Here is a 115,343-nt window from a genome sequence, read left to right on the forward strand (position 1 = left end):
TGGCCAGCGCGAAAACTACTACGCGCAGCTTGTGCAGGCCGAAGCTGCGATGCATCAGGCCGAACAGGCCGTGCAGCAGGCGCAGGCCGCCGCCGAAACCGCCCGCCAGGCCGAGGTCAATGGTGTGCAGGCCAGCGAAAGCCAGCTCGCCGCAGCGAATGCCACCGTGCAGAAAGCGCATAACGGCCCAACCAAAGAAGCCCTGGCCGCCGCTCAGTCGGCGCTGGCGAACGCCCAGCGCGCGCTGAACCAGGCGCTGGCCATGCGCAACGACCCGCAGCAGCTTCGCTCGGCCGCCGATGCCGCCAAGGCGCAGCTCGCCAGCGCCGAAACGCAAGTGACCCAGGCGCAGACGCGGCTGGAGCTTGCTCAGGCCGGCGCGCGCCCCGAGCAGGTGCAGGCCGCCGAGGCGCAGCTGGCCCAGGCCCGCGCAAACCAGCGCCAGATCGAGGTGCAGCTTGCCAAAGCCACGCTGAATGCGCCGCGCGGCGGCTTGATCCTCAGCCGCAGCATCCACGAGGGCGAGCAGGCCATCCCCGGCGCGTCGCTGATGACGATTGGCTCGCTCGACAGTGTGCGAATGACGCTCTACATTGGCGAAACCGACATTGGCCGCGTGCGCCAGGGCCAGGCCGTCGACGTCACGGTCGATAGCTTCCCAGGCCGCACATTCAAAGGCACGGTTTCGTTCATTTCGCAGGAAGCGCAGTTCACGCCGCGCAACGTGCAAACCAAAGACGAGCGCGCAACCACCGTGTTTGCGGTGCGCGTCGAGCTACCCAACACCGACCATGCGCTCAAGCCCGGTATGCCCGCCGACGCCGCGATTGTGGAGTGACAATATGAGGCGATGACATGATGAAACGTGCAACGCCGTCATCGTGTCACCGTGTCATCGTGTCAGGAATAGCCATGCAAGATAATGCCGCAATCGAAACGATAGACCTGTCGCGCAGCTTCGGCGCGGTGCACGCCGTCGCCGGGCTGAACCTGCAGGTGCCGGCTGGCCGCATCTACGGGCTGGTTGGCCCCGACGGTGCGGGCAAAACCACCACGCTGCGCATGCTGTGTGGCGTGCTGCTGCCCGACGCCGGCCAGGCAATGGTGATGGGCATCGACGTGGCGCGCGACCCCGAGCGTGTGCGGCGGCGGCTGGGCTACATGCCGCAGCGGTTCAGCCTGTATGGCGACCTGACGGTGCGCGAGAATATGCGCTTCTTCGCCGATGCCTATGGCGTGCCGCGCGCCGAGCAGCCGCCGCTGATCGAGCGCTTGCTGGGCTTCAGCCGGCTCGGCCCCTTCCAGAAGCGCCGCGCCGACGCGCTTTCGGGCGGTATGAAACAGAAACTTGCGCTGGCCTGCACGCTCATTCATAAACCCGCCGTGCTGCTGCTCGACGAGCCGACCACTGGCGTGGACCCGGTGGCGCGGCGCGAGTTCTGGGACATTTTGCGCGACGCGGTGAACCACGATGGCGTGACGGTGCTGGTTTCGACGCCCTACATGGACGAGGCCGACCGCTGCCACGCGGTTGGGTTTATGCGCGCCGGCACGCTCATGGCAAGCGGCACGCCCCGCGAATTGCAGAAATTAGTGCCCGGCGTGGTGCTCGAAGTGCAGGCGCGCCCGCTCCACGACGCCCAGAACGCCCTGCGCGAGCTGCCCGGCGTGCGGGAGGTGCAGGTCTTTGGCGACCGCTTGCACCTGTTTGCCGACGCTGCGCTGCCCGAAGGCGCGCTCCAGCGGCAGCTCGCCGCGCACAAGATTCCGCTGGTGAGCTGGCGCGTCATTCAGCCAACCATGGAAGACGTGTTTATGTTCTTGCAGCGCAGCGCAGAGGCGAGCGTTACCCAGGAAGCGTAGGAGTCATATCCACAGATGACACAGATTTCGCAGATTATGATGCGGAACAAAGCGCTATCTCACCCCGGCATCTGTGTAATCTGCGCAATCTGCGGATGAAACCTGCTGCGGCGCAGCGCGGTACAATACGCCCGCATTCGCCTTTGCAGCAGATGGAGCATTTCAATGGCACGGTTCAATGGGCTTGGCATGCACATGGGCAACCTATCGCGGCTGTCGGGCGCGCGGACGCGCTCGATTAGCCCCGAGAATTTCACTGGCGAGAAGGGCGGCGGCGGGCGCGCAACTGATGGTACCGGCGCGCAGGCCGCGCGCGACCTCGGGCTGGGCTGGAAAATCTCGCCCTCGATTGTGATCGCGCCGGGCGAAACCCGCGAGCTGGCGAACATCGACGGCGCGGGCGCGATTCAGCACATCTGGATGACGCCGACCGGCAACTGGCGCTCCAGCATCCTGCGCATGTACTGGGATGACTCCGACACACCGGCGGTCGAGTGCCCGGTCGGCGATTTCTTCGCCTGCGGCTGGGGCGTGTATGCGCAGGTCAGCTCGCTGGCGGTGTGCGTGAACCCCGGCAGCGCGTTCAACTGCTATTGGGAAATGCCGTTTCGCAAAGGCGCGCGCATCACTTTCACGAATATTGCCGACGAGCCAATGACGCTGTACTACCAGATCACCTACGCCGAAACGCACGTGCCTGAGGACGCGGCCTACTTCCACGCGCAGTTCCGCCGCACCAACCCGCTGCCGTACAAGGAAGTCTACACCATTCTCGATGGCGTGCAGGGCCAGGGCCACTATGTTGGCACCTATATGGCCTGGGGTGTGAATAATGGCGGCTGGTGGGGCGAAGGCGAGATCAAGTTCTTCATGGATGGCGACGCCGAGTTCCCAACTATCTGCGGCACCGGCACCGAAGATTATTTCTGCGGCTCGTATAACTTCGATGTTGGGAAGGACAATGGCGGCTATCGCGAGTTCACCACGCCCTACGCCGGCCTGCCGCAGGTCATTCGCCCGGATGGGCTGTATCGCTCGCAGACGCGCTTTGGCCTGTACCGCTGGCACATCGCCGATCCTATTCGCTTCGAGCACGACCTGCGGGTGACGATTCAGGCGCTTGGCTGGCGCAGCGGGCGGCGCTACCTGCCGATGCAGGACGACATTGCCTCGGTGGCGTACTGGTACCAGACACTGCCCGCCACGCCCTTTCCCGCCCTGCCCGACCGCGACGGGCTGGAGATTATTTAGGGTGCGGGGTGGGCGAACACAAGGTTCGCCCGTCGGCGTGGGATATCATAGGTATCATCGGATATCGGCGATTATCGTAGGGGTGTCGTGGGTATATCGTAGGGGCGGAGTCGGCGTGGGATATGATAGGTATCATCGGATATCGGCGATTATCGTAGGGGTGTCGTGGGTATATCGTAGGGGCGGAGTCGGCGTGGGATATGATAGGTATCATCGGATATCGGCGATTATCGTAGGGGTGTCGTGGGTATATCGTAGGGGCGGAGCATTTGCCACCAATACGAAAACCACTTCTATCGATAAGGGCAAATGCTCCGCCCCTACTGCATCGACATGCGTTGCGTCCGATCGTGGGGCGACCACGCACCACCGACGAACGACTGCGCACCACCGACGAATGACCGCGCACCGCCGACGAACGACCGCGCACCACTGACGAATGACTGCGCACCGCCGACGAACGACCGCGCACCACCGATGAATGACTGCGCACCATCGACGAATGACTGCGCACCATCGACGAATGACCGCGCACCACTGACGAAGGGCGTATTGCTATACGCCCAGACCATGGACCCCAGACCATGGACCCCAGACCCTGCGACTTTTTGGAGGCATGTATGGCCAGCACATATGCTGTTGAAACCGAAGACCTGACCCGCCGCTTTGGTGATTTCGTGGCGGTAGATCGGCTCACCATCAGCGTCGAGCCGGGGGAAGTATTTGGCTTCCTCGGGCCGAATGGCTCGGGCAAAACCACAACGATCCGTATGCTGTGTGGCCTGCTTGCGCCGACATCGGGCGTGGGGCGCGTGCTTGGCCTCGACATTGGCCGCGACCCCGAGCGCATCAAAGCGCAGATCGGCTATATGTCACAGAAGTTCAGCCTCTACCCCGACCTGCGCGTGCGCGAAAATCTGGAATTCTACGCCGATGTGTACGGTATTGCGCGGAGCGAGCGCGCCGCGCGCCTGGCCGACCTTATTGCGATGGCCGGGCTGAGCGGGCGCGAGCGCGAGCTGACATCGAACCTGTCGGGCGGGTGGAAGCAGCGCCTGGCGCTGGCCTGCGCGATTGTGCATTGCCCGCGCATGCTCTTCCTCGATGAGCCGACCGGCGGGGTCGATCCCGAGGCGCGGCGGGCCTTCTGGGATTTGATCTACGAGCTGGCGCGCGAGGGTGTGACGGTCTTCGTCACCACGCACTACATGGACGAGGCCGAGCACTGCAACCGCATCGGCCTGATGTATGGCGGCAAGCTGGTGGCGCTCGACACGCCCGCCGCGCTGAAGCACAGCACCATCAGCGGGGATGTGCTTGAGATCGAAGGCACACCACAGGAGCAGGCGCGCGATCTGGCGGCGGCGCAGCCTGGCGTGAGCGAAGTTGCCCCGCACGGCGCGCGCCTGCACGCGATTGTCGACGATGCGGGCATGCGCGCCCCCGCGCTCGACGCGGCGCTGCGGGCGGGCGGCATTGCCGATGTGCGCATTGAAGCAATCGACCCGTCGCTGGAAGATGTGTTTGTGGCGCTGGTGGCGCGCAGCGGCGCGGTGGCAGCCTAGCGCCGCTACGAAAGCGCGGCGTCTTCGCCCAGCAGCGCGCGCGCCGAGCGCCGCTCGAGCCAGCGCAGGATCATATTCGCGCCCAGGGCCAGCAGCGCGATTGCAATGCTGCCCGCCACGATCTTGCCGCGGTTGCCGGTCGCCACGCCGTCGAACAGCAGCCGGCCCAGCCCGCCGCCGTTGATAAACGCCGCGATCGTGCCAATGCCAATGATCGAAAGTGTTGCCACGCGCGTGCCGGCCAGGATCAGCGGCAGCGCCAGCGGCAGCTCGACGCGGGCGAAGCGCTGCCAGCCATTCATGCCCATGCCGCGCGCTGCCTCGACAATCGCCGGGTCGATGCCGACCAGGCCCACAACAACATTGCGCACCAGCACCAGCTGCGCGTAGGCAATCAGCGCGACGATGGCGGTGCGCGGCCCCAGGCCGAGCAGCGGGATAAGCAGCACAAACAGCGACAGGCTGGGGATCGTATAGATCACACCCAGCACGCCCAGCACCGGGCCGCGCAGCCAGCGCACCCGGCTGAGCAGCCAGCCCAGCGGCACGGCGATCAGCAGCGCGATTGCGAGCGAGATTGCGGCCAGGCGCAGATGCTCGCCCACCAGCCCGAGCACCAGGCCACTGTTATTGATCAGGTAGCGCAGGCCAGCCAGAATATTCTGCATTGGAAACGCTCGTTTCAGGCGCCAGCGGCGCGGCCCGCCACGGCTGCACGCATGGCCGCAAACGTCACTCGCCCAATTGTCTGCCCGCTCGCGTCGGTTACGCCCAGCGCTTCGCTGTTGCTCGCGAGCATGTGCGAAAGCGCGCTGCGCAGGTCGGTGTCGGCGCTGATCGTGGGCAGGCCGCTTGCCGCCGCTTTGTCGCCGTCGCTGCCAAGCACATCGCCCACATGAATCAGGCTCAGCCGGCGCAGCATATCGTCGGTGCCCACCAGCCGCTCGACAAACGCATCGCGCGGGCGCGTCACAATGCCCAGCGGCGTGTCGTACTGCACGATCGTGCCTTTGCGCATGATGATAATCTTGTCGGCCAGGCGCAGCGCTTCTTCCACATCGTGCGTGACAAACAGGATCGTCTTGTGGAGCTTGCGCTGAATAGCGGCCAGTTCGTCTTGCAGGCGCGTGCGCGTGATCGCGTCGATCGCGCCAAACGGCTCGTCCATCAGCATAATTGCCGGGTCGGCCGCGAGCGCGCGCGCCAGCCCGACGCGCTGCTGCTCGCCGCCAGAAAGCTGGCGCGGGTAGCGCGTGCGGTAGCTGCGCGGCAGGCCCACAAGGTCGAGCAGCTCGTCGATCCGCGCGCTGATGCGCGGCTTTTCCCACCCCAGCAGCTGCGGCACCACGGCAATATTCTGCTCGATGCGCATATGCGGGAACAGGCCGGTCTGCTGAATGGCATAGCCGATCTTGCGGCGCAGCTCGGTGGCCGGGATGCTCCGCCCATCGGCACCTTCGACAATCAGCCGGCCATCAGTGGGCTCGTACAGCCGGTTGATCATTTTGAGCAGCGTGGTTTTGCCGCAGCCCGACGGGCCAAGCAGCACCACAAATGTGCCCGCCTCGACCTCAAAGCTGACGTGATCGACGGCGGGCTGCGGCTCGCGCGGGAACTGCTTGGTCAGGTTTTCAACAACAATAACGCTCATAGCTGTTATATCCTGCCGGCAGCAGCTGCGATGGCCCTGCGTGTGTGAAGCGCGAGGCCATCGCAGCTGCTGGAACGGGCGCGCTACTTCAGCAGGCCCGAGCCCGCCAGGAATTCCTTCGCCACTGCGGCGTATTCTTTCCCGTCGATATCGACCTGCGCGTTCAGCCCGGTGATCACCGAGTCGGTCAGCAGCGGCGCGAGCTTGTTCAGCGTGTCCGCCACGGCCGGGTTGGCGGCCAGCGTATCCTGGCGGATCACCGGCGCGATGTTGTAGATCGGGTAGAGCGTCTTGTCGTCCTGCAGCACCACCAGCTTGTCGGCCGCGATGCGCGCGTCGGTCGTGAACACAACCACCACATCGACATCGCCACCCTTCAGGGCGTCGTAGCGCAGCGGGCCGGTGCCAAGCTGCTTGAACTCCTTGAACTGAAAGCCGCCATAGGTGGCCTGCAGGCCCTTGATGCCATCCTCACGCTCGGCAAACTCGGCCGGGCCGCCGATCGTCAGCTCGGGCGCCTTGGTCGCCAGATCTGAGTAGGTTTTGATGCCATACTTGTCGGCGGTCGCCTGCGTGACGGCCAGGCCCTGCGTGTCGTTGAATGGCGAGGGCTCGAGCCAGGTGAGCTTGAACTGATCCTCGTAGCCCTTCTTCACGGCGGCCAGGATCTCGCCTGGTTCCTTCAGCGGCTGCTGCTTCAGCACGGTCAGCAAGCCGGTTGAGGTATACTCGGGGTACAGATCGATGTCGCCATTCGTGATCGCGGCCTGCGCGATTGGCGTGCCGCCCAGGTTGATCTTGCGCTCCACGGTGAAGCCGGCGTTCTCAAGCAGCTGAGCGTACAGCTCGGCCACAATGAACTCCTCGGTGAAGTCTTTCGAGCCGATCTTGATCGTGCCGCCTGCGCCACCGCTGCTTGCGGCGGTCGGCTGAGCGGCGGTGCCAGCAGTTGGCTCGGCGGCTGCACTCGGCTCAGCGGCTGCGGTGGGTGCGGTGGCGGCGGTCGCTTCGCTTGAAGCGCCGGCGGTTGGCTCGGCAGCGGTGCCAGCGGTTGCTGCTGCCGGGGCGCTGGTGGCGGCCGTGCCGCCAGTGCTGGCCTGGCCGCAGGCCGCCAGCACCAGCGCCAGCAGCGCGCCCAGCACGAGGAATTTGTACGTACGAAGGTGTGTCATTGCGCAATTCTCCTGTATAAACCATGTATTGTCGCCTGCGTTCCGGCACGGCTGCCAGCGCGTAGCAGCTGCCCGGCTACGCAGACGCTCAACCTACGCCTCCGGTACGCTGAAGACGCGTTGGACGCCGCCCAGGATTCCCTCGGCGGCAAGCGCCAGCAGCGCCACCGGAATGGCGCCGACGAGCATAATGCGCGGTTCGTAAAGTGCGAACCCGCGTGTAATGAAATCGCCCAGCCCGCCGCCGCCAATAAATGCAGCCAGCGTCGCGCTGGATACCACCTCGACGGCGGCGGTGCGAATGCCAGCAATAATCGCCGGCAGCGCCAGTGGCAGTTCAATTCTGCCGAGCACCTGGCGCGCTTCCATGCCCATGCCATAGGCCGCCTCGGTCAGCGCCCGATCGACATTGTGCAGCCCGGCGTAGGTGTTGATGAGCACCGGCGGCAGGGCCAGCACGGTCAGCGCCAGCAGGGCCGGGCGGAAGCCGGTACCAAGGTAGGGCAGGGCGAGAAACAAGATCGCAAGGCTTGGCACCAGCCGTAGCGCACCAAATCCGTTGATCACAAGCTGCGCTGCCCGCGCCCGCCGCACAATCCAGATGCCGAGCGGCACGCCGATCAGGATGCTGAGCGCCAGCGCAGACAGGCTGAGCGATAAGTGCCGGCCCAGCGCTTCCCAGAAGCGGTCCTGGTTGGCAAGAAAATAGGTGTAGGCGTCCAGCAGCAACTGCATGTGCTTTTCTTCACGTATGCGAACGTTGGCCTACAATACCACGTTTACTGGTATTGTCAACTAAATTGATATACTTACTAAATAATTTCGACGGCAATAAATATGAGCCAGCGAGCTGCCGTGTTCTAAAGCACATGCTGCTTTGTGACCACCGGGCCGCCTGTGGCTCAATAGAATGTGTGCACGTTATGCAGTCAGCGGAAGCGACAATAGATGTTACAGATCTTCCCAGCGATACACCAGCTCATTACCCCACGCAATCTCAGCGGCTTGGCGATTGGCGCGCACAAACACGCGCGATTGTGCTGGAACCAGCTCGATAGCTATGGTGCGCCCGTGCCACTGCAGCGTCACCCCATAGCGCCGGCCAGCACTGCGCCATTGCACAGGCAGGTTCGGGCGCAGCCGCAGCCCATCCTGATCAGGCGCGATCCCAAGGACCATATGCAGCAATAAGTGGGCCGTGAACGCGCCCCAGCCATAGCCCTCGCCGCCGCAGCGCCCATCGGGCGGCCAGTATTCGCAGCTAATGCCGGGGAGGGTGCGCCCGGGCGGGTGGCTCCGCGCATCCCAGAAAAGGTAGGCGCGCTCGCAAATCGCTGCGGCCAGCGCCGCCGCCGTGTCGTGCAGCCCCGCCGATTGCGCGGCGGCGGTCGCCATCCACGCGCCCATGGGCCATGTCAGCGTCGCCGGGTCGAGCGCGGCGATTGCGGCGCGCAATGCTGCCACCTGCGCGGGCGCGGCCACGGCCAGCGCCAGCGGCGCAAGCAGCATCACGTCGTCCTGTGCGGTGAGTTGGCCGGCGCGTGTATCGAAATCCGCGAAGCGCGTGCCACTCCACAGCGCCTGCGTGCGGCCGGTCCATTCCTGCGCGAGTGTTTCCCAGCGCATAATCTCGTCGGTGCGGCCTAGCGCGGCGGCAAACTCGGCCATGGTGCGGCAGGCGTGCGCAAACGCGGCGTAGAGGTCGGCCGGGCGGATGTGGCGCACCGGGTGGCCGCCGCCCAGCGGCTGCGCGCCAAAGCGCGGCGAGTCGTCCTGCCCCGATTCCCAGCTGCATGCGTAGAACAGCCCGCCATCGGCGCCGCGCCGCTCGGCCAGCCACCAGTCGAGATAAGCCGCCAGCAAGGGATAGAGCTCGCCCAGCCACGCCGCGTCGGGGCGCAGGCGCCACAGCCACGCCGCCACCAGCCAGGGGCAGCCCCACGCTGGCGCGGTTCCGCACGCGCTGCCGTCGGCCGCGACCATGTTGAACGAGCCGTCTTCGCGCGAGCAGGGCACGTTGGGCGCGGGCGCGTCGCGAAAGGTGCCGAGCAGTAATTCCTGCGCGGTGGCCGCATCGGCGTAGGCTAGCAGCAGCGCGTCGATCGCGGCTTCGGCCAGCACCACGCGCGGCGCATGTATCTGCATGGCATCCCACACACTGCGGTAGATGCCAGCGGGCGGCTTGACCATCATACGCAGCGTTTCGAGGTCGTAGACCAGCCCGCGCCGCCAGTGCGCCGGCCAGTCGCCCGTGAGCTGCGGCGCGGCGTCCCAGAAAGTTGTGTCGGCGGCGCGCTTGCGGGCGGCTTCGGCGGCCATGCCCGTGCGCGCCGCATCGAGGTGGCGCAAAGCCTCGGGCAGGGTGCGCCCGCGCGCCAGCAGCACGTCGAGCGGGCCAGTTGGCGCGGCAAAGCCCAGCACCGCGTGGAGCGCGACCGTCTCGCCGCGCCGGCCCAGCACCGGCACGAAGCCGCCGTCTGGCAAGCCCGGCGCGGCCTGCGCCAGCCAGCCGGGTTTAGCCGCGCCCGCCGCAATGCCATAATCGCCCCACGGCTGCGCGGCCCACAGCACAAAGGCCTCGCCATCCTCGAAGCCTTGCAGCACCAGCCCTTCGGCGGTGGCGCGGCCCACCAGCCCCGACTCGCCCCACTCGCCGTTGGCCGCCAGCACGCGCTCGTACTCGGCCACCACGGCAATGCGCGCCGCGCCACTCGCTTCAAGATGCAGGTGCAGCGTGTCGTTGCCAAGCAGCTGGTAGGTGGCGGTGCAGCGCGCCGCGCCCTGTTCCAGCGCAAAGGTGAACAGGTCTTTGGAGTGGTAAGGGCTGCTGGCATGCGCAAAATCGCGCAGCGCAAGCGCACCATCGAGCGCGACGCGCAGGCCGGCGCGGTAGCTTTCGCGCCGCCCGCCATACATGCCCGCGAAGGCTGGGAAATGCCAGCGAAAGCCAGCGTCGTGCGAGCGCAATACGCCCAGCGGGTTGAGCTTGCGCGTGTGCGCGGGTACGTCGAGATAGCCGTGGGGCGTGTAGTCGTCGGGTGGGAAGGGCATGGCAGTATTCGGTCGTCAGGAGTCAGGCATCAGGAGTCAGAATGACGCACTACGTTCCATAAATCCAAGAACGTAGTGCGTCGTGCATTGGGATTATCAAAAGTATTCAAAACCTTCGTGCCTTCGTGGTGAAATTCTAAGCCGGCGCGGGATCATTCAGGATCAAACACGCCTCGGGCGGGAAACTCACGCCAATCGGCTGGCCGTGCTGCGGCGGGTTGAGGTGCGGGTTGTTGAACTGATCGAACTGCAGCGCCTGGTCGCCAAAGCGCACGCGCACGCGCATCGTCGGCCCGAGGAACATCACGTCTTCGACGGTGCCGCTGATGTGATTCATGCCATTGCTGGCGGGCGTGCCATTCATCGAAATGATCTCGGGGCGCAGCGCCACGCTGATCGACTGGTTGGCCGGCACGCCCTCGATCGGCTTGGCGGCGGTGATTTCCTGGCCGGCCACGCTCAGCCGCCCGCGCGCCGGGTCGGTTACCGTGGCGTTCAGCACATTCAGCGTGCCCACGAACGAGGCTACAAAGCGCGTGGTTGGGAAGTTGTAGATCTCGAACGGCGTGCCAATCTGCTCGACGCGGCCATTGCTCATCACCACAATCCGGTCGGAAAGCGACAGTGCTTCTTCCTGATCGTGCGTGACATAAATTGTTGTGATGCCGAGCTGGCGCTGGATCGAGCGGATCTCGTTGCGCAGCGACACGCGAATTTTTGCGTCGAGCGCGGAAAGCGGCTCGTCGAGCAGCAGCACTTGCGGCTGGATGGCGAGCGCGCGCGCCAGCGCCACGCGCTGCTGCTGGCCGCCCGAAAGCTGGTAGGGGTAGCGCCCGCCAAACTCGGGCAAGTGCACGATCCGCAGCATCTCGGCCACGCGCGCCTTGATGTCGGCGGCGGGCTTGCGCGCAACCTTCAGGCCAAAGCCAATATTGTCGGCGACGGTCATGTTCGGGAACAGCGCGTAGGACTGAAACACCATGCCGACATTGCGCCGGTTGGGCGGCGTGTAGGTCATATCCACGCCGTTGATGCGAATCTCGCCCGAGGTTGGCTTTTCAAAGCCGGCGATCATGCGCAGGGTGGTGGTTTTGCCGCAGCCGCTCGGGCCGAGGAACGAGATGAACTCGCCGCGCTCGACTTGCAGGTCGAAATTTTCGACGGCCACGCTTTGCGCGAAGCTCTTGCGCACCGAGTTGATTTCAAGAAAGGCCATAGCCTGCTTTCCTTTTGCGCTTGCTTGTGCCCGAAACTGCGGAGCCAGGAACCAAGAACTAAGAACTGCGGAACTACAGAACCGCAGAACTACATAAGACTTCGGATTTACGATTAGCGCTTGGAATGCACTACTCGGTAATCGAAAATCCTAAATCGTAAATCGTAAATGCACTAGCGCGTGCCCACGATCCGCGCGCGGCCCGGCAGCCGCCGCCCAACCAGTTCCAGCGCGCCAATTGCTGCCCACGTCAGCACAAAGCTGATAATCGCCAGCGCCGATGGCTCGTACACCTTGCTGCTGCTCAGCTGGTTCATGTATGGGCCGAAGGCCGGCTGCGAGAGCAGCGACGCAATCGTGAATTCGCCCATCACAATCGCGAAGGTGATGAACGCGCCGCTCAGCAGCGCAATATACACATTCGGGAAAATCACGCGGAACAGCACGGTGAACCAGCCAGCCCCCAGGCTTTGCGCCGCCTCAGTCAGCACGCGCGCATTGATCGAGCGCAGGCCCGTGTCGACGGCGCGGTACATATAGGGGAAGGACAGCATCACATACGCGCCAACCAGCAGCGCATAGGTGCCGTTGCTGCTATCGGTCAGGGCGGTGCGGTTGTAGGTGCGGATAAGCGCGAACACCAGCACCACCGCCGGCACCACAATTGGCAGCAGCGTCAGGAACTCAATCACCGGGCGCAGGCGCGGCAGCCGCAAATTCACCCAGTAGGAGGTTGGCACGATCAGCAGCGCGCTGACCAGAATGGTGATAACGGCAGTGCGAAACGAGAACGAGAAGCTTTGAAAGAACAAGGGCGACTGCAGCACGTTCTGGTATGCCGTAAGCGAAAGCTGGCCCTTTTTCGCCTGCAGCGAGAATTGCAGCGTCGCAAACAGCGGCACAAAGAAATAGATTGTGCCAAGCAGCAGCCAGACCCACGCCCAGGGCGATGTGCGTTTGACAATCATAGCGAATCGCTCCTGCGGTCTAGCCGCTTTGCCAGCGCTCGGCAACGCGGCGCATCCACGAGTACAAGGCGATTGTGATGGTCATGATGACGATCATGCCAAAGGCCAGCGCGTTGCCCAGCCCCGGGTTCGAAAGCGCGTCGCTGCTGAGCTGCGCGCCAATCAGGATGGTCACAACATTGCCCTGCGCGCCGCCGCCAGTGAGGGCGAAGGCGGTAGCGTGCGCGCCAAAGGCATTGCCAAACAGCAGCGCCATGGTGCCGAGGATCGAAGGCATCAGAATGGGCAGCGCGATATAGCGCCAGTATTCCGCAGTGCTGGCGCCCAGGTTCTGCGCGGCTTCGCGCCACTCGGCCCGCAGGCTGTCGAGCGCGGGCGTCATCACCAGCACCATCAGCGGGATCTGGAAGTACACATAGGTGATCGCCAGGCCCCAGAAGCTGTACAGGCTAAAGCTCGGGTAAAGCGCGATGCCGAAGTTCGTGCGCAGGAACTGCGTCACCAGGCCAAGCTGGCCGAGGGTGGCAATAAACGCAAAGGCCAGTGGGATGCCGGCGAAGTTCGACGCCACGCCCGAGAACGTCAGCAGCGACGAGCGCACCCAGCCGGGCAGCGCGCCAATCGTGACGGCATAGGCCAGCAGAAAGCCCAGTAGCCCGCCAATAACTGCGGTGATGGCGCTCAGCTCGATCGTGTAGAGATACGACGAGAGAATAAACGGCTGGTTGAGATCGATGACGTTTTGCAGCGTCAGATTGCGCGCCGGGTCGAGAAAGGTCTGCACAACGATCGAAAATGCTGGGTAGAACAGAAACGCGATCACAAAGAGGAAAAACGGCACAACGCCCAGCCACGTGAGCGGCAGGCGCAGGGGGGCGCGGGTGTGCGGCGGGCTCTGGCTCGTTTCGGCGCCAACGCTCTGGGCCATGGGCTACTCCTGGCTGGGCAAACGTTCTGATACCACCAAGGCATCAAGACACCAAGAGTCCCTGGTGTGTCGATGCCCTGGTGGTGCAGTATACGGCCTGTGCTACTTCACCGTTGCGCCGACCACGGTGGGCCAGCCCTTCTTGATCGCGTCGGTGGCCTTGTTGATCTGGTCGCCGCTGGGGATGCTGATTTTCACATCCGTGCTTGGCAGCTTGGCCAGCAGGTCGGCCGGGATCTTGTTGTTCTTCTTGAGGTCGTCGAAGCGCGCCGGCGAGGCGTAGCCCTTGAGCCACAAGAGCTGGCCTTCGTCGGAGTACAGGAACTCCATCCACAGGCGCGCGGCGTTCGGGCGCGGCGAGTAGGCGCTGATCGCCTGCACGTACACGCCAGCGAGCGAGCCGCTCTTCGGCACCACCACGGCGATCTCGGGGTTGCCGGCCGAGGCGTCGCGGTTGGCCAGGGCGTTGTAGTCCCAGCGCAGCGCGATCGGCGTTTCGCCCTTGGCGATGGTGGCGGGCTTGGCGATCACCGGCAGCAGGTTGCCGGCATCGTTCAGCTTCTTGAAGAATTCCAGGCCGGGCATGGCGTCGTCGAGCGAGCCGCCATTGCCAAGCGTCGCCGCCCACACCGCGTTGATCGCCTGGCCCGAGCCGGTTGGGTCGCCGGCGAGCGCGATCTGGCCCTTGTACTCAGGCTTGAGCAGGTCGGCCCAATCTTGCGGCACGTTCTGCACCACGGCGGTGTTGACTTCAAAGGTCATCACGCCATAGTAGTCGGCGTACCAGTAGCCGTCGGCGTCCTTCAGGCTGGCCGGGATGGTGTCCCACGTCGCAACCTTGTAGGGCTGGAAGATCTTGTCGGCCTTGCCCTGGTCGCCAAACACAAACGCCACGTCGACGACGTCGGGGTTCTGCGGGCCGTTGTTGCCGGCATTCGCCTTGATCGCCTCGATTTCCTGCGCCGAGCTGCCATCGGGGTTGAGGTCGTTGTGCTTCAGGAAGGGGTACTTCGCCAGGAAGGCTTTCTTGACCTCGCCATAGTTGGCCCAGTCGTCGGGCAGCGCAATGGTCGAAAGCTCGGCCTCTTTCTTGGCGGCTTCGACCAGGGCATCCATGCCGCCGGCCGTCTTGACATCGATCGGGCCAGGGGCCGGGGCGGCGGGCAGCTGCGCGGGGACGGCAGCCGTAGCGGCGGCCGGGGCGGCAGCGGCGGTGGCCTCGGGCATGGCGGTGGCTGCGCCACCAGCGGCCGGGGCCGCCGTGGGCGGGGTGGTGGTGGCTGCACCGCCGCCACAGGCGGCCAGCAGCGCACCAAATCCAGCGGCCGTACTCATCTTGAGAAAGCGGCGCCGAGTCACATTCCCTGTGGACATCTGTTTCCTCCGTAGTGTGAGAGAGGGTTATAACTGACCGACCATCGCGCAATGGCCTGGCGGAGAGCCAATGGCGAACCACTGGCCGTGCCAGAATCACAGCGATGTGTCGAGCTCAGACAACATCGGCGTGGGTGAGACGGGCGTCCCAACTCGGTTTTTGGGTTCCAGTACGGAGAATTTGGCACGCCTAGTGTATGCCATGCGCGTATGGCTGTCAAATAAAGCATACTGGTGCGGTATTAATGGTTGGTTGACACACCATTAAGGGCAAGTAAAATTCGTCCAACCTCCTCCTGTACCCGCCGACCTGTTCCCGCCGACCTGCGTGTCGGCGGCCAACCCGTTCCCGCCGACCTGTTCCCGCCGACCAGCGTGTCGGCAGCTAAACAAATATGCTATACTACGGCAACCGCAGACTCCGCCTTGCCGTGCGCTGCATGGCGTATTTGCCCGCGCGGCGTACCGAGGAAGAAGCATGTCGTACACAGACCAGCAGCGTCAGCAGATCGCCGGATGGATCGCTCAGAAAGTGCCGCGCCTCACCAGCGAGGGCTGCCCATTGTGCGGCAGCACCACTGGCGGCTATGGCGTCGAGCGCGTGACGCTGCCTGCGCTTGAGGTGCCGCTGCTGGCGGTTGCCTGCCGTAACTGCGGCCACATCATGCTGTTCAACGAGCAGTCGGTACTCACTGCCAAGCACTAATGCGCTCGTAGCGCGGGGATAGGGGATGGGGAATAGGGTTTGGTGGTGCCAGCGCGAAACTTTGGTCCTTGTTTCCGCATCGCTTTCCTGATATTGCGCTAGGAAAAAGAAGTGCGGGGCATCGAGAATGCCCTGCCGCTCTGCCCCGCTGCCGCGCGGGCGCGTGCCGATCACACATGCCGCGCCCGCACCAGCCGATCTATTGCTCCGTTCGCCCTTGGAGCACATTTTCCTGCCCGTCGTGTGAAGCGTTGCTTGCATCGGACGGCGTGCTGTGGCGCAAAATCGCCCGCGCCGCAATAAAGTGCGACACCTCAGTCGTGCTGCCCGGCACTGTCAGCTCCAGCGCCCGCTCTTCCTCAACGCGATCTGCCACGGTGGCGCGCTCGTGCTGGCGCATGTGCTCGTCCCACGAGGCCACCACAAAAGTTTCCAGCACCCGCTCAATATCGGCCGCGTCGCGGAACAGGCCCCAGCGCGCCGCGCCATCGCGCCGCCGAATGATCTCCACCGCCGCCATGGCCTGAAAAAAGGCTTCCTGCTGCTCCTCGGCCACGCGGTACGCCACCGTGATGAGCACCGGGCCGTCGTCGGCGCGCGGTTCCTCGGCCAGCTCGGGCTCGGGCCAGTGCTGCGAAGGGCTCAGGTCGAGCGATTCGTCGGGGCGAAGCTGCCAGCGCAGCGCGGCCAGCGCGCCCAGCGCCAGCAGTGCCGCCGCCGCCAGCAGCGCGACGCGCACGCCATAGCGCTCGGCCACCACGCCCCACAGCGCGCTGCCGCCGGCCAGCCCGCCCTGCGAAACCAGCAGGTACACGCCCAGCGCGCGCGCCTGTACCCAGCCCGGCACAATCATCTGCGCGGTCACGTTCAGAAAGGAATTGATCGTCAGCCAGCCCACGCCAATCAGCAGCAGCGCGGCGTTCAGCGCGATGATGTTCTGCACCAGCGCCAGCACCACAAACACCGCCGCGAAGATCAGCGTCAGTGCCAGCATCATCGCTTCGACCGAGAAGCGCGCGCGCATGCGTGGCAGCAGCACCGCCCCGCCCACCGCGCCAAAGCCAATGCTCGCCAGCATAATGCCGTAGCCCAGCGGCCCAAGCCCCAGCTCGCGGGTGGCCACAACCGGCAGCAAGGCCCATAGCGCGCTGGCTGGCAGCATAAACGTTGCTGTGCGCACCAGCACCGCCCGCAGCGGCGGCGAGTGGCGCGAAAAGCGCAGGCCAGCCGCCACCGCGCTGCGCATGCGCTCGGGCCGGGCCGGGGCCGGGCGTTCGGCTGGCTGCCAGCGCCCAATCACCAGAATAATGCCGAAGAACGAGGCGGCATTGAGCATAAACACCGCCGCCGGCCCGGCCGCCGCCACCAGCAGACCGCCAATCGCCGGGCCAATCGCGCGCGCGAGGTTAAAGCCCGCGCTGTTCAGCGCCACGGCAGTGGTGAGCTGCGAGCGCGGCACCAGCTCGGGCACAATCGCCTGCCAGGCCGGGGCGCTCAGCGCGCCGCCCAGGCTGATCAGAAAAGTCAGCGCCAGCAGGATCGCTGGCGTCATCCAGCCGACGATCGCGAGCCCGCCAAGCGCCGCCGCCACGATCAGCATCCACACCTGCGTCACCAGCACCAGCCAGCGCCGGTCGATCATGTCGGCCAGTGCGCCGGCGGGCAGCCCAACCAGCAGCAGCGGCAGGTTGCCCATGGTGGTAAGCAGCGCCACCGGCACCGCCGAGGTGGTGAGGTTGGTCATGAGCAGGGCTGCGGCCACGCCCTGCATCAGCGTGCCGATGTTCGAGACGAGTGCCGCGAGCCAGAGTGCGCGAAAAACGGGGTAGGCCAGCGGCCCCCAGGCCGAGGCGCGTCGAGAAGGTGTTGGGGTTGTCGTAAGCTGCCTCCGCGTCTGCGATCCAATGCGATCGGCAGCAGCGCAGCGCGGCGCCGAACGCAGCCACCATCAGCATAATTCAGGCCATGGCGGAGTTCCAGGTTGGAATGTTCCAGGTTGCAGGTTGCGCCGACGACGAATGACGAATGACGAAGCTCGCGCCCTGAGTGCGGCGTTAGCCGTGTATCGAAGGGCGATGGCTAGGAAAATGAACCGCAAAGAACGCAAAAAGCGCAAAGAGCTGAAGTGTGCAAGTGTGAAGTTCACAGGCTGACTGCCAGCTGCCCACTGCGAACTGCCGCTGCTCACCCTTTCATCCCTTCATCGTGTCACCCTGCAACAGACGTATGCGATACGCCCCGGCACCAACCTGCAACAGGCGTATGCGATACGCCCCGGCGCCAACCTGCAACAGGTGTATGCGATACGCCCCGGCGCCAACCTGCGAACTCGCCCCTACCAGCGCGGCAAGCGTGCCTGCCAGCCCGGCTCGATCTTCTGCATCTCGGCCTGGTCGTCGCGGAATTGCAAACCGCAATCCAGGTATTGCTGGTGCATGCGATCCAGCTCGGCGTGATCAAGCTCGACGCCCAGGCCCGGCCCGGCCGGCACCGCCAGCGCGCCATCCTCGAACTGGAGCTTGCCGCCAACGATCACTTCTTCCCACTGCCACGGGTAGTGCGTGTCGCAGGCGTAGGTCAGGTTGGGCACGGCGGCCGCCAGGTGCGTCATTGCGGCAAGCGAAATGCCCAGGTGCGAGTTGCTGTGCATGGAAAGGCCAATGCCCCAGGTGCGGCAGATCCGCGCCAGCTCGACCGAGGCGCGCAGCCCGCCCCAGAAGTGGTGGTCGCCCAGGATGATCTGCACGCTGCCCAGGCGGATCGTTTCGGGCAGGTCGGCAAAGCTCACCGTGCACATATTCGTCGCCAGCGGCAGGGACGTTTGCTTGGCCAGCGCGGCCATGTTTTCCTTGCCCACCACCGGGTCTTCATAATATTCGAGCAGGCCTTCCAGCTGTTTGGCGCAGCGCAGGCTGGTTTCCAGCGACCATGCGGTGTTCGGGTCGATGCGCAGCGGCACATCTGGCCCAAAGGCCTCGCGCATCAGGCGGATCGAGCGCACTTCTTCGTCGGGCTCGAGCACGCCGGCCTTGATTTTGATCGACTCAAAGCCAAAGGCCTCGATCATCGCCTGCGCCTGCTCGACAATTCCTTCGGCGCTGAGCGCCTCGCGCTGGCGGGCGGCTGGCCAGCCGCTGGTGGCGGATGGATCATTCTCGAAGCCCCACGGCCCGCCCGCGCCGGCATGTTTGTAGAACAGGTAGGCGCTGAACGGCACACGCTCGCGCACCTTGCCGCCCAGCAGGTCGCACACCGAGTGGTTCGTCGCCTTGCCGATCATGTCAAGGCAAGCAACCTCGATTGCGCCAAAGGTGCGTGGCGGCGAGCCAAGCTTGCCTTCCCACGGTTTGTTGGTGCCATCGCCGCGCGAATTGCCCCAGATCGCGTCTTCCAGCGCGGCAAGCTGCCAGGGGTCGCGGCCAATCACCAGATCGCGCACGGCCTCCAGGTCGTTCACCACTGCTGCGCCGCCGTGCGTTTCGCTCACGCCGGTCGTGCCGTCGTCGGCCACCAGCTCAATGATCGTGCGCAGGGCGTAGGGCGCGTGCAGGCCAAAGGCGGCGCGCAGCGGCGGGTCGCCAAAGGCGATCGGCGTCACGCGGTATTCAACGATTTTCATACTCTCTCCACACACTCATGCGCAAGGGCGAAGCATCTGCACGCATCGTGGCCAGCAAACCCTTTGACGATACTTGGTATCGCGAGTGCCGCTGCGCCGTTCATGAGTCGCAAATGCTTCGCCCTTGCCAGGCTATGCCGATCTCGATCAGCCCTTCACACTACCCGCCGTCAAACCCTCGACCAGGTAGCGCTGCGCGTAGATATACACAATCACCACCGGGATGGCCATCAGCAGCGACGCGCCCATCAGCTGGCCCCACGGGTAGATGTCGCCAAACACCAGCAGCTGCAGGCCCACCGGCAGCGTCTTCAGGTTTTCGCTGGTGATGAACACAAACGCGAACAGGAACTCATTCCACGCATTGGTGAAGGCGAACAGCGTCACTGAGAGCAGCGCCGGCGCGGCCAGCGGCAGCGTAATGCGCCAGAACGCGCCCAGCCGCGTCGCGCCGTCGATCATTGCCGCATCTTCCAGATCTTCGGGGATGGAGCGGTAGTAGCCCAGCATCACCCAGGTGGCGAATGGCATCAGGAAGGTTGGGTAGGTCGCGATCAGCGCGGCGTAGGAGTTGATGATGCCAATGTTCACCAGAATGCGGTAGAGCGGGATGAACAGCAGCGAGCCCGGCAGCAAGTAGGTGATCAGCAGCAGGGTGGTGAGCGTTTCGGCACCACGGAACTTCAGGCGTGCCAGCGCATAGCCCGCCAGCGCGGCCAGCGCCACCGACAGCGCGGTGCTGCTCACCGCCACGATCACGGTGTTGCGGAACCATGTCAGGTACGGTGTATCGAAGATCAGCGAGCGGAACTGCTCCAGCGTCCACGGCTCGGGCCAGAAGATCGAGGCGTAGCGCTGGATCTGCAGGTCGGTTTTGAACGAGGTGATCACCACCCAGTAGAACGGGAACAGCACAAAGGCCAGCAGCGGCAGCATCAGCAGGATGCGCAGCACCAGGCCCAGCTGTTCGCGCTGCGAGCGCCGCAGAAGCGGCTGGTCGCGCAGTTCGGCCGAGCGGTTGGAGCGGAGCGAGCTGCCCAGAACTCTGCCCAGCTTTGCCGCGCCGGCCAGCAGCAGCTCAAACGGCCAGAACAGAACGCTCAGCACCGCGTCGAGCCCGCGCCCAAGCCAGTCGAAGATGCGATCGACCCAGGTGTCATCGCTGCGGCGGGCCGGGTCTTGCCGCATGAAGCGCGCCAGCACGAGAATAAACAGCGCCAGCACGGGCGCCATGCTCAGCGCCACCGCCGCGCCAGGGCCGAAGCGCAGGCCCACAATCGCGCGCTCGTAGGCCAGAATTGAGTAGAGGCGTGTCGCGCCGCCCGGGCCACCGCCCGTCATCAGGTACACCAGGCCAAAGGTGTTGAAGGTTGAGATCGTCGAGAGCAGCAGCGTCACGATGATCACATACTTCAGGCCCGGCAGCGTGATATGGCGGAAGCGCTGCAATATGTCGGCGCCATCCACTTCGGCGGCTTCATATTGTTCGCGGTCGATGGCTTTCAGGCCAGCCAGCAAAAGCATGGTGTAGAAGGGAATGCCCTTCCAGATATTCACCGCGATCACGCTGGGCATGGCAAACTTGGTTTCCGAGAGCCAGCCAATCGGGCGGCTGGTGATGCCCAGGCCCATAAGGATGGGGTTCAAGCCACCAAAGATCGGGTCGAAGATGCTGCGCCAGGCCATCGCCGTCACCACCTCGGGCACGATCCAGGGCAGCAGCATAATGCCGGTGAGCACATTGCGGAATGGCATTCGGCTGTTCAGCAGCAGCGCGATGGTCATGCCAACCACAAACTTGCTGGCGATCGAGATCGTGGTGAAGCGGATGGTATTCGCCACCGACGAGCGGAAGTCGGCATCCTTCCACAGCAGCTCGTAGTTCCTCAGCCCCACAAATGTCTCGCTGCGGGTGACGATGTTGCGGGTGGTGAAGCTCAGCAGGATCGCATTGATGAAGGGCCAGAAGATCAGCCCAACCATGATGATGACGAGGGGCAGAACAAACGGCAGCGCGACCTTCCAGTCGCGGCCAAGGAACGGCTCGCCGCGCCGGGCCCGCACTGCGGTTGCGCGTGCCCCGATGGTGCTTGTGGTGGCTCGTTTGGCCATGGGCATCCCTCCTTTGGGAAATGGCAGATTGCAGATTGCAGCCCGGAATGCACCCAGGCCTGCAATCTGCAATCATACGCACTACACGGCTAGGATTGTGGCAGGCCACCCTCTTCGAAGATCAGGACGATCTTGTCGTGGGCGTCTTTCACCGCTTCCTCGGGCGTCATCGAGCCATTCAGCACGTTCGCCATCATCTGGCTGGGGATGGCGGCAGGCAGCACGCCATCGATCGCGGCGTTCGGGTCGGCTGGGTAGGCTGTGCCGGTGTAGGCATCCGGGTTGAAGACGATTTCCTTCACAATCGGGAAGTTGGGGTCGATGTTCAGGATTTCGTCGGTCCACTGGTTTTTGTAGGCCGGCAAGAGCAGGCCACCCGCCACCTTGGCAATCGGCGTGAAGGTCGTTGGGTCGATCATGTGCATGATCAGCTTTTTGGCAGCGTCGACGTTCTTCGAGCCCTTGAAGATCGTGAACCAGCCGCTGCCGCCCGCTTCCAGCAGCTTGCCGTCGTTGGTCTTGGGCTTGTGCATAATGACGGTGTTGGGGAAGACCGGGTTGTTGTTTTTCTTGGCAGCGGCATACACGCTGAACGCGTTCTGGGTCATGCCAGTGGTGCCGGCCAGGTAGGCTTCGTTGTTGCTCGGGTCGGTCCAGCTCTCGATGCCGGGCGGCAGCATGGGCTTGTATTTCTCGCTGCCATAGGTTTCCGCCAGCCACTTCACGCCCGCAACCGTTTCGGGCGAGTTAAACATCACTTTGGTGCCCGACTGGTCGGTGATGCTGCCGCCGAACGCCTGGATGACGTCGATGATCACGCCGTGGCCGTCGCCGCTTTTGTTGATCGTCAGGCCCCAGCCCCAGACTTTGTTGGCCGGGTCGGAGATCTTGAGCGCGGCGTCGCGGCGCTTGTCGAAGGTGTCGAGCGTTTGCGGGTCGATGCCCGCTTTGTCGAACAGGTCTTTGCGGCCAAACCAGGCGTTGCTGAAGCTCATAAACGGCACAGCCCACCACTTGCCGTCGATCTTGGCGCTTTTCGCCGCCGTGACGGGCACGACATCGCCGTACATCTTGACCAGCTCGTCGACAATATCCGTCACATCTTCGACGATGTCGAGCGAGTGCATCTGGGTGATGCTGAGCGTGTGGTAGCCAAGGTCCGGCGGAACACCGGCCTGCACAGCCGCCTGCATCTTGGCCATGAAGTCGCCAAACAGCTCGGGGTTCGCGGTCGAGATATCGAGCTTGACGCCGTTTTTGGTGGCGTAGTCGGTGACCGAGTCGCGGAACTTGGTCTGTGCTTCTTCGAAATACTCGGTGCGGTGGATGACGGTGAGTGTGCCGGCCGAGCCCTCGGGCAGGGGCAGCGGCGTCGCGGTGGCGGCGGCAGTTGGCGCAGCAGCAGCCGCGGCAGTGGGCGCGGCGGCAGCAGCAGTTGGCGCGGCTGCAGCGGCAGTTGGTGCGGCCGGAGCTGCGGTAGCAGCGGCAGGCGCGGCAGTGGCAGCAGCGGGAGCAGCCGGCGCGGCGGTTGGTTCAGCGGCGGGGGTTGCGGCGCCACAGGCGGCAAGCAAGGCCGCGCCGGCGCCGGTCAGGGATGCACGCAAAAAGCTCCGGCGTGAGATCCGACCTTTGTTCCCTTCTGACTCCATCAGGTCCTCCTTTGGCATGAAGCAGAGACTCATCAGTGAGTGGTGCAAGTGGCTGTGCAGCGCGAGCTGCCAGCGGGCCATGATGCAGGCATTTGTGCGGACGCGTTTGGGTAGAGCTAGGTACTCCTTTACGCTGAAAAGGCGGCGGGGAACTGCGAATATGGGATAGCACTGGGTATTGCCGCATTATACCATGACTTCCAAGTGATCGAATCTCTCTTTTGCCCGAAAATTGTATGCGCTTACAATTTTCTCTGCTATAATCGCGCATCTCAATTTCTCATCTACGACAAGGTTTCACTCAATAAAGATCGACCTGCTATTTCGGGAGGTTCGGAGGGCGTAAGCCCTCCGAGAAACATTTTCTTTTCTGGCACTGGAGAGCTGCCGCTCTGCCAGTGCCAGAAAAGAGGAACTTGCGGGGCGGCAAAGCTGCCCCCGCACCCCGCGTTACATAATGTTCGTAAGAAACATATGTATCGCGCCGCAGCGCCCGCGCTTTGGAGCAAAAGGAAGCACAGCATGAAGATCACCGCGATCAGGACGGCAGCGAGCACTGGCCACTGCATGCATCTGTGGGTGCGGATTGAGACGGACGAAGGTATTACCGGGCTGGGCGAGTGTGTGCACGGCGGCCACCAGGCGCTTGCGATCATTCACGAGCTGCGCCGCAGGCTGATCGGGCGCGACCCGTTCGAGATCGATGCGATCTTCGAGGGGCTGCGGCGCGGCTATGTCTTCGATGGCGGCACGGGCGGCGCGCTGATCACCGCGCTGACGGGCATTGAGATTGCGCTGTGGGATCTCAAGGGCAAGGCGTTGGGCGTGCCGATCTACGAGCTGATGGGCGGTAAATTCCGCAATGAAATTCGCGTCTACGCCGACTGCCAGGTCGAGCCGAGCATGGATTTTGGAGAGATCCAACGAGTTGTGGAAGATGTCGTGACGCGCGGCTTCACTGCCCTGAAGATCGATGTTGATATTGGCGCCTATACCGGCGACCGGCGGCGCGGCGGCGGGCGGCCCAAGGATCTGTTCAACTATACCGCCGACGAGTGGGAGCACCAGCGCATGCTGGAACTGGTGGATATGACTACGCGCGCCGCTGGCAAGGACGTGGCGGTGGCGGTGGATGTGCACACGCGCCTGGATGTGCCGAGCGCCATCCGCCTCGCGCGCGATCTCGAGCAGTTCCACCTGCTGTGGCTTGAGGAGCCGGTGCCGCCCGAGAATGTCGACGCCATGCGCGAGGTCAAGCGCGCCAGCTCCACGCCGATCTGCGCAGGCGAGAACCTGTACCTGCGCCACGGCTTCCGCGACCTGCTGGAGAAGCAGGCGGTCGACATTATTATGCCCGATATTCCCAAGTGCGGCGGGCTTTCCGAATGCCGCAAAATCGCAAATATGGCCGAGCTGTACTACATTCCCTTTGCGCCACACAACGTCGCCTCGCCGATCGGCACTATGGCGTCGGCACAGGTCTGCGCGAGCATTCCGAACTTCCTGGTGCTGGAGTTCCACTGGCTGCACCGCGACTACTGGGCGACCATCACAGCCGATGGCGAGGATATTATCAAGGATGGCTATATTCAGCTTGGCACGCGGCCGGGCATTGGCCTTGAGCTGAACGAAGACGTGGCGCGCACGTACCAGTACCCCGGCACGACATGGTTTGAGTAACGACGAACGGAAGATTCACCACAGAGGCACAGAGGCACGGGGATTTTGGAGTTTCAGGTTGCAGGTTGGCGCAGGGGCGAAGCTCGTTTTTTATGTATCCACAGATTACGCAGATTACACAGACATGAGGTCTATAATCTGCGAAATCTGTGTAATCTGTGGATAGATTGTCTTCTCATTCAAACGTTGACGTAGCTCTGATTTCTGCCCGCTGCCGTCGCGCTCGGATGGGCTGGCGCAGCACTGTGCGCATTCGGGCGGGCGCAACGCGGCGCGGGTCGCTCAGGTAGATCTCGTGGTGTTTGCCGCGTTCGGCATAGCCGTGCTGCGGGAGCCACGCGTCGTGCAGGCGTGCCAGCGTTGGGCCTTCGTCGTCGTAGGGGCCGATGTGCATGATCTGCGCAGATAGCCCTTCGCAATATGCTTCCCTGCGCAATGCCGCCAAGTTAGCCGGCGCTCGTTTTCGCGCAACATCCTCGCACGCGCGCGCAAACATCGCGGGCGTGATCCATTCCGGAAGCAGGATCATCATTGTCCAGCTCCAGTGGCGCTTGTCGCGCGCGCTGGTGAAGCTGGTCATGTCCTCGGCCCACCACAGCCCTTCCAGCGGCGGCACGACATAATCGCGCCCCAGCTCGTTCTTGCTGATGAATTTGGCGCGGTAGGCGACCGAATACAGCGTTTCGACCGCAGACACATAGGCCGGGGCGGTGTTTGGGTCGCCCGTGCCGTCGAGCATGAGGTACTGGAGCGGCGGCACATCCACCACGGCGAAATCGCCGGTCGGCGGGGCGTAAAATTGGCGCAGCTCTTTGGTGAAGTCGATCTTGCTCATATCGCACCCCCTGCTGAACGGCTCTTTGCGATGAGCATAGCACGCGAGGTGGATCATTTCGATCCGGTATTGCGGGCATGACGACCGGGAACGAACCACAGAGACACAGAGATTTACGATTTGCGATTGACGATTGACGATTGGGCGACGAAAGCGGTTGGCGAGTTGCAAGTTTGAATGTTTGAAGGTTGCAGGTTGGAAAGTTGCAGGTTGTGGGTTGTAAGCTCAATCCCAAAACCCCAGACCCCAGACCCTCACCTTGTTGCAGGTTAACTGCCGACTGCTGACTGCCTACTTACTCACTCAACATTCAGCACTCAACACTCAAAACTCTCCCAGCACGCAGCGCAGGATTTCCACGCCGGTGAAGCGCTCGGGTTCGCCGCCGAAGCGCAGGCGCGCGCCCTCGCATGGCCCGAAAGCCGTGCCCCAGCCCGCATAGTCCGCGTCGAGGAAGCAGCACGCCAGCGCGATCTCAAGGTCGCCTGAGTGGGAAATCACCAGCGCGGCGGCATCGTCTGGCAGGCCGGTCAGGATATCGCGCCAGAGGGCGGCCAGCGCCGCGCCATAGCGCCAGGTTGCGCCGCGCTCGGCCAGCACTGCCGCCAGGGCAACAAACGGCTCGGGCGCGGCCCACCAGCGTGTGCGCTCGGCCTCGGCGTAGAGCGCGTCGTCGGAAACCAGCGTCACCAGCTCGTAGTCGACGGCGAAGCCCATTGCGATCGCGGTTTCGCGCGTGCGCGGCACCACCGTCGCCACCACGCGCGCGAACGGGCCGAGCGTCGCGCCCAGCTGGCGCGCAACATCGACCCCTTCCTGCGAAAGCTGTGAGCCGCCGCCGGTTTTGCGCAGGCTGTGGCGGCGGACTTCAAGCGTTTTCATTTGCCACCCCAATGCGCCGAAACAGGCCCGGATAATCGCGCACCAGTCCGTCGCCATCAACCGGCAGCTCGGCCACAAACGCCCCGTCGAGCGCCTCGAAGCGGTAGCGATGGGTTTCGAGCCGGGTATAGTGCTGTGCCGTTGCTTCAGCCGTCAGCGCAGGCATGTCGATATAGACCACGCGAATCGCGGCGCTGGCACCCGTTTCAAGCCCGAGCCGGCGGATGGGCAGGGTGTTGGTGAACGGCGTGGCCGAAATGTCGATGTCGATGCAGCCGGCCAGCGCGGGCAGAGGTGCGCCATCCGCGCCGTGCCAGTTGCCCTGTCCGTCGCTGTGCAGCTCCAGCCGGCGCGCAGGAAGATCGTACACCGTGATGCTTGCGCTGCGCACACGCCATTCACTGTCGCACTGCACGGCGTAGTGCGCATGAAATGGCGCGCCCTCCTCGCCCAGCGCGATGATCGTTCCTGCGGCATACGGGCCAGCCGGGCGGGCCGCGAGCGCAAGATGCTCGCAGCCCACGCCATCCCACGCGGCCCAGAATGCCGCGCGCGCTTCCGTCATCGGCTCAGCGCCGCCACAATCGCCTCGACATCATAGACGCAGCCGCCCCACGGCCCGCCGCCGGCCTGCTGCAAGGCCGCCCACAATCGCGTGTCGGATGGCAGATCGGGGTGTGGCGCAAGATCGGTGCGGGCCGGGCGGGCGGCCAGCACGCGCGCGCCTTCTTCTGCGCCAAAGACGGTCGTGCCTTCGCCTATCATATTCACGCTGCCAACCAGATTGAGCCGGTCGACGATGATCTCGATCACATCGCCGTCGCGCACCTTGCCGATTGGCCCACCCGCCAGCGCCTCGGGGCCAACATGCCCAATGCACGCGCCCGTGCTCACGCCCGAGAAACGCGCATCGGTGATGAGTGCTACTTCCTTACCCCAGCTCAGGTGCTTCAGCGCAGAAGTGACCTGGTAGATTTCTTCCATGCCGGTGCCCAACGGCCCGCCACAGATCAGCACCACAATATCGCCCGGCACCACGCGGTCGGGGCCGTTGCTTTTGATCGCCTGGATGGCGGCGCGCTCGCGGGTGAACACGCGCGCCCGGCCGCGCTTGCGATACACGCCATCTTCGTCCACCACACGCGGGTCGATGGCAGTGCTTTTGATCACCGCGCCGTCGGGCGCGAGGTTGCCGCGCGGAAAAGTGACGGTGCTGGTCATGCCGCGCGCGAGGGCTTTGTCGGGCGACATAATCACGTCGTCGGGGTCGATGCCGTCGCGGGTGGCGAGCATATCGCGCAGGCGCGCGCGCCGCTCCGAGCCTTCCCACCAGTCGAGCACTGCGCCCAGGCGCTCGCCACTGACGGTGAGCGCATCTTCATGGAGCAGGCCCAGGCCGCGCAGGTGCAGCATCACCTCGGGCACGCCGCCCGCCAGGAACACGCGCACGGTCGGGTGGTTGCTCGGGCCGTTGGGCAGCACATCGACCAGCCGTGGCACGCGGCGATTGATCGCCACCCAGTCTTCGACGCTGGGGCGTTCCAGTCCTGCCGTGTAGGCGATTGCGGGAATGTGCAGCAGCAGGTTGGTCGAGCCGCCAAACGCGGCATGGACGGCCATGGCATTATGGATGGCGGAGGGCGTCAGGATGTGGCGCGTGGTGATCTTGCGCTCATGCAGGCGCAGCAGCGCCCGGCCCGAGGCGCGCGCCAGCTCCAGCCAGATCGGCTGGCCCGAGGGCGCGAGCGCCGAGTGTGGCAGCGCGAGACCCAGCGCCTCGGCCACCACCTGCGAGGTCGCGGCGGTGCCAAGGAACTGGCAGCCGCCACCGGGCGAGGCGCAAGCGCGGCAGCCCAGCTCGGCGGCTTCTTTCAGCGTTATTTCGCCATGCGAAAAGCGCGCGCCAATTGTCTGAATCTTGCCGGCGTCTTCGCCGTGCTCGGGCGGCAGTGTGACGCCGCCGGGCACGAGGACGGTGGGCAGGTCGGGCGTGCCGGCCAGCGCCATCATCATGGCGGGCAGGCCTTTGTCGCACGTGGCAATGCCCAGCACGGCGTGGCGCGTCGGCAGCGAGCGGATCAGGCGGCGGAAGACCATGGCGGCGTCGTTGCGGTAGGGCAGGCTGTCGAGCATGCCGGGCGTGCCCTGTGTGCGCCCGTCGCACGGGTCGGTGACATAGCCGGCAAAGGGCATGGCACCCTGCGCGCGCACTTCGTTCGCGGCGGCCTGCATCAGCAAGCCAACTTCCCAGTGGCCGGTGTGGTAGCCCAGCGCGATGGGCGTGCCGTCGGGCGCGCGAATGCCGCCCTGCGTGCTGAGGATCAGCACCTGCGGGCGGTTCAGCTCGGCCGGGTCCCAGCCCATGCCGGCGTTCTGCGACCAGCCAAACAAATCGCCGCTGGGCGAGTCGCGCAGCAGGTCTTCGGTGAGCGGCAGCGCGCCCTGTGGGCCGGGGGCGGTGCTGGGCGGGGCGGCATTATCGGAATACAGGTCGTCGAGCGGGGTGGGCATACGAGGCTCCTTCCTGGCAACCCGGCACAGGGCGGCGGGCCGTTAGCGTTGGCCGGGTGGCGTGTTTTCGCGGCGGAACTGGTGGCTGTGCAGTATAGCACACCGCTGGCGCGGAGCTGTCAGGGCGGAGCTGTCAGGGCGGAGCTGTCAGGGCGGAGCTGTCAGGGCGGAGCTGTCAGGGCGGAGCTGTCAGGGCGGACCTGTCAGGGCGGACCTATGTGTCCGCCCCGTGCCCGCACCTTTGCGAGGGTTACGCACCCTCGCGCTCCGCGGCAAAGGGCCGGCCGCGGCCCTCTGCACTCCCCGGCCGGGGCTTCGCCCCTGGACCCCATAAAGAATGTGGCCAACAAGCGAAACGCCCGTTGTCATGGCTCCGTTGTGGATGTGGGCAAGGCATCGGGCGATAGAGTACGTACCAGCCTGAATGCTTCCATACACAACGACCTTTTCATCGTTCGCTGCCAGCTTTCGGCACAACGGAGGCATGAGAAGCAATCTTATAGTGTGGCGATCACCTCAAATTTGGGGTTCGGGGCGATAGCCCCGACGCCGGGCGGGTACCCACGAAGTGGGTGGGGCGGCGCGAGCCCCGGCGGCCCTGCGGCCTGAGCAACAGAGGTTCTCAAAGCACAGGCTTGGAATGCAAGCAGTTGCGGCCCTGCGGCCTGAGCAAACCAAGCAGGGCGAACACAAAGGTCCGCCCAGACAGCCAGAAACCTCACGGGAAAACGTTCAACACCTGCGAGCGAGCATGCATGCCCCGCGAAGGAGCATGCAACCTCCGCGAGCGAGCATGCAAGCCCTGCGAAGAAGTATGCAAGCCCTGCGAAGAAGCATGCAACCTCCACGAGGGAGCATGCAACCTCCGCGAGCGAGCATGCAAGCCCCGCGAAGGAGCATGCAACCTCCGCGAGCGAGCATGCAAGCCCCGCGAGCGAGCATGCAAGCCCTGCGAAGAAGCATGCAACTCCTGCGAGGGAGCATGCAAGCCCTGCGAAGAAGCATGCAACTCCTGCGAAGAAGCATGCAACCTCCGCGAGGGAGCATGCAAGCTCCGCGAGCGACGCTACGGCACAGAAAGCGCGCAAGTACGCCGCAAACTGGATTGACATCTCTTTCTTATTGCCTGCGGTGAGCATAACGGAGGCATGACAGACACACGTTGAAGATGTTTACCACCTCAAATTTGGGGTCGGGTACTCACGAAGTGGGTGTGGCGATAGCCCGACGCCGGGTGCTGGGTCGGCGCGAGCCCCAGCGCCCTTGCGGCCCGAGCAAACCCCTACCTCCACCAAATACCTCGTTCGAGGTATGACACGCCCGCGCCCATGCCCTATGCTGCGAATGAGCAATGGCCGCGCGCGCACGCGCTGAGCAAAGGGCAGAACAGCCGATGGAGCCGCAGCACAGCCAGCCGGGCGCAGCCGCCGTCTACTGCATTCGCCTGCGGGGGCATGTGCCGCCCGCCTGGGCCGAATGGTTCAGCGGCATGCGCATCGAGCTGGCAGAAAACGGCGATACCCTGCTGATCGGCACGCTGGCCGACCAGGCCGCGCTCCATGGCGTGCTGCGCGCCATCCGCGACGTCGGCCTGCCCTTGCTCGCGCTGGCACAGATCGACGCTGCGCCGGCCCATGCACCCGTTTCGAATGAACAGACAGGAGAACACTCGTGAACACCAACCGCTGGCCCGCGCGCCTCGTCGGCATCTTCTTTATCGTCGCCGCCGTGGCGTCGATCATTGGCCTTGTGCTCTACGATCCCATTCTGAAAGGCAGCGACTACCTTGCCGTCGGTGCGGCGAACGACAAGCAGATCCTGCTGGGCGCGCTGATGGAGCTGCTGCTGGTAATCTCGGCGGTGGGCACTGCCGTGACCATGTTTCCGGTGCTGCGCGCACAAAGCGAGCGGATCGCGCTGTGGCACCTGTGCTTCCGCTTTCTCGAAGCCGTGGTGATCACCGTCGGCATCATAAGCGTGCTTGCGCTGCTGACGCTGGGCCGCGCATATTCCGCCGAGCCCGCGCCCGATCGCGCCGCCTACATGGCAGTTGGCACCGCGCTGCGCGCCATCCACGACTGGACCTTCCTGCTTGGGCCGAATTTCATGCTGGGCATCAACACGATCATGTACAGCTTTCTGTTCTTCCGCTCGGGTCTGGTGCCGCGCTGGCTTGCGACTCTGGGGATGGCTGGCGCAACGCTGGTGTTTGTGGCTGCGCTGCTGGAGCTCTTTGGCGTGATCGAGCAGATTTCGCTGTGGGGCGCGCTGCTTTCAATCCCGGTCGCGCTGAACGAAATGTCGCTGGCGGTGTGGCTGCTTGCCAGGGGCTTCAACACGCCCAAAAGCACAAGCGATGCGCCACGCACGCCTGCAAGCGAACTGCTGCGCCCGGCGTAAATGTGGCAATTGGCCGGGTTCACAAGCCAGCGGGCAGGGAAGCGCGCCTTCTCTGCCCGCTGGCTCGTTCAGGTTCCACTCAGCGATAGCTTATACCTCTACCCGCTGCCCCTGCGCGAACGACTCGATGGCGGCGTGGGCCAGCGCCAGCGCGCGGCGACCGGCCCGCGCGTGGATGGGCGGCTCCGCGCCATTCTTTAGGGCCGCCAGCACCGCGTCCATATGCGCGTCGAAGGTGCGGTGGAACTCGCGCTCGCGGTCGTTGAAATAGCCGGCCTGCCAGGTTTCGCCCATCTCGTTGCCGCGCTGGTGGAAGCTGTAGCGCCGCACCGTGTCTTCGATCAGCGCGCGCCCCTCGGTGCCGTTGATCTCCACCAGATGCGTGCCGGGGTAGGCATACGACGAATCGTACGAGCCGAGCAGCGTGCCGACCGCGCCGTTCGCAAAGCGCAGCGCCAGCGCCAGCGTGCTGAAGCCCTTGCCGGTCATATCGGTCATTTCCGCCGACATCGACGCGATTGGCCCGCACAGGTATTCGAGCATATCGAAGCCGTGGCACTGCGTCTCGATCAGGTTGGCGTGTGGGTGGTCGCTGCGCCCTTCGCCGCCAAAGCGCCAGCTTGCAAACACCAGCGGGCCAAGCCGCCCCTGCGCAATCGCGTCGTGGGCAAGCTGCACCGGGCGCGCATAGCGGTGGTTAAAGTTAATTGCGAAGAACAGATTGCGCTGCGCCGCTTCCGCCAGCAGCGTGTCGGCCTCGGCCAGATCGAACACCAGCGGCTTCTCGGCCAGCAGCGGCACGCCGGCCTGAATTACCTCGAGCGTGGCGGCAAAGTGCCCCTGGTTCGGCAGGCTCAGGGTGACGAAATCGGGCCGCTCGCGCGCCAGCATCTTGCCAATGTCGGTATAGGCGCGCGTGCCATACTCGGCAGCGCGCGTCTCGGTGCGCTCTTGGGTGCGCCCAACGATTGCGCACAGCTCCACATCTGGCCGCCCGGCCAGAATGCGCGCGTGCTGGCGGCCCCAGCCGCCCGCGCCAATGATCGCGGCTTTTAGCTTGCTCATTGCTCGATGATCACCTTTCCGGTTGCGCCCGCGAAGAACTGCTCAAAGGCCTGCTGAATCTCGCCAACGCCGTAGCGGTGCGTAATGATCTGGCTGAGGTAGGCGCGGTGCTCGCGCAAGAGCGCCAGCGAGTCGGGTAGCTCGTTGAAGCAGAAGTATTCGCTGCCAAGCACGGCGCGCTCGGGCGCGATCAGACCCGATGAAACCGTGACGTGCAGCTCCTCGCCATGGCCCACGCAGATCAGCGCGCCGCGCTTGCCCAGCAGGTCGAGCGCGGCCTGGCGGGCGGCGGTTTTCCCGCTGCTGTCGATTGCCAGATCGACTTCGGCGAAGCCAGCGGCGCGCGCCCCGGCAGCCAAATCGTGCGCCGCGAGGTCGATTGGAATGCCGCCCAGCTGCTCGGACAGCGCCAGCCGGTAGGGCAGCATGTCGCTGATCAGCACGGGCGTGGATGCGCCCAGCAGCAGCTTCGCCATCGCCAGCATGCCCAGCCCGACCGGCCCCGCGCCCGTGACCAGCAGCGACTCGACGTCGGCGCGCATGCGTAGCCCGCGGCGGAGGGCGTGCGCGCTGGTGCCCATCACATCCAGCAGCATGGTTGCGTCGCCCAGCGGCATATCGGCATCGATTGGGAAGAAAATCGTCTCGCTGACCAGCTCGAACGCGCCGTAGCCGCCATCGCGGTTGAAGCCCATGTCGCCACGCTTGGCGAGGCACTGGTTGGTGAAACCCAGGCGGCAGCTGCGGCACGCGCCGCAATAGTCCATCAGAAAGACCACGCCGGGCGTACCAAGTGGCGTGTGCGTGCCCGGCCCGGCGGCCACCACCACACCAGCGGCTTCATGCCCGGGCGTCACGGCGCTGCCATTCGCGAATTGCCCGCGCTCCGAGCCGCACAGGGCGTTGGCCTTGACTTGCAAAAGAAGCTGGCCCGCGCCGGGCTGCGGAACGGCTTTTTCGGTTGTGTCGATGCGGCGGCTGCCAGCGAAGTGCGGCACGCGCATGCTGGTGGGGATTGATGTGTTCGTCGTCATTTTTTCCCTCAAACAAAGACGTCGTGCGTAGTGCGTAGATGAAATTGCCACGCGCCACGCACTACGATCTACTGCGCCGCGTAGCCGCCATGCACGGCCAGGTTTGCGCCGCTGATAATCGCGGTTTTGCCGTTCAAGCGTTCGCTCATTCAGTTTCCTTCTGGAATGACGATATTTTACAGAACCACGAAGGCACGAAGGCACGAAGATTTTGAAGTTCCCTATTGATACACAAGCAGGTTTGAAGCGAGCAAAGTATTCGCAACCCTTCGTGTCTTCGTGTCTTCGTGGTAAACGCTCTCAGCGGCTTGCTATGCCAGGATGCCGCCACTGACGTTGAACGCCTCGCCGGTGATGTAGGCGGCGTCGGGGCTGGCAAGAAACGACGCCAGCGCCGCGACTTCTTCGGGCTGCTCGATCCGGCCGATTGGGATGCGCGCCAGCCGCTCGGCGCGGATAACCTCGGGGGCGCGGCCGGTCACGCGCGCAAACTCACGGTCGACTTCATCCTGCATGGCGGTTGCGACCACACCCGGGCACACTGCGTTCACGCGAATGCCGTCGGCGGCGTGCGCCAGCGCGAGGGTTTTGGTCATTGCAATCACGGCGGCCTTGCTGACGTTGTAGATTGGGTGGTAGATCGTGCTGGCGAGCTTGCCGGCAATCGAGGCGATGTTGATGATGCGGCCGCTGCGCTGGGCGTGCATGTGGCGCAGGGCAGCTTGCGCGCAGAAATAAACAGCCTTGGCATTCACGCCCATCACCGCGTCCCAGTGCTCTTCGGTCACGTCGGCGGGCATGGCGGCGCGAATAATGCCGGCGTTGTTCACCAGCACATCCAGCCGGCCGAAGGTGGCGAGCGTTTCCCCGATCAGGCGCTCGCGGTCGGCTGCGCTCGTCACGTCAATTGCGAGCGCCAGCGCCTGGCCGCCACTGGCGCGTATTTCCTCGGCCACGGTTTCGGCCTGCGCCTGCTGCTGGTCGGCCACGACGAGATAGAATCCGTCGCGCGCGAGGCGCAGCGCAATCGCGCGCCCAATGCCCTGCGCGCCGCCGGTGACAATCGCCACCTGCCCGGCGATGGGTGCTTCCTGCTGCATTGCGTTTCCTTTTTGTCGCCAAGAACCGAGAACCAAGAACCGCAGAACCACAGAACCACAGAACCACAGAACCACAGAACCACAGAACCACAGAACCGAGAACCGAGAACTTGCGACCACGCGCACTACGCACTACGCATCACGCACTACTCACTCTTTTGCATCAACCCGATTCTTCGCGTCCTTTGCGCGCTTTGCGGTTAAGTATCTTCTGAATTGGGCAGGGCACGGTAGAGCGCGTGCTCCCAGCCGGCACGGTCCTCGCCGTCAAGCGTGTGGCGCAGCGCGTGGTTGCCGTCCTGCCTGAGCCAGATCGCCATCCAATCCTCCGCAGCGTCGGCGGGCCGGTTGTCCCAGGCGAAGTAGGGAATCGCCTGAAAACCGCTGCCGTCGGCGGCGTGCCCGCGCAGCGCCATCACACCACCGAGCAGCGCGGGCTGCCACTCGGGCTGAAGCTGCGGCACAGGCGCAAGCACCGGCTCGGCCAGGTTGTCGATTCCTTCGAGGCAGTAGACCAGCGGGCCGCGCTGGAGTGCCACATGCCCGAGCAATTGGTTGACCGACGGGTGCGCGGCTATGCGCAACACTGGCATAGCGAACTCAAGCTCGATGCGGTCGCCGTTGTGCCACGCGCGCTCGATCACGGCGTAGCCCTGCGCGATTGGGGCCATGTGTTCCTCGCCATTGACGCGGATGGCGAGCGCGGGGCACCAGCCCGGCACGCGCAGGCGCAGGGCGAAGGTTTGCGATCCTGCCAGTTCGAGCGTGATGGTGGCATGGCCCTGCCACGGCAGCGCCGAATCGAGCGCAAGCGTAACTTCGCCCGTTTCCAATGCGATGCGCGCCGTGCTGCCAATATACTGCTGAACAAAAATGTCGCGGTGGGTGTGGGCGTAGATCTGCTCGCCCAGCGCAGCGTAGAGCTTGAGCAGCATGGGCGGGCAGCACGGGCAGGAATGCCATTCCCAGCGGTGCAGCTCGCCGTGGCTGACCAGCGGGTTCTGGTAGGTGTAGGTGGTGCCGCCGAGCGACACTCCCGCCAGCGCGCCGTTGTACAACACGCGCTCGACCACGTCGGGGTAGGCGGCGTCGGCAAAAGCGGCGTGCATCTGCCCGGCCCAGAAGGCCAGTCCAACCGCCGCACAGGTTTCGTTGTAGCCGTCGCTCGGCAGGTAGTAGCCGAAACTAAAGCCCTCGTACTGGTTGATCGAGCCAACGCCGCCAGTCAGGTACATTTTGCGCGCAGTCACATCGTGCCACAGGCGCGCCGCCGTAGTGCGGTAATCTTCTGCGACGGTTTCGTTTGCCAGCGCGGCCAGGCCGGTATAGAACAGCGTGGCGCGCACGGCATGGCCCACGGCCGCCTCCTGCTCGCGCACCGGGCGGTGGTCTTGCGCGTATTCGGTGAAGCCCACGCGCCCGGCGTGATTGCCGCGCCCCTCGACCCAGAAGCGCACCAGATCGAGATAGATGTGGGGGTTGGCAACGCCGAGTTGTGCGGCCAGATCGGGCGCGTCGCGCAGCAGGCAGTAGAGCTTCAGCAGGGCTTCTTCGGGCAGCGAGTGCGAGGGAACGATGTTGTGGCGCGGCGGCGGGCCAATATACTCGCACAGGGAGTTGGCGAAACGCACCGCCAGCGCGAGCAGGCTGGTTTTGCCGGTGGCGCGGAAGTGGTGCGCCGCCGCTTCGATCAGGCAGCCAGCATTGTATTCCTCGTGGCTCCAGAGCTGGTTGCCGCCATTTGCGCCCCAGCGCGTTTCCGGGCACATCAGCGTGACATATGTGTTCAGGTAGCCGTCGGGGTCGGCCGCCTGCGCCGCCGCAATCTGCGCAATGTAGCCATCCAGCCGCGCGTCGAGCTGCGGGTCGTAGCTCGTTGCCAGAAAATCGGCGGCGGCGCGGATTGTCTCGAACACCAGACCATCGAACCAGGGGAAGCCGCGATGCTCGCCGCGCAAGCCTGCTGCCACGCGCGCGAAGTTCGCCAACGCGCCGTCGCGCTCGAACTTGCCAAACACGTCATGGAGCGTGACTGTGCGCAGGCGCGTATATACCGGCCCCCAGAAGGCATCGTCCAGCGCGACATGCGCAAGCGGCACCGGGCGCGGAAGATCGCGTTCCTGGCTCATTGGTGCTCCTTTCGCGGCAAGTATACCGATGTGTACAACGATGTACACGACTATAGCACCGCAGTTTCATGCTGTCAATTCACCGTTGTTAGGAACGATTGCCACGAAGGCACAAAGGCACGAAGGGCTTTTGGGGAGCGATATCTATCCACAGATTACACAGATATGAGGTTTGTTATCTGCGAAATCTGCGAAATCTGTGGATGAATTTTGGGAATTTGACACGACTCATTTCCCGTTCCGCCGCCCGATTCGTGCGGCAAGTCGGCGTGTGCTGCGCTTGCAGGTATAATACACGCGAACGCACCAGCCCCCGCACACGAAAGAAGCGCCATGCTCCCTCGCAGGAACCGCCCGAAAAAGAAGGTCACGCTGCGCGACGTAGCCGCGCATGCCGGCGTCTCGCCCAAAACCGTCTCGAATGTCGTGAATAACTGGCCCTATATCAGCGACGCAACGCGCCAGAAGGTGCAGCGGGCGATTGACGAACTGGGCTTCCGGCCCGACGGGCTGGCGAGCAGCCTGCGCACGGGCCGCAGCAAAACCATCGGCGTAGTCATTCCCGACATCACCAACCCGTTTTTTGGGCAGGTGGTGCGCGGCTGCGAAGATGTGCTGTACGCGGCTGGCTACACTCTTTTTCTGTGCAACACCAGCGAAGACCAGCAGAAGGAGCAGGGCTACCTCGCCATGCTGGTCGATCGCGGCGTGGATGGGCTGCTGCTGTTTGGCGCGCGCTCCGACGCGGCCACGCTTTCTGCAATTGTGCACGACACCATCCCGATTGTGGCCGAAGATTGCCCGGCCCCGCACGCCAACACCACCGTGATCGACATCGACAATGGGGCGGGGGCGCGGCTGGCGACCGAGCACCTGATCGCTGCGGGCCACACGCGCATCGGCCACCTGGGCGGCCCGCTGCTGCGTACTGCCGCCGAAAAGCGCGCCGAGGGCTATCGCCAAGCGCTTGAACAGGCCGGCCTCGCCTTCGATCCGGCGCTGGCTGTGCAATGCATGCCTTCCCTGCGCGGTGGCTACGGCGCGGCCCTGCACATGTTGCAGGAGGGGCGGCCAACTGCATTGTTCTGCTACAACGACCTGATTGCGGTCGGGGCGATGATCGCAGCGCGGCGGCTGGGGCGCGCAATTCCCGCCGAGCTGGCGATTGTGGGCTTTGACGACATCGCGCTGGCGTCGCTGGTCGAGCCGGCGCTGACGACTGTGCGCGTGCGGCAGTATGCCATGGGCCGCACCGCCAGCGAGCTGCTGCTGGCGCGTCTTTCGGGCGCGGCAAGCGAAGCAAGCAGCCATTCGGTCGCGGTCGAGCTGGTGGTGCGCGCCTCGTCGGGGGCAGGCGGCGACGGCGGGCCGAGCGCGGCGTGGCTGGAAGAGCTGCTTGATTCCGACCTGGCCGAGCTGTCGTCCGAGCATTCGGCCACGCTGTTTCCCGCGCCACAGCCCGGCCGCAAGCTGCTATAATTCGCGCATCGCCCCGTGCCCAATGACGCAACCATGCGTGCCAAAGGAGGATCGCAATGTGGGAGGTTTTCGAGCGTGGCGAACTGCCGCGCTGGGTGAAGGTGCGCCAGCGCCTGTACGATGCCGGTTTGCAGGATGTTGGCGCGGCTGTGGCGGCGGCCTTTGCCCACTCTGCGGTGCAGGCTGCCATTCGCCCGGGCATGCGCGTGGCGCTGACTGGCGGCAGCCGCGGCATTGATCGCATCGATCAGGTGCTGCGCGCCGCCGCCGCCGAGGTGCGCAAGCTGGGCGCGGAGCCGTTTGTGGTGCCGGCCATGGGCAGCCACGGCGGCGCAACTGCGGCCGGCCAGCTGGCGGTGCTGGCGGAATATGGCGTCACCGAGGAAAAGATCGGCTGCCCGATTCGCGCCAGCATGGAAACCGACCTGCTCGGCTATGTCGAAGATCAGCCGGTGGCGGGCGGCACCGCGCGCGTGCCGGTCTGGTTCGATGCGACCGCCCACCGCAGCGCCGATGCCGTCATTCCGGTTGGGCGCGTCAAGCCGCACACCGACTTTCACGGCGTGATTGAGTCGGGCCTGATGAAGATGGTGGCGATTGGCCTGGGCAAGCAGAAGGGCGCCGACACCTTCCACAGCTATGGCTTCCCCGAGTTCCACACCCTGATTCCAGCCGTGGCGCGCTTCACGCTGGCGCAGGGCCAGATTCCCTTTGGCGTGGCGCTGATCGAAGATGGGCATGGCAGCCTCGCGCATGTCGAGGTCGTGCCGACGCCGCAGATCGAGGAGCGCGAAAAAGAGCTGCTGACCATGGCGCGCGAGTGGATGCCGCGCCTGCCCGGCGAACGCATCGACGTGCTGGTGGTGGACGCGATTGGCAAGGATGTGAGCGGCATCGGCGCGGATACGAATGTGGTCAATCGCTACTACGGGCAGAACCTTGACTTCCTGCCGCGCATCCAGCGCCTGATTGTGCGCGGCCTGACGCCCGCAACCGAGGGGAATGCCACCGGCATCGGCCTGTTCGACGTGGCGCTGCGCCGTGTGATCGAGCGGATCGACTACCGGAGCACCTACATGAATGTCGTGACGGCCAAAACGCCCGAAGGCGCGCGTTTGCCAATAGCAGTCGACAACGACCAGCAGGCGCTGCTGGTGGCGCTGGCCTGCTGCCTGCGCACCGAGCCCGAAACGGCGCGCATCGCTCGCATCACCGACACCAAGCACATCGAGGAGTTCTGGGCATCCGAGCCGCTCTTGCCCGAGCTGCTGGCGACGGGCCGTGTCGAGGTGCTGGGCGAAGTAACTCCAATCGCCTTCGACCGGGCGGGCATGTTCAGCGTGACATAAGAATGACTACGCACTACGCACTACGCACTATGATTAGAAGTGCGTAGTGCGTAGATTTTGCGCAATTCAACCCTACTCTTTCGCCACCATCACCAACACCACGGCCAGCAGAATAATACCCATCGCCACAATGCCCGCCACGCCAATTGTGTCGCCCGCCAGCCCAACGCCAAGTGCAACCGCGATCACCGGGTTGACATAGGCGAAGCTGGCGGCCAGCGCGGGGCGGGCGTAGCTCAGCAGAAAGCCATAGGCGCTAAAGGCCACCAGCGCGCCGAAGATAATCAGGTAGACAAACGCAGCCAGCGCCGCCGGGTTGGGCAGCGTGGTCATGTGCTCGCCCAGGCCCAGCGCGATGAGCAGCAGCATCAGGCCGGCGCAGAGCATTTCCGCGCCGCTGCCCATCAGCCCGGCCGGCAGGTCGAGCCGGCGGCTCAGCGCCGACCCGAGCGACCAGCTCAGTGCTGCGAAGACCATCGCCGCCGCGCCGAGCGGGTTGGCGCGCAGGTTGCCTTCCAGGTTCAGCAGCACAATCCCCGCGAAGCCCAGCACCAGCCCAAGCCATTCGAGCCGGCGCGGCCAGCGCCCGCCGATCCCGGCCATCAGCGCCGTCCAGATCGGCACGGTCGCCAGCAGCAGCGCCGTCATGGTCGACGTGACCCACTGCTCGGCAAACACCACCACGCCATTGCCGCTCACCAGCAGCAGCCCACCAATCAGCGCGGCGTTGCGCCACTGCTGGCGGGTGGGCCACGCGCCGCGCCGCCAGCGCGCCAGCAGCAGCAGCAGCGTGCCAGCGAGTGTAAAGCGCATTCCCGCCATCAGAAAGGGCGGGAAGCTGGTGAGTGTATAGCGAATGGCCAGGTAGGTCGAACCCCAGATGACATACACGGCCAGCAAGGCCAGCGCAATGCCCACGCGCCGGTCGGGGGCGCGCTCGGCGGGAACAACAAGCGTACTCATGCGTCTCCTTTTGCAGCACGTGCCCGCGCGGGCGTGCGAATGGTTGCCAGGCCGAGCCAGCCGCGCCGGCCGGTGCGCTCGCCGCGCAGCGCCAGAAACACAATCGTAAACAGCGGCACCATCGCGATTAGCAGCGAGCTGGCGAAGGACGAGGTTTCGTGCAGGCCCAGCACAAAGCCAAGCTGGTAGAAGGTGTATCCGGCCAGCCCTGCCATCAGAAAGCGCGGCAGGTCGGCCCGCGCAATGCGCGCCGCTGGCGAGCGCAGACCGTGGCGCGCTGCCAGCACCGCAAAGGCCAGCACGGTCATCAGCCCAAAGCGCACAAACGTGAAGGCCAGTGGCGACAGCTCGTCAAAGGCGTGCTTGGTGACAATAAAGGTCGAAGCCCACAGCCCCACCACCACAAGCTGGGCCAGCTCCGGCCCAACCGCGCCGAGCAGACTCGGCCGCGCGCGCTCACCCAGCGCTTTTTCCATGCTCATTGCTGCTCCATAAAAAGCGAGCTTTTGTTTCGGCACATACGGCGTATGCTATACGCCTTTTCTGCGGTTCTGCTGTTTGCAAGTTGCAGGTTCGCAGGTTTGCACGTTGTATCAGCGCTTACTGCCAACTGCCGACTGCTGGCTGCTTGCTTCTCGGTTCTATCGCCCTTCGGCTTCCTGTTCCAGCAAGGCGCGTTTGCGCTCCACGCCCCAGCGGTAGCCGCGCATGTCGCCGCCCTCGCCCACGACGCGGTGGCAGGGCACCAGCAGCGCCACCGGGTTGGTCGCGCAGGCGCGCGCCACGGCGCGGGCGGCAGTGGGCTGGCCCAGCGCCGCCGCAAGCTCGCCATAGCTACGCGTGCTGCCGGCCGGGATGGCGCGCAGCGCCTGCCAGACGCGCTGCTGGAATGCGGTGGCCCGCACATCCAGCGGCAGATCGAGCGCGGAAGCATCGCTGCTCAGCTCGCGCACAATGTCGCCGGCCCACGCCTCCAGTGCGGCGTCGTCGCGGGCAATGTCGGCGGCGGGGAACTCTTTCGCCACCGCGGCTTCGAGCGCGGGCGCGTCGTCGGCCAGGCTGACAAAGCAGATGCCGCGCGCGGTGGCCGCCACCAGCAATTGGCCGAGGGCCGTTTCTGCAATGGTATAGACGATCTGCGCGCCCGCGCCGCCGCGCCCGTAGGTGGCGGGCGTCATTCCCAGGCGCTCGGGCGCTTGCTCATACAGCCGGCTGCTCGAACCGTAGCCAGCGTCATAGAGTGCGTGTGTCACGTTTTCCCCTTGTTTAAGCTGCGTTTTCAGGCGCTCGACGCGGCGCGCGGCCGCATACTGGCGCGGCGTGATGCCCATCGCGCGCTTGAAGCTGCGCTGAAGATGAAACGGGCTGATGCCAAGCTGCGCGCCAAGTTCGGCCAGCGTGGGCGCGTGCTCACCGGCTGCGTCGAGCGCGGCGCATGCACGTGCCACCAGCTCGCGCTGGGCCGGGCTCGCCCCGTTTTCGCGCGGGTGGCAGCGGCGGCATGCGCGAAACCCGGCCTGCTCGGCAGCGGCGGCCTGCCCGAAAAACTGCACCAGCTCGCGCCGGGGCCGCCGCGACGGGCAGCTCGGCCGGCAGTAGATGCCCGTCGAGCGCACCGCGTAGAAAAACTGGCCATCCATCGTCGCATCGCGGGTGGCGACCGCCTGCCAGCAACGTTCTTCATTCATTGCGCTCTCCTTGTCGTCTTACATAGCTGCATGATAGCGCGCTCGGCGGCGGGCGTCTATCCGAATCTTGCGCTTCAAACTTGCGCGTGGCAAGCGCCGAATTGCGTATTTTCGCTGGCACGCTGCGTGCAGAAGAAGCGGCAGAATAACACAAGGAGAAAACGAAAATGACTGATACAAACGCATCGAAGCGCCCGAGCAGCGACCCCGCGACCGACACGCCGCTGAACCCGCCCGCGCCGCCAATCGAGACGCAGCTGCGCGCCATGGCCGGCTACCGCGACGCCGACAACCAGGGCGAGTTTTTCGCCGCCGACGAGGTCGAGGCCGACGCGGGTTTTTCGCGCACCGATGTGGACGAGGGAGAACTGGACGACCCCGATGGCCAGCCCGAGGACATGGACAATATCGAGCTGCTGACCGAGCTGGAACTGCGCGAGGGCGAGACCGACGACGCCATGGAGGCGGTGGAGGAAGGCATGACCTACATCCCGCCAATCGACCCGCCGACGGTGCCGAGCGACGACCTGGGCGGCGCAGAAGTTGCCAGCGGCCTGGGCGTTTCCGCGCTCGACGAGCCCTACGATGCCGACCACCACAGCGATTTCATGCCCAGCGACGACGAGATGAGCACGCGCGTGCGCGAGGCTATTCGCGCCGATAGCAGCACAACCGCGTATGTCAACCGCATTGCAATTGTGGCGCGCGGTGGCGTTGTGACGCTGCGCGGCCATGTCGACGACCTGACCGACAGCGATAATCTGCTGGCCGTGGCTGAGTATGTGGAGGGCGTTGAGGAAGTGGTGGACGAACTGCAGGTGCGCGGGCTAGAGTAGGGCTAATGTTGAGTGTTGAGTGTTGAGTGTTGAGTTAGCACTGGGCTAACTCAAAACTCAACACTCAACACTCAAAACTTCACTAGGCTTCGTCGGGGAACAGCGCGGTGCTGAGGTAGCGCTCGCCGTTGCTCGGCACAATGAACACAATCAGCTTGCCAGCGTTCTCGGGGCGGCGCGCCAGGCGCAGGGCAGCGGTGGCCGCCGCGCCCGAGCTGATGCCCACCATCAGGCCCTCTTCCTTGGCCAGGCGGCGCGCCATGTCGAAGGCGTCGTCGTTCCCCACCTGAATGATCTCGTCAATAATGCCGGTGTTCAGCACATCGGGCACGAAACCCGCGCCAATGCCCTGAATTTTGTGCGGGCCAGCCTGCCCGCCCGACAGCACCGGCGACCCCTCGGGCTCGACGGCGACGGCCTTGAACTCGGGCCTGCGCGCTTTCAGCACCTCGGCCACGCCAGTGATCGTGCCGCCCGTGCCAACACCCGCCACCAGAAAGTCGATCTTGCCGTCGGTGTCGTCCCACAGCTCTTCGGCCGTGGTGGCGCGATGCACCTCGGGGTTGGCCGGGTTCTGGAACTGCTGCGGAATCCAGGCGTTCGGGATATCGGCGGCGATCTCTTCGGCCCTGCGGATCGCGCCGGGCATGCGCTCGGCGGCTGGCGTCAGCACCAGGTCGGCGCCAAAACCCTTCAGCAGCTTGCGCCGCTCCAGGCTCATATTGTCGGGCATGGTCAGGACAATGCGGTAGCCCTTGGCCGCCGCGACAAATGCCAGGCCAATGCCGGTGTTGCCGCTGGTCGGCTCCACAATCACTGTCTCGCCCGGCTTGATCTTGCCTTCGCGCTCGGCCGCCTCAATCATCGCCAGGCCAATGCGGTCTTTCACGCTGCTGGCCGGGTTGAAGAACTCCAGCTTCGCTACCACCGTCGCCTGCGTGTCGTTCACGCGGTTCAGGCGCACCAGCGGCGTGTGGCCCACCAGCTCGGTGATATTATTGTAGATCTTCGCCATCACATCCCCCTTTGTTGTGTTTGTGTATCAAATTACTGCGTATTGTACTCAGCGCATCAGGATGCGTCAAGCGTAAAAGCGCGTTTACTTTTGGCGTGAGCGTGTTGCCAATTATACACCCGAACGGCTGAACAAGACTATTGACGCGCGGCGCGCTCCGTCGTATACTGGCACTTAATTAGACCGACGGTCGGTTTATTGAAAGCGAATCTATGGCACGCACGGTCAAAGCGCACGAATACACCGCCCGGCGCAGCGAGATTCTGGATGCCGCGCAGCGTTTGGTCTCGACCATCGGCTACGAGCAGATGTCGATTCAGCATGTGCTCGACGCGCTGCAAATTTCGAAGGGCGCCTTCTACCATTATTTTGGCTCGAAGCATGCCCTGATGGAAGCACTGGTCGAGCGGCAGCTCGACGGTGCCGTGCAGCGGCTGCTGCCGATTGTGCGCGACCCGCAGCTTTCGGCGCTGGCGAAGTACAACCGCTTTTTCGCGGTGGCAAATACCTGGAAGCTGGAGCAGAAAGCCTTTATGCTCACGCTGATGCGCGTGTGGTACGACGACAGCAACGCGATTATGCGCCACAAATTGCGCATGGCAGCATTGCGCACCCTGGCCCCGCTGCTGGCCGATATTGCCCGGCAGGGCGTGGCCGAGGGCACGATCAACGCCGCGTTTCCCGAGCAGGTTGGGATGATTGTGATCAGTCTGGCGCACGACTTTGGCGACCTGCTGACCGAGCAGCTATTAGCGCGCGAGCCGGCCGCCGCCAAGGCGCAGCGCATGGAGCAGACGCTGGCCGTGTATGCCGACGCGATCGAGCGCGTGCTGGGCACTGCGCCCGGGTCGCTGACGATTGCCGAGGCGGGCGTGCTGCGCGCCTGGGCCGAGGCGACGAGTGAGGGTGGCGAGGCTGCGGATATGGTGGCAGACACTGCCACAGGTGGGACGAATGGCGCTCATTCAGGCTGAAGAACTGACCCGCGTGTATGGCGCGGGCGAAACCACCGTCACGGCGCTCGACCACGCGAACCTGAGCGTTGAGGCGCGCGAGTTTGTGGCGGTGATGGGGCCGAGCGGCTGCGGGAAGTCCACGCTGCTCTACCTGCTGGGCGGGCTCGACCGGCCAAGCAGCGGGCGCGTGCTGATCGGCGGCGTGTCGATTGGCGAGATGCCCGACGACGAGCTGACGCGCCTGCGCCGCCAGAAGATCGGCTTTGTGTTCCAGTCGTTCAACCTCATTCCCATGCTCGATTCGGTCGACAATGCCGCGCTGCCGCTGACGCTCGACGGCGTGCCGGCCGAGCAGGGCCGCGCGCGCGCAACCGAGTGGCTGAAGAAAGTTGGCCTGGGGCATCGCTTGAGTAGTCGGCCCGACCAGCTTTCGGGTGGGCAGCAGCAGCGTGTCGCGGTTGCGCGCGCGCTGGTGGCCGAGCCGCAGCTGGTGCTGGCCGACGAGCCAACCGGCAACCTCGACACGCGCTCGTCCGACGAAATTGCCGGGCTGCTGCGGCAGGTGGCCGACGACTGGGGCCGCGCGGTGGTGATGGTGACGCACGACGCGCACATCGCTTCCTACGCCAATCGGATTGTGTTTCTGCGCGACGGCGTGATTGTTGACGCACTGCAGCTCGACCAGCAGAATGGCGCGAATGGTGCAAACGGCGCGCTGGTGGCCGAGTGGCTGCGGCAGATGTGACGCGGGAAGGAGGCGGCGATGCTTCGGCTGCAACTGACGCTCGCGGCGCGCTACTTGTGGGGGCGCAAGCTGCGCACGGCGCTGACCACGCTGGCGATTGTGTTTGGCACCATGGTGATCTTCGGCATGGGCGTTCTGCTGCCCACCATGCTGGCGGCTTTTCAGGCGAATGTGCTTGCTGCCGCCGGGCAGGTCGATGTCACTGTGACGCAGAAATCGGGCGAGGCCTTTGCGCGCAATACGCTCAGCAAAGTGCGCGCCGTGCCGGGCGTGCGCGTGGTGGCGGGCTCGCTCAGCCGCACCATCAACATTCCGGCCGGCTACTATGGCCGCGCCCAGCTTGGCGCGCTCACGCTCACCGGTATCGACATCGACGCCGCGCAGGCGCTGCGAACCTACCCGGTGAAATCGGGCCGTTTCCTGCGCCCCAGCGACGAAAATGCTGCCGTGATCACCGCCGCCCTGGCTGAAACACTGGGCTTGCAGCTCAACCAGAAACTGCACCTGCCCACCGCCGACGGCGACGTCTCGCTCAGGATCGTTGGGCTGCTGCCCGCGCGCTCGCGCCCCGGCAACGAAGAAGTGCTGGTGACGCTGATCGAATCCCAGAAGCTGCTGGCCCTGCCCAACCGCATCAACACCATCGAGGCGAACTTCGACGTGGCCGACCAGGCGCAGCGCGCCGCGATTGAGCAGAACATCCAGACCGCGCTGGGCGACAACTACACGCTCGGCGGCCTGTCGGGCGGCGGCGAGCTGCTGGCCGGCTTGCAGACCGGGCAGGCGGCGTTTAGTCTGTTTGGCTTTCTGGCGCTATTCATGGGCGGCTTCATTATCTTCAACACCTTTCGCACGATTATTGCCGAGCGCCGCCACGACATTGGCATGCTGCGCGCAATTGGCGCAAGCCGCCGCACAATCATCGGGCTGATTCTGGCCGAGGGCGTGCTGCAAGGCGTGCTTGGCACGCTGATCGGCATGGCGCTGGGCTATGGCATGGGCGCGGGTATTCTCTACCTGATGCGCTCGCTCTACCGCGATTTCCTGCACCTGACGATTGGCGACCCGGTTTTGGAGCCGGCCTTGTTCGTTCGGACGATCCTGCTGGGCGTGGGCGTGACGCTGCTGGCCGGCCTGCTGCCCGCGCTGAGCGCCAGCCGAATGTCGCCGCTGGAGGCGCTGCGCCCAGCCGTGCCCGAGCAATCTGGCCGGCGCATCACGCGCAGCACGATTGCGGGCGTGGCGCTGCTGGTGCTGGCGCTGCTGGCCCTGTTTTCGCGAAATGCCCGCGCCGCCGGGCTGGGCGGGCTGCTGTTCCTGATCGGGCTGGTGCTGGTCGCGCCCGTGCTGGTGCGGCCAATCGCCTCGTTCTTCAGCCAGGTGCTGGCGATGATTGTGGCGCGCGAAGGCACTGGCGAGCTGGCGCGCAGCAATGTGGTGCGCCAGCCGGGCCGCGCCGCTGTCACTGCAAGCGCGACCATGGTTGGGCTGGCAATTATTGTGGCAATGGGCGGAATGGTCTGGAGCCTGTCAGGTGGCTTTCTGGGCACCTTGCAGAAAAGCCTGGGCAGCGACTACCTGTTTATTCCGCCAGCGGTGGGCGTGTGGGGCAATAATGTTGGCGCGAAAAACGGCCTGGCCGACCGCCTGCGCGCCGTGCCGGGCGTAGGGGTGGTGAGCACGCTGCGCTACGCGGCGGCGACCGCCAATGGCAAAGCTTTGTCACTGCTCGGCATCGACCCAACGGTCTACCCGAAAGTGGCGAGCCTGAACTTTCAGGAAGGCGACCCCGCGACCGCCTACACCGACCTCGGGCGCGCGCGGGCGCTGATCATCAACGGTGTGTTTGCCGCGCAAACCGGCCTGCATCCCGGCGACACCGTGCGCCTGACGACGCCGACCGGCCAGCAGAGCTACCAGATCATTGCGGTGGCGAGCGATTACCTGAACGCCAAGGTGCAAACCGCGTATATCGCGCAATCGAACCTGCAGCGCGATTTCCGCAAGAGCGAAGACATTTTCATTCAGCTCAATCTCGCGCCCAACGCCAGCGCCGCGGCGGTTGAGCCAAAGCTCAAGGCGATTCTGAAGGACTACCCGCAGTTCCGGCTGGTGTCGGGCAAGAGCTTTTTTGAGGAAAACAAGCAGATCTTCGACCAGACTTTTCTGGCGATGTATGCGCTGCTGGCCGTGCTGGCCGCGCCGTCGCTGATCGCGCTGCTGAACACGCTCGCGATTGGCGTGATCGAGCGCACCCGCGAGATCGGTATGCTGCGGGCGATTGGCGCGACGCGCCGGCAGGTGCGCCGCATTGTGCTCGCCGAGGCGCTGCTGCTGGCGGTGATTGGCACGGCCTTTGGCTTGCTGGCCGGCCTGTACCTCGGCTATGTTCTGATCCTGGGGCTGGGCTCGGCTGGCTACCCGGTGGCGTATGTCTTCCCGAGCAATGGCTTGATTGCCGCCACAATCATCGGCATTCTGCTGGGTGTGGTGGCGGCGCTGTTCCCGGCGCGCCAGGCTGCGCGAATGAATATTGTGCGGGCGCTGCGCTATGAGTAGCGTTACGCATATGGCCGGGTACTCTGTTTGCGTTGATATGGCCGATTGGTCAGGTGTGCTATGAAAAAGGTTTGGATCGCGGTAGCTGCGGTGCTGGTGCTTGGTGTTGCGGCCTTTGCGGTGCTGCGCGGGCGTGCTGCCACGCCCACGGCGCAAACCGCGCCAACGGCGGCACCGATTGTGGACAACACGCTGGTGGCGGAGGCGCGGGTCGTGCCGGTGCGCGGCGCTGCCCTGAGCATGACTAGTGGCGGCGTGGTTGCGGAAGTGTTGGTGAAAGAAGGCGACGCCGTGCAGTCGGGCCAGCCATTGCTCCGGCTCGACCGGGCGCGGGCGCAGGCCGCAGTGGCACAGGCCCAGGCGCAGCTTGCGCACGCACAGGCCGCCTTTGGCAAGCTGCATACCGGCGCGACGCCTGAGGAGCTCGCGGCGGCCGAGGCGCAGCTTCGCCTCGCGCAGGCCCAGCAGCGTCAGGCCAGCGGCGGCGTCACCTCTGCCGACCGGGCGGCGGCGCAGGCACAGCTGGCCGAGGCCCAGGCGCGGCTCGCTTCCTTGCAGGCCGGCCCGCGCAGCACCGACGCGCAGAGCGCCCAGGCGCAGCTTGCGCAGGCGCAGGCCAACCTCCAGGCCCAGCGCGACAGCCTTTCGGCCGCGAAAACCAGCGCCAAGCTCGCGCTCGATCAGGCCACCAGCGCGCTGACGCAGGCGCAATCGGCCTACTCGACGGCGCTGCAAAACTGGCAATATGTGCAGGATACCGGCAACGACCCGGTCGCGCCGACGCGCACAAACGCGCAGGGCAAGGCCGTTGCAAACCGCCTGAACGACGCCCAGCGCCAGCAGTACTACGGCGCGTTTGTGCAGGCCGAAGCGGCGATGCACAGCGCCGAAGCGGGCGTGCAGCAGGCGCAGGTTGCGTACGACAATGCGCGCCAGGCCGAGATCAGTGGCGTGGCTTCCGCGCAGGCATCGGTTGATCAGTCGCAGGCCGCGCTCGACAAGCTGCGCGCCGGGGCCGACGCCGAAGCGCTGGCGGCAGCACGCGCCGCAGTAGCCAGCAGCCGCGCCCAGCTCGACAAGCTCAACGGCGATCAGCGCGATGGCGCACTTGCCGCCGCGCAGGCCGCCGTCGATCAGGCGCAGGCCAGGCTCGACGAGCTGCGCGCTGGTGTCTCGCAGGACGATCTTGCGGTGGCCGAGGCCGATGTCCAGAGTGCACAGGCCGCCCTGACCCTGACCGAAGCGACTGCCGCCGAAGCGGAATTGCGCGCGCCATTCGCTGGCACGGTTGCCGCGCTCGACGCGACCGTGGGCGAGTTCATCGCGCCCGGCACGCCAGTGGCCTACCTTGGCGATCTGGCGACATGGCAGGTGGAAACCACCGACCTGACCGAGCTGAATGTCGCGGCGGTGCAGGTTGGCAGCCCAGCCAGCGTCACCTTCGACGCCATTCCCGACCTGACACTCGCCGGTAAGGTCACGCGCGTGCGCGCGCTGGGCGAAAGCAAGCAGGGCGACATTACCTACACCGTGACAATCGCGCTCGACAAGCAGGACCCGCGCCTGCGCTGGAACATGACGGCTTCGGCAACAATCGACAAATAGCACCGAAAGCTTTTCCACACGCGCCCCGCCGTCAAACGCGGGGCGTTTTGGTGTCTGCCGGGCTTCGTGGTACACTCTCCGGCGGCGCGAACGGAGCGCATTGCGCGCAGTGGGGAGGACATAATGCTGCGTTTTCTCAGGCGGCGGCTAGGCCGCGAGCGCACAGCCGATGTCATAGTGGTGGGCGCGGGCCTGGCTGGCCTCTATGCGGCGCGCGAGCTGGCGGCGCGTGGCGTGGATGTGCGCGTGCTCGAAGCGCGCAACCGGGTGGGCGGGCGCACGCTCAGCCACCCGCTGCTGGGCGAATCGGTCGACCTCGGCGCGCAGTGGGTTGGCCCGACCCAGCGGCGCGTGCTGGCGCTGGCCCGCGAGCTGGGCGTTGAGATTTTCCCGCAGGCCCACCGTGGCAAGAACGTACTATTGCTGGGTGGCCAGCGCGGCATCTACCGCGGCACCATCCCCGCGCTGCCGCTGGCCGGGCTGGCGGCCTTGCAGCTGGCGATCATGCGGATCGATTGGCTGGCGCGCACGGTGCCGCTCGACGACCCGGCCGCCGCGCGCCGCGCCGCCGAGTGGGATGCGCAAACGGCGGGCGACTGGCTTCAGCGCCACGTGCGCCGCGACGATGCGCGCGCGGTGCTGCGAATTGCAATCAACGCGATCTTTGCCGCCGAGCCAGAAGAATTGTCGCTGCTGTTTTTCCTGTTCTATGTGCACTCCGGCGGCGGGCTGATGCCGCTCAGCGAGATCAGGCGCGGCGCGCAGCAGGACCGGCTGGTGGGCGGCGCGCAGCAGCTTTCCGAGCGCATGGCCGCGCAGCTGGGGCAGCGCGTGATTCTGAACAGCCCGGTCACCGCAATTGCGCACGACGCGAAGGGCGTGACGGTGCAAAGCGGCAGCGGGCGCTACCGGGCACGCGCTGCGATTGTGGCGCTGCCGCCCACGCTGGCTGGCGCAATTCATTACCACCCGGCGCTGCCACGCTCGCGCCAGCAGCTCACCGCAGCAATGCCAATGGGCCGCGTGATCAAGTGCGTGCTCGCCTACCCAACGCCGTTCTGGCGCGCGGCTGGCTTCGCGGGCACGGCGCTCAGCGACACTGGGCCGCTGCGCATGGTGTTCGACGATAGCCCGCACGAAGGCGAAACCGGTGCGCTGGTGGGTTTCATTCTCGGCGCTGACGCCGACGCGTGGGGCGACCGGCCGCGCGCCGAGCGTGCCCGCGCCGTGTGCGATCAGCTCGTCGAATTCTTCGGGCCGCAAGCGGGCGCGCCGGCTGCCTACCTCGAGCAGAACTGGGCCGATGAGGCGTGGAGCGCGGGCTGCTACGTGGGCGTGCTGCCGCCCGGCGCGCTGACGCGCTACGGCGACGCGCTGCGCGAGCCGGTTGGGCCGATTATCTGGGCTGGCACCGAAACCGCCCAAGTGTGGAATGGCTACATGGATGGCGCGATTGAGTCGGGCGAGCGCGCGGCCCGCGAGGCGCTGATGCTGGTGACGGGATGACACGATGCCAGGGTGACGGGGTGAAAGGGTGACGGGGTGAAAGGGCGAAAGGGTTGAACGTATCTGGAGCTCGTTGTAAACAGCAGACAAGTTCAACCCCCAAACCTCCGTGCCTCTGTGTCTCTGTGGTTTGGTTTTCTCTAAAACCTTCGTGCCTTCGTGTCTTCGTGGTTTGGTAAATCCAAAACCTCCGTGCCTCTGTGCCTCTGTGGTGAGCTTTTCGGTCGTCGGTTGTTCTTCGTCGTTTTCGTCGTTTCGCCCGCACAAAGGAGCCTTGCTATGAACCTGGGCGCGTCGGCTGCTGATTTTGGCTTTCTGATCATCGGCTCGCTGCTGCTGCTGTTCGCTTTCATGATCCTGATTGGCGTGGCGCGCCTGCTGAGCGCGGTGCTTGGCGGGAAAAAGGGGCCGTGGTCGTTTGTGATCTTCCTGCTGCTGCTGGCGGGCGTCTTTTTTGGCGGCTCGCTGTATATCGACAGTGCCGGGCTGGCGGCGAATGGCCTGGTGCTAAAGAAAAGCGAAACGGCAACGATCCGCCGCCAGGGCGACTGGCAGCGCGATTTCACCGCCACAGTGCGCTATCGGCTCGACGGCAGCACGCCCAGCAGCGATGAATTCAGCCTGGATGAGCAGGAAGCCAGCACTGGCCTGCGGCTCAATGCGGCGCAGTTCGATGCCCTGCGCGAGCAGCAGTTCGTGCCGGTGCGGATCGTTCCGATCTGGCGCAGCATCAGCGTGGTGCGGCTGGCGAGCATCAGCACACGCGATCTGGTGCCGCTGCCCTGGCTGCTTGGCGGGCTTGGAGTGCTCGTGTTCGTCGCGCTGGCGTGGGCGGCGCGCAACAATACGCTGGGCTGCGGCCTGCTGGGGCTGGTGGCAGCGGTGGCGGCCGTCGCCGTGCCGGCGGCGATTGTCTACCAGCAGTGGCAGGCCAGCGAAAACACGGCCGCACGGCCCCTGCGCGCCCAGGCGACGGTGAGCGCAGTGCAGCGCATCACGCGCATCGACCCGCTGCCGTGCCGCAAAAATTGTGGCCGCCGCATCGACACGCGGTTCGATGTGCCGCAGCAGTATGATATTGTGCAGTTCACGTTTACCCCGGCTGGCGCGAGCGAGGCGGTACTTGGCGTGGATGCTGCCGACGCGGGTACATTCAGCGGCACGGCGGGCAGCACCGCCGAGATCGCCTATGCGGCCAACGACCCGCGCGGCGCGCAGATCGCTGGCGCGGGGCACTCGCACCACTGGAAGAATATGCTGGCCTTTGCGGGCATGTATATCGGCTTTCTGGTGGCGCTGCTGCTGCTCTTTGCGCTGCTTGGCTGGCTCAGCCGCCGCGTGCGGCGCAGGCGGGCGAAGGGGTGAGCGAGTGGCAGGCGGCAGGCGGCAGTCGGCAGGCGGCAGTCGGCAGTCGGCAGTCGGCAGTCGGCAGGCGGCAGTAGCCAGTTGGCAGTTGGCAGTCGGCAGGTGGCAGGCGGCAGGCGGCAGGCGGCAGGCGGCAGTCGGCAGGCGGCAGTTAGCATTGAACCAAGAACCCAAAATCTCTCTACCTTTCGCGCTTTTTGCGTTCTTTGCGGTTCATTCTTCTGGTTGGTTGTCGGTCGTCTATAAAAAGGGAAAACGCAGCAATGGAACAGCTTACCATACGCCCATTTGAACCCGCCGACGAAGCGGCGGTGATTGCGCTCTGGGCGCGCTGCGACCTGATCCGGCCGTGGAACGACCCGCAGAAAGACATTCGGCGCAAGCTGGCGGCGCAGCCCGATCTGTTTCTGGTGGGGGTGCGCGGCGGCGCGGTGGTGGCGACAGTGATGGCCGGCTACGACGGGCACCGCGGCTGGCTGAACTACCTCGCCGCCGCGCCCGAGCTGCGCGGGCAGGGGCTTGGGCGCGCTATGGTCGCTGCCGCTGAGGAGCGTTTGCGCGCGCTGGGCTGCGCCAAAATTAACTTGCAGGTGCGCCGCTCGAATGCGGGCGTGATTGCGTTTTACGAGCGATTGGGCTACAGCACCGACGATGTGCTGAGCATGGGCAAGCGCCTGGAGCACGACGATGTGCCGTAGTGCGCGTGGACGTGCGGGGGTAGGGGTTAGGGGTAGGGAGTGCGATGCTCTGTGGAAATTGTACATATAATATCTTGGTGCCTTGGTGTCTTGGTGGTAAAACATCCAGGCAATTATTACGAGGAAGAACGCAGCAATAGGCGCAAAACCCATCGGTGTAATCTGCGTCATCTGTGGACCACGTAACTCTGAATCCGCACGGAAGGAAGCACTCGTGGCACTCTCGAAATCAGTTGCGGCTGAGCGCCGCGCGACCCTGGCCGGCCTGGCGCCGGCTGTCTTTGTGCTGCTGTGGAGCACAGGCTTTATTGGCGCGAAATTCGGCCTGCCCTACGCCGAGCCGTTCACGCTTCTGCTGTTACGCTTCAGCCTGGCGGCGGCGCTGCTGGTGGGGCTGGCGCTGGCGCTCGGTGCGCCGTGGCCGCGCTCGCCGCTGCAGATTTTCCATGTGATTGTGTCGGGCTTGCTGCTGCATGCCGTGTACATCGGCGGCGTGTTCGAGGCGATACGCCTGGGCATGCCGGCGGGCGTGACCTCGCTGGTGGTGGGCTTGCAGCCAATTCTGACGGCGATCATTGCGCAGGCGCTCTTGCGCGAGCGCGTGGCGGCGCGGCAGTGGCTGGGCCTGCTGCTTGGTTTCGTGGGCGTGGGCCTGGTGGTGGGCGAAAAGCTGCTGGATGGCGCAACCGCCCAGTCGATCAGCGCAGAAGGAATGGCTATCGCGACCGTGGCCCTGCTGGGAACCACGCTTGGCACGCTCTACCAGCGGCGGTTCTGCACCGATGTTTCGTTAACCAGTGGTTCGGCCATCCAGTATCTTGCCACCACGGCGGTGATGCTGGTGCTGGCGCTGTCGCTGGAAAGCATGCGCGTGGTGTGGAGCGTGACGCTGATCGCGACGGTGGCGTGGCTGGTGCTGGCGCTGTCGCTTGGCGCGATCCTGCTCTTGTTCTGGCTGATCCGCCAGAATGCCGCCTCGCGCGTGGCCAGTCTGTTCTACCTGGTGCCGCCGCTGACCGCGCTGGAGGCGTTTCTGCTGTTCAACGAGCGGCTGGGCCTGCTGGCGCTCGGCGGCATGGCGCTGGCCGTGGCGGGCGTGGCGCTGGTGCTTGCGCCGCGAAAATAGAGAACGGACGAAAGACGAAGGACGGAGGACGAAAGCGCCTTGGTCCTTCGTCCTTCGTCCTTCGTCGGTGGTCGTTTAGCGCTCGCCTGGGCGCCGGCCAACCGCGCCGCCAACCAGCGCGACAATCACGCCAATGATGGCCAGCAGCCCAAGCGCACCGCGCAGCGAAACGGCTTCGGCCAGCGTGCCAAGCAGCGGCGGGCCGATCAGAAAGCCGGTGTAGCCCGAGGTGGCCATGGCGGCGATGCCGGTGCTGGGCGCGATGTTGGGCGTGCGCGCCGCCGCGCTCAGGATCAGCGGGAAGGCGCAGGCCAGCCCCGCGCCAACCAGCCCAAAGCCGATGATTGCCAGCGTTGGGATGCCGCTGCCGACCGCGAGCGCAATGCCAAGCGCCACCAGCGCGCCGCCGCCACGCACCACGGCAGCTGGCCCAAGCCGCTGCGCGAGCGTGTCGCCGCTGAGCCGGCCGATTGCCATCAGCAGCGAGAAGACGGCAAAGGCTGCCGCGGCCACGCCCGGCGCGGCTCCTAATCCTTCGCGCATGTACACCGCGCTCCAGTCGGCCACTGCGCCTTCGCAGAACAGCACGCCAAAGGCAATAAAGCCCAGCACCAGCATGGCGCGCGGCGGCAGCGCAAAACCCGGGCCGTCGTCGCCGCCGGCAGCCGCGCCCGCATCGGGCAGCAGCCAGCGGCTGGCAAGCACCGCCAGCGCAGTGGCAACAAGCGCCACGCCCAGCAGGTGCTCGCCCACTGGCACGCGCTGTGTGGCAAACAAGCCGCCGATGGCCGCGCCAAGCAGCCCGCCCACGCTCCACAGCCCGTGAAACGAGTTCATAATTGGGCGGCCGTAGCGCCCTTCCACCAGCGCGGCCTGCGCGTTCATTGCCACGTCGAGGCCGCCGTTGCATGCGCCCACCACAAACAGGGCGGCCATCAGCGCCGGCACGCTATTGGCGATGCCCGGCAAAATAATCGAAAGGCCAAACGCGCCAGCCATCACGCGGGTGGTGACCTGGCTGCCAAAGCGGTGAATGAGCCAGCCCATGGTTGGCTGGGCGATCAGCGCGCCAATTGCGGCGAACAGCAGCACCAGGCCCAGCAGCTGGTCGCCCAGCGCGAGCTGCTGCTTGACATCGGGGATGCGCGCGACCCAGTTGGCCAGGGCCATGCCGTTCAGCATGAAAATCGCGGCGACGGCCAGGCGCGCGGGTCGTGGCGGCGCGGCCAGGGCAGATTGTGCGGTCATGTGGTCTTTCTCGCTATGCGATTACGGTTGGCAAGTTGGCAGGTTGGCAAGTTTGCAAGTTTCTGGTCTGGAATAACCTGCAACTTTCCAACCCTTCAACGTGCAATGTACGCCGGCTTTTCGGCCAGCAGCACGCCCCAGCGATGGTCGCCGGCGCGGGCGTGCGCGAGCTTGCTGCGCCAGCTTGCGGCCAGCTCGGCGCGCTCGGCGTCGCTCAGGTCGCTGCTGTCGAGCGCGGCCAGCTCGCGCGCCAAAATATCGATAAACTCAGCAGTGCGATCTTCGGCGCGCAGGATGCCGAAGCCAGCCGCCTCGAGCACGGCGCGGTAGCCCGCCAGCGCAAGGAGGTCGTAGCCGCGCCCGCGCACATAGGCCGCGAACTCGGCGCTCGGTTCGCCCGCGTCGCGCCGCATATAGTCGGTGAACAGCAGACGCCCGCCCGGCCGCAATGCGCGCCACAGCACCGCAAAAAGCTGCGGCTTGGCATGGATGTGTAAAAAAGCGTCGCGGCTGTGGGCAAGGTCGTACTGTTCGGCCCCGCTGAACCCAAGAATATTACCCTGCGAGAAGCGCACCGCGTCTTCCAGACCTGCTTCCGCGCAGCGTTCGCGCGCAATCGCCAGCATGGCCGGCTCGATATCGATGCCATGCACCTGCGCGCCAAATTCCCGCGCCATCAGAAAGGCCGCGCCACCCAGCCCGCAGCCAACGTCGAGCACCTGCGCGCCCGGTTTCAGCCCTGCCAGCGCCAGCAATTCCCGCGTGGTAGATGCGCCGCCCGGGCTCACGAAATTGCGCCCGTAGATCGCTTCATACTTGTGGATGGCGGCCGGGCTGTACTGCCCACCCTCGCCGGCTTGCTCACTGCTCACGCGCACCTCCTGCCCATGCGGTTCGCGCGCAGTGTACACACATTCGCCCTGCACGGCAAGCGGCCGAGTGGAGGCAGGAGGCAGTTTGCAGTGAGCAGTGGGCAGTAACCTGTCACCTTCTATTTTTCAAACTTACAACCTTCAAACCTGCAACGTGCCAACCTGCAACCTTCAAAACCTTTGCGCCCTTCGCGCTCTCTGCGGTGAATAATCGTTCGCTAGTTGTCGGTCGTCGTTCTGCCACGCACGCAAAAGCCCCGCACCCAAGTGGATGCGGGGCTTTGAAAACTTGGGAAATTGATGTGTTAGCGAACCGAGCCGCGGCGCGCCAGGTTCACAATGCCCAGCAGTACAACCGCGCCGATGAACGACACAAGCAGCGCGCCCAGGCTAAAGTCGCTGTTGTTGATGTTCGAGCCGCCGATACCCAGCAGGTTGAACAGGAAGCCACCCAGGAACGCGCCCACAATACCGACCACGATATTCAGGATCGCGCCCTGCTGCGCATCCGTCCGCATCACAATGCTCGCCAGCCAGCCTACCAACGCGCCAAACAGCAGCCACAGAATGAAGTTGATCATGATTCCTATTCCTCCAGTTATGCTTTCCTCGGTGCGCCGCTCCGTGCGGTCGCGTATGCCGGGATATAAAGCAACTGGCGTGCCACGGTTTGCGAGTTGCAGGTTGGCAGGTTTGCATGGTGCATGTTGCGGATGATCGCTTACTGCCAACTGCCTGCTGGATGAACCGCAAAGAGCGCAAAGGACGCAGAGAACTAAAGACTCAAACCCAAAACCCCAGACTCTAAACCCTCACGCGGTTCTTCCTAAAAGTCGTAGTCGATCGACCATTCGACCTGCTGGCCGGGCGCGAGCGTGCGCTCAAAGAAGGGCTCCCACGAGAAGGTGTGCTGGTTACCCCAGATCGGGAAGAAGGTCGGCGCGTAGCTGCATGTGGCGGCAACCAGGCCCAGCGCGGGGTGGCGCTGCAGGATCACCAGCTTGCCGTTTTCGGCAAGGTCGAGCGCCTGGTAGAAACCGCGCTGATCGGGGGCGGCGCGGCGCGCGATCCAGCCGCTGTCGTTCACCATGTAGCCGGGGTTGTCGGGCATGGCGGCAAGCGGCAGGTTCAGGCGGCACAGCTCGGGCGTGTCGGTTTGTGGGAAGAACGGGTGTGGGAACCAGCTCATCTGAATCGGCAGCGTGCCGCTGTTATGCAGGCGCGTGAACGAGCGCAGCGTGCGGCTGTTCAGCGAGACCGTGCGCTCCAGCGCGGCACCGTAGCCAAGCACGTCGTGGCTGGTGCGCATGCTGATGCTGCTGTTTTCTTCCGCAACCTCCCAGGCGCAGAATTCCTCAACCTGCCGCCCCGCAAGGTCGCACAGGCCAATGCCCAGCACCAGCGCCCGCCCGCTGGCGTCGCCGGGGGCGCGTTGCGGGCTGAGGTTGAAGGCGTCGGGGATGCCCTGCCCGTCGAACCAGTTGAAGCTTTCGGGGAAGGTTGGCCCGGTGAGCAGCGGGCCGCGGCGCGCGTCGTGCACCTGGAAGATATAGCCGCCCGTGCAGTAGCGCACCCCAAAGCGCGCCTGGTCGGCCACCGGGTCGAGGATCTCAACCCGCAGCTCGTCGTTGCGAAGCGTGTACATGCTGTCTGCTCCCACTCTTATGCCTGGCGCCACATGGCCGGCGCGGACATCCTACCACACTGCCGCTCACACCAAATCGACGGCGATGCCCTGCTCGCGCAGCGCCTGGGCCAGCTCGGCCGGCGCGCCTTCGTCGCTGATGATCCGGTCGATCTCGTGCGGCAGGGCAAAGGCGCAGAACGAAGTCGTGCCGAACTTGCTCGCGTCGGCCACGCCCACCACAATCCCCGAGGCGGCGACCATCTGCTGCTTGAGCTGCGCTTCGTCGAGGTCGGATTCGAGCATGCCATCGCGGGCGGTAACGCCACGCGCCCCAAAGAAGCCGAGATCGACGCGCAGGCGCTGGACAGTGTGCGGGCTCAGGCTGCCAATCAGCGAGCTGGAGCGCCGACGCATGGTGCCGCCCACCACCACCGTGGTGATGCCGGCGCAGAAGTTCAGCTCCAGCGCAGTGTACAGGCCATTCGTCACCACGATCAGGTCTTCGCGATCTTTGATCAGGCGGGCGATCTGCAGCGCGGTGGTGCTGGCGTCGAGAAAAATGCGCTGGCCCGACTGGATCAGCGCGGCGGCGGCCTGGGCGATGCGGCGCTTGGCTTCCAGGTGTTCCTGCTCGCGCGCGGCGAAGTACAATTCCAGCCGCCCGCGCCCCGACACGACCGCGCCGCCATGCACGCGCGTCAGCACGCCCTGCGCCTCCAGCACGTCCAGGTCTTTGCGCACGGTCACTTCAGACACGCCCAGCACCTGGCTCAGCTCGCCCACCGAGCTGCGGTCGCGCGTGCTGACATAGGCCAGGATCTGGTCGCGCCGCCGCTCGGGCGAAACGCCCTGCTCGCTCTGCGTCATCCTGTTCTCCGGCAGGCTCAGGCCGCCCACCGAGCGGGCGGTGTGAAACATCTTCGTAATGCTGATGGTTCGTATCTGTTTATGGTATCCGCCACGGCGGCGAGTGTCAAGAGCAAAAAAACCGCCTTTTTTCGGCAAAATCGGCTACCTTGACATTGGGTGAAAGTGTGCTACCCTAGGCGCAACTTGTACCCCTTTTCTTTCGAATACCTTACGAAATTGCGCCTCCCAAGTTTTGAATGTTGAATGTTGAGTTTGCACAAACCTGCAACTTTCAAACCTAAAACTTGCAACGCTCTGCGCCCTTTGCGTTCTTTGCGGTTCATTCTTTTGTTCATTCGCCGTTCGTCGTCAAACCTGCAACCTGTAAACCTGTAAACGTACAACCCTCTGCGCACTTTGCGTTCTTTGCGGTTCATTCTTTTGTTCATTCGCCGTTCATCGTCAAACCTGCAACCTGTAAACCTGCAACCTGAAACCCACTAATGGAGGGCACGCGCCATGGCCATACCACCGACGGGCAAGCAGCTGCACGATGCCTATGCGCTGGCGAACGAGCGCTACGCTGGCCTGGGCGTCGATACCGAGCAGGCGCTTGCGGCGCTGCGGAATGTCTCGCTCAGCCTGCACTGCTGGCAGGGCGACGATGTTGCCGGCTTTGAGAACCCCGACGGCGAGCTGAGCGGCGGTATTGCTGCGACCGGCAACTACCCCGGCAAGGCGCGCAGCGCCGCCGAGCTGCGCAGCGACCTCGACCGCGCCTACAGCATGATCCCCGGCAGCCACCGCCTGAACCTGCATGCGATCTACGCCGAAACGGGTGGCAAGCCGGTCGAGCGCAATGCCCTGCGGCCCGAGCACTTCACCGGCTGGCTCGACTGGGCCAAGGCCAACGGCCACGGCCTTGACTTCAACCCGACCTGCTTCTCGCACCCCATGGCCGATAGCGGCTTCACGCTGGCGAGCTACGACCCGGCGGTGCGCCAGTTCTGGATCGAGCACTGCATTGCCTCGCGCGAAATCGGCGCGTCGTTTGGGCGCGCGCTGGGCACGCCCTGCGTCACGAATATCTGGATCCCCGACGGCCTGAAAGACACGCCGATCGACCGCGCCGCGCCGCGCCAGCTGCTGAAAGAGTCGCTCGACACGATTCTGGCCGCGCCAATCGACCGCGCCCACAACCTCGACGCGGTGGAGTGCAAGCTGTTCGGCCTGGGCTCGGAAAGCTATGTGGTCGGCTCGCACGAATTCTACATGGGCTATGCAATCAAGAACAACACGCTGCTCTGCCTCGACAGCGGCCACTTCCACCCAACCGAGACGATTGCCGACAAGCTTTCTTCCGTGCTGATGTATGTGGACGAAGTGCTTCTGCACGTCAGCCGGGGCGTGCGCTGGGATAGCGACCACGTGGTGACGCTGAGCGACGAGACGGCGATGATTTTGCAGGAAGTGGTGCGCGGCCAGCTGCTGAACCGCGTGCATATCGGCCTGGATTTCTTCGACGCGAGCATCAACCGCGTGGCGGCCTGGGTGATTGGCGCGCGCAATGTTCTGCGCGCCACGCTTATGGCGATGCTTGAGCCAATCGATGAGCTGCGCGAGCTTGAGCGCGCCGGCGATTACACCGGGCGGCTGGCGCTGCTGGAGGAGCAGAAGGGCATGCCCTGGGCGGCGGTGTGGGATTATTTCTGCCTGCAGCAGGAAGTGCCGGTTGGCGCGCAGTACCTGGGCGAGATTCGCGCCTATGAGCGCGATGTGCTGGCAAAGCGAGCGTAAGCATGGCGCAGCAAACTGTTCTGGCGGTCGATCTTGGCGCGGAGTCGGGCCGGGTGATGGCGGTGCATGCCGGCGGCGAGGCGCTGCGCCTGGAAGAGTTGCACCGCTTCCCAAACACCACCGCCGAGGTGCGTGGCACCCTGCACTGGGATTTCCTGCGGCTCTGGCGCGACATTCAGGAAGGCATTGGGCGCGGGCAGGCGCTGCGCCCGGCCAGCCTGGGCGTCGATACCTGGGGCGTGGATTTTGCGCTGCTCGACGCGCAGGGCGAGTTGCTGGGCAACCCGGTGCATTATCGCGACCGCCGCACCGACGGCATGATGGATTGGGTGTTTGCGCGGGTGCCTCGCGCCGAGGTGTTTGCGCAGACCGGCATTCAGTTCATGCCAATTAACACACTCTACCAGCTTGCCAGCCTCGCCACCCGCGAATCGCCACAGCTGCAAGCCGCGCGCACGCTGCTCACCGCCCCCGACCTGCTGAACTACTGGCTCACTGGCACCGCCGTCTGCGAGTTCACCAACGCCACCACCACGCAGCTGTATAACCCACACGCAGGCGGCTGGGCCACCGATCTCATCGGCGCGCTGGGCTTGCCGCCCGCGATTTTCCCCGCGCTGGTGCCGCCCGGCACGCGCCTGGGCGTCTACGCCGGCATCCCGGTGATTGCGCCCGCCTGCCACGACACCGGCAGCGCGGTGGCAGCAGTTCCGACCAGCACGCCGAACTATGCCTATATCAGCAGTGGAACCTGGAGCCTGGTGGGGCTTGAAGTGCCCGCGCCAATCATCAACGACGCCGCGCTGGCCGCAAATGTGACCAACGAAGGCGGAATCAACGGCACATATCGTCTTTTGAAGAACGTCATGGGCCTGTGGATCATTCAGCAGTGCCGCGCAACCTGGGCCGCACAGGGCCACAGCTACAGCTACGCCGACCTTGTCCAGCTTGCCAGCGCCGCGCCGCCGCTCCGGCATTGTTTCGACCCGAACGACAATCGTTTTCTGCCGCCCGGCGATCATCCCGCGCTGATTGCGGCGTGGTGCGCCGAGCGCGGCCAGCCCGCGCCCGACGATCACGGCGCAGTCGCGCGCTGTGTGTTCGAGAGTCTGGCGCTTGCGTATCGCCACGTGCTCGAAACGCTTGACGCGCTGGCCGATCACCGCACCGAAGTCATTCATGTTGTTGGTGGCGGTAGCCAGAACGCGCTGCTCAACCAGATGACTGCCGACGCCACAGGATTGCCGGTGGTGGCCGGCCCAACCGAGGCCACAGTGATTGGCAATGCTTTGGTGCAGCTGATTGCGCTGGGCGAGCTTGGCACCATTGCCGAGGCACGCGCGCTGGTGGCACGCTCAGCCGATTTGCAGCGCTACGAGCCGCGCAATCGCGCCGGGTGGGACGAGGCATTTGCGCGCTACCAGGCTTTGTGCGCGTGAACGCGCAGGGGCTAGGGGGTGGGGGATAGGGATTGGAGATTGGCGATTGCAATGCTTACGTTCTTTCCCGATCTCCCGAATTGCGTTTTGCACAAAAGCGAAAGTCATCAATCGATAATGCAGTTGGGCATTGTTGACTCTTCTGCTCGTGAATTTCAAACTACATGTGTGGATTTCGGTATGCTCGTTCAGCAGCAGTATGCAGATCCGCACAATCGTAAATCCAAAATCGTAAATCGAAAATGTACTAGAAACAAACCATGGGCGTCAAGAACTATCTAATCGATGGTGTTTCCTGCGCGGGTAAAACCACTGTTTGCAACGAGCTGCAACGGCGCGGCTACCACGCCATTCACGGCGACCGCGAGCTGGCCTACTGGGGCGATCTCGAAACTGGGGAGCCTGTGGCTGGCAATTCCGATGAGCATCGCGCATGGATCTGGGACGTGCAGAAGGTTCGAGCATTGGCGGCCGATCAAAGCCACCCGGCAACATTCGTTTGCGGCGGTTCGCGCAATTCCAGCCGCTTCATTGATCTGTTCGATGGCGTGTTTGTGCTTGCAATCGATCTGGAAACACTGAACCGGCGGCTTGCTGCTCGTCCTCCGAACGCGTGGGGCGGGACGGCAAGCGAAGGGGAGGCTTTTGCGCGCGTGCAGCATGCGACAAACGCGGGCCTGCCCGAGAACGCAACGATCATTGATGCCACGGCACCGCTCGCAAGCGTCGTGGACACTATTCTTGAAAAAGTCAGCTAGGTGCAATACCTTTCAAATAACCACCAAGACACCAAGGCACCAAGAAGTTATACTATCGTGAAGACCTTGGTGTCTTGGTGTCTTGGTGGTGAAACCCGGCGCAAACGCTCATCAACCAACGAAGAAAACAAGGAACGATCATGTCAACAGAGTCACCCGCTTTCACGCATGTGAACTATTCGTGGGACGACGCCGCCGCCAACGCGCTCGACCCGGTTGGGCGGCTGGTGTACCGCTCGAATATTCTTGGGGCCGACGGGCGCATTACCAACACCGGCGGCGGCAATACGTCCGCCAAAATCACCGAAACCGACCCGCTGACGGGCGAGCAGGTCGAGGTCTTGTGGGTCAAGGGCTCGGGCGGCGACCTGCGCACCGCCAAGCGCGCCAACTTCTCTTCCTTATATATGGAAAAGCTGCGCGGCTTGCAGGCGCACTACCATCATTCCCCGGTGCGCGGCCCAAAAACGCCAATCGAAGACGCGATTGTCGGCCTGTACCCGCACGCGACCTTCAATCTCAACCCGCGCCCTTCCTCGATCGACACGCCACTGCATGCCTTTGTGCCATTCACGCATGTCGACCACATGCACCCGAATGCGGTGATCGCGATTGCCGCCGCGCGCAACTCCGAGCAGCTCACCCGCGAGATTTATGGCGACGACGTGATCTGGACGGCATGGCAGCGCCCCGGTTTCGACCTGGGCCTGAAGCTGGAGCAGATTTGCAAGGAGCACCCGCATGCGCGCGGCGTGATTCTCGGCGGGCACGGCCTGATCAATTGGGCGAACGACGACAAGGCCTGCTATGAGCTGACACTTGAGCTGATCGAGCGGGCGGCGCGCTTTATTGAGGCGCGCGACCAGGGCGAGCAGACCTTTGGCGGCCAAAAGTATGCCGCATTGGACGAAGCGCAGCGCCATGCCGTATTGGCCGAAATCCTGCCGTGGCTGCGCGGCCAGGTGAGCCAGTTCAGGCGTTTTGTTGGCACGGTGCAGGAAGATGCAGCCATTCTGCGCTTTGTCAACAGTGCCGACGCGCCGCGCCTCGCTGAGCTTGGCACCAGCTGCCCCGATCATTTCCTTCGCACCAAGATCAAGCCGCTGTATGTCGATTGGAACCCGCAGACCGAGGATGCTGGCGCGCTCAGGCAGAAACTCAGCGCCGGGCTGGTGAAATACCGCGAAGACTACGCAACCTATTACGCGCAGCACAAGCATTCCGACTCGCCCGCGATGCGCGACCCCAACCCCACCGTCATTCTCATCCCCGGCCTGGGCATGATTGCCTGGGGCAAGGACAAGAGCGAGTCGCGCGTGACGGCCGAGTTCTACAATTGCGCGATCGAGGTGATGCGCGGCGCGGAGGCGATTGACGAATATACGGCGCTGCCGCTTCAGGAAGCTTTCGACATCGAATACTGGCTGCTTGAAGAAGCAAAACTCCAGCGCATGCCGCCCGAGCAGGAACTGGCGCGCCAGATCATTGCGGTGGTGGGCGGCGGCAGTGGCATTGGCCGCGAAGTGGCATTGCGACTGGCACGCGAAGGCGCGCAGATCGTCTGTGTGGATCGCGACCTGGCCGGCGCAGAATCTACCGCCAAAGCCATCACCGATGCCTACGGTTTAGGCATTGGCGTGGCCGGCAGTGGCATTTCGAACTGCGGCCCGGCGATTGGTTTGCAGGCCGATATCACCGACCGCGCCAGCGTTCGCGCAATGCTCCAGCAGGTGATGCTGGCGTATGGCGGCTTAGATGGCATGGCCGTCACGGCGGGCATTTTTGTCGCGCCCGACACGGCTGGCCGCATCCGCGACGAGCAGTGGGCGCAGACCTTTGCGATCAATGTGACCGGTTTGTATATGACATCCGACGAAGCTGCAACCGTCTGGCGCGCACAGAACCTGCCGGCCAACCTGGTGCTTACCACCTCGGCGAATGCCGTCGTTGCGAAAAAGGGCAGCGTCGCGTACGACACCAGCAAGGCCGCGGCGAACCATCTGGTGCGCGAGCTGGCGATTGAGCTGGCCCCGCTGGTGCGCGTGAATGGTGTTGCGCCGGCCACAGTGGTGCAGGGCAGCGCCATGTTCCCGCGCGAGCGCGTGATTTCGTCGCTGGCGAAATACAACATTGCCTACAGCGACGACGAGCCAAGCGAGTCGCTCACGCACAAGCTGGCGCAGTTCTACGCCGACCGCACGCTGCTCAAACGGCCTATTACGCCCGCCGAGCAGGCCGAAGCGGTGTTTCTGCTGCTTAGCCAGCGCCTGCGCCAGACCACCGGGCAGGTCATAACGGTCGATGGCGGCCTGCACGAGGCGTTTCTGCGCTAAAAACGTTTGGAGAGAACCAAACCACAAAGACATAGAGGCACGGAGTTTTGAGGTTTGCAGGTTGCAAGTTTACAGGTTGCAGGTTTGCAGGTTCTTGGGCTGGGCGTATAGCAACGCGCCCTTCCTTGGTTCTGTAACTCACTGCGTATTCCGTCTGCAAATGGATAGCAAACACGGATGATCACTGTAGAATTGTCATGCTGAGCGAAGCTACGCTCCCTCTTGCTTTTGTGAGTAGGAAATTCTTCACTCGGCTAGCGCTTCGTTCAGAATGACACAGGGAACGTGTTTACCCGAACTTGGTATGCGGTCTAGGTTTTGGGGTTGAACTTGTCTGTAGATAGGTTCAACCCCTTCCCCCTTTCACCGCTTCACCCTCTCACCCCTTTCACCGCTTCACCCCCTCATCGTGTCATCGTGTCACCCTTCATCCTGTCACCTGCTCACGCTGGCACGGCTGGCTGTTCCTCAAACGCACTCACGCCCTGGCTGGTGACGCGGAACACACGCCCACTCTCGTACTCTGGCTTGGTCAATAGCTCGACAATAGCCTTACCGACGTGCTCGGGCAGCAATGGCGTGCCCCAGCGGGCCAGAAATGCTGCTTCGCTGAGGCCCTGCGCGGCGGAGTAGGCGGCCACGGCGGCGCGGCCAAGCCCGGTGGCCGGGCTGATCTGGTTGGGCAAGAGCGCAACAAAGCGAATGCCACGCTGCAATGCGTCCGACTCGCCCTGCAAATACTGGGCAAGCAGCCACTGCATGCGTTTCGCGCCCGCATACCCTCCCGACAGCGGCGAGCCGCCAATTGCCGCGCCGCTGGAAAGAATGATCACGGTGCTGCCCGGCGCGAGCGGCTGCAGCAAGGCTTCTTTGCCAAACGCAAAGGTCATGTGCACGTCGGTTTCCCATGTGCGCGCAAACTCTTCCCACGATTGCTGGTGAACGGGTGCCATTGCTGGCGTTGCGCCCGCATTCAGCACCAGAATGTCGGGGCGGGTGGCGCGCAGGGCTTCCGGCGCAGTGTTCGCCTCCATCACGTCGGCGCGCAGTGTTTGCACGCCCGCCACCGACTGTTTGAGCGCATCGAGCTGTTTGGCATCGCGCCCGAGCGCCCACACCGCCGCGCCTTCGGCCGCAAGCGCGCGCACAATTCCCTCGCCAAAGCCACGGCTTCCGCCAACCACGGCGGCGGTTTTTCCTGCGAAGCGTCCCATAGTGCCTCCTATCACAGAAGTCAGGTTTCAGCATTCAGAAGTCAGGAGTGCTTGCGCTTTGTGAAGCCTTCGCGAACACCGGCACCCTGCTCAATTGAACTGCACGGCGCAGTTCAATTGGCCTTCACTTTCTACGACGCAGGGCATGGCCGAAGGATTCGCTTTTGAACAGATGAGGAGTTGACCAAAACCACGAAGACACGGAGGCACGGAGATTTGGGGTTAGGCAGGTTTGCAGGTTTGCAGGTTGCAGGTTTGCAGGTTGCGGGCATCATTCAGCTCTGCGCCTGCCCCATTCGAATTTGTGGGTGCAAATTCCTTCTGTGCACCTGCACATTCCCTTTCTGAGGGTGCATTATTCGAATTTGTGGGTGCAAATTCCTTTTATGCACCTGCGAATTCCCTTTCTGAGGGTGCATTATTCGAATTTGCACCTGCACATTCCTTCTATGCACCTGCAAATTCCTTCTTTGCAGGTGCAAATTCCTATTCTGCGCCTGCAAACTCGAATGCAAGGGGTAAAGATTTGCGTATTACGAACATGGCAGGAGCGAAATGGGTAAGGAATATTGCTATGCTCTCGGATGGCAAGCATAATCTAGCGCACCCTTCGATACGGCCTGCGGCCTACTCAGGATGCGGTTGCCGTTCAATGCTGGCCTACCGCTTGGGTGTGATAATGCGTAGCGCATCCTGAGTCGCGCGAAGCGCGTATCGAAGGGTGCGCGTGCGGTTCGTGCTTGCCCGCACGCCCGGCCGTGAACGACCGGGCTAATACCACGAAGCCCGCCAGCGCGGGCTGATAGAGGCGCGTAAAAGCCCCGTTCACGGGGCGTCGTTTGGTAGCGCGGCGGCTTTAGCCCCGCGCAGGTGCGAGGGCGCGACAATGCGGAGCGCACCCTTCGATACGGCCTGCGGCCTACTCAGGATGCGGTTGCCGTTCAATGCTGGCCTACCGCTTGGGTGTGATAATGGGTAGCGCATCCTGAGTAGCGCGAAGCGCGTATCGAAGGGTGCGCGTGCGGTTCGTGCTTGCCCGCACGCCCGGCCGTGATAATGCGTAGCGCACCCTGAGTAGCGCGAAGCGCGTATCGAAGGGTGCGCGTGCGGTTCGTATTTGCCCGCACGCCCGGCCGTGAACGACCGGGCTAACACCACGAAGGCCGGCTGCGCGGGCTGATCAGGCGGCATACCTTTTATATCTTCGTGCCTTCGTGCCTTCGTGGTTTCGTTCTCCAAACCTTCCGTGCCTTCGTGCCTTCATGGTTTCGTCAACCCCAAAACACCAGACCCTAAACCCTCATATCAGCGTTGGGCAAATTTGCGTAGCATGGATATAATACACACACTCCTTTTTCTACGGCACCGGGTGAGCTCGCTGCACCTCCTTTCTGACGCACACAGCCAGGCATCGGGCCGCAGCGATTGGCACGACGATGGATGCGGGGTAGCGATGGTGCTGCTGGCTGATCGCAATCGCGTTCTGCTGCTTTCGAGCGAGGTAGTATTGCGTTCTTGCGTATCTGCTTTTGCAAGGGGGACTGTATGAATGAGCGCATGGCTGGGCGAGCATTGCGAATCAGCCTGCTCTACGGGCTTTGTGCGATTGCGTGGCTGCTGTTTGCCGATGCAATAGTGCGCGCGATTGGCGGGGCGGCTGCGCTGGCGGCATTTCAGCAGATCAAGGGCTGGCTTTTTGTTGTTGCCAGCACCACACTGCTCTTCTGGCTGCTGCGCCGGGCACAACCGCACGATACCCGCGCAGACACGCAGCGCGAACAGGCCGAAACCGAGCGGCGCGAACGAAAACTCAGTGCCTTGCTCGACCACTTGCCCGTCGGCGTGGCTGTTCTGGACGCGGAGCACAGAATAAGCTACGCAAACCCGGCCCAGGCTGCGCTGCTTGGCCGCCCCGCCAGCGACCTGATCGGCCAGCCATTTGCCACATTCCGCTTTCCTGGCACCACTGGCGCAGTTCTGCCTGCCGAATCGCTGCCTGCCGCACAAGGAGCGAACAATCGCCAGCGCCTTCTCAACCAGAGCGTTGAGCTGCTGCGCGACGATGGCAGCACGCGCTGGATCGACCTCAGCACCGTGCCAGTTGATCTGCCCGATTGGAAGATTGTGGCGGTGTCTGCCGATATAACCGAGCGCCGAAATGCGGAAGAAGTGTTGCGCGAAAGCGAAGAACGGCTGCGCACCGTCACCGAAACGGCGCAAGTCGGTTTGGTGATTGTCGATTCCGAGCATCGCTACCGTTTTGCCAATCGCGCCTACGCCGATATGTTCAACCTGCCCTCCGCCGATATTGTGGGCAAGCGCTGCGCCGATGTGCTGGCCCCCGTCTATGCATCACAGATCAAACCGCGCCTGGAGCGCGCCTTTGGTGGCGAGCGCCTGAGCTACGAGCTGGTATTCCCCGCGCGCGCACCCGATTGGCAGGAGCGATTCTATAACGTGCGCTACGATCTGACCCGCGATCGCGAGGAGCGCGCAGTCACTGCGGTTGTGATCGACATAACCGAGCGCAGGCAGGCCGAGCAGCGGCTGCGCGAGCAGGCCAACCTGTTGAACCAGGTATCCGACGCGATTATTTCAATAGATAGCCAGGGCCGGATTCAAAGCTGGAACGCCGCCGCCGAAACATTGTATGGCTGGCAGGCCGATGAGGTGATCGGCAAGACCATGGCCGAAGTGCTGCAGACCGAATACCTCGACGGCGATTTGCAACAGTCGCAGGCAACACTGCTTGCCCGCGGCCAGTGGCAGGGCGAGGTGCTGCAACCGCACCGCGATGGCAGCAAGCGAACCATCCTGAGCAGTGTGCGCCTGCTGCGCGATGCTGAAGGAAACCGGGCTGGCGCGATTGGCGTCAACCGCGACATTACCGAGCGCAAGCGCGCCGAACAGGCGCTGCGCCAGTCGGATGAGCGTTTTGCCAAAGCATTTCGCACCAGCCCCTCGGCCATGCTGATCACCCGCGCGCGCGATGGCGTGTTTGTGGATGTGAATGCAAGCTACGAGCGCCTGTTTGGCTATACCCACGATGAACTGATTGGGCAGACTGGCAATGCCATGCAGATTTATACCAGCCCCGATCAGCGCGAGATGATCGTGACTATGCTGCGCGCGCAGGGCCGTATTCGCGACCTTGAGCTGTTGCTGCGCACCAAATCGGGCGAGCTGCGCACTGTCTATAGTTCGCTCGAGTCGTTCGAGCTCGATGGCGAGCTGTTTCTGCTTGGCACGATGATCGATATCACCGAGCGCAAGCGCGCCGAAGAAGCGCTGGAAGCCGAACGCGCCCAGCTGGCGCGGCGTGTGGATGAGCGCACTGCCGACCTGGTGCTGGCGAACGCCGAGCTGGCGCGCGCCGCCCGCCTGAAAGACGAATTTCTGGCGAATATGTCGCACGAGCTGCGCACACCGCTCAACTCCATTCTTGGCCGCTCGGAAGCCCTGCAGGAAGGCATCTATGGCATGCCAACGCCCAAGCAGGCCCAGGCGCTTGTGGGTATCGAGGCCAGCGGGCGGCATCTGCTGGCGCTGATCAACGATATTCTCGATCTTTCCAAGCTCGAAGCCGAAAAACTCGAATTGCAGATCGAGCCGGTGGCCGTTGCCGTGCTGTGCCAGGCAAGCATGCAGATGGTGGCGCAGAGCGCGGCACAAAAACAGCTCAGCACCCGGCTCACTGTCGATCCTGCGCTCGACATCATTGCTGCCGACGAGCGCCGCCTGAAGCAGATTTTGGTGAACCTGCTTGCGAATGCGGTGAAATTCACGCCTGCGGGCGGCGCGATTGCGCTTGCCGCCGAGGGCAACCGCGCTGCCGCGACCGTGACGTTTACGGTGCGCGATACGGGCATTGGCATTGCCGCAGAAGAGCAGCGTCGCCTGTTCCAGCCCTTTGTGCAGATCGATAGCAGTCTCAGCCGGCAGTATCAGGGCACCGGGCTGGGGCTGGTGCTGGTGAAGCGCCTGGCCGAAGCTCATGGCGGCACTGTGCTGCTTGAAAGTGTGCTTGGCGAGGGCAGCCAGTTTCGCGTGGTGCTGCCCTGGCAGGCCGTGCAATTGCCAGCAGCGGGCGCAACACTGGCGCTGCCGCCCGAGCTGGCCAATCGCGACATCCAGCGCGCCCTGGTGATCGACGATTCGCCCTCTGCGGCGCAGCAGATTGCGCGCTACCTGAGCGAGCTTGGCACACATGTCGATGTTCACCCGCATGGCAGTGGCGCGCTTGAGCGGGCCATGGCGCTGCAGCCCGATCTGATCGTGCTCGATATTCTGCTGCCCGATCTGCTTGGCTGGGATATTCTGCGCGCGCTCAAGGCCGAGCTGCGCACGCAGCATATCCCCGTCCTGGTGGTGTCGGTGCTCGACGAGCCGGAACATGCGCGTGACCTGGGCGCTGCAACGCTGCTGCTCAAACCGCTCAGCCGCGACCGGCTGGTGCAAAGCCTGTACAACATTGGCTGGGTGCCGTCGGCCGAGCGTGTGGCGCTGGTGGTGGTGCCACGTGCCGAGCCGCTGCGCATTCTGCTGGCCGAAGATAACCCGGCCAATGCCGAGCTGATGGAATATTACCTGACGGAAAAGGGTTACGAGGTGGCGGTGGTGTCGGAAGGCGAGCAGGTGCTGGAACGCGCGCGGCAAAGCAGGCCGGCGCTGATCCTGGTTGATATTCAGATGCCAGGCATCGATGGTTTCGAAGTGATGCAGCGTATTCGCGCCGACAAAGATTTCGCCACGGTGCCGATCATTGCGCTGACGGCGCTGGCAATGGCGGGCGACCGCGAGCGCTGCATCGCGGCCGGCGCAAACGACTACCTGGCCAAGCCGGTGAACCTGCAAACGCTGGTGACATGTATTGAGACCTATGGCAACCCGGCGCGGGCCTCGGGCGACAGCACAGCGGGGTAGCTGAAACCACCAAGCCCTTGCAGGGCTGCTATTCGCCAGCCTCGCAGAGGCTTTGTATTATCAGCGCGGTCGTTTACGGCCGGGCCGGGCGCGAAACATTCAGTTTGCAGAAAAATCCGTTACACTCGCCAATTTACGCAGAATCTCCTTCCTGATACAAAGTGTGGTACACTGCCCCCGCCCAATTCCGCAGCGCAAATTCTGGCACCCAGTGTCCAGGAAGGGCATCGGGGTATCGTACTGAGGCTTGCAGAGTACTTGACCATTCGTGAACTGGTGAGAAACGCGCCGGAGCACGGAACGTGCAATGACCTGCTGCATCCTGCCGACTGCAACCTGCTAAAGGAGGCGCTGTGACATCCCTTCAAGGCTCGGCTACAAACACATCCGCGCAATCGTGGCGCTGGGCGCGCGTGCTGGCAAACCCGGCCAGCGGTGCGCAAGGCGCGGCAGCTTACCTGCCAGCCGTTATCAATGCGCTGGAAAGCATTGGCATGCGCGCGGTGGTATCGTTTACCAGCAAAGAACGCTCGCCATCCGAGCAATCGGCCGAGGCGGCGCGCGAAGGCTACGATCTGGTGGTGGCGCTTGGCGGCGACGGCACGGTGGGCGCGGTTGCGTAGGGCCTGCGCGGCACCAATACGCCGCTTGGCATTGTGCCGGTGGGCACCTACAACAACACCGCGCGCAGCCTGGGCATCCCCGGCACCGCCGAAGAAGCCGCGCAGGTGCTGATCCACGGCCGGCTCTGGCGGATCGACTCGGCCACCGCAAATGGCACGCCATTTATGGAAGTAGCCGGCGTTGGCCTCGACGCACAGCTCTTTCCGGTGGCCGAAGAAATCAAATCGGGCATATGGTCGGCGGTGCCGGCGGCGATTCAGACACTGGCCGAATATCAGCCCCAGGAGCTGCGGATCGATTTTGCCGACGGAACCAGCCAAACCCTCGCCCCGCTGCTGGCAATGGTATCGAACATGCCCTACTTTGGCGCGGGCTTTGCGATTGCCCCGCAGGCACGCCCCGATAGCGGGCAGCTGGTGCTCTCGGTGTTCGAGGGTATGACCAAGCTGGAACTGCTGGCCTACTTTGCCGCAATTGCCAATGGCCGCCAGGTTGCCGAGCCGCATATTACCACCTACCAGGGGCCATCCTTCCGCATCACGCCGGTTGGGGCGTTGGCGGTGCCCGTGCAGGCCGATGGGCAGGTCGTGAGCGAAACACCGGCTGAGTTTGCCGTGCAGCCGCACTCGCTAACGGTGCTGGTGCCTGCGTAGCGAGTGCGCTTTCAGCGCAGGGGTTAGGGGATGGGGAATAGGAAGCAAGATGTATCCACAGATGACGCAGATGACACAGATATAAAGGGCTCTAATCTGCGTCATCTGCGTCATCTGTGGATGAATTTTAGGATTTTGGCGAAGCCTTGCCTTTGTATTCTTGGCGGTTTATTTCCTCGAATCGCAGAACCGCAGAATCAAGGATGGTTCTGTGGTTCTGCGGTTCCTGGTTCTTGGTTCTTCGATCCCCTGGCTTCTGACTCCTGACGGCTGACTACTGCTCAAGGAGGCTGCCCATGAAAACGGTCGCTGCCCTGCTGTTTCTGGCGCTGTTCGCCCTGTTCGCCACCCCCGCCGCCGCGCAATCGCGCGCCACCGTCACGCTGCTGCACTTCTCCGACTATCATTCGCACGCGGTGCCGCTTTACTCCGAAGGCGAAGCCGATACCGCTGGCATTGCGCGCCTGTTTGCCTACCTGCAACCCTACGCCAACGACCCGAACGCCCTGATTTTCAGCGGTGGCGACACCATGAACGCTGGCGCGCCGGCATGGTCGGATAAATTTCACTGCGCCGAGTGGCCCTGGTTCAATGGCATTGTCGACGCAATGGCGCTTGGCAATCACGATGCCGATTACGGCCCGCAGGAGTTTGCGCGCTGCCGCGACACAATCAACTACCCCATCCTCAGCTCGAACACCGTCGATGCTGCGGGCAAGCCGCTGTTCGAGTATGATGGCAAGACCTACAAAGTGTTTCAGGCTGGCGGCGTGAAGATTGGCGTGTTTGCATTAGCGGGCAGCGACTTCGAGCGGCTTGTTCGCCCGAACCTGCGGCCCTATGCGGGCGCGATGTTTGCCGACCGGGTGGCGACAGCGCGGCAGGTAGTGGCGGCGCTGCGCGATCAGGAGCACGTAAACGCGGTGGTGCTGATCGGCCACGCGCTGCGCGAAGACGACATGGCGCTGGCGCAGGCCGTGCCGGGTATCGACATTGTGTTTGGCACGCACAGCCACCGCAAGGAAGAGTTGTTCAAAATCCCCGGCACGAATACCTGGATGATTTCGCCCTTCCAGTACGCCACCTACGTCAGCAAGCTCACGCTGGAGTTTCAGGGTGGCGCGCTCGCGTCGGTTGGCGGCGGCCCGGTGCGAATCGACCACGCGCTGCTGCCCGAGCCGCGCATTGTCACAATGGTCGATGCCATGCAGGCCGATCTGGTAGCCGACCCGAAGTACGCTGCGCTGTTCCAGCCGATTGGCGCGGCGCAGGGTGAGCTTGGCACCGACGGGCAGTTTGCTGGCGAGGCCGTGCTGGGCAATTTTGTGCTCGACATTGTGCGCGCCGCCGCCAACGCACAGATGATGCTTTCGACTGCAAGCAGCTTCCGCGAGCCAATTGCGCCCGGCACGATCACCGAAGAAGCCTTCCGCGCCGCCATGCCCTACCCGAACAAGGTGCTGGTGTACACGCTGAGCGGCGCACAGGTGCAGGCCCTGCTCGACTATAGTGTGTCGCGCGCGGGCTCGGATTTCTTCTCGCAGGTGTCGGGCGTGCGCTTTGCAATTGCGAATGGCAGGGCCACGAATATTCAATTGCCGAAGGATGCGGCCAACCTTGCGGCGGGCTATGCGCCGCTCGACCCGGCCGCGAGCTATAGCGTGGCGACCACCGACTTCCAGGGCAAGATTGCGGGCGGCTACAAAGATATTTTTGCGCCCGCGCCCTTCCGCGACACGGGCATTGCCGACCTGCGCGACATTGTGCGCGACTATATCAGGAACCATAGCCCGGTGGCAGGGCAGCGCGATGGCCGAATGACGCAAGGCAGTGCTGAACCGGCCAGCGCGCCCGCGCAGCCGGCCACGCTGCCACGCGCCGGCGATGCTTCGCTGGCGCTTGGCGGGCTGAGCCTGCTGGGGGCACTTTTTGTGGCGCTGGGCTGGGCGGGCACGCGCCGCGCACGGATGCAGCGCTAGCGCGCGAGCTTGCGCGAAAACAGGGCGAATTCCAGCCTGTATCGATGCTACTATGTGTGCGCTAGCTAATTTGCATCGCCGCAGGAAGGAGCAAACGCATGACAACATCGCCTTTGAAGCCGATTATTCTCGATCTTTTGCAGCACGATCACCGCGATCAGCAGGCAATCGTGCAGGAAATTGGGGAAAGCGAGCGCAACGCCGCTGGCACATGGGAATGCTGGTCGTTCAAAGACCACCTTGCGCACCGCACCTTCTGGCATCGCGACCTCGTGACGAAAGCACATGCCATCCTGCGCGGCGAGCAGCCGCCTGCGGGCGACGCCGACGAAGAACAGATCAACACAAGCAACTTCGAGCAGCAGCAGGGTCGCCCGTTCGCCGAATTGCACGCCGACTCTGAGCGCGTGTATGGCGAGCTGATTGCGCTGGCCGAGCAGCTTAGCGAAGACGACCTGACCACATCCAAACGCTTCGATGCAATTACCGGCGGGCACCCGCTCTACACCGCCTTCGCTGGCGCGTGCTACGAGCACGATCAGGAACACCTCGCGCAATATTTTCTCGATCACAACGACGCGGCGCGCGCAACGCAGATTCGCGAGCACTGTGCCGGGCGCATTGTTGACGCGGCGCTGCCGGAATGGGTGAAAGGCTGGTTTTCGTACAACCTGGCGTGTTTTTATGCGCAGCAAGGCCAGCTTGCGCAGGCACGGGCTGCACTGCAGCGGGCAATTGCCTTTGATCCAAAATTGGAAGAACGCTGGGTGAGCGATTCGGATTTGGGTGCGTTGCGCGCTGAGCAATCGTAACGAGCCAGCGCCGTGTGTTGCGCGCTTATGGTTGCGCGGGCACCTGCTGATCCTGGGCGATCCACTGGCCACGCTGGTAGTACCAGCGCGTGCCGGGCGGGAATTTCGGCTGCGCCGTTGCGGCTGGCAGGGCGGGCGCGCCGCTAGTTGCAGGGGCAGCGTCGCCTGGGCGAAAATAGATCAGCGCCGCGCCAATAAGCAGCGTGCCAAGCAGCACAATTGCCAGTGCCGCGCGCTGCCACGCGTGTAAACGATGCCACCAGTGTGGCCGGGCGGCTACTTCGCGGGTTGGCGGATTTTCGGCAAACATCGGTTATTCGTCTCTAGCGAGCGCTGATCGCGGCGCGTGCATCACGCCGTCAGCGCATGATAGCATACGCCATGCCGTGATTTCACCACCTGTCGGCGAGCGACACATGGCAAATCTATTTTCTGTGCCTGATGCTAGGGAAAGCCATGAGGCGCGGAATGGTTATTCAGAAGCGGGCTCTGAGTCGCCTGTTGCGTCTGAATCTTCCTGCACAATCGTGCGGAGCTGTGCAGCTTGCTGGCGCAGCCGCTGGAAATAGGCCGACTCAGTGATCTCGGCCACTTTTTTCGCCTGGCGCCCCTGATCGATCTGGATGCGCAGATCGTGCACCTGCTGCTCCAGCCGCGCCTCGCGGGCGCGCACTTCCTGCGCCATGCGCTGAAACACGCGCGCAAGCTGGCCCAGCGCATCGGGCCGGGCTGCAACCGCGTCGAGGCTGCTGTGGTCGAATGTTCCCGCCTCGACGGTTGCCGCCGCCGCCGTGACGTAGCCAACCTGCTCAAGATATTCCAGCTCCAGGTCGCGCAGGCGCTTGCCCGCCAGCGACGCCCCAATGCGGGCGCGCAGCAGCGCGGCATTAAACGGCTTGGGCAGGTAGTCGGTTGCGCCAAGCTCGACGCAGCGGATCACGCTCGTCAGCTCATCCACGGCTGAGATCATAATCACCGGCAGGTGGCGCAGCGCCTCGTCGGCTTTGATCGCTTCCAGCGTCTGGTAGCCATCCTGCTCAGGCATCAGGATGTCGAGCAGAACGACATCGAATGGCGGCGACTGTGCAGCGCGCAGCAGCGCCAGCGCGCTGCGGCCGTCGTTGGCGGTTTCGGCGCTGTAGCCCTGCTCGTGGAGCGCGCGCGTGAGCAACATGCGATTGACTGGGTTGTCGTCGACGACCAGAATGTGGCCGTTGCCTGGCGTCATCACGCATTCCTTCGCGGCTGCAAGATAGTGCGGGATCGTGTCACGCGCCGATGGCGAGGCGCGACTGGCAGCGCTCCAGCGCGTTGATCAGATCGTGGATGCGGATGGGCTTGCTGATATAGTCGTCCATACCGGCCTGCAGGCACAGCTCGCGGTCGCCCTCCATGGCGTTGGCTGTCATGGCAATGATGCGCGGCTGCTGCGCGGCCGGCCAGCTCTGGCGGATCTGGCGCGTGGCCTCCAGCCCATCGAGTTCGGGCATTTGCACATCCATCAGCACCACGTCGTAGGGCTGGCGGCGCAGCGCCTCGATCGCTTCCAGGCCGTTGGCTGCCACATCGGCGCGGTAGCCGAACTGGCTCAGCAGGCGCAGACCGAGCTTCTGATTCACGGCGTTGTCTTCGGCCAGCAGAATGCGTAGTGGCAGGCGCTCGGCCATGTGTGCGTCGATCTGCGGCTGCGCGGCGGCCACGCTGCGGGTGGCAGACGTTTCTTTCACAAACAGGGTTGCCAGCGCGTCGAAGAGCTGCGAGGGCTTGAGCGGCTTGTACAGGTAGGCCGCGAAATCAACCCCATCGCCGGTTTCGCGCCTTCCCAGCGACGAGAACAGGATCAGCGGCAGGGTGGCGCTGTCGCGCAGGGCGCGGATCGCGCCGCCAAGCGCCACGCCGTCCATGTCGGGCATATTCATGTCGAGAATGGCGAGGTCGAAGGGGTCGCCGCGCTGCACCCAGGCCAGCGCCTCCTGCGGCGCGGATGTATCGAATGATCGCATACCCCAGCGTTCGAGCTGGAGCGTCAGAATGCGCCGGTTGGTCGCGTTGTCGTCGACAATCAGCACGCGCTTGCCGCGCAGCTCGGGCTGCTCGCTGCTCAGGTGAACGCGCGATTTCAGCGCCGCCGCCGGCTCGGCTGCCAGCGAGAAGAAAAACGTGGTGCCCTGGCCCGCGCCTGCGCTTTCGACCCACATGGTGCCGCCCATCATTTCGGCGAGGCGTTTGGAGATGGCTAAGCCCAGGCCCGTGCCGCCATACTTGCGCGTGGTCGAGGCATCCACCTGCGAGAACGACTGGAACAGCCGGCCCATGCGCTCGGGCGGAATGCCAATGCCGGTGTCGCGCACAGAAAAGACCAAAGACGAAGGACGAAGGACGAAGGCTTTGCCCTGTTCGTTGGTCGTCGTTCGTCGGTCGTCGTTCGTCCGCACCGTCACAACCACCTCGCCCTTTTCGGTGAACTTGATCGCGTTGCTCAGCAGGTTGAGCAAAATCTGGCGCACGCGGGTAACATCGCCAACCAGGGCTGGCGGCACGTTTGGCTCGATGACATAAGCGAGATCAAGCCCCTGCTCGGCAGCCTTGGGCGCCACAAGGTCGAGCGCGCTTTCGATGCAGTCGCGCAGGTCGTAGGGGTGGCGCTCCAGCTCCAGCTTGCCCGACTCGATTTTCGAGAAGTCGAGAATGTCGTTGATGATCGTCAGCAGCGATTCGCTGCTGGAGCGGATGATCTCGGCGAATTCCTGCTGCTCGTCGCTCAGCTGCGTGCCGAGAAGCAAGCCGGTCATGCCGATGATGCCGTTCATGGGCGTGCGGATTTCGTGCGACATGCTGGCCAGAAATGCGCCTTTGGCGACGTTGGCGGCTTCGGCAGCTTCCTTAGCTTCGCGCAGTTCAACGGCGGCCTGCTTGAGCTGCGCAATATCGAGCATGCCAATAAAGAATGCCTGCTCGCCGTTAAACATCATGGGGTGCAGCGACATCGAGACCCACACGGGCGCGCCATCTGCGCGCTTGAGCTGGATTTCGCGCTGATTGAGCCGGCCTGTGCGCTGCAGCTCTTCAAGCACCTGCGGGCGCACCGAGGGGTCGTAATAATAATCGGGGGCCTGGTAGCCAACGAACTGGTCGAGCGTGTAGCCCAGCAGCTCGGCGATGTGCTGGTTCGCGTAGAGTACGTTGTAGTCGCTGCTGCGCACAATCACGATTGGGATGGGGCTGGCCTCGACAATTGCGCGCGAGCGCTCCTCGGCCTCGCGCAGGTGCTCGACCGCGCTGCCAAGCTCGGCGGTGCGCTCGGCAACTTTGCCTTCCAGCGAGCGCTCGGAATCCTTCAGGGCGCTGTTGGCGGCGCGCAGGCCATCGAAGGTGTCGTTCAGGCGCGCGCTATACTGCCAGAGCTGGTGCAGTGTCAGCGAGATGAAGACCACCGCCAGCGCGAAATTCAGCGTGGGCAGCAGCCAGGCCGGCACCAGCAAAAAGAAATCGTAGGGATTGGGGCGCAGCGCCAGCAGCCCGGCCAACACGCCAACCACGCCATTCACTACCATGAAGCGCGGCAGCGCGCGGCGGCTCATGTACGGCACCGCCAGCGTGACAGGCCACAGAGCCAGCGCGATCATGCCGGCGAAAAGCTGCGGGAAGAAGAACAGCACGCACAGCAGAATCGCCCAGATGCCAACCGAAAAGATCACCACCGGCGTCTGGACATGGTTGCGGTTGGTCAGGCGCACTGCTACCAGCAGCCCAATCGTGTTGGCGATGACGAGCGCCAGCACCAGCCAGAAGATCGGCTGGTTGCGCGTCAGGCCGTAGTACGTCAGGATAACGATGCCCGACGAGCTGGCCGGCACGTCGAGCAGCAGGAACTGCCGCAGCCGCCGCGCCTCGGCCGAAAGATTTTCCGCTGGTGAAAGGAACTTGCTGATCATCGTGACCCCGCCACATTCTTGTGTTACATCACATCCACAATCACGCGTCTCACGCGGCGCGCGGCTCCAGAGTCATTGGCATGCCGCCAGCCGGGCGCAACGTGCCAACCGCTTCGGGCTGCGGGCTATGCCCCGGCACCAGCCGCAGGCGGTAGCGCTGCGCGACGGTCGCCAGCACCAGCTGCGCTTCCAGCATGGCAAACTTATCGCCCAGGCAGGTGCGCTTGCCGCCGCCAAACGGGAAGTAGGCGTAGTGCGGGCGCTCGGCGGCGCGCTCGGGCGCAAAGCGCTCGGGCTCGAACTGCTCGGGCCGCTCCCACAGCGCCGGGTTGCGCTGGGTGAGAAACGGGCTCAGCACGATCATCGAGCGCGGCGGGATGGGGTAGCCGCCGATCTCATCGGCGCCAATCGCGTCGCGCACGAAAATCCACACCGGCGGGTACAGCCGCAGCGCTTCCTGAATGACCATCCGTGTATACGGCAGGTTCGGCACGTCGGCCAGCGTTGGCACGCGCCCATTCAGCGCCTGCGACAGCTCGGCATGCAGTTTTTCTTCGGCTTCGGGGTGCTGCGCCAGCAGGAACCACGACCACGTCAGCGCCTGGGCGGTGGTTTCGTGCCCGGCGAAGAAGATCGTCAGCACTTCATCGTAGAGTTGCTGCTCGCTCATTCCCGTGCCGGTGTCCTCGTCGCGCGCGTTCAGCAGAATGCTCAGCAGGTCGGTGGCGTGGGGGTCGTGCTGACCGCGGCGCGCGGAGATAATGCCGTGCATATAGCTGCGCAGCAGGTGCATCGAGCGCTTGAACTCGCGGTTCTGCGCGGTTGGCACAAACAGCGGCGGGTCGAACAGCGTCACCGAGCGCTCGCTCATGAAGTTGAGCACATAGGTGAAGGCGTCGCCAGCCGCCAGCGCCTCGTCGCCCACATAGGTGCCAAACATGGTGCGGCCAATAATTGCCATTGCCAGGCGCATCATTTCGAGATTGATATCGAGCGGCGCGCTTGAACGTGACGAGTCCCAGCGCGCAAGCATATCTTCGGTGCTGGCGACCATGGTTTCGGCGAACTGGGTGATTCCGCGCGCGGTGAAGGGCGGCTGGAGCAGGCGGCGCTGGCTCTGCCACAGCTCGCCCTCGCTGATGAACAGGCCGTTGCCAAGCGCCAGCCCGAGCTTCTTGAAGCCAATGCCCTTGCAGTAGTTGCTGGCATTTGTCGCCAGCACATGGTGCACATGCTCGGGCTGCGTGAGCAGAAACTGGTGCAGCGGCCCCATTTTGACATGCACGGTGTCGCCGTAGTCGCGCCACAGGTCGCTGTAAAACTGGAGCATGCCTTTGCGCTGCATGTCGGGCAGGTTGCCGAGCAGCGGGCGGCCACGCGGGCCGGGCGGCATATTCGCGGTGCGCGCAGTTGTGCTCATCATGGCGGTCGCTTTCTATGCTTGTGTTAGTTTCGGTGCTGCGCATGGTACACCCATCCCGCAATCGAGTCTAGCAAATTGGACGGCGAACGACGGACGAATAATTCACCGCAAAGAACGCAAAGGGCGCAAAGGCTTTGGGTTGCAGCCTTCTCCTGCCTCCTGCCTCCTGCCTCCTGCCTCCTGCCTCCTGCCTCCTGCCTCCTGCCTCCTGCCTCCTGCCTCCTGCCTCCTGCCTCCTGCCGACTGCCGACTGCCGACTGCCTCCTGCCGACTGCCGACTGCCGCCTGTCTGTCACTTCTCAAGCACAATCTCAACCTCTAACCGCCCATCCCCGATCGGCAGCACAAGCTGCCCACTGGCGGGAATATCAACCGATTGCTCGCCCGTGCCGGCGCGTACAATCACCCGCCCGGGCAGCCCAGCCGATTCGCCGCTTGAACCGACGCGGTGCGCCCAGACCTTTACGCTGCGGGCGGCGCTGGCTGGTATGCTGAAGCGGGCCGCCCGCAGCAGCGCCGGGTCGGGCACGGTGCCGGCTGGGCCGCTGAGCTGGCGCTCGGCCCGTGCATAGCGCAGCCCCACCTCGGCGGCGAGCGGCGCGCCCGCAGCCACCACCCCAAAGGCCGAAGCGCGGCCCTTGCGCGTGTCGTGGCGCAGCTCAACAACCACGCGCCCGGCCAGCGCGCCCTGCCGCCAAAGCCGGATGGTCATCCATATCAGCAATGCGCCCGTCACCAGCGCCACAGTGCGGCGCGGCCAATCTTGCCAGAGCACCAGGCCGTGCAGAAAAATGCTGGCGAGAAACACCACATAGATCGCGCCTACCAGCCACGCCGAGCCAAGCCAGCCGCCCAGACGCGGCAGCGCCACCTCGCCCTTGCGGCGGGCGGCCAGCACCAGCAGTGTTGGTATGGTGCCGACCAGCACCGGCGCGGCCAGCGCGCCACGCAGGCTGGTGATCTGCGCAAACGAACTCCACTGGCTGATCAGCATCCACTCGGTCAGCAGCACAATCACCGTCATGGGAACAAGGTGCAGCAGCGGCCGCCAGCCCTCGCTGATGCGCAAGGGCGACAGGACCTCGCGCGTCAGCCCGAACAGGTTCAGGGCAGCGTGCACCGAAATAAGGCCGATTGCCAGCAGCACATAGATCGTGCCGAGGATGCGCACCGGCGTGCCAAACTGCGCCGCCAGCGGCACCAGCGCCGTGCCGGTTTCGCGCGCCAGCGTTTCGGGCGCAATCGCGCCGTTCACCGCCACAACCCAGATGCAGAACAGCACAATCGAGGCCAGCAGCGCCGCGCTGGCACCGCGGATCAGCGCCCGCCCGCTGGGGTCGCGCCGCAGCACAACCTGCGCGCAGTTGCCCAGCGCCAGGTGGCCGGAATAGACCGTCAGCACCACGCCAAACACCAGTTGCAGCAGTGTCGAGTCGAACGCCCGCCCGCCAAGCCCGGGCAGCGCGACGTAGGCCAGGTTGGCCGCGCGCGCCTGTGTGAAGGCCAGCAGCGACAGCAGCAGAATGAGCACAATGCTGGCCGCACCCACTACCAGCGCCGAGGCGACGGTGGCGGAAATGGTTTTGCGCCGCACATAGTATACATTCACCAGGAACAGCAGCGCCACCCACACCCACGCCGGGATTGGCGTGCTGGCCGCCAGCGTGGTTGAAAAGCCGATGTAGTAGGCGAACAGCGCCAGCACGCAGTACACCAGCGTCGCAATCGAGCGGGCGAGGCCACTGCTGCGCCCCAGGTAGTCGGTGACGAGCCGGCTCATGAACACGCGGCCATAGCGAATCGGGCCGGTGCGGCCAAATGCCTCGGCGATCCAGGCGATTGTCAGCACGTTCACCAGGCCGAGCAGCACCAGCACGCCCACGCCTGCCAGCGGCCCGATCCGCGCCAGCGCGATTGGCAGCGCCAGCACGCTGGAGCCAATCGTGTTGGTGAGCGCCAGGGCGAAAGCCGTCCAGAAGGGTGGCAGCTCTTCGAGGCGGGCGGCCAGGCGCGCGCGGAGCCAGCGCCAGCGCTCGGCCGGGCGCTCGCTGCCCGCGAAGATCGTGTCGATTGGCGCGCCATGCAGCCGGGTGAAGGCTTCCTGCACGGCTGGCGTGCCGGTGCCAAGCGCCGCCTGAAGCTGCGGCGTTGCCTGCCGGGTGAAGTGGTAGCGCTGCCCAAGCAGCCGCGCCAGGTTTGCGCGAACCGCAGGGTTATCGGGCAGGAGCGCCGCCCAGCGTGGCGCCCAGCGCTCCACATCCTGAATGGTTGGTGGCACGGGCGGCTCGCGGCCAAGCGCAATTGCGTCGAGAAAACCGCGGCTGCTCTCGGCGTCGCCCTGCTCGGTAAGGAACTCGGCCATGGCCTGCTGCGACTGCACAACCAGGTAGGCCGTCTGGGCCGTAATCAGGGTCAGCAGTGCGCTGGCTCGCCGGGCGTCGCGGCCGGGCATGCCGCCGAGTGCTTCTTCGCGAGAGATCAGTCTGTCGGTGGTCATAGCGGTATTCAGTCTTCAGAAATCAGGAGTCAGCAGTTGGCAGTAAGCAGCCGGCAATTGGCAGGGTGCTGCAAACTTTCAAACCTGTACCGTGTACCTCTTTGCGCCTTTTGCGTTCTTTGCGGTTCATTCTCTTGGTCGAGATCACAGTAGTCGCAAAATCTCCGTGTCTCCGTGTCTCTGTGGTTCGCTACCCGGTCGTCATTGTTGCCTACTCCGCCAGCAGCCGCTCGACCAGCCCGTGGTATAGCGCCGTCAGCGGGTGCTCGGGGTAGCGCAGCGCGAAAATGCCATCGCTCGCCAGCGTCATCATCTCGTCGGCGTGGGGCAGCACTGCCGCGACCTCGCAGGCATAGGCGTGTTCCACGCGCGCGCGCACGGCCGCAGCGTCGAAGGCTGCCGGCGTTTTGTTCACCAGCAGCAGCATGCGCGGCACATCCAGCGAGCGCGCAACCTCCACCGTCACGCCGGTGCCTTCGTAGTCCTGCTGGTCGGGGCGCATTACAACCACTAAGGTGTGCGAGATCGCCAGCGAGAACAGCGTTTCTTCGTTCAGGCCGGGGTGGGTGTCGATCAGCAGAATGTCGAGGTTCAGCTCGCTCGCGATCTTGCGGAAGCCGTGGGTGAGCAGGCTTACGTCGTAGCCTTCGCGCAGCACATTCACGATCTCGCCGGCCTGAATGCTTGAGGGGATGAGGAACAGGCGGCCCGCGCCAGCGATGCCAAGCTGCTCGCTCACGTCGTGCGCGGTTTGCTCGATTGTGCAGCGCCCCCACAGGTAGTCGTTCAGCGAGTAGTCGATCGTGGCGCCATTCATGCCGAACAGCACATGAATGCCGGGCGACTGAATATCGGTGTCGATCACTGCCACACGACGCCCGCTGATGGCCAGCAGCGCGGCGAGGTTGGCAGAAGTGTTGGATTTGCCGGTGCCGCCGCGAAACGAGTGAATCGAGATAATGTTCGCCATACTGGTTCCTTACGATTCAGGGGCGGGGTGCGAGCGCAGCGATTTCGTCACCATCGCGCAGCCGCCGGTTCAAACGCGGAACAGCTGCCACTCCATCAGTACATTCTTGATATTTCAGGCGACTCGGGTTGCGGTGGTCGCGCCATTATACGTCGTAATCGCATACGCCATGGTGTTCTTGCTTCGCAGTTTTTGGTTCTGCTGGCATCATATGCGCCGGGCGTGGCAGGAGCACGACAAGTCAACGAGGTGGCAGGGAGATTTGCGCCCTGCCACCTCGCGAACGTGCTGCCTATGGAATGTTGACGCGGGTATCGCCCTCGGCGGGATTGAAGTCCGTGGCGGTGTCGGTGCCATCGCCGCCCTTAAAGCTATCCTTGCCTGGGCCGCCGGTCAGCGTGTCGTTGTTCTTATCACCATCGAGGGAGTCGTTGCCGGCGCCGCCGTCGAGTGTATCGTTGCCGTCGTCGCCGTCGAGCTTGTCGTCGTTATCGCCGCCAAGCAAGGTGTCGGCCCCGCTGCTGCCTTTCAGCGTGTCCTTGCCGCTCCCGCCGTCCATATAATCGTTGCCATCATCGCCGGTCAGCTTGTCGTCGCCACCAAGGCCACAGATCGTGTCGTCACCGGCTTTGGCATCCACAGTGTCCTTGCCTTCGGTGCCAACAATTACATCACTGCCAGTGGAGCCTTTCAACTTACCTTTATAGGCCTTGCCGTTATCTGGCCCGCCGACGATCATTCCGCGCTTCACATAAATCGTCGCGGACAGGCCATTGCAGGTTGGCGCGCTAGCGCGATCAACGCTCAAGCTGACGGTAGCCACATTTGAGAACGTTGTGCCATCATAGGTTTTGTAGGTAAAGCTATCTGGGCCAATGTAGGCTGTCACCGGCGTATAGCTGAACGAGCCATTCGAATTGAGCACAAAGGCTGCTGCATGGCTGGGGCCACTCACAAGCACCGCCGTGAGCGACGCGCCTGCATCGGGGCTGCTATCATTCCCCAGCACACCCGGCGCGCCAACTGTCAGGGCGGTATCCTCATTCGTGCTGTAGGTATCTTCGCCGATAATTGGCGGGTCGTTGACTGCGTTGACGGTAATGTTGGCCGTCGCCTCGTTCGAGTCGGCCGCGCCGTCGCTGGCTTTGTATGTGAAGCTGTCGGAGCCGTTGAAGTTGGCATTCGGCATGTAGGTGAAGCTGCCATCGCTGTTGAGCGTCACGCTGCCGTGCTGTGGGTCGCTCAGCTTGATGGCCGTCAGGGTGTCGCCATTGCCGTCGCTGTCGTTGCCGAGCACATTGCCGCCCAGCTCGGTGTCTTCGTTTGTGCTAAAGGTGTCGTTGCTGGCGACGGGTGCAACGTTCTCGTTCACGTCGGTGGCGTTGATCGTAAGCATCTGCTCGAAGAACAAGCCGCCATTGTCGGTGCTGCGCACGCGGATGGAGTAGCTGTTCTGGGTTTCGTAGTCGAAGCTGGCAGCGGTCTTGAGTGTGTTGCCGCTGATGCTGAAGCTCGCGTTGTCGGTGCTGCCCGCGCCGCCGACCAGGCTGTAGGTGAAGGTGTTGCCCGTGTCCGGGTCGGTGGTCGAGAACGTACCAACCGTTGTGCCTGCGGGCTGGTTCTCGGCCACGCTCGACGGATCGAGTATGATCGCGGTTGGGGCGCGGTTCTCGATCACGTCGGTAACGTTAATCGTGAAGCTCTTGACAACGGTCAGGCCGAGATCATCCGTCGTTTGCACGCGGATGGAGTAGCTGTTCCTGGTCTCGTAGTCGAAGCTGGCAGCGGTCTTGATGGTATTGCCACTAAGCGTGAAACTGCCGTTATCGGTGTCGCCTGTGCCGCTGACCAGAGCGTAAGTGAGGGGGGTACTTAGGCCGAAGTTATACAGGCCAAGCGTGGTTAACGTACCAACCGTTGTGCCTGCGGGCCGTTCTTCGGCCACACTGGATGGATTGAGCCTGATATCGTTGGGAACCGAGAAGAAGTCACAGGTGCGGTCGTCGGTCCGATTGCCACCTTTGTCTTGCTCGAGGGCAAATATATAACCGCCACAGTTCCCGCCTGGCCGGTTGCCGACGAATCTGTTGTCCCTCAGGCTCAAACTATCGTAGCTATTGTAGATGCCGCCGCCTTCCCCGCCAGCAGTGTTGTTCGTGAAGGTACTGCTGGAGACTGTCAGTGTACTCTCGAAGAAGTTGTAGAGGCCGCCACCATCCCCACCGGCGCTGTTACCAGTGAAGGTGCTGCCTGTCACCGTCACCGTGCCCTGGAAGTTCTCGATGGCACCGCCGTCGTACGAGGTGGCGCGATTGCCGGAGAAGGTGCTGCCTGTCACCGTCACCGTGCCCTGGAAGTTCTCGATGGCACCGCCGCTGAGGGCGCTGTTGCCCGTGAAGGTGCTGTTCGTTATGGTCAGCGTGCCATTCGTGTTATCGATGGCACCGCTGGTACCGATGGCGGTGTTGTTCGAGAAGGTGCTGTTCGTCACCGTCACTGTTCCAAAGTTCAAAATGCCGCCACCGAAGTTTGAGTCGGTGGGGCGGCCATTGGCGATGGTGACACCGCTGAGATTCAGGTTGCCGCCGGCTGGCACCTGGAACGCGCGCACGGCGTTGTTGCCGCTGATCGTCAGGTTGCTGGCGCCGGGTCCGGTGATCTTCAGGGTCTTGTCGATTGTCAGCTGGCTCGCCAGCGTGATCGTGCAGGGGCAGCCGCTCAGGTTGAAGGTGATCGTGTCGCCAGAAGTGGCTTCGGCGATGGCCTGGCGCAGCGAGCCAGCGCCACTATTGGCGGTGTTCGTGACCGTGAGGCTGGCGGCGCGTGCAGTATGTATGTTCAGCCCAAGCAGCGCCAGCACCAGCGCAAGGAGCGCGCTGATACGCATGAAGCGCAGCAGCGTCGTGTGATGATCGTTCATGACTTCTTCTGTTCCTCCTGCAAAACTATGTCCAAAGCCGATCAGTATGGTAGAGCCAGCACTCTGCCGGCAGCCGTATTCTGCGCAATACAGGAAGCTCTTTTGCTCGCTATCCTTCCTCCTGGTTTGGGAAGCCACGAAATGCCAGAATTACCATCCCACACTGGCGTGAGAGATGATTGCATTTCCTATTCTCTGACGTACAATTGGTATGTTTCTCCATCGCTCGTTTCACTTGGCATGCTGGTTTGTGTGTGCAGAAACGCAAAGCATTCTTCCAGGCTGGAAAAGTGCTGCTGCGCTTCGGGCGTGCCCACAGGAATGAGCGTGACGCGAAGCGGCGCGCCCTGATACTCGCGCCACAAGCGCAGCAGGTAGGCTTGGGGTGGCGGGCGGTTCATCGGCTCTCTCCTGGCTCAATCGGTCGTTCTTCGCTAGTCTAGCGTGCCCTCATTAGCTCACCATTTGCTGATCATTAGCTGGGGCACGATCTGGAGCAGATTTTAAAGAGACAGGCGCTCATGCCGCTTCTGCTGATTGAATTGCTCGGCCATCCGCGTATCGGCCTCGCCGGCCAGCCGCTCGATGTGCGTGTGCGGAAGGAGTTCGCGCTGCTGGCCTACCTGACTGTTGATCAGGAGCGCCGGCACAGCCGCGAAAGCCTGCTTGGCCTGCTCTGGCCCGATGCCTCGGAGGAGGCTGCGCGCAACAACCTGCGGGTGGTGCTGGCCGGCCTGCGCCGCCAGCTTGGCGCGATGGGCGACACCTTTATGCGCGCTGAGCGCCAGTATGTTCAAGTGCTGCCGGGGAACGATCTGGTTCTGGATGTGGCGCAGTTTCGGGCGCTGCTGGCCGATGCGCGCAGCCACCCGCACGACGCGCCCGAACGCTGCGATGCCTGTGTCGCCCGGCTGGCCGAAGCCGTTGCGCTCTATCGTGGCGATTTTCTCCAGGGCTTCAGCCTGCCCGACAGCGCGCCATTCGAAGAGTGGGCGACGATCCAGCGCGAGCAGTTGCAGCAGCAGGCGCTCGACGCGCTCGAAACGCTGGCTGCCGCGTGTGAGCTGCGCGGCGATTACGCGGCGCAATGCCGCTATGCGCGCCGCCAGCTCGCGCTGGAACCCTGGCGCGAGACGGCCTGTGCCCAGCTGATGCGCGGGCTGTGGGCCAGCGGGCAGCGCGGCGCGGCCCTGGAGCAATATGACGTCTGCCGGCGCATTCTGGAAGCCGAGCTTGGGCTGGAGCCATCACCCGAGCTGACCGCGCTGTACGAGCAACTGCGCGCCGGGGAAAGTTCTGAGTTCTCAGGATTAAGTTCTGAGTTGGCAGCACCGGCTCTTGTAACTCAACACTCAACACCCAAAACTCAAAACTTTCATAACCTGCCCACTCCGTTGACTAGCTTTGTTGGGCGCGAGGCGCAGCTGGCCGATCTGCGCAATCTGCTGGCCCGCGCGAGGCTGATCACCCTCACTGGTGCGGGCGGCTGCGGAAAGAGCCGACTGGCCCTGGAATTGGCCGCTGCCAGCCTGCCCGACTACCCCGACGGCGTGTGGTTTATTGCGCTTGAGCCGCTGCGCGACCCGGCGCTGGTGCCGCAAGCTGTCGCCGAAGTTCTTGGGCTGCAAACGATTTCAAACCACCCGCTGGGCGATTTGCTCAGCGCGGCGCTGCGCTCGAAACACCTCCTGCTCATTCTGGATAACTGCGAGCATCTGCTGGCGGCCTGCCACGACTTGGCCGCCCAGCTCAGGCGCGAATGCCCCCAGCTGACGATCCTGGCGACCAGCCGCGAAATGCTGCGGGTAGCCGGCGAGGTGATGTGGGCGGTGCCGCCGCTTTCCGCGCCCGAGATCCAGGAGGCGGATCCCAGTCGGCTGCTGAATTACGAAGGCATCCGGCTGTTTGTCGAGCGGGCGCGCGCTGCCAGCCCGGGCTTTGCGCTCACCCCGCGCAATACCCCCGCCGTGAGCCAGATCTGCCGGCAGCTCGACGGCCTGCCGCTGGCGCTTGAGCTTGCGGCTGCGCGCACCAGGCACATGCCTGTCGAAACGATTGCCGCGCGCCTCAAAGATCGCTTCGGCTTCCTGACGGGCGGAAACTACGAGGCTCCGCGTCAGCAGCGCCTGCGCGCGACGCTCGATTGGAGCTACACACTGCTCAGCGAGCCAGAACGGGCCGCCTTCCGGCGGCTGGCAGTATTTGCCGGTGGCTTTACGCTGCAGGCCGCCGAGGACATTGTTGGCGAACCGGGCGAAACGCATGCGGGCGAGCCCAGCACAGTCGATCTGCTGGCCCAGTTGATCGACAAATCGCTGGTGCTTGCCGAGCAGCGCCCCGAAGGCCTGCGCTACCGCCTTCTCGAAACAATGCGGGCCTACGCGCATGAGCAGCTTCTGCAATCCGCCGAGATCGGGGCGGTTGGCGCGCGCCACATGGCTCACTTTCTTCACCTGGCCGAACAGGCCGAAGCGCAGCTCGTCGGCGACAAGCAGATCGCCTGGCTCGAAACGCTGGTAGCCGAGCATGCGAATGTGCGCGCTGCAATCGATTGGGCGACCGAGCGCGGCGGTGTTGTAGCGGCGCTGCGGCTTGTTACGGCGCTGCGCTACTTCTGGCGCGTTCGCGGCTACTATGCCGAGGGGATCGATCTGCTGCGCGGCCTGCTCAAGCATCCTTCAGCAGCCGAGCGCACCACCGTGCGGGCCAGGGCGCTCAACGCAGCCGGCTACCTGGAGTTTGTGCGCGGCCAGCAGGCGCGTGCGCGCGAATTGCTCGACGATGCGCTGTCGATCGGGCGCGCGCTTGGCAATCGGCCAGTGGTTGCGTTTGCGCTGCGCTACCTCAGCGCGCTGGCGAATGCCCAGCACTCGCATGCCGAAGCCCGGGCTTATGGCGAAGAAAGCCTGGCACTGTATCGCTCGCTGGGGGCGACCAACGACATTGCCGGCTCTTCCATGTACCTGGGAGATATCGCACTGGCGCAGGGCGACGATGACCGGGCCGAGGCGCTGTATGCCGAGAGTGTTGCGATCCTGCGCATGCAGCATAACAGTATTTCGCTGCCCTACCCACTGCGCCATCTCGGCTATCTGGCGCTGCGGCGCGGCCGGCCAGATGAAGCGGCGGCCTTGTGCGAGGAGAGCTTGCAGCTCAATTCGGCGGTGAGCGACCAGCAAGGCGTTGCGGCCTGCCTGGTTGGCCTGGCGGCCAGCGCTGCGGCAACGGGGCGCTTCGAGCGCGCGGCGCACCTGCTTGGCCATGCCGAGGCGCTGCTGGAGGCGCTGCAAACCCGGCTTCTGCCCTACGATCGCACCCAGCACGAGCGCGTGCGCGACACGGTTCGCGAAGAACTTGGCGACCCGGCTTTCGCGGCAACCTTCGCGGTTGGGCGCACCATGACGATCGCGCAACTGCTCGCCAAAGAAAGTTCTGAGTTTTCAGTTTCGAATGCTGTGTTGCCGCCCCCACCTCTTGTAACTCACCACTCAACACCCAAAACTCAAAACATGCATAACCTGCCGTCGCCGCTTACAGCACTGGTTGGCCGCAGCGGCGAGCTAACGCGGATTGCGACGCTTCTGGCCGGCGACACTCGGCTTGTGACATTGGTTGGGATCGGCGGCGCGGGCAAGACGCGCCTGGCCCTCGCACTTGCCTGGCAGCTGCTCCCACAGTTCGCCGATGGAGTCTGGTGGATCGGGCTGGCTGGTGTTCAGCCTGCAGACGACCCCGCGCTTCAGTGCGACACGCTGGTGAGTGCTGTCGCGGCGGCGCTTGGGCATACGCTCAGCGGCAGGCGCGACGCGCTGGATGAGCTTGCCGAAGTGCTTCACGAGCGCGCAGCCCTGCTCGTGCTCGATAATTGCGAGCATCTGCCCGACGTCGCCAGCGTTGTTCAGGCGCTGCTCGAAGCCGCCCCGAACGCGCGTGTTGTCGCCACTTCGCGCGAGCCGCTTGGGCTTAGCGATGAAGTGATACTGCGCCTGGTGGGCTTGCCAGTGCCGCAGCCGGGCGCAGCCGACCCCACAAGTTATCCCAGCGTGCGGCTTTTCCTCGAGCGAGCGGCACGCCACGCGCCTGGCTGGGAGCAGGACGTTGGCGGCGGCGGAGTGGTGCGGCTGTGCCGGCTGCTGGATGGAATGCCGCTGGCGATCGAGCTGGCCGCCCACTGGGTCGGGCACTTCACCCCCGACGAGATTGCCGAAGAGATTCAGGCCGACCTGGACTTCCTCGCAATCCGCACCCGCGACGTGCCTGAGCGCCACCGCAGTTTGCGGGTGGTATTCGACTATGCCTGGCGCTCGCTCAATCCAGCCGAGCAGCAGGCGCTGATGCGTCTCTCGGTTTTTCGCGGCAACTTCGATCGTGCGGCAGCGCAAGCAATCGCCGATATGCGCCCAATCACTCTGGCCACGCTGGTCGATAAGTCGCTTCTGCAGCAGATAGGCGTTGGGCGGTATACGCTCCACATGCTGCTGCGGCAGTTCGCCGCCGAGCGACTGGATGCCAGTGGCGACACTGCGGCGAGGCGCACACGTCACGCAGCATACTACCTGGCGCTGGCCGAACAGGCGGTTCCTGAACTCACCCGGTCAGATCAGCCAGCCGCACTGGAGCGCCTGGATCGTGCGCTCGACAACCTGCGCGCAGCGCTGAGCTGGATGCGCGAGCAGCAGCAAACGGAGCTTGGGCTGCGTCTGGCGGGCGCGCTGGAGCGTTTTTGGTTGACTCGTGGCTATCTCGGCGAAGGGCGCGAGTGGCTCGAACGCTTCCTCGTGTCGGCCGATGCGGCGGATGTGCCGGCGGCAGTGCGCGCACAGGCGTACGCTGCGGCTGGCCTGCTTGCCAATACACAGGGTGATCATGTCCAGGCACCACGCTGGCTGGAGCAAAGTATCGCGCTGTTCCACGAGGCCGGCGATATGCTTGGGGCCGTGCGCGCACTCAACACACTCGGCGGGGTGGCCTACGATCAGGGCGACCTGCGCGGGGCGGTGGAGCGCTGGGAACAGAGTCTGTTGCAGTCGCGTGCGGCAGGTAACCTGGGAGAAGTGGCCCGCGCACTGGGCAATCTGGGCGAGGCACACTATCACTTAGGCAATCTGGCGGGTGCCGCAGCGCGCCATCAGGAAGCCCTCGAGCTTGCACGGCAGGCCGGCCGCACCGACGTCGAGGCGTACCAGCTCGGCGACCTGGGGAATATTGCGCGCCGCCAGGGCGATCTGGCGCGGGCGGCGGCGCTCCACCGGCAGGCGCTCGAGCTGAAGCATGCACTGGGCGCGCGCCGGCAGATCGCGATCACGCTGGAAGATTTGGCCAGCGTTGCGGCTGCAGAAGGCCACGGGCAGCGCGCCGCACGTTTGCTCGGCGCCGCAACCGCGATTCGCGCGGCGATCGGCACGCCGCAGGCGCTTCCGGAACGGCTCGCCAACGAGCAAGCGGTGGGGGGAGTGCGCGCGGCGCTGGGCGAGGAAGCCTGGGCCGCAGCGTTCAAGGAAGGGCTGGCGCTTTCTTTGGATCAGGCTGTCGCCTGCGGATTGGAATTGCCGGAACTTCATAACGAAATCAATACATAAAACAAAGAACAAACCAATCTGTGCGCCTCGCATGTTCGCACACGGTTTCGCACGCCACTGTGGCAACAGTATGTCAGCAGCGGCTGCCGCGCGCCGCATTCTGGACCGCAATCGTGGTATGATACCTCGCACGCCACGCTTCCCCCATTCGAATGCACTACGCTGGCGCACCAGACGATTGTTCGCCAAACAATAGTGCGCAGGCCGTTCGCGCAGCCGTGCCGCAAAAAGGAGCACCATGTCAGCCGAGCAGCATATTCCCGCCTGGGAAAGCCGATATCAGCAGCAGGCGGTTGAGACCATGCCGTGGTTCTACCCCGAGCTGGACGACGACCTGAAAGCGGCGCTCGATACGCTCGGGTTGCACGGCGGGCGCGCGCTTGATCTTGGCACCGGGCCGGGCACGCAGGCCATGCACCTGGCGCGGCGCGGCTTCAGGGTCACCGCCGCCGACATTTCGGAAACTGCCATTCGCCGCGCGCGCGCCCTGGCCGAAGCGGAAGGACTGGCGATCACCTGGCAGCAGGACGACATTCTCGCCACGCAGCTTGCCGGCCCATTCGACATCATATTCGACCGGGGCTGCTTTCATGTTTTTGCGCCCGAGCAGCGCGCTGGCTATGTTGCCACGGTTGCGAATTTGCTGCGGCCGGGCGGCACCTTCTTTCTCAAGTGCTTTAGCCAGCTCCAGCCCGGTACCGACGGCCCCAATCGCTTTACGCCCGAGCAGATTCGCGCACTGTTCAGCGGCCCGTTCGAGGTGCAATCTATCATCGATACGATCTACCAGGGCACGCTTGAACAGCAGCCGCGCGCCTTGTTCTGCGTGATGCAGCGCGCTGCCGAATAAGGCACCACTGAATACTCTGGAAAATACGCTATTTCATACAACAGGCAAGCTTCCAGGAAGCTCATCTGAGTATCAGGTTGAAAGAAAACTGGTTTCAGCTTCCTGGAAGCTGCGTGCAGGGAAATCTATTTTCCAGAGCACTGAGTTTGGTTTCTTGCCCGGTGCTCTCGGTGCTCTCTGTGGCTCGGTCGTTTCTCCTTCAGCCATGTGTGATCGGCAGCATTTTTGCCTGAATCTCGTGTGCCTGTAGCGGCGATCTTCTCCCGACAATCGAGTACAATAGGCCCGATTTCGTCTGACAAGGAACGGGCCGTATGAAAAAAGCGCTGATCACATGGGGCGGCTGGGAAGGCCACACCCCCGCAAAATCGTCGGGCATCTTCGCGTCGTTTTTGCGCGAGCAGGAATATGATGTCACCGTCGTCGACACGCTGGATGTCTACCTGGACGAGCCGTTTCTGCGTTCGCTGAGCCTGATTGTGCCAGTGTGGACGATGAGCACGATCACCAAGGAGCAGGAGCGCGGCCTGCTCGACGCGATTGCGAGCGGCGTGGGCGCGGCCGGCTGGCACGGCACCATGGGCGATTCTTTCCGCAACGCCACCGAATACCAGTTCATGGTCGGCGGGCAGTGGGTTGCGCACCCCGGCAACATCATCGACTACACCGTCAACATCACCAACCACGACGACCCGATCACGGCGGGCTTGCCCGACTTCCAGATGCATTCCGAGCAATACTATATGCACACCGACCCAAGCAATGAAGTGCTGGCCACCACCACTTTCAGCGGCGAGTTTGGCAACGCGCCGTGGATCGCCGGCACAGTGATGCCAGTGGTGTGGAAGCGCCGCTGGGGCCAGGGCCGCGTGTTCTACTCATCGCTCGGGCATGTGTTCAGCGACTTCGATGTGCCCGAAGCGCTCACGATTATGCAGCGCGGCATGCTCTGGGCCAGCCGCTAACCAGCTCTTTCCCTGGCATCCACGAAAGACGAACGACGAAGGCGACAACTGCTTTCCTTCCCGTTCGTCTTTTTTCTTTCATCTTTGCTATCAACCCCTGAAACAACCAGGAACAACGCGTGAAACCATCTGAGATCGACCGCAACATGCGCGTGCTGGTGCTGGAAATCTTCTGGGCGGGCATTCATTCCGCCTGCCTCTCGTTCAACGCGGCCTTTCTGATCCGCCTGGGCGGCAGCAACCTGCACGTCAGCCTGCTGAGCGCGGGCGCGGCCCTGGTGATTGCCGTCACAACCATTCCCTTCGCCGCGCTGATGGACCGCACCAGCCGCCGCCGGACATGGATCGTTGGCAGCCTGCTGACGGCGCGGTTACTGTACGCGCTGATGATTTTCGTGCCCTGGCTGCCGGCCGGCCGCGCCTCGGTGATGGTTGGCGTGGTGCTGGGCCTGAATATCGCGGCGTCGCTGTTCTCGGCCGGCTGGCTGCCGCTGATGGGCGAGGTTGTGCCGCTGGCGCGCCGCGCGCGGCTGTTTGCCACCCGCAACATCGTGCTGGGCGCAACCGTCAGCATCGCGACGCTGCTGCTGGGGCGCTGGCTGGAGCTGGCGCCCTTCCCGATGAACTACCAGATGCTGTATGGCCTGAGCGTGTTTACCAGCCTGGTCAGCACATGGTATGTGGCGCAGGTCAACATGCCCGAGCTGCCGCTTGCCGACCCGCAGGCAGTGGCGAAGACACAGCCGCGCAGCATGCCGCGACCTTTTGTTAACATCACCACCAACACACTGGTGTTCAACGTCGCGCTGTGGATGTCGGTGCCGCTGCAGCCGATTTATTTTGTGCGCGAGCTAGGGGCCGCCGAGGGCTGGCTGGGCCTGTGGGCCGGGCTGGTGAGCGGCGGGGCGATTCTGGGCAACCTGCTGTGGCAGCGCCTGATCGACCGGCGCGGCGCGGCGTGGGCGCTCCCGCGCGCAACCGTGCTGAGCGCAGCCTATTTCCTGCTGATCGCGCTCTTCCCCGACCTGACGCTGATCCTGGTGTTTGCTCTGCTTTCGGGGATTGTGACGCCCGGCGTCGAGCTAAGCCACCTGACCATGCTGTACACGGTTGTGCCGCTCAGCCGGCGCACCGCGCTGCTGGGTATCTACACCGCGCTGATGAACTGCGGCGCGTTTCTTTCGCCGCTGCTGGTTGGCCCATTCGTCGATCTGTGGGGCGCACGGATCGCGGTGCTGGCGGTGTTCGCGATCCGCCTGGCTGGCGCGGGGCTGTTTGTATTCAACCCGGTGCGCGGCGCATCCGAGCCAGCGCCGGGGCTGGAAGCGGCGTGATCGAGGGGCGTATGCGATACGCCCGTTCTTGATCTGAGTGTATCGCATACGCCCGTTCTTGGTCTGGGCGTATCGCATACGCCCGTTCTTGGTCTGGGCGTATCGCATACGCCCTTCGTCAGTTCTTGCTTTGCAGAAGGGAGCACTCAATGATCGAGTCGCCAAGCCTGAATGCGCTGGCCAATGCTCGCCAGCTCGCCCCGTTTGCGTCGTGGGAGGCGGGCACGCCGCCGGCTGGCTACACGCGCCTGCCCATGGCCGACGCCGCGGCGCAGTTCTACCGCGACAATGGCTTTCTGGTGGTGGAAGATGCCTTCGACGCCGACGCCGTCGACGCGCTGAATCGCGAGGCCGCCGCGATCTGCCGGGGCGACCGTGGCGCGGTACGCGGGCTGGAGCCAGCCGCCCCCGACGAGTCCGACGTGGAAGTGCTGCGGCGCTACCTGTGCATCCACTTCCCGCACAAAATCTCGCCGGCCATGCACGATGTGCTGGCGCATCCCGCGCTGGTCGAGGTGCTCACCCGCATCATTGGGCCGAACGTCAAGTGCATGCAGTCCATGCTGTTCATCAAGGCGTCGGGCAAGCCTGGCCAGGCCTGGCACCAGGATGAGTTCTTCATCCCCACGCGCGACCGCTCGCTCGCGGGCGGGTGGATCGCGATGGACGACGCGACCGTGGAAAACGGCTGCCTGTGGGTCGTGCCCGGCTCGCACCGCCACGGCATTATCTGGCCGCAGCAGCGCCACAACGACCGCCGCTTCGACTGCACCGGCGAAGCCATGCAGTTCCCCTACACCGACGACGACGCGGTGCCAGTAGAAGTCAGGCGCGGCAGCGTGGTGTTTTTCAATGGCTACCTGCTCCATCGCTCGCTGCCGAACTACGCGCCGGGTGGCTTCCGCCGCTCGCTCGTCAACCACTACATGAGTGCCGAATCGCTGCTGCCGTGGTATGGCTTCGCGCCCGAGCAGGCTATCGCCACGGCAGACTACCGCGATATTGTGCTGGTGGCTGGGCGCGACCCGTATGCCTGGAAAGGCACCGAGGACCGCGCCAGCGCGCATGTGCGCCCAAGCGGCGAAGGCGGCTGCGGCAGCACCAGGCGCAACAGCGCCGCCATGAGCGCCGACGACGATGAGGATGATGATCATTAGGCGCTGCGCGGGCTGGCTTGCTCGGGCCGCAGGGCGGCTGCTTTTGCATTCAGACCAGTACAGGCTTTGAACCAGATTGCTCAGGCCGCAGGGCCGCTGCTTTTGCATTCAGACCAGTGCCAGCTTGAAGACAGCTTGCTCAGGCCGCAAGGCCGCAGGGTGCGCCGGCACCCTGCACCCCGGCCGGGGCTATCGCCCCTGGACCCCAAATTTGCTGCCGGTATCAAATGCGATTTTTGGCGCGCATGCCTCCGTTATGCCAAAAAGCTGGCAATGGACGATGAAAGTATAGTTGCCTTATATACGCCTCTAATCTGCTACATACTTTATCGTTTGATGCCGTGCCTTCATCCACAACGGAGGCATGACCGCAAATCATTTCGTTGGTGTACCACGCGCTTTAATACCAAATACGGGTGTATACTTACAGCATGAGACGACTGAAACTGGCTGAACATCTGACGGTTGAGGAACTCGGGCAGCGCTATCGCCAGGCCGCCGATCCTGTCGCTCGCAGTCATTGGCAGATGCTCTGGTTGCTGAGCCAAGGCCGTTCCCCTACCGAAATCGCACAGGTCTGTGGTTACTCGTTGACCTGGTTGTACGCGATTGTCCGCCGCTACAACGCCGATGGTCCTGACCACGTCGGCGACCGCCGTCATCACAACCCTGGCCAGGCTCCGCTGCTCTCGCCCGCCCTGCGTGCCGAACTCGACAAAGCCCTCGAAGGTCCTGCCCCCGATGGTGGCGTGTGGACTGGCCCGAAAGTCGCCGACTGGATGAGCAGCAAGCTCGCTCGAAAGGTACACGCGCCACGCGGCTGGGAAGTCTTGCAGCAGCTTGGTTATCGCTCCTATGTCCCGCGTCCGCGCCATATCAAGGCCGATACTGAGGCGCAAGAGCAGTTTAAAAAAACGCTTCCGCAAGCCGTCGCCCAGATCCAAGCCGAGCATCCTGACGCCAGCGTGGAGGTCTGGGGCGAGGATGAACATCGCATCGGCCTCAAACCGATCCTGCGGCGGGTCTGGTGCAAGAAAGGGCAGCGGCCACTTGTGACGGTTCAGCCGCGTTACAAATGGACCTACCTGTATGGGTTTGTCTGTCCGCAACGGGGCGAGAGTTTCTGGCTGCTGCTGCCACGGGTCGCGGTGGCAGTGTGGACGCTGGTGCTGGCCGAGTTTGCCGCTGCAGTCGGGGCTGGTCCGAGCAAACAGATTGTGCTGGTGATCGATCAAGCCGGCTGGCACAGTAGCAGTAAGGTGGTAGTACCGCAAGGCGTGCATGGAGTGTTTCAGCCGCCGTATTCGCCGGAGGTGCAGCCGGCCGAACGGTTGTGGACATTGAGCGACGAAGCGCTGGTGAATGAGCATTTCAGTGATTTGGACGCCTTGATTGAGGCACAAACAGAACGCTGCCGTCGCTTGCGTGAGCAGCCGGAGATCATTCGCACGCACACCCTCTTTCACTGGTGGCCCAAACCGACCATACCATAAGTGTTCACCCGTATTTGGTATAAGGGGTTCGGGGGAAGGCCCCGACCGGGGAGCGCAGAGGGCCGCGGTCGGCCCTTTGCCGCGGAGCGCGAGGGCGCGCAGCCCTCGCAGGAGTGAGCATGGAGCGCGAGGGCGCGCAGCCCTCGCAGGAGTATGAGCCGAGAACAGACATAACCGCTACGCTGACCGCTGGCATCAGGCGATGCATCTGATTGCCGTTTGAACTGCCTTCGAAAATGATGAATTTTTGTTCGTCCGATGCCTTGCCCCTATCCACAACGGAGGCATGACCGCAAATCATTTCCTCTGCGTACCACGCGCTTTAAGGGGTTCGGGGCAAGGCCCCGACCGGGGAGTGCAGAGGGCCGCGGTCGGCCCTTTGCCGCGGAGCGCGAGGGCGCGCAGCCCTCGCAGAGGTAGGGCGGACACACAGGTCCGCCCAGACAATATACAATGGTCCGCCCAGACAACGTCAAACGCAGAAGGAGCACCGCATGAAATTCGCCATCAACCTCCCCAACTTTGGCTCGTTCAGCGACCCCCGCCTCATCGCCGGGCTGGCCCGCGAGGCCGAAACCAGCGGCTGGGATGGCATGTTCATCTGGGATCATGTGATGTGGACGCACCCGCTGAACTTCCCGGTCGCCGAGCCGTGGGTGACGCTCGGCGCCATGGCCCTCGCCACCGAGCGCATCCGCATCGGCGCGATGGTCACGCCGCTGCCGCGCCGCCGCCCCTGGCAGGTCGCCCGCCAGGCCACCACGCTCGATCACCTCTCGGGCGGGCGGGCTGTGCTGGGCGTGGGCATCGGCGGCGACTGGTTTGGCGACTACAGCCGCTTTGGCGAGCCCGCCGACGACCGCACGCGCGGCGCGCAGCTCGATGAGGCGCTGGAAGTTGTGACCGGGCTGTGGAGCGGCGAGCCGTTCAGCTACGCCGGCACGCACTACACCGTGCGCGACACGCAGTTCCTGCCCGCGCCGCTCCAGCAGCCACGCATCCCGATCTGGGTCGCGGGCGTGTGGCCGGGCACCAAGCCCTTCCGCCGCGCCGCCCGCTACGACGGCATTGCGCCCATCCCCCGCAACGACGCGCCGCTAACGCCCGACGACGTGCGCGCCATGCTGGCCTACATTCAGCCGCACCGCGCCGCCGGCGGCCCCTACGACGTCGTGCTGTCGGGCGCGCCGCTGGCCCGCGAGCAATACGCCGCGCTGGCCGAGGCGGGCGCAACATGGTATCAGGATGGCTTTTTTGCTGAAGACAGCGCCGACGAAGTGCGCGCCCACATCCGCCGTGGGCCGCCTGCGCTATAATCGCAGCAGCGGAGAAGCCAGGGGAAGGAGAAAAGAATGCCCAGCCAGCCCGCAATCGATCAGCCGGATGCCCCGCGAGCCGGCGAGGAGCTGCCCGCCGAGGCATTATTCGCCTGCCTGCACACGCATCTGCCCGATCTCGCTGCGCCGCTGAGCATTGCGCAGTTCCCCGGCGGCTTCTCGAACCTGACCTACTTGCTGCGCGCGGGCGAGCGCGAAATGGTGCTGCGCCGGCCGCCGTTTGGCGCAAACATTCGCGGCGGGCACGACATGGCCCGCGAGTTTCGCATCCTGAGCGGGCTGCGGCCAGCCTACCCTAAAGTGCCGCGCCCGCTGCTCTTCTGCGACGACCCGGCCGTGCTGGGCGCGCCCTTCTACGTCATGGAGCGCGTCGCGGGCGTGATCCTGCGCGCCCCGCTGCCAGCCGGCCTTGCGCTCGCCCCCGAGCAGTTGCACGCCACCAGCCTCGCGCTGATCGATACCTTTGCCGAGCTGCACGCCATCGACTACGCGGCGGCCGGCCTGAGCGAGATCGGCAAGCCCGCCGGCTACACCGCGCGGCAGGTGGCGGGCTGGGCCAATCGCTACGCCGCCGCCCGCACCGACGACATTCCCGCGCTGGAGCAGGCCGCCGCGTGGCTGGCCGCGCACCTGCCCGCCGAAATCGCGCCCGCGCTCATCCACAACGACTTCAAGTACGACAATGTCGTGCTCGACCCACACGATCTGTCGCGCATCGTCGCCGTGCTCGACTGGGAAATGGCCACGCTGGGCGACCCGCTCACCGACCTCGGCACGACGCTGGCCTACTGGATGGAGCCCGGCGACCCGGCGGTGCTGCGCACATTTGGCATCAGCGCGCTGCCCGGCAACCTCGACCGGCGCGCATGGGTGGCGCGCTACGCCGCACAGAGTGGGCGCGACATTTCGGATGTGCTGTTTTACTTCGTGTATGGCCTGTTTAAGAACGCCGTGATCATTCAGCAGATCTATGCGCGCTTCCGCCAGGGCAAAACCCAGGATGCGCGTTTCGCCGGGCTGGACGTGATGGTGCGCGCCTATGGCGACCTTGCCGCCCGCGCAATCGCGCTCGGGCGCATCGACAGCTTGTTTGCATAATCTACTATCAAAAGCCTTTTCATGTACCACCAAGACACCAAGGCACCAAGAAGACCAATGGAAAGCTAAAGCTCGGTGTTCTCTGTGCTCTCTGTGGCCCAACTCTATGCAGTTTTATAATCCATAGGTTACGCCGATTTCACAGATCAGGCTTTTCCAGGCAAAACATAATCTGTGTAATCTGTGGATGATAGGCTGCGCTCCGCCGGAAGCAGGGGGCACAATACTTCTGCGGCTGGTACGTTTCTCCGACGCATTGTGCTACGGTATCTTTGCGGTGGCAGTTGCCGCCCAATGAACGTAAGGAAAGCACGATGCAACATATATCAGCACGGCGGCGCGCACAGCGCCAGCTTGCCATATCGCGGCTGGGGTTGGTAGTAGCTTTTGTTGGCTTTGCAACGCTGGCGGCGGCGCTGTTCTACCAGGGCAGCATCGCGCCAGCCCCCGCACTCGACCAGCCGGGCGCGCTGGCGCGCACTTTTGCCGCCAGCCCACTGGTGCAGATGAGCCTGTTCGGCGCAGTGGCGTTTGGCTATGCCTACTGGGTGCTCGATTTCACCTTTGGCCGCAAGCTCGACACACTGCCGCGCCTGCGTCGGGCCGGTTCGGCCTTGTTCGGGCTGGCGGTGCTGGCGGCCTTCGCTGGCTTGCTGGCTTGGAATCTGGCACTGCTGCACGGGGTGGCGTAAAATTCCACAGAAGCATTTATATACGCACCTTGCATTAGAGCATTGAGTGTTAAATCTGCGTAATCTGTGGATGATATCGCGATTATACGCCCAGCTGCCGTAGCTCGCCGGCAATTGCCCCGGGCAGCGCGTTCAGTTCGCTGGGGTTGGCGCGGCGCAAGGTATCGGCGGCGCGCAGCAGCAAGCCCAGCCGCGCCAGTCGCGCTTCTTCCGCGCGCCCGATTGGGCCTGGGGCGTCGTAGCCCTCGCGCACGCCCTGGCGGAATGGCTCGGGGTGGTGCGGCTGCAGTGCGTATGCCAGATCGAAGATCGGGTCGCCGCCAACGATTTCGCCCGGGCGGGTCAGCGCTTCGAGCTGCGTTGTTTCGCCAACCGTCACCAGCGCGCGGTGCGGCGCAACCGCGCCATGCAGCACCTGCGGGCGCGCGCACTCCAATGAAGGATGATCGATTGTGGCGGCAGCAAGCGCGGCAGCACCAGCCGCGCCCAGCAGCTCGGCGGCGCGCGGCCACAGATCGCCCAGCCAGGCGCGCAACGCCTCGGGCCAAGTGCGCGACGGCCAGCGCCCGCTTACGGCCGGTCGGCCAAAGCCCGCCGCCGCCACCTGATGCGAGCGTCGCAGCGTTCGCCCGACCTGGCGGGCCAGCACGCGCACGCGCGGCGCATCGGCCACCCAATCGAGCGGTGCGCCGCTGATGTAGCTTTCGAGCGCGTAGCTAAACGGAATCGTGCCCAGGCTGAGGTCGTGGGTAATCAGGCGCGGCACCGGCAGCGTTGTCGCGTTCAGTGCGCGCAGCCACGCCACCTCGGCGGCAAGGTCGCCTTCGGGCGCAAGCACCAGCAGAATATGGCTGCTGGCCGTGCTGATGCGCGCTTCGATTCGCGTGTTCGAGCTGCTGTGCAGCGCGGCGGCGCGTGGGCGCAGGTTCAGCGGCCCAACGATCTGCGCGGCGTAATCGCCCAGGTGCGCCAGCGCGCCCCGCCGCGCATCGGAATAGCTCGCGTCCTCGGGGTCGATATACTGATTCAAACTTTCCCACATGCGCCAGAGCATAGCACGAGCCCGCCGCCGACGCAAATTGGTGGCGGTGGTATACTTGCCGCGCCCCACAAACGCATAATCGGGGGTTGTGAAGCCAGGTTGCGGAAAGGAAAGCCATGGCGGCGCTAAGCATGGTGCTGGTGGGATTGGTCGCGCTGGAGCATGTGTATATTCTGTACATGGAGATGTTTGGCTGGGAAACGCCGCGCGTGCGGCGCAGCTTTGGCACCACGCCCGAGTTTGCGCGCGAAACGCGGGCGCTGGCCGCGAATCAGGGCTTGTATAACGGCTTTCTGGCGGCCGGGCTGATCTGGGGGCTGCTGCACCCTAATGCTGCCGTTGGCGTGCAGATTCAAATTTTCTTCCTGGCATGCGTGATTGTTGCGGCGATTTTTGGCGGCCTCACCGCCAAGCGCTCGATCCTGCTGGTGCAGGGTGGCCCGGCGCTGCTGGCCCTGCTGGCCGTGCTTGTGGCGAGGTTCCTATGATTGTTGCGCAGATCAGCGACACGCACATCACCACCGCCGACGCGCCGCAGGCCGCCGCGCTGGCCCGCACGGTTGCGCACCTGCTGGCGCTGCCCGCCCGCCCCGACGTGGTGATCCTCAGTGGCGACTGCACCGACAACGGCCGGCCCGAAGCATACCTGCTTCTGCGCGAGCTGCTGCGCCCGCTGACCATGCCGGTGTATGTCATTCCTGGCAACCACGACAATCGTGGCGAGCTGCTGGCCGCGTTTGGCCCGCAGGGCAGCGCGCCGCTCGATGGCTACGCGCAGTATGTGGTCGAAGCCGGCCCGCTGCGCCTGATCGCGCTCGATACCAATGTGCCGAACGCGGGTGGCGGCGCGCTGGCCACTGCGCAGCTCGAATGGCTCGACGCGCGCCTGAGCGAAGCGCCCGATCAGCCGACGCTGATTTTCATGCACCACCCGCCCTTTCTCACCGGGCTCGCGCCTTTCGACGCGATTGGCCTGGCCGATGCCGACGCCTTTGCCGCCGTGATCGACCGCCACCCGCAGGTCGAGCGGGTGGTGGCCGGGCACGTTCATTCCACCATCACGCGGCGTTTCGCGGGCACGGTGGCAATGACCTGCCCGGCAACGTCGTACCAGCTGCTGCTCGATTTTGCGCAGCCCGCGCGCGTGGTGGGCGTGATGGAGCAGCCGGCCTGTTTGATCCACACATGGGATGTTGCGGCCGGTCTGCTCAGCAGTGTCAGCCAGGTTGGCCCGCACGCCGCGCCGGTGACGCTGCACGATGGCGAGCGCTGGCAGGGATGATTTGTTTGCGGGTTACAGGTTTTGAAGATCGACAACCAGATTTCGAACCACGGAGTGGTCTTTTGTTGGCCCGCCAAAAGAATGGCGGCTTTTCAGACAAGGCACAGAGGCACGGAGTTTGGGAGTTGCAGATTTGCAGGTTGCAGCTTACTGCCTCCTGCCTCCTGCCTCCTGCCTCCTGCCCACTGCCTCCTGCCTCCTGCCTCCTGCCCACTGCCTCCTGCCCACTGCCTCCTGCCCACTGCTGTCGCTCATTCCACATTCAAACCTTCTGAACCTGCAACCTGCCAACCCCTTCACCCGCTGCAGCTGGCCGCGTTGCCCACCAGAAGCCGCCCGCGACCAGCCAGGCCAGCGCGACGCTCAGGGCCGTCCAGGCCAGCTCTTCGCCACGCGAGCCGTAGGTCTGCCCAAAGATCAGCGCGCTCGACGAGATGCTTGCGTGCATGAGGATCGAAAGCAGCAGGCTGCCACCGGTGTGCTGGTAGAGCCGCGTCAGCAGCAGCGCCCAGGCGGTGAGCAGCACCGGCCCAAGCAGCAGAACGAGCAGCCAGCCGACCCATCCCCGGTCGCCCAGCCCGAAGTAGTCGGCGTAGCCGTGCCACAGCCCGCCCCAGAATAGCCCCAGCAGCAGCGTTGCGCGGAGTGGCGAAGGTCGCTTGAGCAGGTGTGGCAGCAGCCAGCCGCGCCAGCCAAATTCTTCCATCAGCCCGGCCGCGATGCCCAGGCCAATGCCCGGCCCAAGCAGCCCGAGCATAGCAGGTGCGTCGGTATGGTAGCCCAGCAGCGCGCGCAGAATCGGCTGCAATGCCGTCGTCAGCGGGATGATCAGCAGCGCCAGCCACCACCAGCCAGCGCGCCAGTCGCGCAGGCGCTGGCCCAGTGCACGCATCCCCGCCGGCCCTTCCAACCACGCCGTGAGCAGCACGCCCACCAGCGACGGCCCCAGTCCTCCCACAGCGGCGAGCAGAATTGCGCTCGTCGGCGGGCTGTGCGTCATCCCGCCCGGCGGAATGACCAGCCACAGCAGCGACCAGATTCCCCATGACCAGGCCAGCGTCAGCACGAGGAAGATTGCAGCCGGGTGCTGCGCCGCCCACTGCTTCATACGCATACATGCCTCCTGGTACTATGCGACTGATCCAGCATCACAATAGCGAAAATTCGCCCCGCATCAAGGCCCGGATCGGCAACGCACGGTGAAGAAAGCATGCCTACAACCGGCGCGGCAGAAGCGAGTATAATAGCGCAGCGCCGCGCCTGCGGTAGCCCGGGAGATAATGCGATGGCGACCAACCCTGCACTGGAGCGCATGGGCTATGCACCCGACGACCGCCTGCTCATCTTTCATGCCGACGATATTGGTATGTGCCAGTCCACCTTGCCCGCGCTGGCAAATATGCTTGAGTTCGGGCTGGTGTCGTCGGCGGCGACGATGGTGCCCTGCCCGTGGTTCCCCGCCGCTGCCGAGTTCTGCCGCGCCCACCCCGGCGTCGATATGGGCGTGCACCTGACGCTCAACTGCGAGTGGCGCAGCTTCCGCTGGGGCCCGATCTCCACCGCCGACCCGGCCAGCGGCCTAATCGACGCCGAGGGCTATTTCTATGCCGCGCCCGCCGACACGATTGCGCACGCCGACGAGGCCGCCGTTGCGCAGGAGCTGGGCGCGCAGGTGCGGCGCGCGCTGGCGGCCGGCATCGACGCGACGCACCTCGACGCGCATATGGGCACGCCCGCGAGCCCGCGCTTCGCCCCCACGCACCTGGCGCTCGCGCAGGAGCACCGGCTGCCCGCCTTTTTCAGCCGCTATCACGGCGACTGGTTTCCCGAGCTGCGCCCAACGCTTGATCAGCTGGCGACCGAAGAGCGCCTGCTGATCGACAATGTGCTGATGCTGCCGCTCGACAACCCGAACGAGCAGGTTGCCCTCGCCAAGCGCATGGTCAGCGACTTGCAGCCCGGCATCACCGTGCTGATCTTCCACCCGGCCGTCGATTCGCCCGAGCTGCGCGCGATCGCGCCCGACTGGGCGAGCCGCGTGGCGAACTACCATGTTGGCCTGAGCATCGAGCTGCGCGAACACATCCGCAAATCGGGCGTGAAGCTGGTTGGCTACCGCCCGCTGCGCGACATGCTGCGCGCGGCGTAAGAGCGTGTTTGAGGATTTACCACCAAGGCACCAAGACACCAAGAGCAAAAATCGTCAATTGAAGGTTCAACCATAATTTCAAACCTTGGTGCCTTCGTGTCTTGGTGGTGAAAAAGGGCATTCTATCTCCATTCTGAAAAGGTTTTCGCGGGCAACGACGGCTGGGAGCACAATGATCATTCTCGAAACCGAGCGCCTGATCCTCCGCCACCTCGAGACAGGCGACACCGACGCGCTGTTCGCGCTCTACCGCGACCCCGAGATGCGGCGCTTTTATCCCGAAGGCACGCTTAGCCGCGCTGAAACCGAGGAAGAGATCGCGTGGTTTCTGAACGGCCACCCGCGCCATCCCGAGCTTGGCCTGTGGGCAACCATCCACAAGCCCAGCGGCCAGTTCCTCGGGCGCTGCGGGCTGCTGCCCTGGCAGATCGACGGCCGCGACGAGGTCGAGGTTGCCTACCTGATCGACAAGAATTTCTGGGGGCAGGGGCTGGCGACCGAGGCCGCAGGGGCGATTGTGCGCTATGCCTACGAGCGCCTGGGCCTCCAGCGGCTGGTCTGCCTGATTGAAGAAGGAAACGACGCCTCGATTCGCGTGGCCGAGAAGATCGGCATGCGCTTCGAGCGCGCCGCCGAAGATGAACACGGGCCGTTTCTGCTGTATACGCAGGCGCGGCCCCATGCTGCACCTGTGCTGGAACGGAGCGATGGAATGACCGCAGATTTCTACCGATACGACCGGATCGAGCCCGCCGTGGCCGCCCGTGCCGACGAGCTGCTGGCGCAAATGACGCTGGCCGAAAAAGTTGGACAGCTCACCCAAGTGGCCCCGCTGATGCCGGCCGGCAGCGACGCGCCGCCCGAGCTGAACGCCAATGCCAGGCCGGTCTGGCAGGTTGTGCCCGGCATCGACGCGCAGATCCGCAGCGGCGCGCTTGGCTCGCTGCTCAACCTGGCCGACCCCGAGCTGGTGAACGAGTTCCAGCGCGTCGCCATCGAAGAGTCGCGCCTGGGCATCCCACTCATTATCGGCAGCGACGTGATCCACGGCTTCCGCACGGTGTTTCCCATCCCGCTGGCCGAATCGTGCACCTGGAATCCGGCCTTGCTCGAACAGGCCGCGCGCGTAGCCGCCGAAGAAGCCTCGGCCCACGGCATCGACTGGTTTTTCGCGCCGATGGTCGATGTCGGGCGCGACCCGCGCTGGGGCCGCGTGGCCGAGGGTGCGGGCGAAGACCCGTTCCTATGCGGCGTGCTGGCCCAGGCCCGCGTGCGCGGCTTTCAGGCCGCCGGGCTGACCAGCGGGCGGCGCGTGGCGGCCTGCCCCAAGCACTACGCCGCCTATGGCGCGGCCGAGGCCGGGCGCGATTACAACACCGTCGATATTTCCGAGCGCACGCTGCGCGATGTCTACCTGCCGCCGTTCCAGGCCACCTTTGCGGCCGGCGCGGGCAGCGTGATGAGTTCCTTCAATGAGATCGGCGGCGTGCCGGCCACGATCAATTCGTTCTTGCTGCGCACCGTGTTGCGCGACGAGTGGGGCTGGCCGGGCGTGGTGCTGAGCGACTACGAGGCCGTGCGCGAGCTGATCCCACACGGCGTTGCCGCCGACCTGGCCGACGCCGCGCGCCAGAGCATGCTGGCCGGCCTCGACATCGACATGATGAGCAACGCCTACACCCGCCACCTGGCCGCGCTGGTCGAAAGCGGCGCGGTGCCGCACGATCTGGTCGACGCGGCGGTGTGGCGCGTGCTCTGCCTGAAGCTCCAGCTTGGCCTGTTCGAGCATCCCTACGTCGATTCTGCGCCGGGCGCGGCCAGTGTGCTCACCGCCGACTCGCGCGAGCTGGCGCTTCAGGTGGCGCAGGAGTCGATGGTGTTGGTGAAAAATGCTGGTGGCGTGCTGCCGCTGGTGCCGGGTGCGCAGCGCATTGCCGTAATCGGCCCGCTCGCGGATGCCCGCAGCGATATGCTGGGCACGTGGGTTCTGTTCGGCCAGGCCGATGACGCCGAGACCGTGCTCGACGGTTTGCGCGCCTACCTGAACGACACGCAGTTCACCCACACTGCCGGCTGCCCCATCCGCGCCGCCGCGCCCGCCGACCTCGACGCGGCCGTGGCTGCCGCGCGCGACGCCGACCTTGTACTGCTGGTGCTGGGCGAGGGCGCCAACATGAGCGGCGAAGCCCGCTCGCGCGCCGAGCTTGGCCTGCCCGGCCGCCAGCAGGAATTAGTAGACGCCGTGGCGGCGCTTGGCAAGCCCACCGTCGCCGTACTGATGACCGGCCGACCACTCGCCATCCCGCGCCTCGCCGAGCAGGTCGATGCGCTCTTGGTCGCGTGGCACGGTGGCATTCGCGCCGGCCGCGCCATAGCCGACCTGCTGTTTGGCGCGGCGAACCCTTCGGGCAAGCTCACCGCCGGCTGGCCGCGCAGCGAGGGCCAGCTGCCGTTCAGCTACGCCCACAAAAACACTGGCCGGCCTATGGAAGGCGCGGGCGTCACGCAGTTTGGCGAGCCCTTCAAGTCGCGCTATATCGACGTGCCGAACGAGCCGCTGTTCCCGTTTGGCTTTGGCCTGAGCTACACAACCTTCGCGTATCGCAACCTTGTCGTCGAGACGCCTGAGATCGCGCCCGACGGCGAGTTGCTCGTCACGGTTGAGGTGACAAACACGGGTTCATGCGCCGGCAGCGAAATCGCGCAGCTGTATGTGCGCGACCTTGTGGCAAGCGCGACGCGGCCAGTGCGCGAGCTAAAAGCCTTCGAGCGGGTGGCGCTCGACGCAGGCGAAGCGCGGGTGCTGCGCTTTGCCGTACCGGCCGAGTCGCTTGGCTTCACTGGCCCCGACATGCGCCGCCGCGTCGAGCCGGGCGCGTTTGCCCTGTGGGTCGGCCCAAGCTCCGCGGAAGGGCTGGAAGGCGCGTTTACGGTGCGGTAGAGTACCGTATGCATCCACAGATTACACAGATGGCACAGATTATTTTCTTTTGAAACAGCAATCTGCGTAATCTGTGCCATCTGTGTAATATTCACATTACTTTGTTTGGTGAAGAGAGAGAAGGAGTTCCCCGATGAACCGTTCGCGCCGAATGCGCGAGGCAAGCCTGTGCCTGCTATTGCTGCTAGTGCTCGCTGGCTGCGCATCCTCGCCCGCCGTGCCGACGCCCGCGCCGCCGGCTGCCAGCCCGCAAGCCGCCGCGCCAACTGCTGCCCCCACGGCTGCGCCCGCCGCCGAGTGGGCCGCCAAAACGCCGCCGCTTGCTACCAAATGGACCAGCGAGGTCGGGCCGGATAATGCGCTGCCCGAGTATCCGCGCCCGCAGATGGTGCGCGAGCAGTGGCAAAACCTGAACGGCGTGTGGGAGTTTGCGCCCGCCGCCGAGGGCGAAGCGCCACCTTTTGGCAAAACGCTGGCCGGGCGCGTGCTGGTGCCGTTCCCAGTCGAGTCGGCGCTGTCGGGCATTATGGAGCACCACGAGCGCATGTGGTACCGGCGCAGCTTCGAGACGCCCGCCGAGTGGAAAGGGCGCAGCGTTCAGCTCAACTTCGAGGCGGTCGACTGGGAAGCGACCGTCTACCTGAACGGCAAGCAAATCGGCGCGCACAAGGGCGGCTACGACGGCTTTAGTTTTGACATCAGCGCGCAGCTTCAGGACGGCGCAAACGAGCTCATCGTCGGTGTGTATGACCCGACCGACGGCGGCGGGCAGCCGGTGGGCAAGCAGCGCCTCAAGCCGGAAGGCATTTTCTACACCGCCTCCTCCGGCATTTGGCAGACGGTCTGGCTGGAGCCAACGCCCGCCGCGCACATCGCCCGGCTCGACATAACACCCGACCTGCCAGGGCAGGCGCTACGCCTCGTGGTGCAGGGGGCCGGCGCGAATGGCCAGAGCGTCGAAGCGGTGGCGCTTGATGGCGACATGGAAGTTGGGCGGGCCAGCGGCAAGGTTGGCGAAGAAATCCGCATTCCTGTGCCCAACCCCAAACCATGGTCGCCCGATGACCCGTTTCTGTACAACCTGCGCGTCACCCTCGGCGACGACAGCGTGACGAGCTATTTCGGCATGCGCTCGATTGAAGTCGCCAAGGTTGGCCAGTACCTGCGCCTGCTGCTGAACGGCTCGTTCGTGTTCCAGCTTGGCACGCTCGACCAGGGCTTCTGGCCCGATGGCCTGCACACCGCGCCCACCGACGAAGCGCTGCGCTCGGATATTCAGCAGCACAAAGACCTGGGCTTCAACCTCATTCGCAAGCACATCAAGGTCGAGCCGCAGCGCTGGTACTACTGGGCCGACAAACTGGGCCTGCTGGTGTGGCAGGACATGCCGGCGATGAAGACCGAAGCGCCGAGCGATGCCGCCAGGCAGCAGTTCGAGCTTGAGCTGCGCGAGATGATTGACGAGCATCGCAGCGTGACCGCAATCGTCGTGTGGGTGCCGTTCAACGAAGCGTGGGGCATCTACGACCCGGCGCGCATCGCCCGGCAGGTGAAGGAGTGGGACCCCAGCCGTCTGGTCGACAACAACAGCGGCGTGAACTGCTGCGGCAATGTCGATGGCCGCAATGGCGATCTGGTCGATTGGCACGTCTATGTCGGGCCGGGTGCGCCGCTGCCCTCGGCGACGCGCGCCTCGGTGCTGGGCGAGTTTGGCGGGCTGGGCCTGGGCATGAAAGATCACATCTGGCGGCCGGGCGATGGCTTCAGCTACCTCAACAAAGGCGACGCGCAAGAGCTGACCAAGCAGTATGTTCAGCTTATGACCACCGTCGAGCGGCTGATGACCAAGCTGGGCCTGAATGCCGCAATCTACACCCAGATCTCCGATGTCGAAACCGAGCTGAACGGCCTGCTGACCTACGACCGCGCCCTGCTCAAGCCCGACGCTGCCGCCGTCAAGGCGATCAACCAGCAAATCATTGCGACATCGAAAGAGATCAAGTAAACGCACGCTATTTGCGCTTCGGCGGCAAGCAAATTGCGTGCGTGTTTATCGCAAGCTAACGTATAATTGATACGCTTCCTGCGAAGAACGAACGCACGCAGCGTCGTAGTTATGGCCTTGCAGCAACGCTCTGCAGATAGTGGTCGCCCTCGGTTTGCAACCCGATCGCATCGTGTTTACGCCGTTCAACAAGGAGAAATGACACATGCGAACATGGCTCACGCCGCGCCGCCTGCTCAGCGGCGCACTTATTCTGCTGGTGCTGATCCAGCTTGTGCCAACCTGGCTGTGGAACACCAATCCAGCGGTGGTTTCGCAGCCGAAGTGGGACAGCCCGCAGACACAGGCGCTGGTACAGCGCGCCTGCTTCGACTGCCACAGCAACCAGACAAGCTGGCCCTGGTACTCGTACGTTGCGCCGGCCTCGTGGCTGATCACGCGCGATGTGATCTCGGGGCGGCGGCACCTGAACTTCGACGACTGGCAGACGGCGCTGGCGCGGCAGGATCGTTTCCCGCTCGATCAGCAGATTCAGCGCGAGGTGTCGCGCGGCGAGATGCCGCCGAGCTATTTCACCCTGCTGCACCCCAATGCCGTGCTCACCGATGCGGAAAAGCAGCAGCTCATCGATGGAATGACCAGGACGGTGCAGGCGAAATAGCTGGCCGTGCCGCGCAGGAAATTGCGGCAATGGGTTTATAATAGCGTAGCGAACTAGCGGATGTGGGCCACGTCGCCCGGAGTGGTGGGTTGGTGGCGGCGCGGCCGGCACTGGCCCACCATTCTGTCTTTTCCTGCACAAGAGAACTGGGAGGCACAGGATGATCACGGATTTCGGTGAGTTGATCGAGCGGCGGCCAAGCGGCAGCGCGAAGTGGAACCACTACCCCGAAGATGTGCTGCCAATGTGGGTCGCTGATATGGATTTTCGCACAGCGCCAGCGGTGAGCCGGGCGCTGCGCGCGCGAACTGAGCACGAGCTTTTTGGCTATGCTATGCCATCAGCCGCGCTTGGCGAGGCGATCTGCGCGCGGCTGGAGCAGCGCTTCGGCTGGGCGGTTACGCCTGAGCAGCTTGTGTACTATCCCGGCGTGGTGGTGGGTATGAATATCGCGGCGCGCGCCTTTAGTCCCAGCGGCTCGGGTATGCTCATCCAGCCGCCAGTCTACCCGCCCATCCTGCATGCCCCCGACCCCTGCGCGTGTACTGCCGACCTGGCGCAGCTCCTTGTCAGCACCAGCGGTAATACCCTGCGCTATGAGCTCGACTATGACGCGATCGAGGCGGCGATTGGCCCGCAAACTACGGTGCTGCTGCTGTGCAACCCGCACAACCCCACCGGGCGCGCCTGGTCGCCGGCTGAGCTGGCGCGCATTGGCGAGATCTGCGAGCGGCACAACCTGGCGATCATTTCCGACGAGATCTGGAGCGACCTGACGCTGGGCGGCGCGCGCCACACGCCGATTGCCTCGCTCTCGCCCGAGCTGGCCGCGCGCACGGTCACGCTCATGGCCCCAAGCAAAACATTCAACCTGCCCGGCCTGGGCTTTAGCTTTGGCGTGATTGCCGACGAGACGCTGCGCGAGCGCGTGAAGAAAGCTGGCGCGGGCATTGTGCCGCTGACGAATGTGATGGGTGCGGCGGCGGCGCTGGCTGCCTACACCGAGGGCGATGCGTGGCTTGAGCAGCTGAACGACTACCTGACTGCCAACCGCGACACGGTGGTGGATTACCTGACCGAGAACATGCCGCAGCTGCGCACGACCGTGCCCGAGGCTACCTATCTTGCGTGGATCGATTGTCGCGAGGCGGGGATCGAGGGCAGTCCGTACACATTCTTCCTTGAGCAGGCCAAGGTAGGGCTGAACGACGGCGCGGCATTTGGGCCGGGCGGCGAGGGCTTTGTGCGCATGAACATGGCCTGCCCGCGCGATACGCTGCTTGAGGGCCTGGATCGCATGCGCCGCGCGCTGGCGGCGAGTCGTGCGTAACTACGAAAGCCTGGAGAGAATAGAAGAATGTAACCACAAAAACACGAAGGCACGAAGATCTATTTTTAGATCTTCGTGCCTTCGTATTTCTTCCCGCTTCTTCGAGTCTTCGAGCCTTTGTGGCGAAAATCAATCAATACGCGATCTGTAGCACAGCCCCGGGTGCGAGTGTGAGCGGCGGGTCGAAGACGAGCGCGCCATTGGCGGGCTGCGCGGGCACGCTGGCGTTGGCGAGGGTGGCGCGGACCGCAGCGCCAGCGCCGAAGGGCAATGCCAGCCGCCGCAGCACGAAGCTGCCGCCGTGCAGCTCGATGGTTGCGTGGGTGCCGTTTTGCCCGTGGTTCAGCACAAACTCTCCCCATCCGCGCCCGGCGCTCCACATGCACCGGAATTCGTTTTCTGGCACTGCCGGCGCAAAGCCGAGCGTTCCTTTTTCTACATCACAGGTAAAGCCACTTAAGGCTAGCAGCAGCGCCCAGGAGGCCATGCTGCGCGCGTAGTGGTGCCCGCACTCGACTTCGTCCCACGGGTTGCGCCGCACGCCGTCGTGGCGCGCGCGCAGCGCCTGCACGATTTCCAGCCCTTCGTCGCGCCAGCCCTCGTAGATGAGGTGCGCGGCGACATGGTACTCAATGCCGGTCCAGACCTCGTCGGAGTACACGAACGGGAAGCGCGGGCGCCCGCCATGCGGCCACGAGCACAGGATCAGGCCGGACTCGTCGTTCAGCACGTAGCTGCGCTGGCAGTTGACGTGGTCGTGAAAATCGCGGCGGAAGTTGCGGTCGAACACAGCCTTGATCGCGCTGCGAACATGCTCGGCGGGCAGCAAATCGCCCAGGCCCAGCACGCGCGCATGCAGCTGTCCGAGCAGCTGGTCGGACAGGCAGCCGACGCCGTGCTGGTACATGTGCGCGTCGACGTCGTCGAGCTGCTGGATGTAGTATTCGCCATTCCACAGCAGTTCGTCGAGCCGCTGGCTGCCGCGCTCGAATGCGCTTTGGCAGCGTTCGGCCAGCTCCGTGTCGTTCATCACGCGGGCCAGCTCGGCGACGGCGCGCAGCCCGGCGAGGTAGTAGATGCCGGTGAGCGGGTTCGGACCGTAAAATTCGATGTCGTAGGTGTTGTGCTGCCGCCCGTCGAGCACGCCGTCCTGGTCGGTGTCCCAGTGGCGGCTGGCGTAGACGATCGCGCGCTTCACGCCGGGCCAGACAAGCGCCAGCCAGCCGCGATCACCGCTCAGCAGCCACTCGCGATACACGCGCAGGATGCTGCCCATCTGACCGTCGGCGGCTGGTTCGGCCTTCTGGTCGCCCCAGGTCCAGATGAACTCTTCGCCAAAGGTCTTGAAGGTGCGAAAGGTCATGTAGCCGTCGGGCTCGGTTTCGATCACAAACTCGATCCGGCGCATTTCGCGCTCCAGGCTCGGGAACAGGAAGGCCGCCGTCTGCGCGTAGCTCCACACATGCGTGCATGTGCCGTCGCAGCAGCCCGCATCGTCGAAGCAGCCTTCGTAGCCGAAGAAGCGCCCGTCTTCGAGCCAGAAGCAGGTGGTGCTGCGGATCGGCACGATGTTCGCGGAAACGGCGTCGATCACGGCGGGCGGGAGCGTGCTGCTGAACAAGGAGGCGTGGAACTGGCGCGTTGCCGCTTCGAAATGATCGCGCTTGCCCACAAGCTCGCGCGCGACCGCCCACGCGCCGTCGAAGCGGGTGGCGTAGTGGTTGCGCACGGTCGGCGCGGGTTTGCGCACGTTCCAGCTGTTTGGGCGGTTCGGGAAATACCACGCGAGGAAGAAGCGCAGCGTTGTGCTCTCGCCCGGCGCAAGCGTGGCAACGAGGCCGAGCGAGCCGGTGTCGGTTTTGCCCGCCTCGGAGGGCGTGTCGTAGCCCAGGTCGGCCAGCAGG

At 64.3% G+C, this 115,343-nt stretch carries 85 protein-coding genes and 1 pseudogene (2 of these 86 cut by a window edge); 44 read left to right on the forward strand and 42 right to left on the reverse strand.

Translation table 11 applies throughout. From position 1 onward, the window contains the following. The 4 genes from M1P90_RS04340 to M1P90_RS04355 all read left to right on the forward strand — a co-directional run. Nucleotides 1-838: the 3' portion of an HlyD family secretion protein gene (locus tag M1P90_RS04340; RefSeq protein ID WP_483701428.1), read on the forward strand. The gene continues 779 nt to the left of window position 1, outside the view; only the last 838 of its 1,617 coding nucleotides appear in the window; its start codon lies beyond the left edge, outside the window; it ends in the stop codon at nucleotides 836-838. Nucleotides 839-912: 74 nt separating this feature from the next. Beyond that, entirely contained in the window at nucleotides 913-1,863 is a 951-nt protein-coding gene (locus tag M1P90_RS04345) for an ABC transporter ATP-binding protein (RefSeq protein ID WP_483701429.1), read from the forward strand. A 165-nt stretch (nucleotides 1,864-2,028) separates the two neighbouring features. Next, on the forward strand, nucleotides 2,029-3,114 hold the full coding sequence (locus M1P90_RS04350; protein ID WP_483701430.1) for a glycoside hydrolase family 172 protein: 1,086 nt from the start codon (nucleotides 2,029-2,031) through the stop codon (nucleotides 3,112-3,114). Nucleotides 3,115-3,734: 620 nt separating this feature from the next. After that, nucleotides 3,735-4,679: an ABC transporter ATP-binding protein gene (locus tag M1P90_RS04355; protein WP_483701431.1), complete on the forward strand. Its 945-nt coding sequence runs from the start codon at nucleotides 3,735-3,737 to the stop codon at nucleotides 4,677-4,679. A 5-nt stretch (nucleotides 4,680-4,684) separates the two neighbouring features. Here the strand turns inward: M1P90_RS04355 and M1P90_RS04360 are convergent, their stop codons facing one another. From M1P90_RS04360 to M1P90_RS04400, 9 genes are all read right to left on the reverse strand, one after another. Continuing rightward, on the reverse strand, nucleotides 4,685-5,347 hold the full coding sequence (locus M1P90_RS04360) for an ABC transporter permease (RefSeq protein ID WP_483701432.1): 663 nt from the start codon (nucleotides 5,345-5,347) through the stop codon (nucleotides 4,685-4,687). Nucleotides 5,348-5,361: 14 nt separating this feature from the next. Continuing rightward, nucleotides 5,362-6,330, reverse strand: coding sequence for an ABC transporter ATP-binding protein (locus M1P90_RS04365; protein WP_483701433.1), 969 nt, complete (start codon nucleotides 6,328-6,330; stop codon nucleotides 5,362-5,364). 83 nt (nucleotides 6,331-6,413) lie between these two features. Further along, nucleotides 6,414-7,502 (reverse strand): glycine betaine ABC transporter substrate-binding protein, encoded by a 1,089-nt coding sequence (locus M1P90_RS04370; RefSeq protein ID WP_483701434.1) that lies wholly within the window; start codon nucleotides 7,500-7,502, stop codon nucleotides 6,414-6,416. A 93-nt stretch (nucleotides 7,503-7,595) separates the two neighbouring features. Next, nucleotides 7,596-8,237 carry an ABC transporter permease gene (locus M1P90_RS04375; protein WP_483701435.1) on the reverse strand — a complete coding sequence of 214 codons (642 nt, stop codon included), beginning with the start codon at nucleotides 8,235-8,237 and terminating at the stop codon, nucleotides 7,596-7,598. Between the two features lie 216 nt (nucleotides 8,238-8,453). After that, nucleotides 8,454-10,553, reverse strand: coding sequence for an MGH1-like glycoside hydrolase domain-containing protein (locus M1P90_RS04380; protein WP_483701436.1), 2,100 nt, complete (start codon nucleotides 10,551-10,553; stop codon nucleotides 8,454-8,456). A 136-nt stretch (nucleotides 10,554-10,689) separates the two neighbouring features. Next, nucleotides 10,690-11,769, reverse strand: a complete 1,080-nt coding sequence (locus M1P90_RS04385) for an ABC transporter ATP-binding protein (protein ID WP_483701437.1) — start codon at nucleotides 11,767-11,769, stop codon at nucleotides 10,690-10,692. 173 nt (nucleotides 11,770-11,942) lie between these two features. Continuing rightward, nucleotides 11,943-12,737: an ABC transporter permease gene (locus tag M1P90_RS04390; protein ID WP_483701438.1), complete on the reverse strand. Its 795-nt coding sequence runs from the start codon at nucleotides 12,735-12,737 to the stop codon at nucleotides 11,943-11,945. A gap of 19 nt (nucleotides 12,738-12,756) precedes the next feature. Beyond that, the gene (locus M1P90_RS04395; protein ID WP_483701439.1) at nucleotides 12,757-13,665 is read right to left on the reverse strand and encodes an ABC transporter permease; all 909 of its coding nucleotides are present in this window, start codon (nucleotides 13,663-13,665) and stop codon (nucleotides 12,757-12,759) included. Between the two features lie 102 nt (nucleotides 13,666-13,767). After that, nucleotides 13,768-15,039 (reverse strand): ABC transporter substrate-binding protein, encoded by a 1,272-nt coding sequence (locus M1P90_RS04400; RefSeq protein ID WP_483701440.1) that lies wholly within the window; start codon nucleotides 15,037-15,039, stop codon nucleotides 13,768-13,770. Nucleotides 15,040-15,517: 478 nt separating this feature from the next. Here M1P90_RS04400 and M1P90_RS04405 point away from each other — a divergent pair, with 478 nt between their 5' ends. Next, a complete protein-coding gene (locus tag M1P90_RS04405; protein WP_483701441.1) occupies nucleotides 15,518-15,745 on the forward strand; it encodes a hypothetical protein in 228 nt (75 codons plus the stop codon). A gap of 199 nt (nucleotides 15,746-15,944) precedes the next feature. Here M1P90_RS04405 and M1P90_RS04410 read toward each other — a convergent pair whose 3' ends face one another. The 4 genes from M1P90_RS04410 to M1P90_RS04425 all read right to left on the reverse strand — a co-directional run bounded on the left by M1P90_RS04410 (nucleotide 15,945) and on the right by M1P90_RS04425 (nucleotide 23,125). Then, the gene (locus M1P90_RS04410; protein WP_483704602.1) at nucleotides 15,945-17,687 is read right to left on the reverse strand and encodes an MFS transporter; all 1,743 of its coding nucleotides are present in this window, start codon (nucleotides 17,685-17,687) and stop codon (nucleotides 15,945-15,947) included. A gap of 393 nt (nucleotides 17,688-18,080) precedes the next feature. Next, nucleotides 18,081-19,364, reverse strand: a complete 1,284-nt coding sequence (locus M1P90_RS04415) for an enolase C-terminal domain-like protein (protein ID WP_483701442.1) — start codon at nucleotides 19,362-19,364, stop codon at nucleotides 18,081-18,083. A 147-nt stretch (nucleotides 19,365-19,511) separates the two neighbouring features. Continuing rightward, on the reverse strand, nucleotides 19,512-21,476 hold the full coding sequence (locus tag M1P90_RS04420) for an ABC transporter permease (RefSeq protein WP_483701443.1): 1,965 nt from the start codon (nucleotides 21,474-21,476) through the stop codon (nucleotides 19,512-19,514). A gap of 89 nt (nucleotides 21,477-21,565) precedes the next feature. After that, nucleotides 21,566-23,125 carry a type 2 periplasmic-binding domain-containing protein gene (locus M1P90_RS04425; RefSeq protein ID WP_483704747.1) on the reverse strand — a complete coding sequence of 520 codons (1,560 nt, stop codon included), beginning with the start codon at nucleotides 23,123-23,125 and terminating at the stop codon, nucleotides 21,566-21,568. 522 nt (nucleotides 23,126-23,647) lie between these two features. Between M1P90_RS04425 and M1P90_RS04430 the strand changes: the two genes are divergently transcribed. After that, nucleotides 23,648-24,805: a mandelate racemase/muconate lactonizing enzyme family protein gene (locus tag M1P90_RS04430; RefSeq protein ID WP_483701444.1), complete on the forward strand. Its 1,158-nt coding sequence runs from the start codon at nucleotides 23,648-23,650 to the stop codon at nucleotides 24,803-24,805. Nucleotides 24,806-24,980: 175 nt separating this feature from the next. Here M1P90_RS04430 and M1P90_RS04435 read toward each other — a convergent pair whose 3' ends face one another. The 4 genes from M1P90_RS04435 to M1P90_RS04450 form a co-directional block, all read right to left on the reverse strand. Then, nucleotides 24,981-25,640, reverse strand: coding sequence for a GyrI-like domain-containing protein (locus tag M1P90_RS04435; protein ID WP_483701445.1), 660 nt, complete (start codon nucleotides 25,638-25,640; stop codon nucleotides 24,981-24,983). Nucleotides 25,641-25,964: 324 nt separating this feature from the next. Further along, nucleotides 25,965-26,522 (reverse strand): histidine phosphatase family protein, encoded by a 558-nt coding sequence (locus M1P90_RS04440; RefSeq protein WP_483701446.1) that lies wholly within the window; start codon nucleotides 26,520-26,522, stop codon nucleotides 25,965-25,967. After that, entirely contained in the window at nucleotides 26,509-27,087 is a 579-nt protein-coding gene (locus M1P90_RS04445) for a putative glycolipid-binding domain-containing protein (protein WP_483701447.1), read from the reverse strand. The genes M1P90_RS04440 and M1P90_RS04445 overlap by 14 nt, the downstream gene beginning before the upstream one ends. Then, nucleotides 27,084-29,033, reverse strand: a complete 1,950-nt coding sequence (locus tag M1P90_RS04450) for a YjhG/YagF family D-xylonate dehydratase (protein WP_483701448.1) — start codon at nucleotides 29,031-29,033, stop codon at nucleotides 27,084-27,086. Before M1P90_RS04450 ends, M1P90_RS04445 begins: the two co-directional genes overlap by 4 nt. A 1,393-nt stretch (nucleotides 29,034-30,426) precedes the next feature. On the opposite strand from M1P90_RS04450, the gene M1P90_RS04455 reads away from it, so the two are divergent. Further along, entirely contained in the window at nucleotides 30,427-30,708 is a 282-nt protein-coding gene (locus M1P90_RS04455) for a hypothetical protein (protein ID WP_483701449.1), read from the forward strand. Next, nucleotides 30,705-31,433, forward strand: a complete 729-nt coding sequence (locus M1P90_RS04460; RefSeq protein WP_483701450.1) for a DUF4386 domain-containing protein — start codon at nucleotides 30,705-30,707, stop codon at nucleotides 31,431-31,433. The genes M1P90_RS04455 and M1P90_RS04460 overlap by 4 nt, the downstream gene beginning before the upstream one ends. A gap of 90 nt (nucleotides 31,434-31,523) precedes the next feature. Here the strand turns inward: M1P90_RS04460 and M1P90_RS04465 are convergent, their stop codons facing one another. The 4 genes from M1P90_RS04465 to M1P90_RS04480 form a co-directional block, all read right to left on the reverse strand. Beyond that, a complete protein-coding gene (locus tag M1P90_RS04465) occupies nucleotides 31,524-32,498 on the reverse strand; it encodes a Gfo/Idh/MocA family protein (protein WP_483701451.1) in 975 nt (324 codons plus the stop codon). After that, the gene (locus M1P90_RS04470; protein WP_483701452.1) at nucleotides 32,495-33,532 is read right to left on the reverse strand and encodes an alcohol dehydrogenase catalytic domain-containing protein; all 1,038 of its coding nucleotides are present in this window, start codon (nucleotides 33,530-33,532) and stop codon (nucleotides 32,495-32,497) included. Before M1P90_RS04470 ends, M1P90_RS04465 begins: the two co-directional genes overlap by 4 nt. A gap of 311 nt (nucleotides 33,533-33,843) precedes the next feature. Then, entirely contained in the window at nucleotides 33,844-34,632 is a 789-nt protein-coding gene (locus M1P90_RS04475) for an SDR family NAD(P)-dependent oxidoreductase (RefSeq protein ID WP_483701453.1), read from the reverse strand. A gap of 200 nt (nucleotides 34,633-34,832) precedes the next feature. Beyond that, nucleotides 34,833-36,761, reverse strand: coding sequence for a glycoside hydrolase family 127 protein (locus tag M1P90_RS04480; protein ID WP_483701454.1), 1,929 nt, complete (start codon nucleotides 36,759-36,761; stop codon nucleotides 34,833-34,835). Nucleotides 36,762-37,094: 333 nt separating this feature from the next. Between M1P90_RS04480 and M1P90_RS04485 the strand changes: the two genes are divergently transcribed. Both M1P90_RS04485 and M1P90_RS04490 read left to right on the forward strand, forming a co-directional pair. Next, nucleotides 37,095-38,240: a LacI family DNA-binding transcriptional regulator gene (locus M1P90_RS04485; protein WP_483701455.1), complete on the forward strand. Its 1,146-nt coding sequence runs from the start codon at nucleotides 37,095-37,097 to the stop codon at nucleotides 38,238-38,240. A 56-nt stretch (nucleotides 38,241-38,296) separates the two neighbouring features. Further along, entirely contained in the window at nucleotides 38,297-39,589 is a 1,293-nt protein-coding gene (locus M1P90_RS04490; protein ID WP_483701456.1) for a nickel pincer cofactor-dependent isomerase, group 22, read from the forward strand. A 72-nt stretch (nucleotides 39,590-39,661) separates the two neighbouring features. On the opposite strand, the gene yedA is transcribed toward M1P90_RS04490, so the two are convergent. The 3 genes from yedA to ada all read right to left on the reverse strand — a co-directional run bounded on the left by yedA (nucleotide 39,662) and on the right by ada (nucleotide 42,240). Further along, on the reverse strand, nucleotides 39,662-40,552 hold the full coding sequence (gene yedA / locus M1P90_RS04495; RefSeq protein ID WP_483701457.1) for a drug/metabolite exporter YedA: 891 nt from the start codon (nucleotides 40,550-40,552) through the stop codon (nucleotides 39,662-39,664). Beyond that, a complete protein-coding gene (locus M1P90_RS04500; RefSeq protein WP_483701458.1) occupies nucleotides 40,549-41,034 on the reverse strand; it encodes a DMT family transporter in 486 nt (161 codons plus the stop codon). The genes yedA and M1P90_RS04500 overlap by 4 nt, the downstream gene beginning before the upstream one ends. 159 nt (nucleotides 41,035-41,193) lie before the next feature. Further along, the gene (gene ada / locus M1P90_RS04505) at nucleotides 41,194-42,240 is read right to left on the reverse strand and encodes a bifunctional DNA-binding transcriptional regulator/O6-methylguanine-DNA methyltransferase Ada (protein ID WP_483701459.1); all 1,047 of its coding nucleotides are present in this window, start codon (nucleotides 42,238-42,240) and stop codon (nucleotides 41,194-41,196) included. A gap of 167 nt (nucleotides 42,241-42,407) precedes the next feature. Here ada and M1P90_RS04510 point away from each other — a divergent pair, with 167 nt between their 5' ends. After that, nucleotides 42,408-43,076 (forward strand): BON domain-containing protein, encoded by a 669-nt coding sequence (locus tag M1P90_RS04510; protein ID WP_483701460.1) that lies wholly within the window; start codon nucleotides 42,408-42,410, stop codon nucleotides 43,074-43,076. A gap of 82 nt (nucleotides 43,077-43,158) precedes the next feature. On the opposite strand, the gene cysK is transcribed toward M1P90_RS04510, so the two are convergent. Then, nucleotides 43,159-44,091 (reverse strand): cysteine synthase A, encoded by a 933-nt coding sequence (gene cysK, locus M1P90_RS04515; RefSeq protein ID WP_483701461.1) that lies wholly within the window; start codon nucleotides 44,089-44,091, stop codon nucleotides 43,159-43,161. Nucleotides 44,092-44,303: 212 nt separating this feature from the next. Between cysK and M1P90_RS04520 the strand changes: the two genes are divergently transcribed. The 8 genes from M1P90_RS04520 to M1P90_RS04555 all read left to right on the forward strand — a co-directional run bounded on the left by M1P90_RS04520 (nucleotide 44,304) and on the right by M1P90_RS04555 (nucleotide 54,651). Next, the gene (locus M1P90_RS04520; protein WP_483701462.1) at nucleotides 44,304-45,065 is read left to right on the forward strand and encodes a TetR/AcrR family transcriptional regulator; all 762 of its coding nucleotides are present in this window, start codon (nucleotides 44,304-44,306) and stop codon (nucleotides 45,063-45,065) included. Then, nucleotides 45,046-45,792: an ABC transporter ATP-binding protein gene (locus M1P90_RS04525; RefSeq protein WP_483701463.1), complete on the forward strand. Its 747-nt coding sequence runs from the start codon at nucleotides 45,046-45,048 to the stop codon at nucleotides 45,790-45,792. Before M1P90_RS04520 ends, M1P90_RS04525 begins: the two co-directional genes overlap by 20 nt. Before the next feature lie 18 nt (nucleotides 45,793-45,810). Continuing rightward, nucleotides 45,811-48,351, forward strand: a complete 2,541-nt coding sequence (locus M1P90_RS04530) for an ABC transporter permease (RefSeq protein WP_483701464.1) — start codon at nucleotides 45,811-45,813, stop codon at nucleotides 48,349-48,351. 60 nt (nucleotides 48,352-48,411) lie between these two features. Further along, complete coding sequence (locus M1P90_RS04535; RefSeq protein WP_483701465.1) at nucleotides 48,412-49,956, forward strand: hypothetical protein; 1,545 nt, start codon at nucleotides 48,412-48,414, stop codon at nucleotides 49,954-49,956. Between the two features lie 123 nt (nucleotides 49,957-50,079). Then, nucleotides 50,080-51,462 carry a flavin monoamine oxidase family protein gene (locus M1P90_RS04540; RefSeq protein WP_483701466.1) on the forward strand — a complete coding sequence of 461 codons (1,383 nt, stop codon included), beginning with the start codon at nucleotides 50,080-50,082 and terminating at the stop codon, nucleotides 51,460-51,462. Between the two features lie 279 nt (nucleotides 51,463-51,741). Further along, the gene (locus tag M1P90_RS04545) at nucleotides 51,742-52,827 is read left to right on the forward strand and encodes a hypothetical protein (RefSeq protein WP_483701467.1); all 1,086 of its coding nucleotides are present in this window, start codon (nucleotides 51,742-51,744) and stop codon (nucleotides 52,825-52,827) included. Between the two features lie 263 nt (nucleotides 52,828-53,090). After that, entirely contained in the window at nucleotides 53,091-53,525 is a 435-nt protein-coding gene (locus M1P90_RS04550; protein ID WP_483701468.1) for a GNAT family acetyltransferase, read from the forward strand. Between the two features lie 214 nt (nucleotides 53,526-53,739). Then, nucleotides 53,740-54,651: a DMT family transporter gene (locus M1P90_RS04555; RefSeq protein ID WP_483701469.1), complete on the forward strand. Its 912-nt coding sequence runs from the start codon at nucleotides 53,740-53,742 to the stop codon at nucleotides 54,649-54,651. A gap of 75 nt (nucleotides 54,652-54,726) precedes the next feature. On the opposite strand, the gene M1P90_RS04560 is transcribed toward M1P90_RS04555, so the two are convergent. The 5 genes from M1P90_RS04560 to M1P90_RS04580 all read right to left on the reverse strand — a co-directional run bounded on the left by M1P90_RS04560 (nucleotide 54,727) and on the right by M1P90_RS04580 (nucleotide 59,316). Further along, nucleotides 54,727-55,899, reverse strand: a complete 1,173-nt coding sequence (locus M1P90_RS04560) for an MFS transporter (protein WP_483701470.1) — start codon at nucleotides 55,897-55,899, stop codon at nucleotides 54,727-54,729. 95 nt (nucleotides 55,900-55,994) lie between these two features. Next, nucleotides 55,995-56,771, reverse strand: coding sequence for a methyltransferase domain-containing protein (locus M1P90_RS04565; RefSeq protein ID WP_483701471.1), 777 nt, complete (start codon nucleotides 56,769-56,771; stop codon nucleotides 55,995-55,997). Between the two features lie 305 nt (nucleotides 56,772-57,076). Further along, complete coding sequence (locus M1P90_RS04570) at nucleotides 57,077-57,352, reverse strand: GlsB/YeaQ/YmgE family stress response membrane protein (protein ID WP_483701472.1); 276 nt, start codon at nucleotides 57,350-57,352, stop codon at nucleotides 57,077-57,079. 245 nt (nucleotides 57,353-57,597) lie between these two features. Next, a complete protein-coding gene (locus tag M1P90_RS04575) occupies nucleotides 57,598-58,416 on the reverse strand; it encodes a hypothetical protein (protein WP_483701473.1) in 819 nt (272 codons plus the stop codon). 66 nt (nucleotides 58,417-58,482) lie between these two features. After that, the gene (locus M1P90_RS04580) at nucleotides 58,483-59,316 is read right to left on the reverse strand and encodes a DeoR/GlpR family DNA-binding transcription regulator (RefSeq protein ID WP_483701474.1); all 834 of its coding nucleotides are present in this window, start codon (nucleotides 59,314-59,316) and stop codon (nucleotides 58,483-58,485) included. Between the two features lie 450 nt (nucleotides 59,317-59,766). On the opposite strand from M1P90_RS04580, the gene M1P90_RS04585 reads away from it, so the two are divergent. From M1P90_RS04585 to M1P90_RS04600, 4 genes are all read left to right on the forward strand, one after another. Beyond that, the gene (locus M1P90_RS04585) at nucleotides 59,767-61,044 is read left to right on the forward strand and encodes an L-rhamnose isomerase (RefSeq protein WP_483701475.1); all 1,278 of its coding nucleotides are present in this window, start codon (nucleotides 59,767-59,769) and stop codon (nucleotides 61,042-61,044) included. A 2-nt stretch (nucleotides 61,045-61,046) separates the two neighbouring features. Continuing rightward, the gene (locus M1P90_RS04590; RefSeq protein WP_483701476.1) at nucleotides 61,047-62,483 is read left to right on the forward strand and encodes a rhamnulokinase; all 1,437 of its coding nucleotides are present in this window, start codon (nucleotides 61,047-61,049) and stop codon (nucleotides 62,481-62,483) included. A 260-nt stretch (nucleotides 62,484-62,743) separates the two neighbouring features. Further along, complete coding sequence (locus M1P90_RS04595; RefSeq protein ID WP_483701477.1) at nucleotides 62,744-63,241, forward strand: AAA family ATPase; 498 nt, start codon at nucleotides 62,744-62,746, stop codon at nucleotides 63,239-63,241. 140 nt (nucleotides 63,242-63,381) lie between these two features. After that, the gene (locus tag M1P90_RS04600) at nucleotides 63,382-65,574 is read left to right on the forward strand and encodes a bifunctional rhamnulose-1-phosphate aldolase/short-chain dehydrogenase (protein ID WP_483701478.1); all 2,193 of its coding nucleotides are present in this window, start codon (nucleotides 63,382-63,384) and stop codon (nucleotides 65,572-65,574) included. Nucleotides 65,575-66,017: 443 nt separating this feature from the next. Here M1P90_RS04600 and M1P90_RS04605 read toward each other — a convergent pair whose 3' ends face one another. After that, nucleotides 66,018-66,788, reverse strand: coding sequence for an SDR family NAD(P)-dependent oxidoreductase (locus M1P90_RS04605; protein WP_483701479.1), 771 nt, complete (start codon nucleotides 66,786-66,788; stop codon nucleotides 66,018-66,020). A gap of 1,545 nt (nucleotides 66,789-68,333) precedes the next feature. Here M1P90_RS04605 and M1P90_RS04610 point away from each other — a divergent pair. From M1P90_RS04610 to M1P90_RS04630, 5 genes and pseudogenes are all read left to right on the forward strand, one after another. Further along, nucleotides 68,334-71,711: a PAS domain-containing hybrid sensor histidine kinase/response regulator gene (locus M1P90_RS04610; RefSeq protein ID WP_483701480.1), complete on the forward strand. Its 3,378-nt coding sequence runs from the start codon at nucleotides 68,334-68,336 to the stop codon at nucleotides 71,709-71,711. A gap of 413 nt (nucleotides 71,712-72,124) precedes the next feature. Beyond that, nucleotides 72,125-72,466 (forward strand): annotated as a pseudogene (locus M1P90_RS04615) (diacylglycerol/lipid kinase family protein); the annotation flags it as partial. Between the two features lie 33 nt (nucleotides 72,467-72,499). Continuing rightward, nucleotides 72,500-72,988, forward strand: a complete 489-nt coding sequence (locus M1P90_RS04620) for a diacylglycerol/lipid kinase family protein (RefSeq protein WP_483704604.1) — start codon at nucleotides 72,500-72,502, stop codon at nucleotides 72,986-72,988. Between the two features lie 296 nt (nucleotides 72,989-73,284). Beyond that, the gene (locus M1P90_RS04625) at nucleotides 73,285-74,967 is read left to right on the forward strand and encodes a bifunctional metallophosphatase/5'-nucleotidase (RefSeq protein ID WP_483701481.1); all 1,683 of its coding nucleotides are present in this window, start codon (nucleotides 73,285-73,287) and stop codon (nucleotides 74,965-74,967) included. 98 nt (nucleotides 74,968-75,065) lie between these two features. Next, entirely contained in the window at nucleotides 75,066-75,779 is a 714-nt protein-coding gene (locus tag M1P90_RS04630) for a TPR end-of-group domain-containing protein (RefSeq protein ID WP_483701482.1), read from the forward strand. Nucleotides 75,780-75,804: 25 nt separating this feature from the next. Here the strand turns inward: M1P90_RS04630 and M1P90_RS04635 are convergent, their stop codons facing one another. From M1P90_RS04635 to M1P90_RS04670, 8 genes are all read right to left on the reverse strand, one after another. Continuing rightward, nucleotides 75,805-76,089 (reverse strand): hypothetical protein, encoded by a 285-nt coding sequence (locus tag M1P90_RS04635; RefSeq protein ID WP_483701483.1) that lies wholly within the window; start codon nucleotides 76,087-76,089, stop codon nucleotides 75,805-75,807. Nucleotides 76,090-76,251: 162 nt separating this feature from the next. Further along, nucleotides 76,252-77,007 carry a response regulator gene (locus M1P90_RS04640; RefSeq protein WP_483701484.1) on the reverse strand — a complete coding sequence of 252 codons (756 nt, stop codon included), beginning with the start codon at nucleotides 77,005-77,007 and terminating at the stop codon, nucleotides 76,252-76,254. A gap of 40 nt (nucleotides 77,008-77,047) precedes the next feature. After that, nucleotides 77,048-79,714 (reverse strand): PAS domain-containing hybrid sensor histidine kinase/response regulator, encoded by a 2,667-nt coding sequence (locus M1P90_RS04645; protein WP_483701485.1) that lies wholly within the window; start codon nucleotides 79,712-79,714, stop codon nucleotides 77,048-77,050. Between the two features lie 49 nt (nucleotides 79,715-79,763). Continuing rightward, nucleotides 79,764-81,137, reverse strand: a complete 1,374-nt coding sequence (locus tag M1P90_RS04650) for a cytochrome P450 (RefSeq protein ID WP_483701486.1) — start codon at nucleotides 81,135-81,137, stop codon at nucleotides 79,764-79,766. A gap of 292 nt (nucleotides 81,138-81,429) precedes the next feature. Next, complete coding sequence (locus tag M1P90_RS04655) at nucleotides 81,430-83,634, reverse strand: hypothetical protein (protein ID WP_483701487.1); 2,205 nt, start codon at nucleotides 83,632-83,634, stop codon at nucleotides 81,430-81,432. Nucleotides 83,635-83,845: 211 nt separating this feature from the next. Continuing rightward, on the reverse strand, nucleotides 83,846-84,604 hold the full coding sequence (locus tag M1P90_RS04660) for a MinD/ParA family ATP-binding protein (protein ID WP_483701488.1): 759 nt from the start codon (nucleotides 84,602-84,604) through the stop codon (nucleotides 83,846-83,848). 292 nt (nucleotides 84,605-84,896) lie between these two features. Beyond that, a complete protein-coding gene (locus M1P90_RS04665; RefSeq protein WP_483701489.1) occupies nucleotides 84,897-87,524 on the reverse strand; it encodes an Ig-like domain-containing protein in 2,628 nt (875 codons plus the stop codon). Nucleotides 87,525-87,712: 188 nt separating this feature from the next. Then, nucleotides 87,713-87,925, reverse strand: a complete 213-nt coding sequence (locus M1P90_RS04670; protein ID WP_483701490.1) for a hypothetical protein — start codon at nucleotides 87,923-87,925, stop codon at nucleotides 87,713-87,715. Between the two features lie 120 nt (nucleotides 87,926-88,045). Here M1P90_RS04670 and M1P90_RS04675 point away from each other — a divergent pair, with 120 nt between their 5' ends. The 9 genes from M1P90_RS04675 (at nucleotide 88,046) to M1P90_RS04715 (ending at nucleotide 102,029) form a co-directional block, all read left to right on the forward strand. Beyond that, nucleotides 88,046-93,103, forward strand: a complete 5,058-nt coding sequence (locus M1P90_RS04675) for an AfsR/SARP family transcriptional regulator (RefSeq protein ID WP_483701491.1) — start codon at nucleotides 88,046-88,048, stop codon at nucleotides 93,101-93,103. Nucleotides 93,104-93,341: 238 nt separating this feature from the next. After that, the gene (locus M1P90_RS04680) at nucleotides 93,342-93,953 is read left to right on the forward strand and encodes an SAM-dependent methyltransferase (protein ID WP_483701492.1); all 612 of its coding nucleotides are present in this window, start codon (nucleotides 93,342-93,344) and stop codon (nucleotides 93,951-93,953) included. Nucleotides 93,954-94,267: 314 nt separating this feature from the next. Beyond that, complete coding sequence (locus M1P90_RS04685; RefSeq protein ID WP_483701493.1) at nucleotides 94,268-94,918, forward strand: ThuA domain-containing protein; 651 nt, start codon at nucleotides 94,268-94,270, stop codon at nucleotides 94,916-94,918. Nucleotides 94,919-95,037: 119 nt separating this feature from the next. Continuing rightward, a complete protein-coding gene (locus M1P90_RS04690; RefSeq protein ID WP_483701494.1) occupies nucleotides 95,038-96,252 on the forward strand; it encodes an MFS transporter in 1,215 nt (404 codons plus the stop codon). A gap of 149 nt (nucleotides 96,253-96,401) precedes the next feature. Continuing rightward, on the forward strand, nucleotides 96,402-97,409 hold the full coding sequence (locus tag M1P90_RS04695) for a phytanoyl-CoA dioxygenase family protein (RefSeq protein ID WP_483701495.1): 1,008 nt from the start codon (nucleotides 96,402-96,404) through the stop codon (nucleotides 97,407-97,409). A gap of 431 nt (nucleotides 97,410-97,840) precedes the next feature. Next, complete coding sequence (locus M1P90_RS04700; protein WP_483701496.1) at nucleotides 97,841-98,902, forward strand: IS630 family transposase; 1,062 nt, start codon at nucleotides 97,841-97,843, stop codon at nucleotides 98,900-98,902. A 494-nt stretch (nucleotides 98,903-99,396) separates the two neighbouring features. Continuing rightward, nucleotides 99,397-100,218, forward strand: coding sequence for an LLM class flavin-dependent oxidoreductase (locus M1P90_RS04705; protein WP_483701497.1), 822 nt, complete (start codon nucleotides 99,397-99,399; stop codon nucleotides 100,216-100,218). 36 nt (nucleotides 100,219-100,254) lie between these two features. Further along, the gene (locus M1P90_RS04710; RefSeq protein WP_483701498.1) at nucleotides 100,255-101,337 is read left to right on the forward strand and encodes a phosphotransferase family protein; all 1,083 of its coding nucleotides are present in this window, start codon (nucleotides 100,255-100,257) and stop codon (nucleotides 101,335-101,337) included. 314 nt (nucleotides 101,338-101,651) lie between these two features. Beyond that, a complete protein-coding gene (locus M1P90_RS04715; protein ID WP_483701499.1) occupies nucleotides 101,652-102,029 on the forward strand; it encodes a hypothetical protein in 378 nt (125 codons plus the stop codon). 82 nt (nucleotides 102,030-102,111) lie between these two features. Here M1P90_RS04715 and M1P90_RS04720 read toward each other — a convergent pair whose 3' ends face one another. Next, nucleotides 102,112-103,059, reverse strand: a complete 948-nt coding sequence (locus tag M1P90_RS04720) for a phosphotransferase family protein (protein WP_483701500.1) — start codon at nucleotides 103,057-103,059, stop codon at nucleotides 102,112-102,114. A 128-nt stretch (nucleotides 103,060-103,187) separates the two neighbouring features. Here M1P90_RS04720 and M1P90_RS04725 point away from each other — a divergent pair, with 128 nt between their 5' ends. Beyond that, the gene (locus tag M1P90_RS04725) at nucleotides 103,188-103,559 is read left to right on the forward strand and encodes a DUF1304 domain-containing protein (protein ID WP_483701501.1); all 372 of its coding nucleotides are present in this window, start codon (nucleotides 103,188-103,190) and stop codon (nucleotides 103,557-103,559) included. Beyond that, nucleotides 103,556-104,353, forward strand: a complete 798-nt coding sequence (locus tag M1P90_RS04730; protein ID WP_483701502.1) for a phosphodiesterase — start codon at nucleotides 103,556-103,558, stop codon at nucleotides 104,351-104,353. The genes M1P90_RS04725 and M1P90_RS04730 overlap by 4 nt, the downstream gene beginning before the upstream one ends. 262 nt (nucleotides 104,354-104,615) lie before the next feature. Here M1P90_RS04730 and M1P90_RS04735 read toward each other — a convergent pair whose 3' ends face one another. Further along, nucleotides 104,616-105,467, reverse strand: coding sequence for a CPBP family glutamic-type intramembrane protease (locus M1P90_RS04735; protein WP_483701503.1), 852 nt, complete (start codon nucleotides 105,465-105,467; stop codon nucleotides 104,616-104,618). Between the two features lie 171 nt (nucleotides 105,468-105,638). Here M1P90_RS04735 and M1P90_RS04740 point away from each other — a divergent pair, with 171 nt between their 5' ends. From M1P90_RS04740 to M1P90_RS04760, 5 genes are all read left to right on the forward strand, one after another. Then, nucleotides 105,639-106,502, forward strand: coding sequence for a polysaccharide deacetylase family protein (locus M1P90_RS04740; RefSeq protein WP_483701504.1), 864 nt, complete (start codon nucleotides 105,639-105,641; stop codon nucleotides 106,500-106,502). A gap of 172 nt (nucleotides 106,503-106,674) precedes the next feature. Beyond that, complete coding sequence (locus M1P90_RS04745; protein ID WP_483701505.1) at nucleotides 106,675-109,443, forward strand: GNAT family N-acetyltransferase; 2,769 nt, start codon at nucleotides 106,675-106,677, stop codon at nucleotides 109,441-109,443. Nucleotides 109,444-109,576: 133 nt separating this feature from the next. Beyond that, nucleotides 109,577-111,448, forward strand: a complete 1,872-nt coding sequence (locus M1P90_RS04750; protein ID WP_483701506.1) for a glycoside hydrolase family 2 protein — start codon at nucleotides 109,577-109,579, stop codon at nucleotides 111,446-111,448. Between the two features lie 205 nt (nucleotides 111,449-111,653). Beyond that, nucleotides 111,654-112,109 (forward strand): heme-binding domain-containing protein, encoded by a 456-nt coding sequence (locus M1P90_RS04755; protein WP_483701507.1) that lies wholly within the window; start codon nucleotides 111,654-111,656, stop codon nucleotides 112,107-112,109. A gap of 160 nt (nucleotides 112,110-112,269) precedes the next feature. Further along, the gene (locus tag M1P90_RS04760) at nucleotides 112,270-113,439 is read left to right on the forward strand and encodes a MalY/PatB family protein (protein WP_483701508.1); all 1,170 of its coding nucleotides are present in this window, start codon (nucleotides 112,270-112,272) and stop codon (nucleotides 113,437-113,439) included. Between the two features lie 133 nt (nucleotides 113,440-113,572). Here M1P90_RS04760 and M1P90_RS04765 read toward each other — a convergent pair whose 3' ends face one another. Beyond that, nucleotides 113,573-115,343, reverse strand: the 3' portion of a protein-coding gene (locus M1P90_RS04765) for a GH116 family glycosyl-hydrolase (protein ID WP_483701509.1). The gene runs 749 nt beyond the window's last position; the window shows 1,771 of its 2,520 coding nt (coding positions 750-2,520); the start codon falls outside the window, past its right edge; it ends in the stop codon at nucleotides 113,573-113,575.

The organism is Kouleothrix sp. 19917 (assembly GCF_057073505.1).

Excerpts from the sequence above, each read along its gene's own strand:
- M1P90_RS04415 (WP_483701442.1), bottom strand. The coding sequence starts at position 19,364 with ATGAAAATCGTTGAATACCGCGTGACGCCGATCGCCTTTGGCGACCCG.
- M1P90_RS04645 (WP_483701485.1), bottom strand. The coding sequence starts at position 79,714 with ATGATCAGCAAGTTCCTTTCACCAGCGGAAAATCTTTCGGCCGAGGCG.
- cysK (WP_483701461.1), bottom strand. The coding sequence starts at position 44,091 with ATGGCGAAGATCTACAATAATATCACCGAGCTGGTGGGCCACACGCCG.
- M1P90_RS04480 (WP_483701454.1), bottom strand. The coding sequence starts at position 36,761 with ATGAGCCAGGAACGCGATCTTCCGCGCCCGGTGCCGCTTGCGCATGTC.
- M1P90_RS04420 (WP_483701443.1), bottom strand. The coding sequence starts at position 21,476 with ATGGCCAAACGAGCCACCACAAGCACCATCGGGGCACGCGCAACCGCA.
- M1P90_RS04535 (WP_483701465.1), top strand. The coding sequence starts at position 48,412 with ATGAAAAAGGTTTGGATCGCGGTAGCTGCGGTGCTGGTGCTTGGTGTT.
- M1P90_RS04610 (WP_483701480.1), top strand. The coding sequence starts at position 68,334 with ATGAATGAGCGCATGGCTGGGCGAGCATTGCGAATCAGCCTGCTCTAC.
- M1P90_RS04675 (WP_483701491.1), top strand. The coding sequence starts at position 88,046 with ATGCCGCTTCTGCTGATTGAATTGCTCGGCCATCCGCGTATCGGCCTC.
- M1P90_RS04375 (WP_483701435.1), bottom strand. The coding sequence starts at position 8,237 with ATGCAGTTGCTGCTGGACGCCTACACCTATTTTCTTGCCAACCAGGAC.
- M1P90_RS04670 (WP_483701490.1), bottom strand. The coding sequence starts at position 87,925 with ATGAACCGCCCGCCACCCCAAGCCTACCTGCTGCGCTTGTGGCGCGAG.
- M1P90_RS04550 (WP_483701468.1), top strand. The coding sequence starts at position 53,091 with ATGGAACAGCTTACCATACGCCCATTTGAACCCGCCGACGAAGCGGCG.
- M1P90_RS04445 (WP_483701447.1), bottom strand. The coding sequence starts at position 27,087 with ATGACGGAAGCGCGCGCGGCATTCTGGGCCGCGTGGGATGGCGTGGGC.
- M1P90_RS04630 (WP_483701482.1), top strand. The coding sequence starts at position 75,066 with ATGACAACATCGCCTTTGAAGCCGATTATTCTCGATCTTTTGCAGCAC.
- M1P90_RS04370 (WP_483701434.1), bottom strand. The coding sequence starts at position 7,502 with ATGACACACCTTCGTACGTACAAATTCCTCGTGCTGGGCGCGCTGCTG.
- M1P90_RS04490 (WP_483701456.1), top strand. The coding sequence starts at position 38,297 with ATGTGGGAGGTTTTCGAGCGTGGCGAACTGCCGCGCTGGGTGAAGGTG.
- M1P90_RS04485 (WP_483701455.1), top strand. The coding sequence starts at position 37,095 with ATGCTCCCTCGCAGGAACCGCCCGAAAAAGAAGGTCACGCTGCGCGAC.
- M1P90_RS04665 (WP_483701489.1), bottom strand. The coding sequence starts at position 87,524 with ATGAACGATCATCACACGACGCTGCTGCGCTTCATGCGTATCAGCGCG.
- M1P90_RS04715 (WP_483701499.1), top strand. The coding sequence starts at position 101,652 with ATGCAACATATATCAGCACGGCGGCGCGCACAGCGCCAGCTTGCCATA.
- M1P90_RS04380 (WP_483701436.1), bottom strand. The coding sequence starts at position 10,553 with ATGCCCTTCCCACCCGACGACTACACGCCCCACGGCTATCTCGACGTA.
- M1P90_RS04635 (WP_483701483.1), bottom strand. The coding sequence starts at position 76,089 with ATGTTTGCCGAAAATCCGCCAACCCGCGAAGTAGCCGCCCGGCCACAC.
- M1P90_RS04740 (WP_483701504.1), top strand. The coding sequence starts at position 105,639 with ATGGCGACCAACCCTGCACTGGAGCGCATGGGCTATGCACCCGACGAC.
- M1P90_RS04350 (WP_483701430.1), top strand. The coding sequence starts at position 2,029 with ATGGCACGGTTCAATGGGCTTGGCATGCACATGGGCAACCTATCGCGG.
- M1P90_RS04440 (WP_483701446.1), bottom strand. The coding sequence starts at position 26,522 with ATGAAAACGCTTGAAGTCCGCCGCCACAGCCTGCGCAAAACCGGCGGC.
- M1P90_RS04745 (WP_483701505.1), top strand. The coding sequence starts at position 106,675 with ATGATCATTCTCGAAACCGAGCGCCTGATCCTCCGCCACCTCGAGACA.
- M1P90_RS04570 (WP_483701472.1), bottom strand. The coding sequence starts at position 57,352 with ATGATCAACTTCATTCTGTGGCTGCTGTTTGGCGCGTTGGTAGGCTGG.
- M1P90_RS04730 (WP_483701502.1), top strand. The coding sequence starts at position 103,556 with ATGATTGTTGCGCAGATCAGCGACACGCACATCACCACCGCCGACGCG.
- M1P90_RS04620 (WP_483704604.1), top strand. The coding sequence starts at position 72,500 with ATGGAAGTAGCCGGCGTTGGCCTCGACGCACAGCTCTTTCCGGTGGCC.
- ada (WP_483701459.1), bottom strand. The coding sequence starts at position 42,240 with ATGAATGAAGAACGTTGCTGGCAGGCGGTCGCCACCCGCGATGCGACG.
- M1P90_RS04525 (WP_483701463.1), top strand. The coding sequence starts at position 45,046 with ATGGCGCTCATTCAGGCTGAAGAACTGACCCGCGTGTATGGCGCGGGC.
- M1P90_RS04660 (WP_483701488.1), bottom strand. The coding sequence starts at position 84,604 with ATGGCGAACATTATCTCGATTCACTCGTTTCGCGGCGGCACCGGCAAA.
- M1P90_RS04450 (WP_483701448.1), bottom strand. The coding sequence starts at position 29,033 with ATGCCCACCCCGCTCGACGACCTGTATTCCGATAATGCCGCCCCGCCC.
- M1P90_RS04640 (WP_483701484.1), bottom strand. The coding sequence starts at position 77,007 with ATGACGCCAGGCAACGGCCACATTCTGGTCGTCGACGACAACCCAGTC.
- M1P90_RS04360 (WP_483701432.1), bottom strand. The coding sequence starts at position 5,347 with ATGCAGAATATTCTGGCTGGCCTGCGCTACCTGATCAATAACAGTGGC.
- M1P90_RS04510 (WP_483701460.1), top strand. The coding sequence starts at position 42,408 with ATGACTGATACAAACGCATCGAAGCGCCCGAGCAGCGACCCCGCGACC.
- M1P90_RS04345 (WP_483701429.1), top strand. The coding sequence starts at position 913 with ATGCAAGATAATGCCGCAATCGAAACGATAGACCTGTCGCGCAGCTTC.
- M1P90_RS04695 (WP_483701495.1), top strand. The coding sequence starts at position 96,402 with ATGATCGAGTCGCCAAGCCTGAATGCGCTGGCCAATGCTCGCCAGCTC.
- M1P90_RS04725 (WP_483701501.1), top strand. The coding sequence starts at position 103,188 with ATGGCGGCGCTAAGCATGGTGCTGGTGGGATTGGTCGCGCTGGAGCAT.
- M1P90_RS04400 (WP_483701440.1), bottom strand. The coding sequence starts at position 15,039 with ATGTCCACAGGGAATGTGACTCGGCGCCGCTTTCTCAAGATGAGTACG.
- M1P90_RS04590 (WP_483701476.1), top strand. The coding sequence starts at position 61,047 with ATGGCGCAGCAAACTGTTCTGGCGGTCGATCTTGGCGCGGAGTCGGGC.
- M1P90_RS04755 (WP_483701507.1), top strand. The coding sequence starts at position 111,654 with ATGCGAACATGGCTCACGCCGCGCCGCCTGCTCAGCGGCGCACTTATT.
- M1P90_RS04580 (WP_483701474.1), bottom strand. The coding sequence starts at position 59,316 with ATGTTTCACACCGCCCGCTCGGTGGGCGGCCTGAGCCTGCCGGAGAAC.
- M1P90_RS04430 (WP_483701444.1), top strand. The coding sequence starts at position 23,648 with ATGAAGATCACCGCGATCAGGACGGCAGCGAGCACTGGCCACTGCATG.
- M1P90_RS04470 (WP_483701452.1), bottom strand. The coding sequence starts at position 33,532 with ATGACGACGAACACATCAATCCCCACCAGCATGCGCGTGCCGCACTTC.
- M1P90_RS04395 (WP_483701439.1), bottom strand. The coding sequence starts at position 13,665 with ATGGCCCAGAGCGTTGGCGCCGAAACGAGCCAGAGCCCGCCGCACACC.
- M1P90_RS04705 (WP_483701497.1), top strand. The coding sequence starts at position 99,397 with ATGAAATTCGCCATCAACCTCCCCAACTTTGGCTCGTTCAGCGACCCC.
- M1P90_RS04750 (WP_483701506.1), top strand. The coding sequence starts at position 109,577 with ATGAACCGTTCGCGCCGAATGCGCGAGGCAAGCCTGTGCCTGCTATTG.
- yedA (WP_483701457.1), bottom strand. The coding sequence starts at position 40,552 with ATGAGTACGCTTGTTGTTCCCGCCGAGCGCGCCCCCGACCGGCGCGTG.
- M1P90_RS04365 (WP_483701433.1), bottom strand. The coding sequence starts at position 6,330 with ATGAGCGTTATTGTTGTTGAAAACCTGACCAAGCAGTTCCCGCGCGAG.
- M1P90_RS04595 (WP_483701477.1), top strand. The coding sequence starts at position 62,744 with ATGGGCGTCAAGAACTATCTAATCGATGGTGTTTCCTGCGCGGGTAAA.
- M1P90_RS04585 (WP_483701475.1), top strand. The coding sequence starts at position 59,767 with ATGGCCATACCACCGACGGGCAAGCAGCTGCACGATGCCTATGCGCTG.
- M1P90_RS04455 (WP_483701449.1), top strand. The coding sequence starts at position 30,427 with ATGGAGCCGCAGCACAGCCAGCCGGGCGCAGCCGCCGTCTACTGCATT.
- M1P90_RS04385 (WP_483701437.1), bottom strand. The coding sequence starts at position 11,769 with ATGGCCTTTCTTGAAATCAACTCGGTGCGCAAGAGCTTCGCGCAAAGC.
- M1P90_RS04425 (WP_483704747.1), bottom strand. The coding sequence starts at position 23,125 with ATGGAGTCAGAAGGGAACAAAGGTCGGATCTCACGCCGGAGCTTTTTG.
- M1P90_RS04355 (WP_483701431.1), top strand. The coding sequence starts at position 3,735 with ATGGCCAGCACATATGCTGTTGAAACCGAAGACCTGACCCGCCGCTTT.
- M1P90_RS04625 (WP_483701481.1), top strand. The coding sequence starts at position 73,285 with ATGAAAACGGTCGCTGCCCTGCTGTTTCTGGCGCTGTTCGCCCTGTTC.
- M1P90_RS04390 (WP_483701438.1), bottom strand. The coding sequence starts at position 12,737 with ATGATTGTCAAACGCACATCGCCCTGGGCGTGGGTCTGGCTGCTGCTT.
- M1P90_RS04500 (WP_483701458.1), bottom strand. The coding sequence starts at position 41,034 with ATGAGCATGGAAAAAGCGCTGGGTGAGCGCGCGCGGCCGAGTCTGCTC.
- M1P90_RS04760 (WP_483701508.1), top strand. The coding sequence starts at position 112,270 with ATGATCACGGATTTCGGTGAGTTGATCGAGCGGCGGCCAAGCGGCAGC.
- M1P90_RS04530 (WP_483701464.1), top strand. The coding sequence starts at position 45,811 with ATGCTTCGGCTGCAACTGACGCTCGCGGCGCGCTACTTGTGGGGGCGC.
- M1P90_RS04405 (WP_483701441.1), top strand. The coding sequence starts at position 15,518 with ATGTCGTACACAGACCAGCAGCGTCAGCAGATCGCCGGATGGATCGCT.
- M1P90_RS04685 (WP_483701493.1), top strand. The coding sequence starts at position 94,268 with ATGAAAAAAGCGCTGATCACATGGGGCGGCTGGGAAGGCCACACCCCC.
- M1P90_RS04575 (WP_483701473.1), bottom strand. The coding sequence starts at position 58,416 with ATGTACACGCTTCGCAACGACGAGCTGCGGGTTGAGATCCTCGACCCG.
- M1P90_RS04650 (WP_483701486.1), bottom strand. The coding sequence starts at position 81,137 with ATGATGAGCACAACTGCGCGCACCGCGAATATGCCGCCCGGCCCGCGT.
- M1P90_RS04475 (WP_483701453.1), bottom strand. The coding sequence starts at position 34,632 with ATGCAGCAGGAAGCACCCATCGCCGGGCAGGTGGCGATTGTCACCGGC.
- M1P90_RS04700 (WP_483701496.1), top strand. The coding sequence starts at position 97,841 with ATGAGACGACTGAAACTGGCTGAACATCTGACGGTTGAGGAACTCGGG.
- M1P90_RS04545 (WP_483701467.1), top strand. The coding sequence starts at position 51,742 with ATGAACCTGGGCGCGTCGGCTGCTGATTTTGGCTTTCTGATCATCGGC.
- M1P90_RS04735 (WP_483701503.1), bottom strand. The coding sequence starts at position 105,467 with ATGCGTATGAAGCAGTGGGCGGCGCAGCACCCGGCTGCAATCTTCCTC.
- M1P90_RS04520 (WP_483701462.1), top strand. The coding sequence starts at position 44,304 with ATGGCACGCACGGTCAAAGCGCACGAATACACCGCCCGGCGCAGCGAG.
- M1P90_RS04540 (WP_483701466.1), top strand. The coding sequence starts at position 50,080 with ATGCTGCGTTTTCTCAGGCGGCGGCTAGGCCGCGAGCGCACAGCCGAT.
- M1P90_RS04560 (WP_483701470.1), bottom strand. The coding sequence starts at position 55,899 with ATGACCGCACAATCTGCCCTGGCCGCGCCGCCACGACCCGCGCGCCTG.
- M1P90_RS04435 (WP_483701445.1), bottom strand. The coding sequence starts at position 25,640 with ATGAGCAAGATCGACTTCACCAAAGAGCTGCGCCAATTTTACGCCCCG.
- M1P90_RS04600 (WP_483701478.1), top strand. The coding sequence starts at position 63,382 with ATGTCAACAGAGTCACCCGCTTTCACGCATGTGAACTATTCGTGGGAC.
- M1P90_RS04710 (WP_483701498.1), top strand. The coding sequence starts at position 100,255 with ATGCCCAGCCAGCCCGCAATCGATCAGCCGGATGCCCCGCGAGCCGGC.
- M1P90_RS04655 (WP_483701487.1), bottom strand. The coding sequence starts at position 83,634 with ATGACCACCGACAGACTGATCTCTCGCGAAGAAGCACTCGGCGGCATG.
- M1P90_RS04605 (WP_483701479.1), bottom strand. The coding sequence starts at position 66,788 with ATGGGACGCTTCGCAGGAAAAACCGCCGCCGTGGTTGGCGGAAGCCGT.
- M1P90_RS04680 (WP_483701492.1), top strand. The coding sequence starts at position 93,342 with ATGTCAGCCGAGCAGCATATTCCCGCCTGGGAAAGCCGATATCAGCAG.
- M1P90_RS04465 (WP_483701451.1), bottom strand. The coding sequence starts at position 32,498 with ATGAGCAAGCTAAAAGCCGCGATCATTGGCGCGGGCGGCTGGGGCCGC.